109 protein-coding genes (2 of these 109 cut by a window edge) are annotated in these 115,343 nt (G+C 50.1%); 25 read left to right on the top strand and 84 right to left on the bottom strand.

Annotated features, from left to right (window positions below):
* From F3H20_RS02740 to F3H20_RS02720, 5 genes are all read right to left on the bottom strand, one after another.
* Positions 1–98: the start of a sugar ABC transporter ATP-binding protein gene (locus F3H20_RS02740; protein WP_149733439.1), read on the bottom strand. The gene continues 1,417 nt to the left of window position 1, outside the view; 98 of the gene's 1,515 nt are visible here — the first part of the coding sequence; its start codon is at positions 96–98; its stop codon lies off the left edge, out of view.
* 101 nt (positions 99–199) lie between these two features.
* Positions 200–1,177, bottom strand: a complete 978-nt coding sequence (locus F3H20_RS02735) for an ABC transporter substrate-binding protein (RefSeq protein ID WP_149733438.1) — start codon at positions 1,175–1,177, stop codon at positions 200–202.
* A gap of 240 nt (positions 1,178–1,417) precedes the next feature.
* On the bottom strand, positions 1,418–3,304 hold the full coding sequence (locus tag F3H20_RS02730; protein WP_223191576.1) for a substrate-binding domain-containing protein: 1,887 nt from the start codon (positions 3,302–3,304) through the stop codon (positions 1,418–1,420).
* A complete protein-coding gene (locus F3H20_RS02725; protein WP_149733437.1) occupies positions 3,301–4,512 on the bottom strand; it encodes a response regulator transcription factor in 1,212 nt (403 codons plus the stop codon). The genes F3H20_RS02730 and F3H20_RS02725 overlap by 4 nt, the downstream gene beginning before the upstream one ends.
* Positions 4,497–6,332 (bottom strand): cache domain-containing sensor histidine kinase, encoded by a 1,836-nt coding sequence (locus tag F3H20_RS02720; RefSeq protein WP_149733436.1) that lies wholly within the window; start codon positions 6,330–6,332, stop codon positions 4,497–4,499. The genes F3H20_RS02725 and F3H20_RS02720 overlap by 16 nt, the downstream gene beginning before the upstream one ends.
* Positions 6,333–6,574: 242 nt before the next feature.
* Here F3H20_RS02720 and zwf point away from each other — a divergent pair, with 242 nt between their 5' ends.
* The 3 genes from zwf to gnd are packed head-to-tail and all read left to right on the top strand — an operon-like array spanning position 6,575 to position 10,277.
* Positions 6,575–8,086, top strand: coding sequence for a glucose-6-phosphate dehydrogenase (gene zwf, locus F3H20_RS02715; RefSeq protein WP_149733435.1), 1,512 nt, complete (start codon positions 6,575–6,577; stop codon positions 8,084–8,086).
* A gap of 6 nt (positions 8,087–8,092) precedes the next feature.
* The gene (gene pgl, locus F3H20_RS02710) at positions 8,093–8,824 is read left to right on the top strand and encodes a 6-phosphogluconolactonase (RefSeq protein WP_149733434.1); all 732 of its coding nucleotides are present in this window, start codon (positions 8,093–8,095) and stop codon (positions 8,822–8,824) included.
* Positions 8,825–8,852: 28 nt separating this feature from the next.
* Entirely contained in the window at positions 8,853–10,277 is a 1,425-nt protein-coding gene (gene gnd, locus F3H20_RS02705; RefSeq protein ID WP_149733433.1) for a decarboxylating NADP(+)-dependent phosphogluconate dehydrogenase, read from the top strand.
* Positions 10,278–10,340: 63 nt separating this feature from the next.
* Here the strand turns inward: gnd and F3H20_RS02700 are convergent, their stop codons facing one another.
* A complete protein-coding gene (locus F3H20_RS02700; RefSeq protein WP_149733432.1) occupies positions 10,341–13,265 on the bottom strand; it encodes an insulinase family protein in 2,925 nt (974 codons plus the stop codon).
* A 135-nt stretch (positions 13,266–13,400) separates the two neighbouring features.
* Positions 13,401–14,759, bottom strand: a complete 1,359-nt coding sequence (locus F3H20_RS02695) for a sodium-dependent transporter (RefSeq protein WP_149733431.1) — start codon at positions 14,757–14,759, stop codon at positions 13,401–13,403.
* Positions 14,760–15,004: 245 nt separating this feature from the next.
* On the opposite strand from F3H20_RS02695, the gene F3H20_RS02690 reads away from it, so the two are divergent.
* The gene (locus F3H20_RS02690) at positions 15,005–15,721 is read left to right on the top strand and encodes a hypothetical protein (protein WP_149733430.1); all 717 of its coding nucleotides are present in this window, start codon (positions 15,005–15,007) and stop codon (positions 15,719–15,721) included.
* A 103-nt stretch (positions 15,722–15,824) separates the two neighbouring features.
* Positions 15,825–16,343: a cob(I)yrinic acid a,c-diamide adenosyltransferase gene (locus tag F3H20_RS02685; protein ID WP_149733429.1), complete on the top strand. Its 519-nt coding sequence runs from the start codon at positions 15,825–15,827 to the stop codon at positions 16,341–16,343.
* A gap of 61 nt (positions 16,344–16,404) precedes the next feature.
* Here the strand turns inward: F3H20_RS02685 and fumC are convergent, their stop codons facing one another.
* Complete coding sequence (gene fumC / locus F3H20_RS02680) at positions 16,405–17,793, bottom strand: class II fumarate hydratase (protein ID WP_149733428.1); 1,389 nt, start codon at positions 17,791–17,793, stop codon at positions 16,405–16,407.
* Positions 17,794–18,006: 213 nt separating this feature from the next.
* Here fumC and F3H20_RS02675 point away from each other — a divergent pair, with 213 nt between their 5' ends.
* The 3 genes from F3H20_RS02675 to F3H20_RS02665 all read left to right on the top strand — a co-directional run bounded on the left by F3H20_RS02675 (position 18,007) and on the right by F3H20_RS02665 (position 20,177).
* Positions 18,007–18,762 carry an exodeoxyribonuclease III gene (locus F3H20_RS02675; protein WP_149733427.1) on the top strand — a complete coding sequence of 252 codons (756 nt, stop codon included), beginning with the start codon at positions 18,007–18,009 and terminating at the stop codon, positions 18,760–18,762.
* A gap of 154 nt (positions 18,763–18,916) precedes the next feature.
* Positions 18,917–19,297 (top strand): response regulator transcription factor, encoded by a 381-nt coding sequence (locus tag F3H20_RS02670; protein WP_188128172.1) that lies wholly within the window; start codon positions 18,917–18,919, stop codon positions 19,295–19,297.
* 4 nt (positions 19,298–19,301) lie between these two features.
* A complete protein-coding gene (locus F3H20_RS02665) occupies positions 19,302–20,177 on the top strand; it encodes an HD-GYP domain-containing protein (RefSeq protein WP_149733425.1) in 876 nt (291 codons plus the stop codon).
* Positions 20,178–20,206: 29 nt separating this feature from the next.
* Here F3H20_RS02665 and F3H20_RS02660 read toward each other — a convergent pair whose 3' ends face one another.
* Positions 20,207–21,331 carry a GNAT family N-acyltransferase gene (locus tag F3H20_RS02660; RefSeq protein WP_223191575.1) on the bottom strand — a complete coding sequence of 375 codons (1,125 nt, stop codon included), beginning with the start codon at positions 21,329–21,331 and terminating at the stop codon, positions 20,207–20,209.
* A gap of 182 nt (positions 21,332–21,513) precedes the next feature.
* Positions 21,514–23,148 carry a two-component system sensor histidine kinase NtrB gene (locus F3H20_RS02655; RefSeq protein ID WP_149733424.1) on the bottom strand — a complete coding sequence of 545 codons (1,635 nt, stop codon included), beginning with the start codon at positions 23,146–23,148 and terminating at the stop codon, positions 21,514–21,516.
* 572 nt (positions 23,149–23,720) lie between these two features.
* Here F3H20_RS02655 and F3H20_RS02650 point away from each other — a divergent pair.
* The 8 genes from F3H20_RS02650 (at position 23,721) to F3H20_RS02615 (ending at position 32,458) form a co-directional block, all read left to right on the top strand.
* Positions 23,721–24,653 carry an ABC transporter permease gene (locus F3H20_RS02650; RefSeq protein ID WP_149733423.1) on the top strand — a complete coding sequence of 311 codons (933 nt, stop codon included), beginning with the start codon at positions 23,721–23,723 and terminating at the stop codon, positions 24,651–24,653.
* Positions 24,654–24,655: 2 nt separating this feature from the next.
* Positions 24,656–25,558, top strand: a complete 903-nt coding sequence (locus tag F3H20_RS02645; protein WP_149733422.1) for an ABC transporter permease — start codon at positions 24,656–24,658, stop codon at positions 25,556–25,558.
* A 195-nt stretch (positions 25,559–25,753) separates the two neighbouring features.
* Complete coding sequence (locus F3H20_RS02640) at positions 25,754–26,749, top strand: ABC transporter ATP-binding protein (RefSeq protein WP_149733421.1); 996 nt, start codon at positions 25,754–25,756, stop codon at positions 26,747–26,749.
* 8 nt (positions 26,750–26,757) lie between these two features.
* Positions 26,758–27,732 carry an ABC transporter ATP-binding protein gene (locus tag F3H20_RS02635; RefSeq protein WP_149733420.1) on the top strand — a complete coding sequence of 325 codons (975 nt, stop codon included), beginning with the start codon at positions 26,758–26,760 and terminating at the stop codon, positions 27,730–27,732.
* Between the two features lie 41 nt (positions 27,733–27,773).
* The gene (locus tag F3H20_RS02630; RefSeq protein ID WP_149733419.1) at positions 27,774–28,574 is read left to right on the top strand and encodes a serine hydrolase; all 801 of its coding nucleotides are present in this window, start codon (positions 27,774–27,776) and stop codon (positions 28,572–28,574) included.
* 32 nt (positions 28,575–28,606) lie between these two features.
* Positions 28,607–30,202: a peptide ABC transporter substrate-binding protein gene (locus tag F3H20_RS02625; RefSeq protein WP_149733418.1), complete on the top strand. Its 1,596-nt coding sequence runs from the start codon at positions 28,607–28,609 to the stop codon at positions 30,200–30,202.
* A 64-nt stretch (positions 30,203–30,266) separates the two neighbouring features.
* Complete coding sequence (locus F3H20_RS02620) at positions 30,267–31,217, top strand: S66 peptidase family protein (RefSeq protein WP_149733417.1); 951 nt, start codon at positions 30,267–30,269, stop codon at positions 31,215–31,217.
* 110 nt (positions 31,218–31,327) lie between these two features.
* Positions 31,328–32,458, top strand: a complete 1,131-nt coding sequence (locus F3H20_RS02615; RefSeq protein WP_149733416.1) for an amidohydrolase — start codon at positions 31,328–31,330, stop codon at positions 32,456–32,458.
* 143 nt (positions 32,459–32,601) lie between these two features.
* On the opposite strand, the gene F3H20_RS02610 is transcribed toward F3H20_RS02615, so the two are convergent.
* A complete protein-coding gene (locus F3H20_RS02610) occupies positions 32,602–33,501 on the bottom strand; it encodes a DMT family transporter (protein WP_149733415.1) in 900 nt (299 codons plus the stop codon).
* Between the two features lie 127 nt (positions 33,502–33,628).
* Here F3H20_RS02610 and F3H20_RS02605 point away from each other — a divergent pair, with 127 nt between their 5' ends.
* The gene (locus tag F3H20_RS02605) at positions 33,629–34,516 is read left to right on the top strand and encodes a LysR family transcriptional regulator (RefSeq protein ID WP_149733414.1); all 888 of its coding nucleotides are present in this window, start codon (positions 33,629–33,631) and stop codon (positions 34,514–34,516) included.
* Positions 34,517–34,636: 120 nt separating this feature from the next.
* Here the strand turns inward: F3H20_RS02605 and recQ are convergent, their stop codons facing one another.
* Both recQ and pdxR read right to left on the bottom strand, forming a co-directional pair.
* A complete protein-coding gene (gene recQ / locus F3H20_RS02600; protein ID WP_149733413.1) occupies positions 34,637–36,847 on the bottom strand; it encodes a DNA helicase RecQ in 2,211 nt (736 codons plus the stop codon).
* Positions 36,828–38,246, bottom strand: a complete 1,419-nt coding sequence (gene pdxR, locus F3H20_RS02595; RefSeq protein WP_149733412.1) for a MocR-like pyridoxine biosynthesis transcription factor PdxR — start codon at positions 38,244–38,246, stop codon at positions 36,828–36,830. Before pdxR ends, recQ begins: the two co-directional genes overlap by 20 nt.
* Positions 38,247–38,383: 137 nt before the next feature.
* Between pdxR and F3H20_RS02590 the strand changes: the two genes are divergently transcribed.
* From F3H20_RS02590 to F3H20_RS02575, 4 genes are all read left to right on the top strand, one after another.
* Positions 38,384–39,319: a DMT family transporter gene (locus tag F3H20_RS02590; protein WP_149733411.1), complete on the top strand. Its 936-nt coding sequence runs from the start codon at positions 38,384–38,386 to the stop codon at positions 39,317–39,319.
* 114 nt (positions 39,320–39,433) lie between these two features.
* The gene (locus tag F3H20_RS02585; RefSeq protein WP_149733410.1) at positions 39,434–40,729 is read left to right on the top strand and encodes an aminotransferase class I/II-fold pyridoxal phosphate-dependent enzyme; all 1,296 of its coding nucleotides are present in this window, start codon (positions 39,434–39,436) and stop codon (positions 40,727–40,729) included.
* Positions 40,730–41,122: 393 nt separating this feature from the next.
* Entirely contained in the window at positions 41,123–41,290 is a 168-nt protein-coding gene (locus F3H20_RS02580) for a DUF362 domain-containing protein (protein WP_149733409.1), read from the top strand.
* A gap of 160 nt (positions 41,291–41,450) precedes the next feature.
* The gene (locus tag F3H20_RS02575) at positions 41,451–42,065 is read left to right on the top strand and encodes an NUDIX hydrolase (protein ID WP_149733408.1); all 615 of its coding nucleotides are present in this window, start codon (positions 41,451–41,453) and stop codon (positions 42,063–42,065) included.
* Positions 42,066–42,293: 228 nt separating this feature from the next.
* On the opposite strand, the gene F3H20_RS02570 is transcribed toward F3H20_RS02575, so the two are convergent.
* The 5 genes from F3H20_RS02570 to F3H20_RS02550 form a co-directional block, all read right to left on the bottom strand.
* On the bottom strand, positions 42,294–43,601 hold the full coding sequence (locus F3H20_RS02570) for an S-layer homology domain-containing protein (protein ID WP_149733407.1): 1,308 nt from the start codon (positions 43,599–43,601) through the stop codon (positions 42,294–42,296).
* A gap of 206 nt (positions 43,602–43,807) precedes the next feature.
* The gene (locus F3H20_RS02565; protein WP_149733406.1) at positions 43,808–45,148 is read right to left on the bottom strand and encodes a PTS sugar transporter subunit IIC; all 1,341 of its coding nucleotides are present in this window, start codon (positions 45,146–45,148) and stop codon (positions 43,808–43,810) included.
* A gap of 50 nt (positions 45,149–45,198) precedes the next feature.
* Positions 45,199–46,608: a glycoside hydrolase family 1 protein gene (locus F3H20_RS02560; RefSeq protein WP_149733405.1), complete on the bottom strand. Its 1,410-nt coding sequence runs from the start codon at positions 46,606–46,608 to the stop codon at positions 45,199–45,201.
* Positions 46,609–46,639: 31 nt separating this feature from the next.
* Positions 46,640–46,948: a PTS sugar transporter subunit IIB gene (locus F3H20_RS02555; protein ID WP_149733404.1), complete on the bottom strand. Its 309-nt coding sequence runs from the start codon at positions 46,946–46,948 to the stop codon at positions 46,640–46,642.
* Positions 46,941–47,273: a PTS lactose/cellobiose transporter subunit IIA gene (locus tag F3H20_RS02550; RefSeq protein ID WP_223191574.1), complete on the bottom strand. Its 333-nt coding sequence runs from the start codon at positions 47,271–47,273 to the stop codon at positions 46,941–46,943. The genes F3H20_RS02555 and F3H20_RS02550 overlap by 8 nt, the downstream gene beginning before the upstream one ends.
* Before the next feature lie 458 nt (positions 47,274–47,731).
* Between F3H20_RS02550 and F3H20_RS02545 the strand changes: the two genes are divergently transcribed.
* Positions 47,732–50,407: a sigma 54-interacting transcriptional regulator gene (locus F3H20_RS02545; protein ID WP_149733402.1), complete on the top strand. Its 2,676-nt coding sequence runs from the start codon at positions 47,732–47,734 to the stop codon at positions 50,405–50,407.
* Positions 50,408–50,510: 103 nt separating this feature from the next.
* Here the strand turns inward: F3H20_RS02545 and F3H20_RS02540 are convergent, their stop codons facing one another.
* The 13 genes from F3H20_RS02540 to flgG all read right to left on the bottom strand — a co-directional run bounded on the left by F3H20_RS02540 (position 50,511) and on the right by flgG (position 62,640).
* Positions 50,511–51,260, bottom strand: a complete 750-nt coding sequence (locus tag F3H20_RS02540; protein WP_149733401.1) for an HD domain-containing protein — start codon at positions 51,258–51,260, stop codon at positions 50,511–50,513.
* Positions 51,261–51,310: 50 nt separating this feature from the next.
* Positions 51,311–51,811, bottom strand: a complete 501-nt coding sequence (locus F3H20_RS02535) for a nitroreductase family protein (protein ID WP_149733400.1) — start codon at positions 51,809–51,811, stop codon at positions 51,311–51,313.
* A 59-nt stretch (positions 51,812–51,870) separates the two neighbouring features.
* Entirely contained in the window at positions 51,871–53,148 is a 1,278-nt protein-coding gene (locus F3H20_RS02530; RefSeq protein ID WP_149733399.1) for an MlaD family protein, read from the bottom strand.
* The gene (locus F3H20_RS02525) at positions 53,145–53,906 is read right to left on the bottom strand and encodes an ABC transporter ATP-binding protein (RefSeq protein ID WP_149733398.1); all 762 of its coding nucleotides are present in this window, start codon (positions 53,904–53,906) and stop codon (positions 53,145–53,147) included. Before F3H20_RS02525 ends, F3H20_RS02530 begins: the two co-directional genes overlap by 4 nt.
* A 30-nt stretch (positions 53,907–53,936) precedes the next feature.
* Positions 53,937–54,704, bottom strand: coding sequence for an MlaE family ABC transporter permease (locus tag F3H20_RS02520; RefSeq protein WP_149733397.1), 768 nt, complete (start codon positions 54,702–54,704; stop codon positions 53,937–53,939).
* Between the two features lie 207 nt (positions 54,705–54,911).
* Positions 54,912–56,732 (bottom strand): SpoIVB peptidase S55 domain-containing protein, encoded by a 1,821-nt coding sequence (locus F3H20_RS02515; protein WP_223191573.1) that lies wholly within the window; start codon positions 56,730–56,732, stop codon positions 54,912–54,914.
* A gap of 9 nt (positions 56,733–56,741) precedes the next feature.
* Positions 56,742–57,053 carry a biotin/lipoyl-containing protein gene (locus F3H20_RS02510; RefSeq protein WP_149733395.1) on the bottom strand — a complete coding sequence of 104 codons (312 nt, stop codon included), beginning with the start codon at positions 57,051–57,053 and terminating at the stop codon, positions 56,742–56,744.
* A 185-nt stretch (positions 57,054–57,238) separates the two neighbouring features.
* Entirely contained in the window at positions 57,239–58,729 is a 1,491-nt protein-coding gene (locus tag F3H20_RS02505) for a phosphodiester glycosidase family protein (protein ID WP_149733394.1), read from the bottom strand.
* Positions 58,730–58,782: 53 nt separating this feature from the next.
* Positions 58,783–59,166, bottom strand: coding sequence for a rod-binding protein (locus F3H20_RS02500; protein ID WP_149733393.1), 384 nt, complete (start codon positions 59,164–59,166; stop codon positions 58,783–58,785).
* A gap of 40 nt (positions 59,167–59,206) precedes the next feature.
* Positions 59,207–60,328, bottom strand: coding sequence for a flagellar basal body P-ring protein FlgI (locus F3H20_RS02495; RefSeq protein ID WP_149733392.1), 1,122 nt, complete (start codon positions 60,326–60,328; stop codon positions 59,207–59,209).
* A 48-nt stretch (positions 60,329–60,376) separates the two neighbouring features.
* Positions 60,377–60,979 carry a flagellar basal body L-ring protein FlgH gene (locus F3H20_RS02490; protein ID WP_223191572.1) on the bottom strand — a complete coding sequence of 201 codons (603 nt, stop codon included), beginning with the start codon at positions 60,977–60,979 and terminating at the stop codon, positions 60,377–60,379.
* A 35-nt stretch (positions 60,980–61,014) separates the two neighbouring features.
* A complete protein-coding gene (gene flgA / locus F3H20_RS02485; protein WP_149733391.1) occupies positions 61,015–61,842 on the bottom strand; it encodes a flagellar basal body P-ring formation chaperone FlgA in 828 nt (275 codons plus the stop codon).
* A gap of 9 nt (positions 61,843–61,851) precedes the next feature.
* Entirely contained in the window at positions 61,852–62,640 is a 789-nt protein-coding gene (gene flgG, locus F3H20_RS02480; RefSeq protein ID WP_149733390.1) for a flagellar basal-body rod protein FlgG, read from the bottom strand.
* Between flgG and F3H20_RS02475 the strand changes: the two genes are divergently transcribed.
* Positions 62,639–62,818: a hypothetical protein gene (locus tag F3H20_RS02475; protein ID WP_149733389.1), complete on the top strand. Its 180-nt coding sequence runs from the start codon at positions 62,639–62,641 to the stop codon at positions 62,816–62,818. The two genes, flgG and F3H20_RS02475, sit on opposite strands and share 2 nt — an antisense overlap.
* On the opposite strand, the gene flgF is transcribed toward F3H20_RS02475, so the two are convergent.
* From flgF to F3H20_RS02255, 44 genes are all read right to left on the bottom strand, one after another.
* Complete coding sequence (flgF, locus tag F3H20_RS02470; RefSeq protein ID WP_149733388.1) at positions 62,808–63,551, bottom strand: flagellar basal-body rod protein FlgF; 744 nt, start codon at positions 63,549–63,551, stop codon at positions 62,808–62,810. The two genes, F3H20_RS02475 and flgF, sit on opposite strands and share 11 nt — an antisense overlap.
* A gap of 70 nt (positions 63,552–63,621) precedes the next feature.
* The gene (mreB, locus tag F3H20_RS02465; protein WP_091743784.1) at positions 63,622–64,647 is read right to left on the bottom strand and encodes a rod shape-determining protein; all 1,026 of its coding nucleotides are present in this window, start codon (positions 64,645–64,647) and stop codon (positions 63,622–63,624) included.
* 164 nt (positions 64,648–64,811) lie between these two features.
* Positions 64,812–65,078 carry a sporulation transcriptional regulator SpoIIID gene (gene spoIIID / locus F3H20_RS02460; protein WP_091743785.1) on the bottom strand — a complete coding sequence of 89 codons (267 nt, stop codon included), beginning with the start codon at positions 65,076–65,078 and terminating at the stop codon, positions 64,812–64,814.
* A 506-nt stretch (positions 65,079–65,584) separates the two neighbouring features.
* Positions 65,585–66,328 carry a M23 family metallopeptidase gene (locus tag F3H20_RS02455; protein WP_149733387.1) on the bottom strand — a complete coding sequence of 248 codons (744 nt, stop codon included), beginning with the start codon at positions 66,326–66,328 and terminating at the stop codon, positions 65,585–65,587.
* 46 nt (positions 66,329–66,374) lie between these two features.
* A complete protein-coding gene (gene spoIID / locus F3H20_RS02450) occupies positions 66,375–67,370 on the bottom strand; it encodes a stage II sporulation protein D (RefSeq protein ID WP_149733386.1) in 996 nt (331 codons plus the stop codon).
* 341 nt (positions 67,371–67,711) lie between these two features.
* On the bottom strand, positions 67,712–68,968 hold the full coding sequence (murA, locus tag F3H20_RS02445; RefSeq protein WP_149733385.1) for a UDP-N-acetylglucosamine 1-carboxyvinyltransferase: 1,257 nt from the start codon (positions 68,966–68,968) through the stop codon (positions 67,712–67,714).
* A gap of 244 nt (positions 68,969–69,212) precedes the next feature.
* The gene (locus tag F3H20_RS02440) at positions 69,213–69,965 is read right to left on the bottom strand and encodes a YwmB family TATA-box binding protein (RefSeq protein ID WP_149733384.1); all 753 of its coding nucleotides are present in this window, start codon (positions 69,963–69,965) and stop codon (positions 69,213–69,215) included.
* Between the two features lie 190 nt (positions 69,966–70,155).
* On the bottom strand, positions 70,156–70,566 hold the full coding sequence (locus F3H20_RS02435) for a F0F1 ATP synthase subunit epsilon (RefSeq protein ID WP_149733383.1): 411 nt from the start codon (positions 70,564–70,566) through the stop codon (positions 70,156–70,158).
* A gap of 3 nt (positions 70,567–70,569) precedes the next feature.
* Complete coding sequence (gene atpD, locus F3H20_RS02430; protein WP_149733382.1) at positions 70,570–71,982, bottom strand: F0F1 ATP synthase subunit beta; 1,413 nt, start codon at positions 71,980–71,982, stop codon at positions 70,570–70,572.
* A gap of 82 nt (positions 71,983–72,064) precedes the next feature.
* Positions 72,065–72,925: an ATP synthase F1 subunit gamma gene (gene atpG, locus F3H20_RS02425; protein ID WP_149733381.1), complete on the bottom strand. Its 861-nt coding sequence runs from the start codon at positions 72,923–72,925 to the stop codon at positions 72,065–72,067.
* A gap of 6 nt (positions 72,926–72,931) precedes the next feature.
* Entirely contained in the window at positions 72,932–74,467 is a 1,536-nt protein-coding gene (atpA, locus tag F3H20_RS02420) for a F0F1 ATP synthase subunit alpha (RefSeq protein WP_149733380.1), read from the bottom strand.
* Entirely contained in the window at positions 74,464–75,033 is a 570-nt protein-coding gene (locus F3H20_RS02415) for a F0F1 ATP synthase subunit delta (protein WP_149733379.1), read from the bottom strand. The genes atpA and F3H20_RS02415 overlap by 4 nt, the downstream gene beginning before the upstream one ends.
* Positions 75,027–75,536 carry a F0F1 ATP synthase subunit B gene (gene atpF / locus F3H20_RS02410; protein WP_149733378.1) on the bottom strand — a complete coding sequence of 170 codons (510 nt, stop codon included), beginning with the start codon at positions 75,534–75,536 and terminating at the stop codon, positions 75,027–75,029. The genes F3H20_RS02415 and atpF overlap by 7 nt, the downstream gene beginning before the upstream one ends.
* 210 nt (positions 75,537–75,746) lie before the next feature.
* Positions 75,747–75,998 (bottom strand): F0F1 ATP synthase subunit C, encoded by a 252-nt coding sequence (gene atpE, locus F3H20_RS02405; RefSeq protein ID WP_091743796.1) that lies wholly within the window; start codon positions 75,996–75,998, stop codon positions 75,747–75,749.
* A gap of 61 nt (positions 75,999–76,059) precedes the next feature.
* Positions 76,060–76,728 (bottom strand): F0F1 ATP synthase subunit A, encoded by a 669-nt coding sequence (gene atpB, locus F3H20_RS02400; protein ID WP_149733535.1) that lies wholly within the window; start codon positions 76,726–76,728, stop codon positions 76,060–76,062.
* Between the two features lie 4 nt (positions 76,729–76,732).
* Complete coding sequence (locus tag F3H20_RS02395; protein ID WP_091743797.1) at positions 76,733–77,137, bottom strand: ATP synthase subunit I; 405 nt, start codon at positions 77,135–77,137, stop codon at positions 76,733–76,735.
* Positions 77,138–77,162: 25 nt separating this feature from the next.
* Positions 77,163–77,375, bottom strand: coding sequence for an AtpZ/AtpI family protein (locus F3H20_RS02390; protein ID WP_149733377.1), 213 nt, complete (start codon positions 77,373–77,375; stop codon positions 77,163–77,165).
* Between the two features lie 173 nt (positions 77,376–77,548).
* Positions 77,549–78,721 carry a non-hydrolyzing UDP-N-acetylglucosamine 2-epimerase gene (gene wecB / locus F3H20_RS02385; RefSeq protein WP_149733376.1) on the bottom strand — a complete coding sequence of 391 codons (1,173 nt, stop codon included), beginning with the start codon at positions 78,719–78,721 and terminating at the stop codon, positions 77,549–77,551.
* 177 nt (positions 78,722–78,898) lie between these two features.
* Positions 78,899–79,927, bottom strand: coding sequence for an MraY family glycosyltransferase (locus F3H20_RS02380; RefSeq protein WP_149733375.1), 1,029 nt, complete (start codon positions 79,925–79,927; stop codon positions 78,899–78,901).
* A 243-nt stretch (positions 79,928–80,170) separates the two neighbouring features.
* Positions 80,171–80,839 carry a nucleoside triphosphate pyrophosphohydrolase family protein gene (locus F3H20_RS02375; protein WP_149733374.1) on the bottom strand — a complete coding sequence of 223 codons (669 nt, stop codon included), beginning with the start codon at positions 80,837–80,839 and terminating at the stop codon, positions 80,171–80,173.
* 95 nt (positions 80,840–80,934) lie between these two features.
* Positions 80,935–81,387, bottom strand: coding sequence for a deoxycytidylate deaminase (locus F3H20_RS02370; protein ID WP_223191571.1), 453 nt, complete (start codon positions 81,385–81,387; stop codon positions 80,935–80,937).
* 137 nt (positions 81,388–81,524) lie between these two features.
* The gene (upp, locus tag F3H20_RS02365; RefSeq protein WP_149733372.1) at positions 81,525–82,151 is read right to left on the bottom strand and encodes a uracil phosphoribosyltransferase; all 627 of its coding nucleotides are present in this window, start codon (positions 82,149–82,151) and stop codon (positions 81,525–81,527) included.
* 11 nt (positions 82,152–82,162) lie between these two features.
* The gene (locus F3H20_RS02360; RefSeq protein WP_149733371.1) at positions 82,163–83,398 is read right to left on the bottom strand and encodes a serine hydroxymethyltransferase; all 1,236 of its coding nucleotides are present in this window, start codon (positions 83,396–83,398) and stop codon (positions 82,163–82,165) included.
* 31 nt (positions 83,399–83,429) lie between these two features.
* Positions 83,430–83,975 (bottom strand): TIGR01440 family protein, encoded by a 546-nt coding sequence (locus tag F3H20_RS02355; RefSeq protein WP_149733370.1) that lies wholly within the window; start codon positions 83,973–83,975, stop codon positions 83,430–83,432.
* Positions 83,976–84,033: 58 nt separating this feature from the next.
* On the bottom strand, positions 84,034–84,504 hold the full coding sequence (locus tag F3H20_RS02350) for a low molecular weight protein arginine phosphatase (RefSeq protein WP_149733369.1): 471 nt from the start codon (positions 84,502–84,504) through the stop codon (positions 84,034–84,036).
* 161 nt (positions 84,505–84,665) lie between these two features.
* Entirely contained in the window at positions 84,666–85,265 is a 600-nt protein-coding gene (locus tag F3H20_RS02345) for a manganese efflux pump MntP (RefSeq protein WP_149733368.1), read from the bottom strand.
* A 122-nt stretch (positions 85,266–85,387) separates the two neighbouring features.
* The gene (locus F3H20_RS02340) at positions 85,388–86,434 is read right to left on the bottom strand and encodes an L-threonylcarbamoyladenylate synthase (RefSeq protein WP_149733367.1); all 1,047 of its coding nucleotides are present in this window, start codon (positions 86,432–86,434) and stop codon (positions 85,388–85,390) included.
* A gap of 17 nt (positions 86,435–86,451) precedes the next feature.
* Positions 86,452–87,336, bottom strand: coding sequence for a peptide chain release factor N(5)-glutamine methyltransferase (prmC, locus tag F3H20_RS02335; RefSeq protein ID WP_149733366.1), 885 nt, complete (start codon positions 87,334–87,336; stop codon positions 86,452–86,454).
* Between the two features lies 1 nt (position 87,337).
* Positions 87,338–88,405 carry a peptide chain release factor 1 gene (prfA, locus tag F3H20_RS02330; protein WP_149733365.1) on the bottom strand — a complete coding sequence of 356 codons (1,068 nt, stop codon included), beginning with the start codon at positions 88,403–88,405 and terminating at the stop codon, positions 87,338–87,340.
* A 50-nt stretch (positions 88,406–88,455) separates the two neighbouring features.
* Positions 88,456–89,367, bottom strand: a complete 912-nt coding sequence (locus F3H20_RS02325; RefSeq protein WP_149733364.1) for a DUF1385 domain-containing protein — start codon at positions 89,365–89,367, stop codon at positions 88,456–88,458.
* 110 nt (positions 89,368–89,477) lie between these two features.
* Complete coding sequence (gene rpmE, locus F3H20_RS02320) at positions 89,478–89,681, bottom strand: 50S ribosomal protein L31 (RefSeq protein WP_091743812.1); 204 nt, start codon at positions 89,679–89,681, stop codon at positions 89,478–89,480.
* A gap of 118 nt (positions 89,682–89,799) precedes the next feature.
* Positions 89,800–91,044 carry a radical SAM protein gene (locus F3H20_RS02315; RefSeq protein ID WP_223191570.1) on the bottom strand — a complete coding sequence of 415 codons (1,245 nt, stop codon included), beginning with the start codon at positions 91,042–91,044 and terminating at the stop codon, positions 89,800–89,802.
* Positions 91,045–91,160: 116 nt separating this feature from the next.
* On the bottom strand, positions 91,161–91,721 hold the full coding sequence (gene pth, locus F3H20_RS02310; RefSeq protein WP_149733363.1) for an aminoacyl-tRNA hydrolase: 561 nt from the start codon (positions 91,719–91,721) through the stop codon (positions 91,161–91,163).
* Positions 91,718–92,530, bottom strand: coding sequence for a polysaccharide deacetylase family protein (locus F3H20_RS02305; RefSeq protein ID WP_149733362.1), 813 nt, complete (start codon positions 92,528–92,530; stop codon positions 91,718–91,720). The genes pth and F3H20_RS02305 overlap by 4 nt, the downstream gene beginning before the upstream one ends.
* A gap of 5 nt (positions 92,531–92,535) precedes the next feature.
* Positions 92,536–93,171 carry a GNAT family N-acetyltransferase gene (locus tag F3H20_RS02300; protein ID WP_223191569.1) on the bottom strand — a complete coding sequence of 212 codons (636 nt, stop codon included), beginning with the start codon at positions 93,169–93,171 and terminating at the stop codon, positions 92,536–92,538.
* Positions 93,172–93,282: 111 nt separating this feature from the next.
* The gene (locus F3H20_RS02295; RefSeq protein WP_149733361.1) at positions 93,283–94,233 is read right to left on the bottom strand and encodes a ribose-phosphate diphosphokinase; all 951 of its coding nucleotides are present in this window, start codon (positions 94,231–94,233) and stop codon (positions 93,283–93,285) included.
* 122 nt (positions 94,234–94,355) lie between these two features.
* Positions 94,356–95,720 (bottom strand): bifunctional UDP-N-acetylglucosamine diphosphorylase/glucosamine-1-phosphate N-acetyltransferase GlmU, encoded by a 1,365-nt coding sequence (glmU, locus tag F3H20_RS02290; protein ID WP_149733360.1) that lies wholly within the window; start codon positions 95,718–95,720, stop codon positions 94,356–94,358.
* A 285-nt stretch (positions 95,721–96,005) separates the two neighbouring features.
* Positions 96,006–96,815, bottom strand: coding sequence for a pur operon repressor (purR, locus tag F3H20_RS02285; RefSeq protein WP_149733359.1), 810 nt, complete (start codon positions 96,813–96,815; stop codon positions 96,006–96,008).
* Between the two features lie 297 nt (positions 96,816–97,112).
* The gene (locus F3H20_RS02280) at positions 97,113–97,868 is read right to left on the bottom strand and encodes a nucleotidyltransferase family protein (protein ID WP_149733358.1); all 756 of its coding nucleotides are present in this window, start codon (positions 97,866–97,868) and stop codon (positions 97,113–97,115) included.
* A gap of 38 nt (positions 97,869–97,906) precedes the next feature.
* Positions 97,907–98,599 carry a GntR family transcriptional regulator gene (locus F3H20_RS02275; protein WP_091743819.1) on the bottom strand — a complete coding sequence of 231 codons (693 nt, stop codon included), beginning with the start codon at positions 98,597–98,599 and terminating at the stop codon, positions 97,907–97,909.
* Positions 98,600–98,603: 4 nt separating this feature from the next.
* Positions 98,604–99,485, bottom strand: a complete 882-nt coding sequence (ispE, locus tag F3H20_RS02270) for a 4-(cytidine 5'-diphospho)-2-C-methyl-D-erythritol kinase (RefSeq protein ID WP_149733357.1) — start codon at positions 99,483–99,485, stop codon at positions 98,604–98,606.
* Entirely contained in the window at positions 99,479–99,967 is a 489-nt protein-coding gene (locus F3H20_RS02265) for a chemotaxis protein CheW (protein ID WP_149733356.1), read from the bottom strand. Before F3H20_RS02265 ends, ispE begins: the two co-directional genes overlap by 7 nt.
* Positions 99,968–100,112: 145 nt before the next feature.
* Positions 100,113–102,779, bottom strand: coding sequence for a cyanophycin synthetase (gene cphA, locus F3H20_RS02260; protein WP_149733355.1), 2,667 nt, complete (start codon positions 102,777–102,779; stop codon positions 100,113–100,115).
* Between the two features lie 181 nt (positions 102,780–102,960).
* Positions 102,961–103,773: a cyanophycinase gene (locus F3H20_RS02255; RefSeq protein ID WP_149733354.1), complete on the bottom strand. Its 813-nt coding sequence runs from the start codon at positions 103,771–103,773 to the stop codon at positions 102,961–102,963.
* 648 nt (positions 103,774–104,421) lie between these two features.
* Here F3H20_RS02255 and F3H20_RS02250 point away from each other — a divergent pair.
* The gene (locus F3H20_RS02250) at positions 104,422–105,063 is read left to right on the top strand and encodes a L,D-transpeptidase family protein (protein WP_149733353.1); all 642 of its coding nucleotides are present in this window, start codon (positions 104,422–104,424) and stop codon (positions 105,061–105,063) included.
* Here F3H20_RS02250 and F3H20_RS02245 read toward each other — a convergent pair.
* From F3H20_RS02245 to yabG, 6 genes are all read right to left on the bottom strand, one after another.
* A complete protein-coding gene (locus tag F3H20_RS02245; RefSeq protein WP_149733352.1) occupies positions 105,025–105,816 on the bottom strand; it encodes a HipA family kinase in 792 nt (263 codons plus the stop codon). The two genes, F3H20_RS02250 and F3H20_RS02245, sit on opposite strands and share 39 nt — an antisense overlap.
* Positions 105,817–106,156: 340 nt before the next feature.
* On the bottom strand, positions 106,157–107,089 hold the full coding sequence (locus F3H20_RS02240; RefSeq protein WP_149733351.1) for an SPOCS domain-containing protein: 933 nt from the start codon (positions 107,087–107,089) through the stop codon (positions 106,157–106,159).
* A gap of 40 nt (positions 107,090–107,129) precedes the next feature.
* Positions 107,130–107,900 (bottom strand): DUF3794 domain-containing protein, encoded by a 771-nt coding sequence (locus tag F3H20_RS02235; protein ID WP_223191568.1) that lies wholly within the window; start codon positions 107,898–107,900, stop codon positions 107,130–107,132.
* Positions 107,901–108,442: 542 nt separating this feature from the next.
* Complete coding sequence (locus F3H20_RS02225) at positions 108,443–109,144, bottom strand: CAP domain-containing protein (protein WP_149733349.1); 702 nt, start codon at positions 109,142–109,144, stop codon at positions 108,443–108,445.
* Between the two features lie 125 nt (positions 109,145–109,269).
* Positions 109,270–110,601 carry a DNA recombination protein RmuC gene (locus F3H20_RS02220; RefSeq protein WP_149733348.1) on the bottom strand — a complete coding sequence of 444 codons (1,332 nt, stop codon included), beginning with the start codon at positions 110,599–110,601 and terminating at the stop codon, positions 109,270–109,272.
* A 207-nt stretch (positions 110,602–110,808) separates the two neighbouring features.
* Positions 110,809–111,687, bottom strand: a complete 879-nt coding sequence (yabG, locus tag F3H20_RS02215) for a sporulation peptidase YabG (RefSeq protein WP_149733347.1) — start codon at positions 111,685–111,687, stop codon at positions 110,809–110,811.
* Between the two features lie 477 nt (positions 111,688–112,164).
* Here yabG and F3H20_RS02210 point away from each other — a divergent pair, with 477 nt between their 5' ends.
* Positions 112,165–112,947: a glycosyltransferase family 2 protein gene (locus F3H20_RS02210; protein ID WP_091743831.1), complete on the top strand. Its 783-nt coding sequence runs from the start codon at positions 112,165–112,167 to the stop codon at positions 112,945–112,947.
* A gap of 38 nt (positions 112,948–112,985) precedes the next feature.
* Here F3H20_RS02210 and rsmA read toward each other — a convergent pair whose 3' ends face one another.
* The 3 genes from rsmA to F3H20_RS02195 all read right to left on the bottom strand — a co-directional run.
* Positions 112,986–113,831 (bottom strand): 16S rRNA (adenine(1518)-N(6)/adenine(1519)-N(6))-dimethyltransferase RsmA, encoded by an 846-nt coding sequence (rsmA, locus tag F3H20_RS02205; protein WP_149733346.1) that lies wholly within the window; start codon positions 113,829–113,831, stop codon positions 112,986–112,988.
* The gene (rnmV, locus tag F3H20_RS02200) at positions 113,828–114,364 is read right to left on the bottom strand and encodes a ribonuclease M5 (RefSeq protein ID WP_149733345.1); all 537 of its coding nucleotides are present in this window, start codon (positions 114,362–114,364) and stop codon (positions 113,828–113,830) included. Before rnmV ends, rsmA begins: the two co-directional genes overlap by 4 nt.
* 109 nt (positions 114,365–114,473) lie before the next feature.
* On the bottom strand, positions 114,474–115,343 hold the 3' portion of the coding sequence (locus tag F3H20_RS02195; RefSeq protein ID WP_149733344.1) for a 3D domain-containing protein. 117 nt of this gene lie beyond the right edge of the window; only the last 870 of its 987 coding nucleotides appear in the window; its start codon lies off the right edge, out of view; its stop codon occupies positions 114,474–114,476.

Raw genomic sequence — 115,343 nt, 5'->3', positions numbered from 1 at the left:
CCGGCATTCAGCGTAAAGTCAACGCCGGCCAGCGCTTTTACGCCGGGGAAGGTCTTGCCTATGCCACGCATGGTTAATAAGGGCTTTGCCTCATGCATACATAATGTCTCCTTAATAAAAAATCACTCCTCCGGGAAACTGCCGTTCCGGCAGTCTCCCGATATTTCCGTATGCGCGGAACCGGAGTGATCTTTACCTATTAATATTTGCGGGTCGGCAGTACTTCTTTTGCCGTATCAGCCCGGAAGATACCCTCTTCGGTTTTTATCCAGCGTTCTACTTTTTCGCCGGCAGCCAGTTTTTTCGCTGCGTCAAACAGTTGCGGTCCCAGCAGCGGGTTGCATTCCACCGTTACATTGGCTTTTCCTGCCGCCATGGCTTCAAAGATGCCTTTGACGCCGTCGATCGAAACTACTTTAATGTCCACGCCCGGTTTCAGGCCGTATTCTTCAATAGCCTGAATGGCGCCAATGGCCATGTCGTCATTATGAGCATATACGGCCTGAATGTTCTTGCCGTCAGATTTGAGGAAGGCTTCCATGACTTCTTTGCCTTTGGCCCGGGTAAAATCGCCGGACTGGGATTTAATAATCTTCATGTCCGGGAAGGCTTGCAATCCTTCTTCAAAGCCTTTTTTCCGGTCATTGGCAGCCGAAGCGCCGACCGTTCCCTGCAGTTCCACAATATTACCCTTATTATTCAGAAGTTTGGCCATTTCCGCTGCAGCATTTTTACCTTCCTGAATAAAGTCGGAACCAATAAAGGTTGTATAGAGAGATTCATCTACTTTGGCGCCGCGGTCCACTAAAATAATTGGAATTTTGGCATCCTTTGCTTCCTTGAACACTGTTTCCCAGCCTGACTCTACCACCGGTGCCAGGGCGATGACATCAACCTTCTGAGCAATAAACGAACGGATCGCCTTTATCTGATTTTCCTGCTTTTGCTGTGCATCGGAAAATTTCAGATCGACCCCCAGCTTTTCTGCCGTTTCTTTGATCGAATTGGTTTCTGCCGTCCGCCATTCGCTTTCCGCCCCGATTTGGGCAAAGCCGACCACCAGTTTTTTGTCCTTAGCCGGCTGATTGGTCGCACTTGGTTGTGAACCACAGGCAGCCAGACTTAGCCCCAGCAGCACCATGCTGACCAAGGCCGCTCCTTTTTTCCAGGTAAACATACGATATAACCCCTCCCTTGTGACTTGTCTTGCTTTTATTATAGAAAAGAGAGGGATTACTGTATTTAGAATAATCAGTCATTTTGTATGCTTTTTTGCACAAACTAACCGCCCTACGGCTCTATAGATCCCTGCCAACCTGCGTGGCTTCACCGGATAAAAAGAAAAACTCTGGAACAGGTCGCTGTTCCAGAGTCTGCAATAAAACAAAGAAATACGTTGTAACGCAGAGCCTTCACTTTAATAACGGCGGCTGCTGTACTCCTGAGCCGCCAGTTCGGCTGGGAACACCTCCTCGGAAGTAATAATCCGGATGGGCAGTTGCCGCCCGGCCATATGCCATTTTACCGCCTGCATAAGCTGCGGCCCTAACAGCGGCGTACATTCAACCGCACAGTTCAGTTTTCCCTCCAGCATGGCCTTAAAGGCGGCTCTGGTAGCGTCGATCGACACAACCAGAATATCCCGGCCCGGCTTTAAACCAAATTCTTCAATCGCCTGAATAGCGCCTAAGGCCATATCGTCATTATGAGCATACACCACCTGGATATCACCGCCATAGATTGCCAAAGCCGCCTGCATAGCCTCTTTTCCCTGCACCTCGGTAAAATCACCGCTTGCCGAATAAAGCACCTTAAAGGCCGGATGATCCTTACTAATCTCGTCAAAGCCTTTCTTCCGGTCAATGGCCGGTGCCGACCCGATCGTACCCTCCAACTCCACAATATTTACCGTCGGCCAGCCCTTAGTCTTTGCCGCCAGCCAACGGGCCGCCCGCCTGCCCTCTTCCACAAAATCACCGCCGATAAACGTGGTGTATAGCGAAGGTTCCACCCCTTCCACCGCCCGGTCCGATAAGATGACAGGAATGCCAGCCGCCTTAGCCTCTTTTAAGATGCCTTCCCAACCGGTGGCAACCACCGGAGCAAAGGCAATCACGTCCACTTTCTGTTCAATGAACGAACGGATGGTTTCTATTTGTTTTTCCTGGCGCTGATCAGCCTCGACAAACAGCAGTTCAATCCCTTCATCCTTGGCCGCCTGTTTTATCGATTCCGAATTGGCAATACGCCAGCCGCTCTCGGCGCCTACCTGGGAAAATCCGACCACAATCCTGCCGCCGGTCCGGCTTGCGTTTCCTTGCCGGCCTTCCCGGGCCTGCAGATATTCCGGTATCGTCTCCCGGGTCATCTTGTTGCTGCGCAGAATAATCTTCTTGGGAATGCCCCGTTCATGATTTAAAATAGCAATGGCGTATTGCACGGCTTCCCGGCCACCGGTAGGACAGGTAAACGTTCCTTCCAAAATCCCCTCCTCCACCAGCTTTAACCCACCGGTCGGCCCGGCAAAGCCGTCAATGCCAACCACCTTGACATCCTTTCGTCCCAGCTTCCGGGTTGCCCGGTAGGCTCCTAACGCCATATAGTCGTTTTGAGCGAAAATCACGTCAATCCGGGGATAACGGGGAATCAACTCAGCCAGCTTATCTTCGGCCTTATCTCGCTGCCAGTCGGCAATAATGGTGCCCAGAATATTGATGTGTCCTGTACTGCCAACCACTTCCCGGAAGCCCTCACTCCGGTCCCGTACCGGCGGTGAACCGGACAGTCCCTGAATCTCAATGACGTTGCCGCCTTGCTTTTGCAGCAACTCAGCGACCAACTTGCCTGCATCCCGTCCGATCAGAACATTATCGGGCCCGATGTACAGGGTATAGTCATATCCCTCCACCGCCCGGTCCAATACAATAACCGGGATTTTTTTATAGGCTTCGGCTACAATCGGTGTCAGCGCCGCCGAATCATTGGGCGATATGATCAGTAAGTCGATCCCCTGGGCTAACAGCTCCTCCACATCCTTAATTTGTTTGTTGCTGCTTTGCACCGCATCGGTAAAGATCAGGCGCAAATCTTTATGGTTTGCAGCTTCATCCTTGATTTCCTCATTCATCAGAATCCGCCAGGGCTCAATCAGGTTTGCCTGCGACACGCCAATCAGATATTTTACTTTATCCCCGCCCGCCGCCTGGTCCGACCCATCCCGGCAGCCGGCCGGCAATAAGGAAAGCAGCAGAATCACAAGCACAGCAATCGCTGTTATCCTGTTATTTTTCCCATGCCTGTTCACGCATGAATCCCTCTTTTCCGGTATTCCGCCGGTGACGCCCCCAGCACCTTTTTAAAGGCCGTGCTAAAATAATGCTGATTGGAATATCCCACCAGTTCTGCTACTTCATACAGCTTGACCGCCGGATCGTTCATCAGTTGAATGGCCTTTTGCACCCTTACACCGGTCAGATAATCAATAAAGGATATGCCGGTCTCCTGCTTTAGCAACCGGCTTAAATAGGCCGGACTGATCTGGACGGCTTTGGCCACATCCTGAAGCGACAAATCTTCTTTATAATAATAGGTGTCGATAAACTTTTGAGAAAGCAGCACCACCGGCGTGCAATTGAGCCGTTTGTTCAGTTCGGCCGTAAGCCGTTGGTATACGGCAGCAACACTGTCCCCCCAATCGGCCAGCGGTTGCTGACAAACAACGACCAGTTGATTTAAACTCCTTTCCAGCGTTTGCTGCACCTGTTCGCTCCACTGATACCACTCGGCCAGTCCCGTCAGCGGACAGATCGCCACTATCGCATCGCGGCCATCGCGGAAAATCATTTTGTCCCTGTCAGCCGGCCACAAATCCATTAAGACATTCTGAACGGCAAACAGCAGCATCTCCTTATCCCAGGCGCGCGGCAATGCTTCTCGCTGGCAGGCTCCCACCACCTTCAGCAGCAACATGCCCGCCTGCTCCGGCAGCGTGATTTCCAGAAAATCCAGTTGCTCAGCCAATTGACCGGACGGCAGTTTACCTTGCACCCAGTCATTATAAAACCGTTCCCGGAGCACTGGCAGGTTCTTCTGGGTTTCCCGGCTGGCCCAATTCAGATACTTATGCTGCGACCTTGACCGGCTGGCTTCCTGCCCGGCCTGCTCCAAAACAGCAATCAGCTGGTCCTTGGCAACCGGTTTCAGCAAATAGTCGAATACCCGAAGCTTCAAGGCCTGCTGAGCGTAAGAAAATTCATCATGGCCGGTAATGACAATCACTACACAATCGGCCGTCACGGCTTTCAACCGTTCGATAAATTGCAGACCGTTCACAAAAGGCATGCAGATATCGACCAGAACAATATCCGGTCGAAGGAGCCGGGCCTGCTCCAGGGCCATTTCGCCGTCCTCGGCCTCACCAGCCACCTCCAGCCCCAGTCCCGGCCAGTCTACCAGGTTTCTAAGCCCCCGGCGAATTTTAGGCTCATCATCGGCGATTAAGACTTTCCACATACACTCACCTCATCTAACAGCGGATGCCATACTTCCACCTGCGTTCCCTCACCGTACACGCTATAGTAACGCAGTCCGTACTCCGGTCCGAATGACAGGCGGATGCGTTCGTTTACATTGTAAATGCCAAAACCCAGCCCGCTGGACTCCCGTTCTCCCCCGGACAACATTTCATTGATTTCCTGCATCTTCGCCGGGGAAAGTCCCATTCCGTTATCGGCAATAGTAAACAAGAGCCGGCCGTTGGCCATTTGGGCCTCCAGCCTAATCAGGCCGCCGCCCCGGCGGGAATTGATACCATGATAGATAGCGTTTTCCACCAGAGGTTGCAAAATCAGCTTCAGCACCTTATGCTGTAAAACGGCTTCGTCGTACACGAGCTCATACTCCAGTTTGTCCTCATAACGGGCCTTTTGGATAATCAAATAACTTCTGATATGTTCCAGTTCTTCCTGTACCGGAATCATTTCCTTTCCTTTGCTGAGACCGATACGGAACAAATTGGCCAGAGCGCCCACAATGCTGACAATATCCTGGGCATTATGCCCCTGGGCCATCCACTGAATCGTATCTAACGTATTATATAAAAAGTGCGGTTTAATTTGCGCCTGCAGCGTTTTCAGTTCGGCTTCCCGCTTACGCTTTTGCTCCACATAGACCATGTCAATCAAATTACTGATCTCACTGATCATATTATTAAAGCTTCTGCCCAATTGACCGATTTCATCATTGTACTTACTGTTAAACCGCACGCTTAGGTCGCCCTCCTCGGCGCTTTTCATCAGACTACGCAGTTTGCCAAGCGGTTTCACGATGGACGACGTAAAGAAAAGTGCCGTAATGACAGCAAAAATAAGCGTGATTCCGGCAATTAGAAGGGAATAATACCGGATATCGGTGACCTCCTGCAGCGTCTCATTCAGGGAAAACACGCCCACCGTCCGCCATTTGGTATACTCCGAATCCTTATACATAATTTGATATTCACTGTCCCGGATGGATTTTACGATGCTGCCTGCCGGATTGATTAGCCACTCGGGCTTGACCCGGTAAACGATAGGATTTACCGGCGCGTATACGATGCCGCCGTTGGCGTCCATGATATAAAGAAAACCGTTCTTTCCCAGGGTGACGGCTTCAATGACCTGCTTAAGAATAGACAGCTTCATATCAATCAGAATAACTCCCAGGCATTTACCGGTGGCCGGGTCCAAGACGGCCTTGGCGATAGATACCACATCATCGGCACTGTAGTTCAGCGTTGTCGTAATATTCCGGCCAATCGGCTTGCTGAATAGCTCAATCGTACGCGGCGAAGCAGCCGCCCGCTTGTACCAGATCTCTTCAGTCAGCGGATCGCGGGCAATGCGGTACATTTCATTGCTGATATAGGCATCCTGTTCATTGACAATCAAAATTCCCGCAATTTCGGGATGAACGCCGGTAAATGTTTCAATCACCCGGCTGACGGCCAGTTCCAGGGCAACATTATCCCCGCTTGACTTGCTCAGCAAAAACTGTTTCACCTTCGGTTCCTGGGACAAATAATGGATGATATTTTCCATATCGTGAATATAAAATTCCACGTTACGCGTTACCTGCCCGATCATCTGCTCGGTTTGGACATTGGTCTGCTCTTCGATTGACCGGCTGTATAAAAAATTGCCAAGAACACCCAGTGTAATGATTGGCAGTAAAATCAACGTCATAAAATAAAGCAGCAATTTGAACCGGATACTCTTGCCGCTGATAAAGCTATGGAGCCGCTCCACCGCCAGCACCCCGCCCTGCAATAATTTTTTAATATTCCCATAATTCATTATACACTACGCCTCAGTCTCTGGCATAGCCTTCCAGCTAAATTCCCTGGCAGCGTCGCCCGACGATAGGGAATAAAACACCAGCCAAACTATAAAATATAGGGGAGGAAAATTGTATTTTACCAGCTTTCATGTTACGATATTTTCATCCAGGAAAATATTTGCTGTGCCGTCCCACCTGTTTTTATCTTCCCGACAGACGACATTGGCCGTGAATCCATGAGGCAAAGGAGTTGAGCATTATGACCTACGGAATAAAACCGGACCCCGCCGTGATTGTCATCTTCGGGGCCTCCGGCGATCTTACCGCCCGTAAAGTGGTGCCGGCACTTTACAATTTGTATTTAGACGATTACCTGCCCGCTCAGTATTCTATCGTGGGCGTATCCCGCACCCCTTTCAGCGACGATGAGTTCCGGACCCATCTGCGTTCGGGCATCGAAAAGTTTTCCCGCCGCGGCACCCCTAAAGAAAAAGAGTGGTCTGCTTTCGCCGGCAATGTGCATTATCTGCAGGCCGAATACAACGATTCGTCCCTGTATCAAAAATTGCTGGAGCTTGATGAGACTAGCTGGAGCACGCCGCCTAATTTGATCTTTTATCTGGCCACACCGCCTAATTTATTCCCGGAAATTATCAGTCAGTTAGGCAACTTTGACCTGCTGCGCGGGGATTCCCGTTACCGCATCGTCATCGAAAAACCCTTCGGCCATGATCTAAAATCCGCCCAGAAACTGAATCAAGAGCTGACTCAGGTCTTTAGAGAACACCAGATCTATCGTATTGACCACTATCTGGGGAAAGAAACGGTACAAAATATCCTGGCGTTCCGGTTTGGCAACGCGGTCTGGGAACCGATCTGGAACCGTAATTTTATTGACCATATCCAAATTACCGTGGCGGAGCAAATCGGTATCGGCCGTCGCGGCGGTTATTACGAATCGGCCGGAGCCCTCAGGGACATGATGCAAAATCACCTTTTGCAGCTTTTATGCTTTATGGCCATGGAGCCGCCAACCTCCTTTGACGCCGATGAAATCCGCAACAAGAAGGTCGACGTGATGCACGCTATCCGTCTGATTTCCCGGGAAGAAGTGCCCCGCTTTGCCGTGCGGGGGCAGTATGGCGGTGGGCTGGTGGAAGGCGAGCCGGTCCCCTCCTACCGGGCGGAAACAGGTGTCCGCGCTTCGTCCAATACGGAAACCTTCGCTGCATTAAAGCTGTTCATCGATAACTGGCGCTGGCAGGGAGTCCCCTTTTACCTGCGGACAGGCAAACGGATGCCGGCCCGTGTCTCGGAAATTTCACTGCAGTTTAGACCGGTGCCGCACCATCCCTTTTCCCATCTTAACACTCAATTGTTCCAGCCGAACCGGCTGGTCATTCAAATAGAACCCAATGAAGGCATTGTGCTCCGGACACTGGCTAAAGAACCGGGACTGGGCATGAAGTTAAAACAGGTCGATATGCAGTACTGCTATCACGATGTGTTTAAAACGCCTTCACCCGATGCCTACGAAACCTTGCTGGTTGATATTCTGCGGGATGATCCCGGCCTGTTTATGCGGGCCGATCAGGTGGAGGCAGCCTGGCGGGTACTTGACCCTATTCTGGAAGTCTGGCGTTCTAACCAGGAATTGAATTTTCCCAACTACCAGCCCGGCCAATGGGGCCCGCCGGAGGCTGAGCACCTGATTGCCCAGGATCGCCGGACCTGGCTGCCGCCGGTCTGCGCCGAACTAAAGAGAGGATGATGCTGCTTGATCCGGATTTTTGACGACCCAACAAGTGTAGCGGTCGCCGCCGCCGGCCTGTTTGCTGAGGCAGCGGCCGCCGCTATGCAAAGCAAAGGCTCTTTCTACGCCGCTTTATCCGGCGGCTCTACGCCGCGGCGGTTATATGAAGAACTGGCCAAACAGCCCTGGCGCGACAAAATCGCCTGGGAGAAGGTATTTCTCTTTTGGGGTGATGAGCGCTATGTGGCGCCCACCGACCCGCTCAGCAATCAGAAAATGACCCGTGAAGCCCTGCTCAATCATGTGCCTATTCCGCCAGCCAATCTCTTTCCCATTCCCTTCGCCGCTTCTGCCGGCGAGTCGGCAAGTCTTTATGAGACCACGCTTCGCACCTTCTTTGGCGCTGAACCACGGTTTGACCTTATGCTGCTTGGCCTGGGAGCGGACGGACACACCGCTTCGCTCTTTCCCGGCACGGCTGCCCTGGCGGAAACCAATCGCTGGGTTTGTCCCTGCCGGCCGCAGGGAACAGGACCGGACAGAATCACGCTTACCTTTCCGGTCATCAATCGGTCTGCCGCCATTTTGTTTCTCGTTACAGGCCGGGACAAAGCGCCGGTCATTGAAGCAGTGCTCGATAAGAAAAATAACCAGGCCGCCTTACCCGTACAGCAAGTGCAGCCTGTGCAAGGCCAAATAACCTGGTTTCTCGACAAAATGGCTGCCGGCCATCTATCACCCGCAACTGGCAGCTAAACCTGATATAACCGAGGAGGACATGCTTATGCCAAAAACCCATCAAATCGGTCTGATCGGCCTGGCAGTTATGGGCCAGAACCTGGTATTAAACATGCTGGCTAAAGGCTTCTCCGTAGCCGTCTACAACCGGACATTCAGCAAGACAGAAGAGTTTATCGCCGGTCTGCCTCCAGTGACGGCACTGGCCGGAGCCCGTTCGATCGAAGAATTCGTCGAGCTGCTGGCCAAACCGCACAAAATCATGCTCATGGTCAAAGCCGGTCAGCCGGTGGATGCCATACTCAATGAATTGCTGCCCCATCTGGCGCCCGGTGACATCGTAATCGACGGCGGCAACTCCTTTTTCACCGATACGCAGCGCCGCAGCCGGCAGCTGGCCGACCGGGGCATTCACTTTATCGGCATGGGCGTATCGGGCGGCGAGGAAGGAGCTCTCCACGGTCCCAGCCTGATGCCGGGCGGTGAACGGTTCGCCTATGAAGCTATTGCGCCAATTTACACCCGCATCGCTGCCCAGGTGGCCGATGGTCCCTGTTGCGCCTATGTAGGTCCCGATGGCGCCGGTCATTATGTAAAAATGGTCCATAACGGCATTGAATACGGCGACATGCAGCTCATCAGCGAAGCCTACTACATCTTAAAAAAGGCGCTTCATCTGTCCGCCTCTGAACTGCATGAGGTATTCGCCCGCTGGAACCAGGGAGTCCTTAACTCCTATCTGATCGAAATCACCGGCGATATTTTTCTCCAGCAGGACGAAAGCACTGGCAAACCGCTGGTTGAAATCATCCAAGACAAGGCCGGTCAAAAAGGGACCGGCAAGTGGACCTCACAAAGTGCCCTGGATCTGGGTGTGCCGGTGCCGACCATCACGGAAGCCGTTTTTGCCCGCTGCATGTCGGCCTACAAGGAGGAGCGGGTTGCCGCCGCACCTCTGCTGGCAGGTCCGGAAAAACCCTATCAGGGCGACAATCAGGCGTTGATCGACGCCATACATGATGCGCTTTATGCCTCAAAAATCTGTTCCTACGCCCAGGGTTTTGCCCTGTTAAAAGCTGCCGGTGAAACTTACGGCTGGCAGTTGAATAGCGGCGACATCGCTCTGCTGTGGCGAGGCGGCTGCATTATCCGGGCCCAGTTTCTTGACCGCATCAAAGAAGCCTTTACCGATAATCCGGAGCTTGCCAACCTGCTGGTTGCTCCCTATTTCCGGGATGAACTGAGCCGCCTGCAGAAAAACTGGCGGCTGGTCGCAACTACCTGCAAAGAGCTGGGCATTCCCGTGCCGGCTATCAGTGCCTCGCTGGACTATTACGACAGTTACCGCCAGGCTGTACTGCCGGCCAACCTGCTCCAGGCCCAGCGGGATTATTTCGGCGCCCATACCTATGAACGGCTTGACCGTCCGGGAACTTTCCACACCCAATGGCAGAAAAGCGATCTGAAATAAATTTAGGACAAAGAAGAAGCCGGGAAACGTTGTTCGTTTTCCCGGCTTTACTCTTTATACCACCTACGGACGCACCTGCAAGGTCCGGTTGAAAATAGCCTCGTTGGCTTTTATCTTCTCTTCGCCGCCCAGCACACAAAGGTAGTTTTCTGCCATGGCCGCTTCGACCATTCCGGCTAATTGGCGGATATCCTGCTGCCGGGTGCCTAAAATTTCATCCCGCTCCTGCTGGCGGTCAGCCTGGCTGACCTTTCGGATATACAGCAGATCGGCCTGTTCCCCTTTTTGGGACACAGTCAGGGGAGTATCCAGACGGCTGATGGTGCCGATAATGTATTTAGTCATTTCCCGGTCGTCTACGGCAAACCCGTTAAGATAGTCGGCCGTCTCATCATAGACTGCCAGCGTTTCTTTCAGATTGGGGTCGCGATAGGAGCCAAACACCAGATTGCCGTTCCGTTCCAGTGTGGCAAAACCGCCATAGGCGCCACCCTGGACCCTTACCTTAGTCCACAGATAGTCATAACGTAAAATAGTCTCCAAAACCTTATAGCTTCCCTGGTAGGAATAGCCCAGGCGGCGGAAATTGGCGCCCTTGGCCACATATTGAACCTTACCGGCCGTCATAATTCCTTCGTTCCGTTTCTCCAAAGCAGCCTGATATGGCTGAGTTGGCAGCGCCGTCGCCGGCAGTTGGCCGCAGAAATCCTTAAAGACCGGTTGGAAAGCCGCATACTGCTCCTCGGTGGCCGTTACGCCGACCAGCAGGTTGTTTTTGTTATATACCTTTGCTGCTACAAATTCCAGTCCGGCCATAATTTCAGCCGCTTTGGCCGCAAAATTGGTATCCAGCTCGGTGATAAATTCGTAGAAGCTCAAGAGTCCGGCTTCATTATAGTGAGCGCCGGGCGAAACATAGGAAAGCACACGGGCGGCAACAATCTCCTGCCCCCGGCGGAACACATTATTGTCCCATTTGGCTTTGCTTTCCCGGATAACCTCCTGCAGACGTTTTCTATCGGAAAATACGCTCTTGCCGATAATCTGGTGAAATAAATCCATCATCTGCGGCAGCTTTTCCTGCAGGGCTTTACTCTTCACCATCAGTTTAGGCGAAAATTTATCGGCCTCCGTATTTTCCCCATAGGCTGCTGTACGGTAGGCAAAACCGCCGGTCCAGAGGTTTATTTCATTGGACAGCTCGCTGTAACCGTACTTTTCGGTATCCATTTTCCCCAAAACCTCAGTCAGCAAATAGACATACGGCAGATGGCTTTGCGGGACAGCCGTCAGGTCAAAATATAAATTGACATAGATAATCCCGTTTGTCGCCAAAGGATGGAACAGAACAGTCACACCATTTTCCGTTCGTTCCGCTACTGGTAGTTCTTCAACCTTCTTCTCAATATCGTCAATGGCCAAAAGCGGAATGCTAGCCAAGTCCTCCGGCGAATCGGGAGCCTGCTGCAACTCTCTCAACCGGGCCGTCTGCTGAATCAGCCGGTCAAGGTCCGCCTCCGACAGAGACGCCTTATAGGCGGCCAAATGTTCACGGACGGCCTGGTCCTTTTCCGCCGCCAGCCCTTGTCTGGGTTTTAGAACAACCAGCGCTTGATGCTTATTCCGCAGCAGATAGGTATCGATCAGATTCTCAAAATAGCCGGTGGTTAATGCCGCTTTGATCTTTGCCAATGGGTTGGTATATTCCAGATAAATCAATGGACTTTGGTCATACAGCCAGCTTTCCAGGCACTTGATATTATAAATAAGCCCTTTGGGGCGACTGCCAAAATTAGCTTCCCGGTAAGTAAATTCAAAGATATTAATTGCCGCTTCGATAAGCTTTTTGTCAATGCCTTCAGCCACCAGCCGCCGCAGTTCCGCCTCAACCGTCCTGACAAACAGCTCCTTCTGGTCTTCATTGGTTCCGCTGATGACAATACCCCAGGTCGGCTGCAGCAGGCCCCGGTCGAAGCTGCCGGACACATCGCTGCCGATACCGGCTTCTAATAGCGCCTGCTTCAAAGGCGCCGCCGGTGTTTCCAGCAACAGATAATTCAGCAGATCAAAAGCCAAAACCAGTTCGGGCTCCTGTGCATCGCCAACAACAAAATTCAGGCTGAAAAAAGTTTTATCCTGCGTGCTCTCGCTGGGCCCCACCGGATAATCGTAATCCTGCTCCACCCGGCGTCCAAAAGCGGGCTGCGCCGCAATGTCCGAGTCAACTGTAATCTTGTCAAAATGGCTTAAATAATCCTCATCCATAAACCGGAGCTGTTCCAAAATATCCATATCTCCGTACAAAAAGATATACGAATTGGACGGATGATAGTATTGGCGGTGAAAATTTAAAAACTGCTCCTGAGTAAGCTCGGGGATAAACTCCGGATCACCGCCCGATTCAAGACCGTAAGTGGTATCCGGGAACAGCGTCGCCATCACCTTATGCTCCAGCACGGCATCAGGCGAAGAAAAGACACCTTTCATTTCATTATAGACAACACCTTTGTATATGAGCTCGCTGTCTTTGCTTTCCAGTTCATAATGCCAGCCCTCTTGCATCAGCGTTTCCGGGCATTGATAAATATTGGGATAGAAAACAGCGTCCAGATAGACATCCATCAAATTGCGGAAATCCTTATCATTCCGGCTGGCTACCGGATACATGGTTTTATCTGGAAAGGTCATGGCATTCAAAAAAGTGTTTAACGAACCTTTCACCAATTCAACAAAGGGCTCCTTTAAAGGAAATTTCCGCGAACCGCATAACACTGAATGTTCAATGATATGGGCTACTCCTGTGCTGTCAGCCGGCGGAGTTCTAAAGGTTACTGAAAAAACTTTATTATCATCGCCGTTTGCCAATACCAGCAGCCGGGCCCCACTCTTTTCATGACAAAACAATTTGGCCTTCGATTGGATGTCCGCTACCGTTTGTTCTTCCTGAAGGCGAAATCCGTGATAGATTTGGCCAATTTTCCATTCCATAGCATTACCTCGCTTCCCCAATATACATTATACACGACAAAATTATATTTATATCAGTTTATAACCATATTAACAAAAACAGAATCACAACTGCAACTGCCTTTGTGATTCTGTGATTCTGTTACTTTGCTACAATTATAGTTTTATTATACCCACTGAATTTAAAAAGATGATAATCAGCAAGGCCGGGGTCACATAGCGGACGGCAAAAAAGTAAAAGGACAACAGACCGCTTACCGCCAGGCTTCCGCCATTGGATAATTCCCGCTCCACATCGGCCCGGTCCACCCGGTAGCCGATAAACAGGGCAATTAAGAGGCCGCCTAAGGGCAGCATGACATTGGAGGACAAATAGTCAAACCAGTCAAAGAAACCACGCCCCATGAAGGTCATATACCCCAAGAGGCTATCCTTGTCCACCGACCAGGTAGCCAGCACGCCGATAACAAAAATTAAAACGGCATTAAGCAGGGCTGCCTTCGGCCGGGAAACTCCCCTTTCCTCTGCCATATAGGCGATGGGTACTTCCACAAGTGACAGCATCGCCGTAGTGGCAGCGATGGCGGCCAGGAAGAAAAAGGCGATCAACAAAATTCCGCCAAACGGCATTTGTGAAAATACCAGAGGAATGGTCATAAACAGCAGCCCCGGACCGGCCCCCGGCTCCAGCCCAAAGGAAAATACCGTAGGAAAAACGGCCAGCCCGGCTAAAATCGATATCAAGGTATCGGACAAAGCCACTTTCAGGCTGGTGGCGAACAAGTTGTTGTCGTTGGTAAAATAGCTGCCGTAGGTGATCATCGTCCCCATGCCCAGGGACAGCTTGAAAAAGGCCAAACCCATGGCTGTTAGAATAGCAACAGCCGAAAGTTTGCTAAAATCAACATCAAACAGGAAATGAACCCCTTCAAAAGCGCCCGGCAACGTCAGCGCCCGTATGTCGCACAGTATAACCAATATAAATAATAGCGGCATCAAAGTCTTGGTAATCCGTTCAATCCCCTTGCTTACACCCATGGCCAGGATGGTTGCCACAACGGCCAGTACAATTCCCTGCCAGATGACCGGGGTGACCGGATTGACAATAGTTGCGCCAAACTGCGCTTTGGCACTTTCCATGGTAATTGCCGAAAAATCGCCGCACAGGGCTTTGAATAAATAGAAATACACCCAGCCGGCCACGCAACTGTAAAAAAACATAATAAAGTAGGAAGCGCCCACGCCCATCGTCCCGATATGCTTCCAGGCGGTATTAGGCGCCAGGGCGGCAATGGCGCCCACCGCATTACGCCGCATCTTTCGTCCGATATAAAATTCACCCAGCATAATCGGCAATCCGACAAACACAATACACAGCAAATAAACAAGTAAAAATGCCCCGCCACCAAACTGGCCAATCAGGTAAGGGAATTTCCATATATTCCCTAACCCCACGGCTGAGCCCAAGGTCGCAAAAAAGACGGCCAAGCCGGATGAGAACTTTTCTCTTAACATAAATCTACTTTCACCCTCATTTCTCTACTCTCATTAACAGAAACCTCCGTTGGCAAAAGTCTCCGTTTCTAATGGTACCATGGAAGTAAAAAAAAAACAATTTGATTTTATGTCTATATAGAAGGGACAAAGACAAAATTTTATACTTAATTCTAACAATCTTCCAATAAATGGAGTTTGCCCCTTTAAGTTAACATAATTTATAATAAGAACAGGGCAATACTTACTATAAAGGGGATTTTTTCATGCTTTATGCGACTCTGCTCACGGCTTTTTTTACCTTGGCTGCACTGACCCTGGCTACCGTTCCCGCCGCTGCCGCCCAGTCCGAAATATATGGTGGTTTTCAAACTTTCCGCTGGCAGGAAACAGACTCTACCGGTGCCGAACTCATGCACGAAACAGGTCAACTGTTCACCCTTGGTACAGCTTTCCATTCAGGCGGCCGACAGGTACTGAATACCACAGCTCTGGAAGTGTTTGGCGGCTCCCCAGCCCATTATGAAACCAACGGGTCCAGTGCCGACCATTATCACGGGTTCAGTCTTGAAAGACGCTGGGAGCAAACCGTTTCACCCGGTAAACCGGCCCCCTTTGCGAGTCTTGGCTGGAAACAATGGTCCAGAAGTATCGACTCCAGCTCCGGCTATTACGGTTATACGGAAAGCTGGAAATCCCTCTACGGCAGAGCCGGAATCCGTCAGAAACAGGGGCCGCTTTATTGGGTTGCCGGGATAAAAGCTCCCTTACATATCAGCAACGAAGTTGATTTTATCGATGCCGCCTTTACTCCCCGAAAAACGCCAGGCTATTTTGCCGAAATAGGCACAACCGGCAAAGACAAAAATATCAGTCTGACTTATGAATACCAAAAATACAAAGCTTCCCCCACCGTCGCCGGCTATTACCAGCCGGATTCCAGCGAACGGCTGCTAACGCTGCGCGCCGTCTTTACTCTTTAAGTAACTTTTGCTTTTTTCCCCCGCATCCAAAAGTCTTGCCACTGTTGTCAACGGCAAAATTATGCTATGCTTAGAGTACGACATACCCTAAGGAGGGATTGCTATGATTTACACTCGCACAGGCGATAAAGGCACCACCAGCTTGCTGGACGGCACCCGGATACGTAAAAACAGCATCCGGGTAGAAAGCTACGGAACCATCGATGAATTAAACTCCTTGCTTGGCTTTGGCAAGCATTTTGTGCCCGAACAGGAAATTGTGGCAAGAATCCATATCATCCAAAAAGAGCTGTTTGCCGTAGCTTCCGAGCTGGCTGATCCCCAGGGTAAAACCTATGCCTCCCACTTAAGTAATACGGAAATTGAACGCTTCGAAGCCTGGATTGACGACTATGTTAAAAAAATGGACCCGGCACCAAAATTCATTGTTCCAGGCAGCAGTCAGGCTTCCGGCATCCTGCATGTGGCTCGCACCGTATGCCGGAGGGCGGAACGGGTGATGATGACGCTGGATGAAACGGAACCGGTCAATCCGGTCCTGGTGAAATATATCAACCGTCTTTCCGACGTACTCTATACCTTCGCCCGCTATCTGGAGGAAACCCAGGAGTTAGTTAATTAAAATTAGATAGCAAAGAGACCAAGGCCGAAAATGGTCTTGGTCTCTTTGCTATCTATTGAATTCATTTATTGGATTGAATCAGACGGGCCGGGTCCATATGATAATCATAGTCCGCCTCGTTCACATAGCCGGTAGCCAAAGCCGCTGCCTTTAGCGTAATCCCTTCGTGGGCGGCTTTCTTGGCAATTTCCGCCGCTTTGTCATAGCCGATTAAAGGCACCAGTCCGGTAATCAAAATAAGCGATTGCTGCAGATTATGAGCGATCTTATTCCGGTTTGGTTCTATCCCCACCGCGCAGTTGCGGTTGAAGGAATTCATTCCGTCGCTTAACAGGCGTACAGTTTGAATGAAATTATAGGCAATGACAGGCATAAATACGTTCAGCTGAAAATTACCCTGGCTAGCGGCAAAGGCAACGGTCGTATCATTGCCAAAAACCTGCGTCACAATCATGGTCAGCGCTTCTGCCTGGGTTGGGTTTACCTTGGACGGCATAATGGAGCTGCCCGGCTCGTTTTCCGGAATGGTAATTTCCCCGATCCCGCAGCGCGGACCGCTGGCCAGCCAGCGCACATCGTTGGCAATTTTCATCAGATCCGCCGCCAGCGCTTTCAGCATGCCGTGCACCACCGTCATTTCGTCCTTGCTGGTAAGGGCATGAAACTTATTGGGCGAAGTCTGAAACGCCTCGCCGGTAAGCCGGCTAATCGCAGCCGCTACCTTAACGGCAAAGTCCGGGTGCGTATTGATCCCGGTTCCTACCGCCGTGCCGCCCATCGCCAGATTGCGTAAAAAATCAAGTCCCGTGGTCAGCATGATTTTATTCCGTTCCAGCATCCCCACCCAGCCACTGATTTCCTGGCCTAAGGTTAGCGGCGTGGCATCCATCAAGTGGGTCCGGCCGATCTTAACGACATCCTTGAATTCCGCCGCTTTAGCCGCCAGCGTCCCAATCAGTCCGTCCAGTGCCGGCAACAATTGCTTGCGGACCAGGGTAAGCCCTGCCACATGGAGCGCCGTGGGGAAAATATCGTTGGAACTTTGCGAGCGATTGACATGGTCGTTGGGATGGACCTTTACGTTGGCCCCCGCTTCCGCCAGAATTTGTTCGGCCCGGTGGGCCACTACTTCATTGATATTCATATTAAACTGTGTGCCGCTGCCGGTCTGCCACACGGCCAGCGGAAAATTTCCCGCCAGCTTATCCGCCAACAGATCGTCGCAAGCCCGGATAATGGCATCGGCCCGGACATCATCCAACAGCCCCAGTTCCTGATTGACTAAAGCTGCCGCCTTTTTAAGCACGCCAAATACCGTCACCAGTTCTGCCGGTATTTTTTCCGTACCGATTTGAAAATTCTCAAAGCTGCGCTGCGTCTGCGCTCCCCACAGCTTATCCGCCGGTACTTTGATCTCCCCCATTGAGTCCTTTTCAATACGATATTCCATAGTAGCACATCCTCTCTCCATTTATGTATATGTACTATTTGCCATACAGCACTTATCTATATGCCCAATTAAAAGTTATTTTATATAAACGATAATTATTATCATTTATATCTTTATTAAACGCCAAATTTAAGAAAAATGCAACATTTTCTTACTTGGCAACCCTTATTTTGTTTGTTATAATAACACAAAATCTTTGATTGAGGTAAAATTATGAAGTTATTATCATGGAACGTAAATGGACTAAGAGCTTGCCTGACCAAAGGATTTATGGATTTTTTCAATACTGCCGACGCGGATATTTTCTGCATTCAAGAGTCAAAGCTGCAGCCGGAACAGATCGATTTGCAGCTTTCCGGCTATGAGCAGTACTGGAACAGCGCAATAAAGAAAGGTTACTCCGGCACAGCCGTGTTCACGCGCCTTGCACCGCTGGCCTGTACCCGTGGCATACAGATAGAAGAGCATGACCAGGAAGGCCGGGTACTTACCCTGGAATTTGACAGGTTCTATCTGGTAAACGTATATACGCCCAACTCACAACGCGGTTTAGCCAGACTCGACTACCGGATGAAATGGGAAGAGGATTTCCAAGCCTATCTCATGCGACTTGACAGCAGCAAGCCGGTGATTGTCTGCGGCGACATGAATGTGGCTCACAAGGAAATTGATATAAAAAATCCGAAAGCCAACCGGAAAAACGCCGGTTTTACCGATGAGGAGCGGGCCAAAATGACGCTTTTGCTTGAAGCCGGCTTTACCGACTCCTTCCGCCATCTATATCCGGACAAGCAGGATGCCTACACCTGGTGGTCCTATATGATGAATGCCCGGGCCCGCAATATCGGATGGCGCATTGATTACTTTCTTGTTTCCGGCAAGCTCAAGCAAGCGGTTAAGGAAGCCACCATCTATCCGGAAGTCATGGGCAGCGACCATTGCCCTGTCGGGTTGGACATAGACTTGTAATTAAAGAAAGGCTTTCACCAAATTATTCAACTTTACCTAAGAAGTTTTCTTAAAAGGCACCTCCACTGTAGGAAAAATTCCCCGGAAGCACGAATAAGCCTTTTAACATGCTGTTTTTAGTACGCTACTTATGTTTTGTACGGGGGGCAATAGTATGCCGCGGATATTGATTGTAGACGATTCCAGATTGTTTCGCAACTCCCTAAAAAAAATGATCGAAGCCCATCTTTCATGTGAATATGCGGAAGCAGCCAACGGTATCGAAGCCCTGGAGAAGCACCGTTCGTTTCAACCGGATATCATTTTCACAGGTATCGTTATGCCGCCGCCAGACGGAATTGCCTTACTGAAAATTATATCCGAAATAGACAATAAAGCAGTCCTTGTTATAATAAGCGCTTTAGGCAGCCAACCTGCCGTCTATAAGGAGTGCATGACTGCCGGCGCCTTTGCCGTACTGACCAAACCATTGAAAAATGAAATGATTCTTTCTGTGATCAACTCCATTCAGTCTGAATTAAAGATAGGGGTATAATGTCATGGAAGCAATTGATATTGATAAATTAGAGGCGGGCATGATTTGCAGTCAAACTATTTGTGATGTCCGGGGAGTGATTCTGGTCGGTGCCGGTGTTACATTGACGCAATCCTGCATCAACAGGCTTAAGCGTTTTAACATTCAAAAGGTAGAAATCCAAGCCGAAGAGCCTCCTGCTCCGCCACCTCCGCCACGACCTGAGTTTCCAGTGCAGCAAACGCTGCTAACCATCCAACGCCTGACAAACGGTATCCGCCAGCAAAATATGCTAAGACTACAATCAAGCGCCGAAACATTTGAGTCTATCATTTACACGGTATTGGAAAAGCCTTACGTACAACAATTTTTGGACCAGGATGCGCAAGATGAAAAATTATATAATCATAGTCTGCGGGTAACTATCATCGCCCTTTATATTGGAATGATTTGCCACTACGACATGCTTAATCTTGAATATCTCGCTATGGCCGGTATTCTGCATGATTGCGGCATGGGAGGAGTATTGAAGGAAGACGACCGTCAACATCCGCTGAACGGATTCATTAAAATGCGCAGCAATGCACAAATTCCCATGGTTGTGGCGCTGACCTGCTTACAGCATCATGAACGTTATGATGGAAAGGGATTCCCCTTAGGCTTGAAAAGGGATCAAATTATTGAGTTTGCCAAAATTATTGCCATCGCTGATCACTATGACCATCTGATCATTGGCGGTTGTACTCCTCAGGAAGCATTATTTAAGCTGCTGGAGGGCAAGCGAAAATTATTTGACCCTACCATTATTAATCTTTTAAACAATATCATCGACTGGCCCCATGCTTTGCTTAGAAACCGCCATCCTCAACCGTTGCAAATAACAAATGACCAGGAACCATAGTTCCTGGTCATTTGTTATTTCTAGGTTACCTAGCTGCCTTGACTCAAATTAATGATAACCCGGTGTGCCGTCGCCGGATCGTTGTGGGCAAATTTGGCAAAGGACAAACTGGATAGGACTAATATTTCGGCATTGGTTTTAGCGGTGATTTCTCTTTCCTGCCGCGGATGAACCAACAGCCCGTTCGTACCGAAAGCTTCACCGGGGTAAACAACGGAGCCATCCCGGGCCTGTACCTGACCGGTAATCACCACATTGACATCATAACTGCTGCTGCCTTGCCGTACGATGGTTTCCCCGGCCGAACAACGCACCACCACACCGCAGGCGCCGACCAGTTTTTGCCCTTCCCTGGCCGACAGTCCCCGCAGCAGGGTCATTATCTGTTCCGGACGGTCATCCAGACGACCCGTCAGGTATTCCCATAGCCCTTCGTCCGTAATTAATTGGCTGTTAATTATATCTGAATTTTCCGTAAATTCATGATAAAACCAATCCTTGCTGCCGGTATCGGCGGCCCGCTTGCGCGCCAGCCGGTAATAGGGAGACCGAACAGCCTTCAAATGGGCTATGTCATTGACCAACAGTACGAAAGGCGACAACAGGCCGAACTCAGCATCCTCAATATGCCCGCCAAAACGCCGAAAGCCAAATTGCTCATACAGGCGCAGCAAATACAAATTACATAAGCCAAAACTAAACTCGACTCCCTGACTGCATTCCAGTTCATAGCCGCGGGACGGCAGCAAATAGGACATTGCCGAATTACGGTAACGCGGAGCAATCATAAATTTTGAACTATAGGAAAAAAGCGGCTGTTTTTCCTTGCCGTAAAACCGTTGGAATCTTTCCAAGGCTAACATGGTTTGCCAGCTTGGTGAAAACTGTTCTCTTGTGCCGATATTGACCCGCATAGTGCCGACAATTTCGTGGCCGGCCCGGGCATATAAGAGCAGGCCCCATTCATCCAGTTCATCATACAGCAAGGCCTCCCGGCCTTGTATTGCGGGCAATTTACCCATTTCCTCCACATAAATACGATAGCGGAAACGATAAATATCACTTTTTTCCTCCTCCGTCCGGGCAACACCAATTTGCACCTGTCCTTGCTGTATTGCCTGAGGTTCGCCGAGAATTTGACAACTCTTTTCCACACTACATTTCTCCTTTCCTTATCATGCTGGCTGACAGACTGCAAAAGCCTTCACGGCTTCATCGTCTCACCTTCCTTCTCCAGGCAAGCGCCTGAGAAAGCCCCACAGCCGACAACGGAAAAAGAGAAAAAAATAAACCGGCTTGAAGCATCTGTTTAGATACCTTCAAACCGGTTAGTTTTTTAAATGGTCAATTTAAAATATATTAAGAATTCGGTTCCTGCCGGGTCTGTTTTCACCTTCATCACAGCCCCGTGGCGGTGCACAATACGATAGCAAATGGATAACCCTAAGCCTGTTCCCGTGTCTTTGGTGGTCAGAAACGGCGTTCCCAGTTGTTCCAGCAAATGAGCCGGTATACCCGGACCATCGTCGCTGACAGCCAAAACCACCTGCTCCGCTTCCCTATAAGTACGGATTTGTACCAGGCCTCCCCTGTGTGCCATGGCCTCAATAGCGTTACGGACCAGATTAAGCAACAATTGTCTGATTTCGTTCTCATCAAGCAATACCTCGGGAACCGGCGCTAATTGAAGGCGGAGGGCTGCTTTATCGACGGTAGCCAGCGTTTCCAGCAACGGGTAAATAGCATGAATGACTTTATTCAAAGAACAATGCTGCAGTTTAGCCCGTTTTTCTTTCGCCAATAGCAAATACTCACTGATAATATCATTGGCTCTGTCCAGTTCTTCAATTAAAATTTCGTAACAGCTTTCCAGCGCCTTATCGCCTTTTTTATAGGCCATAAACTGCAAATAGCCCCGGACGGTGGTCAAAGGATTGCGAATTTCATGAGCTACACTGACGGCCATCTGCCCAACCACATTCATTTTATCCGCCCGTTCGGCAATAGTCTCCAGCTTCCTGCGGGACGTAATATCACGGACAATCCCTTCCACCGCCATGACCTTTCCCTCACTATCGCGAATATATGTGACTGTCTGCTCGGCCCAGATAGCTACCCCGTCCTTGCGCTGTATGGAAAAAATTCGCGGTCCAGTGTCCTCTTGCTGCTGCGGCAGTTCAAACGGATGCAGCAAGGTTCCGAACAAACTCCCCTCCCGGTAAAACTCCTCTACAGCATAGCCTGTAACCGTCAAAGCGGCAGGACTGATATATTCAAAAACAGGAACCGGGCCTACTTTAAACCGGTAAATAATATCGGCGGCATTTTCCGCGAACAGGCGATAGGGCAATTCTTTATTAATTAAGTCCTGCCTGGTCTTTTCAAAATACACAATAATCGTGCCTGCGGCAATAGTGACACGAAGCAGCCCCGCCAACGGCACAATCCAAGTCATCCAACCCGGAAATAAGGGGAAGATCAGGGTAAGCGAACCCCAGAGGAAAAACGCATAGCCGGTAACCTGTTGTCCAAAGCCGGAGCCTTCCATATGGAACAAAAAGAATATGCCGATCCACAGCAGCACCACGCCGCCATACCAGGCGGTGGGCAAAAGCTTATATAACTGCGGTACAGGCAGCAGCGCCAGCAAAGCCGTTGCCACAACCGATAAAACCACCCCATATAGCCAGCCCTTATGAATTTTCCTGTTGTTAAACAGGTAAATTCCCCAGACAAATACAATACCGCTGGCGTTAAACAGCAATTGATACAAGTTAAATTCCCACAGCGAGTGCTTCCACTGCAGCACACCAAAATCAAATAGAATATTCCGGAGCAAAAAAATAATCCAGGATAACGCCCACAGTCCGATATGTCTTTCTCTATATAAAACATACAGGTATACATATACCAAACTTAAAGAAAATGTTCCGGCCGCCGAACTGATAGCCGTTAGTAATATATAATTCATTACAAAGTCCTTTCGGGAAAGAATAAAAAGAATAACTGCATATTTCCTTTCTCCCTTTTCTATCCCTTACGGAAAATTCCCTTTTTGCTACGGCCGTCAACAACAAATATTGCACAATATTTCACTTAAGAACCACGAATTTACGCACACTGTCATCGTGACAGTTCTTTCCTTCAGACTAGGTCAGCAAAAAACCGGGAATAGTCCAAGTATTCCTGCGACTTTACTTCCCTGCCAGGCAAAAAATCCGCTCACCCTGCCGGCCGGCACCGGCAGGTTCATAAAGCAGCGTCCTAGACACCCTATTGTGAAGAATACGTGGATACGTAAACATACTCTCAGGCCGAAGATTCTACAGGATATACCCATTATTCCACCCAAGGAGCAGGACTTTGTCCTTTTTTCAACGAATATCCTTTTATTCTTATAATACCGCTTTTTTCTGCTGCCTGCCGGACGCATACCCGGTGGCTTTTATTGAAAGCATATATGGCAACAGATCCGATACCGTTGGACGAAAGAGGTATACAGCGAGTATACCTCTTTCGTTTTAGAAAAGGAGTGACTTGTTTTTGCTGCGTTACATTCTACATCGTCTACTCAGCTCCCTGGTAGTCCTGCTGGCCATTGTAACCATTACCTTTCTTTTAATGCATTCCATCCCCGGCGGCCCTTTTACCGGCGAAAAGAACCTTTCGCCGACGGTGAAAAAAAATATTGAAGAGCGGTATCGTCTCAACGACCCCTTATGGCAGCAATACCGGGATTACGTCGTCCATTTGGCCTCATTTGATTTAGGTCCTTCATTTAAATACGAAGGACGTACGGTCAATGCCATCATTCAGGAAAGCTTTCCGATCTCTCTGCAATTGGGCAGTCTTAGTATTGTCTTGGCCGTTCTCTTCGGCATTCCGGCCGGTGCCGTGGCTGCGTTGCGCCAAAATAGTTGGCAGGACTACCTGACTATGTTGCTGGCGACGCTGGGCGTATCTGTCCCCGGTTTCGTCTTTGCCACCCTGTTGATTTACCTGTTTGCCATTAAGCTGCAATGGCTGCCTGCAGCACTCTGGAACGGACCGGCCCATATGATTTTACCGGCTTTGGCACTGGCCAGTCAGCCGGCAGCCTTTATTGCCCGCCTCACCCGGTCGAGCCTGCTGGAAGTACTGGCCCAGGACTATATTAAGACAGCGAAAGCCAAAGGATTATCCCAAACAGCCATCTTATTCCGTCATGCGTTGAAAAACGCCTTGATTCCGGTGGTAACTTATCTCGGACCGATGGCCGCCTCCATTATCACAGGCAGTTTCGTTATTGAAAATATCTTTGCTATTCCCGGTCTGGGACGGCATTTTGTCACCAGTATTTACAACAGGGATTACACCGTCATTCTGGGTATCACCGTATTTTACAGCGCCCTGGTTATCCTGTTCAACCTGCTGGTCGATCTTATCTATCCGCTCTTAAATCCGCGGATACAGTTGACTACAAAAGGAGAGGAATAGCCATGCCAATGAGCAGTGACTTATTTAAACCGTTATCCCGTGACCGGCAGCCACCCCTGCTTCTGCCGGTGCCTGAGCAGACTGCCTGGCATCGATTGAAAGAAAACAAGCTGGCCATGGCCGGACTGTATGCCATCATCGTCATCCTGCTGCTGGCCGTCCTGGGTCCTTGCTTTTCCAGTCTCAGCTATTCCGACCAGAACCTCCAGGCGGTCAATCAGCCGCCCAGCGCCGCCCATTGGTTCGGCACCGACAGTCTAGGCCGGGACCTGTTTATCCGGGTACTCTATGGCGCCCGCATCTCTCTGGCCATCGGTTTTGTCGCCAGCCTAATCAATCTGACCCTGGGGGTTTTGTACGGCGGCATTGCCGGCTTTTTCGGCGGACGGATCGACCGGATCATGATGCACATTGTCGACGTGCTGTACGGGATTCCAGTCTTATTGTATGTTATTTTGCTGATGGTCATCTTAAAGCCGGGGCTGACCAATATTTTCATTGCGCTCGGCATTGCCTACTGGCTGAATATGGCCCGTATTGTCCGGGGGCAAATCCTGCAGCTAAAAGAACAAGATTACGTATTGGCGGCCCGCTCGCTGGGCGCCGGCCACTGGCGCATTTTGCTGCGCCACCTGCTGCCCAACAGCCTGGGGCCTATCGTTATCACCATGACGCTGACCATACCGGAGGCTATCTTCACAGAGGCCTTTTTAAGCTTCATCGGGCTTGGTGTAGCTGCCCCGCTGGCAAGCTGGGGCGTGTTGGCTTCCGACGGGGTTACCAGCCTGCGTTCCTATCCGTTCCAGCTTCTTTTCCCTTCCCTGGCCATTTGCCTAACCATGCTGGCCTTTAATTTTCTCGGCGATGGCCTGCGGGATGCTCTTGATCCCCGCGTAAGGCGATAGTGAATGGTTTCAAACTATCCGAAACGTTCCCTGCCGGCGCTTTTTGTGCCATACTTCGTTAATTTTTTTGAAATAGGGAGCCACTATTCTCGCAAAATTTCGCGTGCCCTTTAGGGTATGCCTTGTCTGGCGCAAAAATCACTCGCCATGGCTCATTCCGTTAGTTTGAAAACAGCCCCTAAGGAGGGACCTCTTATGCAACCCCTGCTCACTATTGACAATTTGGCTGTAGCTTTTGATACTTATGCCGGCCAAGTTCAGGCCGTCCGCGGTATTTCCTTAACCATGCTGCCCGGCGAGGCCGTCGGCCTGGTCGGCGAATCAGGCTGCGGCAAAAGCGTTACGGCCCATGCCATCATGCAGTTAATTACCAGGCCGCCCGGACGCTATGCCTCCGGCAAGATCGATTTTGCCGGCACCGATTTGCTGCAATTGCCGGAAACAGCCTTGGAAAAAATTCGCGGCAATACAATCAGCATGATTTTTCAAGACCCCATGACCTCCCTGAATCCGGTACTCACAGTGGGAAGACAAATTGCCGAATCCCTGGAACTGCATCAAAAACTGAGTAAACGGCAAGCCGCCGAACGAGTTGTTGAACTCCTGGAAGTGGTGGGTATTCCTGCGGCGCGGGAACGCAGCAGGAACTATCCCCATCAGTTTAGCGGCGGCATGCGGCAGCGGGCTATGATCGCAATGGCGCTCGCCTGCAACCCCCGCTTGCTCCTGGCTGACGAACCGACAACAGCTCTGGATGTGACCTTGCAGGCCCAAATACTGGATTTGCTCAGAGAGCTTCAAGTCAAATTTAACACAGCGATTCTCTTTATTTCCCATGACCTTGGCGCAGTGGCCGAACTATGCAGCCAGGTCCATGTTATGTATGCCGGAAAGATCGTTGAATCGGCAGCTACGGCCGAGCTGTTCGCCAACCCTCAACATCCTTATACCAAAGGACTGTTAGCGGCGGTTCCCCGTCTGGACAACGATGAGAAAAAGCCGCTGGCCATCATCGACGGGCAGCCGCCCAATCTGTTACAGCCCTCGGCCGGCTGTCCATTCCATCCCCGCTGTCCCCAGGCCATGCAAATCTGCACTGAAGACTATCCGGAAACCATAAAGCTTCATGCGAAACACAGCCTCGCTTGCTGGCTGCAGCATCCCGCTGCGCCCAAGCCGGACAGGGAGTGATTGAATTTATGCAGGAACAGGAAATACTACTGGAAGTAAGGCATCTAAAGAAATACTTCACTGCCCGGAGAGATTGGCTGGGGCGACCAGCCGCTTACGTCAAAGCAGTGGACGGTATAAGTTTTACCTTGTCTAAGGGTGAAACCCTCGGTTTGGTTGGAGAAAGCGGCTGCGGCAAATCGACGGCCGGACGGACACTGCTTCAGCTATACCGCCCAACGGCAGGTCAAGTCTTATTTAAAGGCAGGGATATCGCGGCCTATACTTCGGAAAAAGAGCTGCGCCGCGACATGCAGATGGTTTTTCAGGACCCCTATGCTTCGCTCAATCCGCGGATGACTATTGGCGATATCATTGGTGAACCGTTGGACATCCATGGTTTGGCTGCCGGGAAAGCGCGATCCGAACGAATTGATGAGCTGTTGTCCCTGGTTGGCCTGGCGGCCGGTTACCGGAACCGGTATCCCCACGAGTTCAGCGGCGGCCAGCGTCAACGGGTTGGAATTGCCCGCGCTTTGGCGGTCAACCCCGGCTTTATCGTATGTGACGAACCCATCTCGGCCCTGGATGTTTCCATCCAGGCGCAAATCGTCAATTTATTGGAGCGGCTGCAAGCCGACCTGGGTCTCACTTATCTCTTTATTGCCCACGATCTGGCTATGGTCAAGCATATGAGTAGCCGCATAGCCGTCATGTATCTGGGCAAGCTGGTTGAACTGGCGCCCAGCAGCGAGCTGTACAAACGGCCCCAGCACCCCTATACCCAGGCCTTGTTATCAGCCATACCCAAGCTGGCTTCCTCAATAGCCGGGCAGCGGCTTCGGCTGTCCGGCGAAATTCCCAGTCCGGTCAATCCACCGCCAGGCTGCCGGTTTCACACCCGCTGCCGGCATGCCATGCCGGTATGCCGCCAACAGGAACCGGTTCTCACCGAGCTGATTGCAGGCCACTTTACCGCCTGTCATCTATATAAGCTGAACTAACCATTCTTAATTCAACTTATATAACCAAAGGAGATCAATAGATGAAACAATTGGAGCAAACCATTCAACAAATACTAACCACCTGTCCCTGCCAGCAGGCCCTGCTGGTCAGGCACCTTCCCAGCGGCCGCCAATTCGCGCTAAACCCGGATCAGGTATTTCCTGCTGCCAGCATGATCAAGCTGCCGATTATGTATGAAGTGATGCGCCAAGCTTCCCAGGGCCTGCTCGCCCTGGAGGAGCTCCTGGAGGTAACGGAAGCCGTCCGGGTGGGCGGTGCCGGCATCTTGCAGGAGCTGCGTCCGGGAATTGCCCTGACAGTCCAGGAGCTAGTCACACTGATGATTGTCATCAGTGATAACACGGCCACCAATCTGCTGCTAAATCGGCTTGGTCTGGCTGCTGTCAATAACACGGCTGAACAGCTCGGTCTTACCAATACCGTCTTGCGCCGCCGGATGATGGATTTTGCCGCCGCCCGGGCCGGGCAGGAAAACCACACCTCTGCCGCCGATATAGCCAAACTGCTGGAAATCATGTACCAACAGACGACGCTGCCGCCGGAATACGGCAAGCTGATGCTGAATATCCTGAAACGACAGCAAATCCGCGATAAGCTCCCTTTTTATCTTCCCGAAGATATTGCCATCGCCCACAAGACAGGAACGCTGGACGGCGTAGAGCACGACGCCGGTATTTTGTTTTCTGCCGGCGGTCCTTATCTCATCAGTGTGATGACTGCCGGCTTACCGGCTAATTATCAGGGCCTGCAATTGGTGGCGCAAATTGGCCGGGCGATTTTTGAGTACAGCCATACACCTTCCGCCAGGACCAATTGCTGACAATTGTTATATAAAACAGAGGAGGAACTGTCATGTCTTTCAGAAAACTACTTACCTTTTTGCTGGCGGCCATCTTGTTGACGGCCTTAAGCACAGGCTGCGGCAAAACTACCAGTAACGAACAGGTGCTCCGCTACGCGCTGGAAGCCGAACCGGCCACTCTGGACCCCGGCAAGTCTACGGCCATTCCCGAATCACTGGCCGAACTCCAGATTTTTGAGGGCCTTACCCGTCTGGACGCCAAGGACCAGCCAGTGCCAGGAGTAGCCGAAAGCTGGGATGTTTCGGCCGACGGCCTGACCTATGTATTTCATTTACGCACCGATGCCAAATGGTCAAACGGTGATCCGGTCACCGCCCAGAACTTTGTCTTTGCCTGGAAGCGGGTACTAAATCCCGACTTTGCTTCGGAAAATGCTTATATGCTGTTCCCCATCAAACAGGCTGAGGCATATAATGGAAAACAGGCGTCTGCCGACCAACTGGGCGTTAAAGCGGTTGATGCCCATACGTTGGAAGTGACTCTGGAAAAACCGACTGCTTATTTTCTCAGCTTGGTAGCCTTTCATGCCTTCTATCCGGTCCATGAAGAAACGGTAACCGCCCATCCCGATTCCTGGGCCACCGATGTGGCCACCTTGGTCGGCAACGGTCCGTTTAAAGTAACCAACTGGGTACATAACGGTCAAATTGATTTTGCCAAAAACGATGCCTACTGGGATGCCGCCAGCGTCAAGCTGGCTAAAATGGAATGGCCCATCAGCGATTCCCAGGCAACCCGCCTGTCCATGGTCGAAAACAACCAGGTCGATATGATGGTGGAACCGCCGGTCAGCGAGCATGACCGGCTGAAGCAGGAAGGCTTACTTAGCATCTCGCCCTATCTGGGTGATTATTACTATGTATTTAATACCAAGCAACCGCCCTTCGATAACCCCAAGGTCCGGCAGGCCTTTTCCCTGGCTATCAACCGGGAAGCCTTGGTCACGAACGTTATCAAAGGCGGTAAAAGGCCGGCTTATGCCTGGGTAGCACCGGGATTGATCAATCCGGCCACCGGGAAGGACTTCCGCGAGGAAGGCGGCAACTATGTGACGGAAAATACCGACCAGGCAAAAAAACTGCTGGCCGAAGCCGGTTATCCTGACGGGAAGGGGCTGCCGCCGATTACCATATTATATAATACCAGCGAACTCCATAAAGCCATTGCCGAAGCCATCCAGGAAATGTGGAAACAGAATTTAGGCGTTGAGGTAAGCCTGACCAACCAGGAGTCCAAAGTATTCCTGGAGTCGCGGACACAGGGTCAGTTTCAGGTTGCCCGTGCTTCCTGGGTAGGCGATTATGCCGACCCCATGACGTTTATTGATGTGTTCAGAGATTCCGGCAATGACGCCAAATACCACAATCCGGTCTATAACCGGCTGGTTGAACAGGCACAGTCAACCAATGATCAATCCGTCCGGATGAAGGCCATGCACGATGCCGAACAACTGCTGTTTGCCGATGCCGTAATCATGCCCATCTATTATACGACACAACCCTATGTGGCTAAACCCTATGTAAAGGGTTATTTCTGGTCCATCCTTGGTCCGGCGGACTTTAAAACGGCTTATATTGAAAAATAACTTCCGGAGCCTGTTGCTTAGATCAGGCTCTTCCTTAAATCAGCCATAACGAGGTGAGCGACGTATGCAAGTCAGTTCTCGCATAAAACCCCGGCGTCTCCGTCCCGGCGCCACCCTTGGTATCATCGCTCCGGCCAGCCCCGGCGATGCCCAGGTGGCTGCAGCAGGCCTTGAATTGCTGCGCGCAAAAGGTTTTTCCCTGCAGGTGGGTCATTCCTGTGACCAGAAGGCAGGCTTCTTATCCGGTCCGGACAGAGAGCGCGCCGCCGATATTCATGCCATGTTTGCTGATCCCAACATCGACGGCATACTCTGCCTGCGTGGCGGCTACGGCACCATGCGCCTCTTAGACTTGCTCGACTATGAACTAATTCGAACCCATCCCAAGGTTTTTGTCGGCTACAGCGATATAACGGCTTTGCATACCGCCATCGGCCAGCGCAGCGGGCTGGTTACCTTTCACGGTCCCATGGTCGCCTCCGATATGGGCCATGAGATGCCCGACTATACCTGGAACGGGTTCAGCCGGGCCGTTATGAATGACCAACCGCTGGGCCGGCTTTCAAATCCGGCCTGCACCGCTTCCCCCTCCTGGCTTGCGGCGGGAAAAGCGCAGGGAATACTGGCCGGCGGCAACCTAAGCCTGATCGTTTCCACCCTGGGAACCCCTTACGAACTGGATACAGCCGGCAAAATTCTTTGCCTGGAAGAGGTGGGCGAAGCTCCCTACCGGCTTGACCGGATGCTGACCCAGCTCTTGCTGGCCGGCAAGCTGCAAGCGGCAGCAGGCATTGTGTTCGACATGTGCGCCGACTGCGATGACGCCGACGATACTCCCGGCTTTACGACCGAAGAGGTACTACAAGAACGGCTGGGACAACTGCCGGTTCCGGTACTGTCCCGCTTCTACTTCGGCCATACCAGCGAAAAAGCAACGCTGCCTTTCGGTATTGCGGCAGAGCTGGACTCTGCCGCAAACAGCTTTGCTGTTACCGAGACAGCAACAATAGATTAGCGAACCGCGATTAATTCACACTGCACATCCTGACGGGTCTTTTTCCGGCAGGCTCACTAAACCCGCGGTCTCCCAGAACTTTCATCAAACCCCTGAAATGGAGGTGCCCAATGGATACACACGCCAAAAAAAGACAGGTTATCGCCATCATTGATGCCATGCGGCCGGAATTGGAGGCCATCAGCCTCTTTCTGCATCAGAATCCGGAGCTTGGCGGCCAGGAGCATCAGGCAGCTCAACGCCTGATGGAGGCTGCCCGGCAGAGAAATTTTACCGTTCAACAAGCAATTAGCGGCTATGAGACGGCTTTCATCGCCAAAAAAGGACATTCCGGCCCTAAAATAGCTTTTTTAGCTGAGTATGACGCCCTGCCGGGTTTGGGGCATGCCTGTGGTCACAATTTAATCGCCGCCATGAGTTGGGGCGCGGCGGCAGCTTTTGCCGAAGTAGCCGGTAACCAAGCCGTTTCCTGTTTAATCGGCTGCCCAGCCGAAGAAACCAGCGGTGCCAAAGTCAGTATGGCAAATGACGGTGTTTTTGACGAACTGACAGCCGCGCTGATTGTTCACCCGGGAGATGCCAACAATCTGGGCGGTACTTCCTATGCCTCTCATCCACTGCAGGTGACCTTCCGCGGCCGGTCGGCCCACGTAGCCAGCAAGACCGATAAAGGCAGTAATGCTCTTGATGCGCTGGTCATGTTTTATCAGGGCTTGCAGCAGCTCCGGCATACCTTTACCCAGGAGAATATCATCGCCGGCATGATTACCAAAGGCGGTGTCGCTCCCAATATCGTCCCGGCTGAAGCGGAAGCCAAATTTACCGTCCGCGCCTTGTCTTCGTACTATCTGGAAACCACTATCCTGCCGGCCGTACAGCGCCTTGCCCAGGGAGTGGCCCTGGCAACCGGTACGGCAGTAGAAACCTGTCACTATGAACCGCTGTTTAAAGAACTGCTCAATCATCCCAAACTACTGCAGCTATACCAGAACAACATGATGCTGCTCGGTGAACCAGTCACGCGCCTTAAGTCACAGGATGCCGATGGCTCCACCGATGTAGGCAATGTGAGCCACGCCGTGCCCACCATTCATCCCGATATTGTCATCGGCAGCCCATTAACCGCCCATACTCCGGAATTTGCCCTGGCAGCAGGCTCTCCCTACGCGCAGGAACGCCTGCTGGTAGGCGCTAAGGCCATGGCCATGACGGCGGTTGATTTGCTAACTACCAGTCTTTAACAGCAAAAGCCCTAACAGCTCTTTCCGGTAAACGAAAAAATTTTGTCGATTTGTTATAAATAAAAATATAAAAATAAACAATGCGTTGCTTCGCCATAGCTTGCGAAGCAACGCATTGTTTATTTATGACATAGTCTAACCGGTCAATATTTTCTTGCAGCATGCAGGGAGGTCGACAGTAGATTTTTGAGCATACTGCTGTCCAGTTCCACGCTTACCACGCCAGCCAGAACCACGGTGGCACCAAAATAGCCCTGCAGCGTCAATGTCTCACCGGTAAACAGAAAAGCAAAGAGGGCGGCAAAAATCGGCTCCAGCGAGAAAATCAATCCTGTGTGAGCGGCTGTTGTATACCGTTGGGCCGCCGTCTGACCAATAAAGCCAAAAGCGCTGCATAACAGGCTCAGACCAAGCACAAACAGCCAGTTCTCCAGTGTTGCCGGCAGCTTGGGTGTCTCGGTTAAAGCCGATACGGCAAATCCCCAGCCGCCGGCAACGCCAAGCTGCAATACGCCCAGCGTAATCGAATCCACCTTTTGAGTCAATATGCCTGTCACAATAATATAAGCCCCATACAAGGCCGCGCCGGCAATACACCAGCCGTCACCGGCATTGATGCTCAACCGGCTCTGCAGCGTAAGCAGACCGATGCCGGTTAATGCCGCCAGCGCTCCGCACCATACCTTGCGCTGTGGCGCTTTTTTCAACAGTACCGCCGAAAAAACCGGTACGAAAATAACTGATAGGCTGATTAAGAAACCGGCATTAGCGGTAGTTGTATGTTTTACGCCAAATACAATTGCCACAAAGCAGGCAAACAACAACGACCCCAAAAATAGCGAGGCCTTAAGAACTTTACGGTCCAGATTGCGCAGCCGGCGGTTAAAGATTACCGCCGCCACCACGAAAGCGATGCCAAAACGCAGCCCGATCAGATTAAATTCCTGTAAAGAAGCTAATCCCAGCTTCATAAACAAATAGGATGATCCCCAACATAAAGTTACCAGCACCAGTAACAGATCCGCTTTTCGCTGTGCAGTCATATCGACATTTCCCCACATTCTTTTAGCTAGCAAAGATTGCCTATTTCCTAGTATACGTATATACTTATCATTAGAAAAGAGAATCTTTATAATATGATAAATGAAAAAAAATAATGAGGTGACCGTTATGTCGATTACCAAATACCAAGTGTTTCTGAATACAGTAGAACTTGGCAGTCTTACCAAAACAGCGGAAGCGCTCAATCTGACCCAGTCCGGCGTCAGCCACGCCATCGCCAGCCTGGAGGCGGAGTTTGGTTTTTTACTGCTCATCCGGGATCGTGCGGGTATCCGGCTAACCAGCAACGGCGAACGGCTGCTGCGGTATGTCCGGGATATTTTGCAGGCGAATGAACGGCTGAAACAGGAAGTAGCCGCAATTAACGGCCTGGAAACCGGCACGGTGCGGATTGGATCATTCGCCAGTGTTTCCACTCAGTGGCTCCCTCCCATCCTGCAGGAATTTCAACGTCAGCATCCTTCTATCGAATTAAAACTGCTGGAAGGCGATTACGACGACATTGATCGCTGGATTGCCAACGGTTCGGTGGATTTTGGCTTTATTTCCGCACCTTCCTCCAAAGCCTTCGAAATCATGCCGCTGAACCGTGACCGGATGCTCTGCATTCTCCCGCTCGGTCACCCGCTGGGTAAAAAGCCCTTCATTACCTTTGCCGAAATAAAAAACGAACCGTTTATTATGCCGGCCTGGGGCAAAGACGATGATGTCCGGCGGCTGCTGCAAAAAAACAAAATTGTTCCTAAAGTCAAATTTGAGGTAGCCGAAGACCGGACGATTATCGCCATGGTGCAAAGCGGCCTAGGCATCAGCATATTGCCGGAAATGGTACTGTTCCGCCTGGCCGATGGCCTGCATACGCTGGAACTGGAAAAACCTCATTTTCGTACCATCGGCATTGCCGCCCCCTCACTTACCGCCATATCGCCGGCCGCCAAAAAAGTAATCGCCGGCGTCCGTACCTGGCTGGAAACGCAAGCACTGCTGGAATATTAACCTGTCTGCCGCATATTTCCGGCAGAATCAACACGGCTAAGTCCCCGTAAAAGCCCTAGCCGGAAGGCTATAACGAACGCCCCCAGGCTGTTGCTATTCAACAGCCTGGGGGCGTCTTACTTACGCCTGTTTATATTTATAGATTACCGCCTTGATGGTCCCGTATTCAATATTCTCCGGCAGGGCTTCCTTCAACGGTTTTAGCTTTCCCGCCCCTAATTCCCCGATTTTTTCCAAAATCAAGGCTTCCTGTTCCTGAGGTATCAGACGCGACCAATCCAGTACATGCCCTTCCTGACTGCAGCGGAACAGATGCTCCTGAACAGTGATAAGCTTCAGGTCACGCTGCCGGGCAATCTCCTCCGGCGCAAGCCCTTCCCGATATAACTGCAGCGTCACTTCATGGCTGGGACGTTCCTCATTCGCTTTATCTTTATCCTGCTCCTCATCCGCATCAAAGGCAACAGGTACAGCCTCAGGCACGACCGGCCGATGCTCGGCGACGTATTCCCGGATGACCTGCAGAAATTCCTCGCCATACCGCGCCAGCTTTGTCTCGCCCACTCCCTTAACTGCCCGCAGCGCCGCAGCATCCAGGGGATAGGTTTCACTCATTTCTCTTAAAGTAGTATCGGCGAAAATAACATAGGGGGGAACCTGAGCCCGATCGGCAATGTCCTTACGCAGCTTGCGCAACAGGGCAAACAGAGAGTTGTCCGTTTCCTGACGCTGACGCTGCCGTGGCACCTTCTGCCAGACCTCTTCCTTCTTCTGCAGCACCGCCACCCCTTTGCCGGTCATGCGCACCACCGGATACTGGCTCTCTGTCAAGGCCAGATATTCAGTGGCAACCAGCCGATTAATCAAATCCTTAATACTCTGCAGCGAACGATCCTTCATAATACCATACACCGAAAGGGTATGGCAGTTTTGTTGTAATACCTTTTGATTTTTCGCACCCTTCAGTACATCGGCGATAAAAGCAATGCCGTACCGTTCCTTGACCCGCAGGACGCAGGAAAATATTTTCTGCGCTTCGACCGTAATATTGGTTAATTCTTCATCATTGTTGCAATTGCCGCAGTTACCGCATTCCAACTGCGCGGCGGTATCGCCGAAGTATGACAGAATATAGCTGCGAAGGCAGGCAGGTGTGTGGCAATAATCAACCATGGCCTGCAGTTTGCCAAACTCACTGCTCTTTCGCTCTTCCTCCGCGACCGACTGATCAATGAGGAATTTTTGCAGCAACGGGTCTTGAGGGCCGAAAAGCAGCAAACACTCGGCCGGCTCACCATCCCGGCCGGCCCGGCCGGCCTCCTGATAGTAGGACTCCATATTCTTTGGCATATTAAAATGAATAACATAGCGTACATCCGGTTTGTCGATGCCCATGCCAAAGGCATTGGTTGCCACCATAATGCGAATATCGTCACGGATAAACCGCTCCTGACTCTGCTTCCGCTCCTCATCCGTCAAACCGGCATGATACCGGCCGGCCTGATAGCCTTGGGCAATAAGCAGTTCATATAGGTTGTCCACTTCATTGCGGGTCGCCGCATAAATAATTCCCGACCGGCCTTCATTGTTGGCCAAATACTTCAAAATGAAGTTTTGCTTGTTTTCACCCCTGAGCACCGAAAATGATAAATTGGGGCGGTCAAAACCGCTAAAATATAATATAGGCCGGCTAAGTCCCATCAGTCCAATAATATCCTGCCGCACCTGATCGGTGGCGGTCGCCGTAAAAGCGCCGATGACCGGCCGCTTTTTCAGGCGGGTAATGAAGGTGCGGATAAAGCGATAGCTTGGCCGGAAATCATGCCCCCACTGGGAAACACAATGAGCCTCGTCAACGGCTACCAGTGAAACATCCAACCGCTGAACCGCCTGTTGAAATAAATCGGATTCCAACCGTTCCGGCGCGACGTATAGCAGCTTGTATTTACCAGCTTGTGCGGCCGCTATTCTTGCTTCCACTTCGGCAGCCGTTAACGAGCTATTGATAAAGGCGGCGGAAATACCGAGTGACGAGAGCGTATCCACCTGATCCTTCATTAACGAAATTAACGGCGATATGACCAGGGTAATTCCCGGCAACAGCAAGGCCGGAATTTGGAAGCAAAGGGACTTGCCTGCTCCTGTCGGCATAATGGCCACCGTATCCTGCCGTTGCAGCAGACTGCCGATAATTTCCGCCTGACCCGGCCGGAAATCGGTATAACCGTAATAGGTCCGCAGAAGCTGCCGCGCTTCAGCTAACCCTACTCTATTCAAATTCTCTGGAACAGTTCTTCTGTTTCCCTGTGAATTAGCTTCCTCTTGTGACATAACCATAGTCTCCTCTTTCCATTAATCGGCGCAAAACACTCATGCCCTCCTGAATTTTCCCGGCATTCAAATGACCGTACCCCAGAAGCAGCTTATCCCGGTGCTGTTTATGCAGTGAAGGACACAGCCGGTTCACCGGTCGGATACCCAGTCCGGCGGCACGACTTTCCTCCACAAATCGCTCACCAAACTCTGCTCCCGGAAACTGAAGCGCCACATGCAATCCCGACGCATCACCCCAGGGGCAGACCGAATCTGCGAAATGTTTTTGAACGGCCTGCAAAAAACAGCTCCGTTTTTCCCCGTAGCATCGCCGCATCCGGCGGATATGTTTATCCATGGCCCTGGTGCGAAGGAACGCCGTCAGGGCGGCCTGCTCCAGCACAGGATTTTGCACATCCATATATTTTCGATAGTGCCGCCATTTTTCCTGTAATGGTTTCGGCAGTATGACAAACCCCAGCCTTAACGCCGGAAACAGTGTTTTGCTGAAGGTCCCGACATAAATCACGTGAGAAGCATCCAAAGAATATAGCGGACTGATTGCCGGACCGGCATAACGAAACTCTCCGTCGTAATCATCTTCAATAATATAAAAATCATTATCCCGGGCCAGTCGAATCAGGGCGGCACGGCGGCCGGCCGGTAAAATGCCGCCCAAGGGAAACTGATGTGACGGCGTTACATATACGGCCGAAACAGCGCTTTCCGTCAGCGTATCAATCATTGCGCCCTGCTCATCCACCTCCAGCCATTGAACCGGATACCCCCGATCGGTAATAACCGTATACATAGCCGGATGAGATGGACTCTCCAGCACAAAAGGCGCCCCAGTCTTGTGCAGCAAACCAGCCAGCAGATAGAAAGCCTGCGTCGCGCCGGCCGTAATAAAAACGTCGGCCGGTTCTACCAGCATCCCTCTGCTGCGCAACAGCCAGCGGGCAATCTCCCCGCACAGCAGCTCGTATCCCTTTGGGCTGCTATACCCCCATTGTCCGGGCGATAATTGACAGGCGGCTTCCCCCAGCATTTTGCTCCAGAGCTTCCAGGGAAATAAAGTTACATCCGGCCGCCCTGTTGCAAAGTCCCACAACAGACGGTCTGCTTCCGGCTTCACCGGTGCAGTCGCCACACCGGCCGATCTATAGTCCAGGCAAACATCCCGGGCAATCCGGGTCGGAGCTCCTTGCCGGCTGACGGTAAAGCCCTCAGCCAACAACATATCATAGGCTTCACAGACAGTATTGCGCGAAACACCCAAACTGCCGGCCAGTTCCCGTGTTGAAGGCATCCTTTCCCCTGCCGCCAATTGGCCTGCGAGGATACGTTCCCGCAAGGAAAGAAATATCTGCCGCGCCAAACTTAATTCTTTTTTATCCTGCCACTGTATTTTCCACATATAACCCCTCACCAACTGGCCCGTTCGCTTTGCCCGTCAACTGGCTCTTACTCCACTGCCGTCATTTCATTATCATTATAACATAACAAAAATTATTTCCCTGCAAACAATGATTTAATAAAAAGTGAGGAATGCCAATGAAACTCCATAAAGGACATATCTATCTAATGCTGGCTTTTTCCCTGGCCGGCACTTCGGTTGTCACCGGCCGCAGTCTTACCAAAGCATTGGATAGCTTTGCCATAACAATAGCCGGTCTAAGCCTCATGCTGCTTTGTTTATTTCCCTTTTTCGCGGCCAAAACCCTCCATACAATCCGCCGTTTGCAAAAACCAGACTGGACAGCCCTCTTTTGCCAGGCTCTGTTTGGCATCTTTTTGTTCCGCATCCTTTTACTTACCGGTCTTCCTTTGACCAGCACGGCAGAAGCAGGAATCCTGACAGGAGCCGCACCGGCCATCACCGCATTACTGGCCTGGTTTTTCCTCCGCGAGCCACTATCGGCTAAAACGGTGCTGGGCATTTTTTGTACGGTAACGGGAATTATTTTATTGCAGAACCATCACCTGACAAATGCAGCCCGGGTCTGGCAGCACCTGACCGGTAATCTTTTCGTGCTGGGGGCAGCCGCCTGTGAATCGGTCTTTAACGTTATTTCCCGCAAACAAAGAAGAATAGATGAATCAGCTCAATTGCCATTCCATCCGCTCGTTCAAACTATGCTGGTCGCTGTTGCCGCCGGCATGCTCTGCCTAATCCCGGCGTTATGGGAAAACTCGCTTGAAGCGCTATGGTCCATCGGCTGGCAAGAATGGGGCGCCTTGCTCTGGTATGGACTGGTTATAACCGCTTTGTCCTTTGTCTGCTTCTATGAGGGAGTAAAATACTGTGATGCTTATACCACCGCGGCACTTTCCGGCCTGCTTCCCCTCACTGCGCTGCTGCTGGCCGTATTGTTTTTGGGCGAAGCAATGACTTACCAGCAGTGGCTGGGAAGTTTACTGGTTGTATGCAGCATTCTTTTGCTGGCCGGCCAGAAAAAAACATCGACCACAGGTGGGGATTTTACATAATGCCCCCTTTGTGTGCAGAATACAAGATACATGAGATTTTTTAGCTGTACCTGTTGCCTGAGTTTAAGTTAGTCGCGTATAATGAAGAAGAATAAAAAGGAGCGCGATGTAAAAATGACTGAATTGGAAACAATGGCTGATTCAGGCCTGCAGCAGCAGTATGCCGCATTGTCCCGCCAATATGATGAATTTAAAGCAAAAAAACTTAAACTGGACATGTCCCGTGGCAAACCCTGCAGCGAACAGCTCGACCTGTCGCTGGGGCTGCTGGATTGCCTTGACCGGACCGACTATAGATCGGCCGATGGCGTTGACTGCCGCAACTACGGTGGGGTCGACGGTATCCCGGAAGCAAAAGAACTGTGTGCCCAGATCTTAGAGGTAAGCTCAGATGAAATTATTGTTCACGGTAACTCCAGTCTGGCGCTCATGCATGATTTGATTGTCCGTGCCTTGCTGCACGGTATTCCCAGCAGCCCAGAACCCTGGAAAGCACTTCCTTCGGTAAAGTTTCTCTGTCCCAGTCCCGGCTATGACCGTCACTTCGGCATTTGTGAATACCTGGGGATTGAGATGATACCTGTCCGGTACACACCGGAGGGTCCGGATATGGACCAGATAGAAAAGCTGGTGGCGCAAGACGCCGCTATTAAGGGTATTTGGTGCGTGCCCAAGTACAGCAATCCAACCGGCATTACCTATTCCGACACGGTCGTAAACCGTCTGGCGGCTATGCCGGCCAAAGCCCCGGATTTTTGCATTTTTTGGGATAACGCTTACACTGTTCATCATCTGACGGAAACGCCGGATCGTTTATTAAATTTGCTCACTGCCTGTAAGCAGGCCGGTCATCCGGACCGTGCCTTTATGTTCAGTTCCACTTCCAAGGTTAGCTTCCCCGGTGCCGGTATTGCCATGGTAGGCGCCAGCAAGACAAATATTACCTGGCTGAAAAAACAGATGCTACAGCAAACTATTGGACCCGATAAGCTAAATCAACTGCGGCATATTCGCTTTTTTAAGGATCTGACAGGTATTGAAACGCAAATGCGCAAACATGCTGCCATCATCAAGCCTAAATTTGACGCCGTGCTGTCCCTGCTCGACCGGACACTGAAAGATTCCGGACTGGCCAGTTGGAGCCAACCGTTCGGCGGCTACTTCATCAGTTTAAATACCTTGCCCGGCTGCGCTAAAAAGGTAGTGGCCAAAGCGGCAGAGGCCGGGGTCGTATTGACGGCCGCCGGTTCAACTTATCCCTACGGCCGGGACCCGGAGGATAAAAACATCCGTCTGGCCCCCACCCTGCCCCCTTTGCCGGAATTAAAGCAGGCCATGGAACTTCTCACACTCTGCATCCGGCTAATCAGTACGGAACAGGAGATGCTTAAGCGGAGCCTTTTGTCCTAAATAGCTGCCATTATGGCTAAAAAGAAGCACTGACGCCTGAGTCATCAGTGCTTCTTTTTTTTGTTCTAAAAACCGTATTCATTACATGCATGTATTCAGTTGGTACCGCTAAGAATATAGAAGTGCCGGCAGCCTTACCGCTTATTTACTGCGCTTGTTTTTCCGGCACAACTGCCGGGACTGAGGGTCATATAGCAATCATTTTCCCAGACAAACATACGAAAAAAAGGATTTTAATAAAAGATTTCGAACTATATACTTATGACGGTTGCCTTTTTCCGGTAAAACCGGGCCGGCAGCCTGGACCGGCTGGTGTGATTTACATCACAGCCTTGGTCTGTCTCTTTTCTTATAATAAATGAAATACAAGAAGCTGCCAAAGGAGGTGATACCATGTTTTCTATCAACAGCGAATGTATTAAATGTGGAGCTTGTGCTTCCGTCTGCCCGGTTGGCGCCATTTCCGAAGGAGATGCCCAATACATAATCGACGAGAACTGTATTGACTGCGGTTCCTGCGCTTCCGTCTGCCCGGTCGGTGCAATCAGCCCCGGTGAATAAGTTTCCGGCAATTTTAGTATAAAAAACAGTTATTGCTCTAGCAATAGCTGTTTTTTTATGGACGGAATCGGGAAATTTTTGTACAATAAAGACGTATCGGTGCTTTGTTCACCTCAGGCATTTTATATATCGTGCTATTTAGTAAAGGAGACTAGCAGCTATGGAGCATTGGCTTTCTTATATACAGCGTTTGCAATCGATTGCCCAGAATGGGCTGACCTATTCGGAAAATAAATATGATCTGGAACGTTTCCAGGAACTAAAGGAAATAAGTGAGAAAATGCTGGCCGACTTAACGGCAAAACCGGTTACCCAAATACAGGACATTTTCGTCAATGAAAAAGGCTATGCCACGCCGAAGGTCGATGTTCGCGGCGTCATTTTTAAGGACGGACAGATACTAATGGTCCGCGAAACGATTGACGGCCGCTGGTCGTTGCCGGGCGGCTGGGCCGATGTCGGGCTAAGCCCGAGCGAAGTAGTGGTCAAGGAAGTCCGGGAAGAATCGGGATTGCAAGTCAGAGCGGTAAAACTGCTGGCTGTCTTTGATAAAAAGCGTCACGCCCATCCACCGGATATCCATTATATATACAAACTGTTTATCCTGTGCGAGATTCTTGGCGGCGAGCTGACACCAGGTATGGAAACGAGCGATGTTAACTTCTTTCCACCAGATCAATTGCCGGAGTTGTCGGTTGACCGCAATACGGAAGCGCAAATTAAGACGCTGTTTCAGTTTCTGGCCGTCCCGGATAAGCAGCCACTGTTTGATTAAGAGTAAGCTACAAGTCGCCGTTTCCGCTATTTACTTGTAAACGGTCGTTTTTCTGTACGTTTGCCTATTTCCCGTGCTATAATCAGATCAATAGCAATGTATTTTAGAACCAACATATGACCCCTCTGCATGACTACATGAAAAGAGGTTTCCTTGTTATAGATGAAAGAAGCTCCCGTGTACTGCGAATACACGGGAGCTGCGAATATTTCCTGGGTAAGTTGATAACTAGAAATGGATGTCAACTTGCGTACGGATTAATTTTCTGGAGCTATCTTTGGCCAGTTTTGAATCTGTACCGGAAATATTTAACTTCTGGTTACCGTAAAGGGTTGCCCATTGGATGTCCTTTCCAAGCGCATAGTCAACCCCGAGTACCCAGCCTTTCATGTCCGACGGCAAGGAACTCCATTCATCATCATGCGAGGGGTCGCCAAATTTCTGGAATTTTAACAACCGGAGATATACGTCGAACGAGCCGGGCTGTTTAAGGTCCATGCCCTTGTAATCCATCCGGAACTCCTGGCTGGAATTGTAATTATCCGCGTTGGTCCGGGCATAAGTACCGGTTACCTTTACATTCTTCATCAGCTTGGCGCTCAGATCCACTTCACCCCAGTGGGTAATCCCCGTATCCGGATTGAGTGAACCGTCACTTTTTGTGCCGTCACCGGTTGCTTTATTGCCGCCGACCAGCAAATTGGCATTGACTACTTTGGACAAATCGGCGTTTATGTTCATGCCATACAGCGAAGTGTTACCGGCATTAGTTAGATTGATAGCATTGCCGTCCCCGTCAAGCTGGGTGGGTTTAAAGTTAAACACGCTGACTTTATACTGCGGTGCGGCATAATCAAACTGGATACCGCTGCCGGAGTGCCCCCAGGCTACATTGGAGCCATAACCCCACCACTTTTTACCGAAGGTTACGTCCACCGCTCCGACCGAGCCGGTAGCCCAAATCCGCTGGAAGGTTCCGTCATTCTCCCCCCAGGACCGGTTGGTGCTGTACGTTTCGTTTGTTTCACTCTGGAAGTGGACATCCCAATTTTCATTGGCTTTCATGGTTCCCTCAAAGTCCATGTAGAAATGCTTATTGCCATTTCCATTGACAGGGCTTGTTTTTCCACCCACCGTATCACTGTCATATTTGGCCCGCATAAAGCCGCTAAGGGTAACTTTATCGACTTTTTCTTTTACCTCTGCCAGTTGGACTCCCATGTTATCCAGCTCGCGGTAATATTCCTGGGACAGCTTTTGAATCAGCGCTTTGTTTTCGGCATCAGCTTTATCCGACTTTGAAATAGCCTTGCCTACAATAACAGCCATCTCATAGCGGCTTAAGGGCCGGTCCCCTTTAAAAGTATTGTCATCATAGCCGGCTACCACCCCGTCATGCACCAGTTTTTCCACCGCCGTGTAAGACCAATGGGTTTTCGGTACATCATCAAACGGATTGGCCGGTGCGGCCCAAACAGTTTCGCCAAACCCCATGGCCACAATCAGAGATAAAATTGCCAGTGTTTTTTTCTTCATTCTCTCTCTCCCCTTAAATTTTATTTTTTTGGGGCAAACCGCCTATGTTTCATTCCTGAGTTTCCTATGTTTTCTCAGAAATTCAGCCTCCGGCCTGTTTCGCCCTTATCATGACACGGACCGGGAAGCTCGCTAACGTATGTTCCTGTTGACGCTTAGTAAGTCCCTGCCGTGGCTGATCCGTTACTTTGCCAAGGTCTGCCACATTATAAACTAATTCCCGACCCGGACTTTATTGCCTGTTCTTCCTGCTGCTCTTCCTGTACGTGCTGCTTGTCCTGCACCCTTAAAAACGGCAGATAAACAACGGCTGCCATACAAATCAGCAGGGCCTGCAGCAGCGCGGCCTGCCAGCCGCCGATAATAAAGCCCGAGATGATCGGCGGTGTAGTCCAGGGAACCTGTACTGCAGTAAAGGGCGCGATAAAGCCTGAAGCAATGGCAAAATAGGTAATAATACCGGACAACGTGGGCACCAGAATGAATGGTATCAGCATTAACGGATTGAATACAATGGGGAAACCGAAGATCACCGGTTCATTTATATTAAAAATACCCGGAAGAATGGACAGCTTTCCCAACTGCTTCATTTGTTTCGACTTCGCCAGAAAGATCATAGCCAGGACTAATCCCAGCGTCATACCGGAACCGCCAAAAGTAATAAACTGGTCAACAAACTGCTGCGTGACAATATGGGCATTTTGTCCGGCAATCAGCTTGCCGCCGGCATTGACGATATCCTGATTGGCCAGAGAATTGGCCAGCACAATGGGTGCCATAACCCCATTCATAACCACTGCCGGTCCATGAATACCAAACCACCAGAAGAAGGAAATAAAAAACGGTATGACAATTGCCCCAAACAAAGAACCGGTTAACCCTTGCAGCGGTGTCTGCAGAATCTGATAAATTACTTCAATGAACGTCTTTCCCGCCACACTCTTAAAGAGAATATAGACTAAAAAGGACAACGTGATAACAACCGCTCCCGGGATCAATGCCGAAAACGCATTGGCTACCCCCTGGGGAACTCCTTCCGGCAATTTGATCGTAATCCGCCGTTTGATAAACCAGGTGTATATATACGCAACGGCCAGGCCAATCAAAATCGCCGCAATCATACCTTTCCCACCGGTCCAGGCTTTGGGAATGACACCGCCAACCACTTCACCGCTCTTAGCGGTAACCGATGAGGCCGTAACAATCAGGAAAGACACCAGGGCCAGTATTCCCGCCGAAACAGGTTCACACTCCTCGTTTTTAGCATAGTTATAGGCAATACCGAAAATACCCACCAAAGCAAGGATGTCAAAGGTTGCGCCAACTACCTGAAATAATGGCTCCTGCCAGTTTGCGCCGAACAGACCGGCCATCCAGTCATTCCAGCCAGGCAGCGGGATGAAAGCCAGCAGCAAAAATATCGAACCAATCAGGGTTAGCGGTATAATGTTCATCAACCCGTCCTTCATGGCAACCACTGCTTTGGCATTGGCAAATTTTAAAATTACCGGGGTCATTTTTTCAAACTTTTCCACAAAACTCTCCATTGTCAAACCTCCTCATTTTATTGGTAGCGTACTATCCTAGCAATCTGGGCTCATAGCTCACCTCCCCTGTTGGCAATCACCTGTTTATACCAATCAAAAGACAGTTTCTTTTTTCTGGCCAAATTGTTCTGTTGATCCACGTAAATAAACCCGTATTGCTTCTTAAAACCATTGAGCCAACTTAAGAGATCAATGGCTGACCAGGCATAATAGCCTTTAATATGAAGCCCTTCCCGCAAGCCCTGTTTCACCGCTTTTAGGTGCTCCCGAATGTATTCCACCCGGTCTGCATCAAGAATTTGTCCATTCTCAACCGGATCCTGGTCACCCAGCCCGTTTTCCGTGATGTATAGCTTTATATCGCCATAAGCACCGCGCAGCATTCTAAGGCCTTCCAACAGTCCCTCCGGCGATATTTCCCAACCCCATTTGGTGTACTTTTTATCCTCCAGGCTGACTGTTTTATATACTCTGTCAAAAGATACTTTTCCCGGTGCTCCGGCAATGACTTTGTGCGATGCCGGCCCGGCTTCTTCTTCAGGGTTATTCTTAATAACTCTTTGCGGCTGATAATAGTTAAGTCCGATAAAATCATTTTTTGGAGCTGCCCATTTTAAAACTGTCAGTTCTTCGGCTGTCCAGTCCGGTGTCCAGCCCCGCTCTTTTAACTGACCGACAACATAGTCCGGATAGGCACCTTTAAGAATCGGATCATAAAACCAGGCTAGTGAATACTGATTGGCGTGATCGGCCGCCTGTGCATTCTCCAGTTGGCCGTCCGCCGGAAAAGCGGGCGAAAACACATGGGTAATGCCGATTTCGCCGTACTGTCTGAGCTTCTTATACTCTTGCACCGCCCGGGCGTGGGCCACAAAAACGTTATGGGTCGCTTGAAAGTACAGCCGGGGATTATGGCTGATTCCCGGCGGATGGGCACCGTCCAAATAGCCCAGCGAGCAAAAAACAATAGTCTCGTTAAAGGTTATCCAGTGCTTTACCCGGTCACCAAAAGCCTTAAAGCAAGTTGTCGCATACTTGCAAAAGGCATCGACCGTTCTTTTATTGGTCCAGCCTCCTGCTTCCTCCAGGACTTGCGGCAAATCCCAGTGATACAGTGTCACAAAAGGAACAATGCCGTAATGCAGACATTCATCAATTAAGGCGTTATAAAAGGCCAGCCCCTGAGAATTGATTTCGCCGTCACCGTCAGGAATGATCCGCGTCCAGGCGACGGAGAAACGATAGGATTCCAGTCCCATTTCGGCCATGAGCCGGATATCTTCCTTATACCGGTGATAATGATCAACGGCAATGTCGCCATTGGTGCCTTCAAAAGTCTTGCCGGGAATTTTAGAAAAAACATCCCAGTTGGATACGCCCTTTCCGTCTTCATTCCAGGCCCCTTCCACCTGATAAGCGGCCGATGCCGCACCAAAAAAGAAATCATGGGGAAACCGCATTTTTCCAACTCCCTTACTCCAACAGATATCGTTACTTGCCCAGCAGTCTTAGGGCCTGGTTAAGAACTTTTTTCCCATTCATCATGCCATAATCAGCCGTATTGATCACATCCACCGGAATCCCTTTAGGTTCACACAACGCCTTGATTTTAGCCAGGGCAAATTTAATCTGCGGCCCAAGAAGTACCACATCCAAGCCATCCAAATGCCTGGATAACTGAGCCTCCGGGTAGGCGTCTATTGATATTTCCTGCCCGCTTTCCTCTGCCGCCTTTCTCATTTTGGCAACAAGCATGCTGGTAGACATTCCGGCATTGCAAAATAAGGCAATTTTAATCATGGTCATTTCCTCCTTTAGTCAGCTTATCCGCCAGCGTATGAATCATTTTGGTCATTTCAATCATTTCGATAATCAGATTTTTTTCCGATATGGAGGTCATCAGATGGTCTTGCGCATGAACGAATAGAATGGAAACCAGAATACTTTCACCGCTGGCCTCTTTGTGCAATATGGCAGTTTGCGTTTCATGGGCTTGGCCAATGGCATCATTCGCTTTATCCAACAGGGCGTTGATCTCAGCTTCCTGGTAATCACCGCTCCTCACTTTGCGCAGAGCTTCGTAGGCGAAGGCCCGTGCTTCGCCGGAATTAATAATAATACTCATAACTATCTCTTCTATATCCACTATAAACTACTACCTCCTTCTTTCTGCCTCATGGTCATGTCATTTTCCTTTCTTTATTTGTATAGACCTAGGGTCTGTTTTCAAACTATCCAGCATGTTCCCTAGCAGTGCCTTTTATACCATACCTCATTAATTAATAAGGGCCATTACCTGGCGCAAAAATAACTCGCCGTAGATCATGCCGTTAGTTTGAAAACACACCCTGGGCACTATATAAATAAAAAATTTTTTCTTGTCTCTATATCCTTGCAATAATGATGCCAAAACACTAATAGGCAGATTTATCAGGCTTTCACCGCGGCAATTCGGTAAATCTATCCATAGTGTTTCAACACAGACTATATAGTGTTTTATTTTTTGATTAAAACACTATATAGTCTGTTTTTCTCATCTCTTGTATAATACAGGTAGTTACATGTTGCCGGGAGGAAAGTCCTATGACAAGAAAAGACATAATTTATCAAGCACTGCTGGATTTGCCGGAAGGAGAAGGAATTGATGCTCAGAGCCTGGCCGAGATTTTGCCGATTACCCGAGCCAATATCAGCCATGAATTGAACGCACTCTGCAAGGAAGGGAAAGTTGGTAAATCAGGCGGACGTCCGGTCCGCTTCTTCGTAACGGACAAGCAGCCTGCTGCCAAGGCAACCAGGCTGGATGCCTTATTAAAAAACAATATCAGCCTCCGCCAGCCGCTGGAGCAGGCAAAGGCCGCTATTCTCTATCCACCCAAGGGGATGAACAGTTTATTGCTGGGTGAGACAGGTGTCGGCAAATCCATGTTTGCCAGTCTGATGCACAATTACGCCATTGAAATGGGCGTAAAGGATAAAGACTGTCCCTTTATTACCTTTAACTGCGCCGATTACACGAATAATCCCCAGCTCTTGACCGCTCAGCTCTTTGGCGTAAAGAAAGGAACCTACACCGGAGCGGAAACAGATAAAACCGGGCTGCTGGAAAAAGCAAACGGCGGTATCCTGTTCCTGGACGAAGTGCATCGTCTGCCGCCCGAAGGTCAGGAAATGCTGTTCACCTTTTTGGATACCGGCTATTTCCGGCGAATGGGCGATGACGAAACCAGAACGGCCGATGTGCTGATTATCTCGGCAACTACGGAAAATCCCAGCTCGGCCCTATTAAAAACCTTTACACGACGCCTGCCGATGATCATCACCATTCCCTCACTCAAAGAAAGAACGCTGGAGGAACGCCTGTCTTTAATTAAATACTTCTTCAAACATGAAAGCATCCGTTTAAACCGGGATATTTATGTTTCCCTCAACACCATGCGGGCTTTTTTGTCCTATAACTGCACAAATAATATCGGCCAGTTAAAAAATGACATCCAACTGGTCTGCGCCAAGTCTTATTCGGAGTTTTTAACCAATATCAAGGAAGATGTGCGGATTAACAGCCGCAGCCTGCCGATGCATATAAAAGAAGGACTGTACAGGGAAAAAGAACATCGTATTTTATGGAACAAACTGGTGAGTGAAGATATTGAATACTTCAAATTTGGCTGTACAACTGATGTACCACAGGAAACAGCAGAGGAAAATACGACTATTTACGACCTGATTGAACAAAAACTGGAAAAGCTAAAAACCAAGGGTATCTCCGATATTGCGATTGAAAGCATTCTGGAAAAAGACATTACCCGCTATTTTGAGAAATACATCAGCGGCATTTCGGAAGAAATCAACAAAAAAAATCTGCTCAATATTTTAGGTGAAGACGTACTCGATCTGATTGATAAAATGCTATACCAAATGGTTACCTCGCTAAAAAGGAATGTCACCCATAACATCTATACGGCACTGGCCCTGCACATTAACACCTTGATTAACCGCCTCGCCAACAACAAAAATATTGTCAATCCCCAGCTTGGAAAGATCAAGCAACTGTATCCGGAAGAATTTAAAGCCGCACTGGAAGCTACCGCCTTGCTTCAGGAATATCTAAACCGCCCGATACCGGAAGATGAGGCCGGTTATCTTACCATCTTTCTGTTGCCCGAAGAGCAGCAGGCTCATCAAAATATCGACAAAGTAAAAATCATCCTTATTGCCCATGGCAAATCGACAGCCACCTCTATGGCTGAAGTAGCCAACGAACTGCTGGGCGAAAACTATGTGATTGCCATCAACTCCCCTATTGAAGTAAAACCGGCGGTAGTCTTGGAAGAACTGCGCAAAGTGGTCAGACAGAATTTTAGCACCAGCGGCTATCTGCTCCTGGTCGATATGGGCTCACTGACCACTTTTGCCGAAGTGATCGAAAAAGAATGCAAGGTCCCGGTGAAAGTATTTCCGCTGACCTCGACACTGCATGTCATCGAAGCTACCCGAAAAGCCCTGCTTGGCTTTTCGTTAAGTGAAATCTACAAAGACGTGCTGCTCGTGAACTCCTACATGGATAACAACAAAGCCTCCCTGCCGGTGGAAAGCAAACATAAAATCGCCATTATTACCGCCTGCCTCACCGGGGAGGGCGGCTCGGTGGCCATTAAAAGCTTTTTGAACAACAACTTACGCTACGACAAAGACCTGTTTGAAATCCTCCCACTAAATTGCCTCGATAAGAAGTTTTTTAAGGAACAGTTGCTGAGACTGCAGGAAAAGCGGGAAATTTTATTCATTGTTTCCTCATTTTCCGTTGATCTGGCCATTAAACAATACAATATGTATGATGTGATCAGCATGAAAGTGCTGAATCAATTACAGGAAGCCATTGACAACAAATCCGCCTTGTTGAAAATGGGCCTGATCCTAAAAGAAAACATTGAAAACTTTGACGGTGAAGAACTATATCACGATATTGTCCATCTGATTCAGCGGATGGAAGGAAAGTTGTCCATCAAGTTCAGCGACGAAAACCTGATCGGTTTGATCCTCCACCTTGGGTTTATGATCAGTCGCTTAAAAAAGGGAAAAGGTTCTGTCAGCTATCTAAACAAAGAAGAGTTTATCCGCTTAAACCGGGATATTTATCAGGTAGTTAAGGAAAATCTCATCTTTTTATATAACAAATACTTTATCGAAATCACCGATAATGAAATTTGCTATATTATCAATTTTTTCCCTAACGTAACGGCTCTGCCGGAAAGCTAAACAGCAATGGCGCCTCTCATTTCCCGGCAAACTGAGTTCATACACTCGAACAGTTTTATTTCTATAAAAATTAGCCGGATCATAAGATCCGGCTAATTTTTGCTCAGATATTTTCGGTTTTAGCTTGCATATAAGCTTTTAATTTTCCCCTAACGGCAGCAATATCAGAATTCTGCGGCAAATAGGACAAAATATCTTCCACATAGCCGCGCTCTTTAATTCTTTGCAAGGTCCAGCTAAAGTTTACATCGTATATCCAGTTCAGCCTTACCAGTTTACGGTCGTCCGGTGTCTTGAGATTGGCAAAGTCGGACTGCTTGCCGGAGAGCAAATCCTCGATAAAACATGAACTGTACCCTGCCGGCGTAGGCGGCTCCAGATAAGGGGCCAACACATAATAAATATCCAGCTTATCGGCGTCACGAATGAGCTTGCAAAACAATTCCTGCCGTTTGCTCAACCCCCCAGGGAGGCGAATGGCATTGTGGTATAAAATAGCGATTTCAAACACTTCTCGGTCATCGCCCAAGACAGCCGCCAATTGTTCTAAACCGGCAATTTCCCGCAACCCAAGCTGCGCGTGATTTACAGACAGGCGGTCATCAAAGGTCCGGTACAAGGTATATTGCTGAAAACGGCCCACATCATGGAACAAACCAATCAATTCCGCCAGCATGGCATCTCGCGGGGAAAAACCCAAGTGCTCCGCCAATTGCCGGCAGTACGCCGTTACCCGCAGCGTATGGTCTTCTTTTTGTTTCATATGCAGTTGAATATCCGGATCCTCATTATAGTAAGACCGGACATAAGTCAGGAACCAGTCCCGCAGAGCGGCTAACCGAACTTTACACATATAATCCCTTCCCGTTCTAAAGGTTGGCTGGCTATGGTGCCAACTATCAATTACCACTGATTATAATGAACCCTTGAGGCAATGAAACGGCAGACCGGTTCTTTTTCCTCAAGAGGATATCCGATTGGAAGAATAGCCAGCGGCAAAACTTCCGGTGGCAGCCGGAAAAGCTGCTGAAAAGCATTGATCCGTTCAGCATGGGGATGAACATTCAGCCAGACACTGCCCAATCCCAGTCCGGTAGCCGCCAATAATATGTTCTCCACGGCAGCCGAGCAATCCTGTATCCAGGTACCGGGCAGTTTTTCCAGCCGCTGATCGCCGCAGACCAAAATTGCCACTGGCGCTTCGGTAAAGATTTGCGAGTAAGGCTCCTCAACCGGTATTTGCCGCAATCGCTCCCGGTCATTAATCACAATAAATTGCCAGAGTTGCTGATTATCCGCCGAAGGCGCATTCATCGCAGCCTGTACCAGCAAGTGAATCTGTTTCTCACTCACGTCTTGCTTGGTATAGCGTCTAATGCTGCGCCGTCTGAAAATAAAATCCATATCGTCACCCTCTATTCCCATTTTACCGGACAGAGCTATCTACTGCATCGGCCAGACTGTCAGAAGGTATGTTTGACACCAAAATAGGTGCTGCGGTCAGGCGTTTTATTGGCGTTTTCCGTCTGCCCAACCAGAAACGTGTCGGGATTTAACTGATATTCAGTTCTGAGCTTAACCCGCACGTCATTGGGATCATACACATCAACGGAAAACCGCATTTGATTGCCCAGTTTCGCATCGATGCCGGCGCCGGGTTTTCCTTCCACAATTCCCAGACGGCTATCAAAACGATCATCGCCTGTACCGACTTGCAGATTCCCCTTATTGCCATCCCCAATGCCATGGACACCTACCACGGCAAATTGATTGGGTGACGTATTGATTTTGATATCCGCATTGCTTTGATATTTCTCCGAATCCGGACTATAGAGCATTTCAAAATTGGTTTCGGCGCTCAGGGAATTCATTTTGCCCAGCATTTTATTAGCCTTTTCACTGGCTTCCCTGGTATTCTTCAAGGTTTGCCGCAGATTTTCACCTGTCTGCGGATCGGTGACCACTCCCTCCAGAGAAGCGGCCATTTTTTCTATTCGATTGCTGGTACTCTTAATATTGGCCAGCGTTTCTCTTAAATCGGCTGCCGTCTGTCCGTTATTGTCCACACCGGCAATCAGCTTATCCACTCTTGCCGTGACGGCACTTAAATTGCCTGATACATCGCGCAGATTTCCCGCAATCACGTCCACATTCCCCTCATTGTGTGCTGCCATTCGGGCCAAGGTGGCCGTCAGTGCATTTAAATTAGCCGTTATTTCTTTCGCATTTATGACGGTATCCTTAAACGAGGCTTTTACTTTTTCATCGCCAAACACATCATTCAAGGACTGTACCAGTTTCTGTACATCAAGCAGAACCTTATCGGCAGTGGCAATCAGATGTTCCAGCCCTTGAGGGTCTTGCCCCCGGACCACGGCGTTAGGCGCCAAAAAACCGGTGGCCTGGCTGGCGGGATAAATTTCAATAAACTTCTCTCCCAGCAAACCGTCTGTCCCGATGACGAAGCTGGAACCTTCCGGTATAGCTACGCCGGAATGAATCAGCATTTGGACCAGCACGCCATCCGGATTGACCTGAATACCCTTGACGGAGCCGACTTCCACACCGGCGTACCGAACAATATTGCCTTGCTTCAGCCCGCTGACCTGACCAAACACAGCCTGTAGCGGATAGCCGTCTTCCCGGAAAGTAAAGTTTCCCAAATGAATAATCATATAGGCCAGTAAGGCCAGCCCCACTAGCGTAACGGCACCGACGCGCCCCTCCGTACTTAATCTCATGCTTCGAACCTCCTTTTACTGCTGGCACCGCGCGCTTTTAAACCGTAAATAAACTGCTGCACAACCGGATTGGCCGACTGCTTGATTTCCGCCACCGTTCCTACCTCAATAATCCGGCCGCCATAAATCATGGCAATACGGTCGGCAATATTAAAGGCACTTGTCATGTGGTGGGTTACAACGACCGAAGTAACTCCCATAATCCGTTTGGTACTGGAGATCAGACGGTCAATTTTCTCCGACATGATCGGATCCAGTCCGGCGGTTGGTTCGTCATAAAGAATAATTTCCGGATTTACCGCAATGGCCCTGGCCAGACTGACTCTTTTTTTCATACCGCCGGAAAGCTCGTTGGGCATGACCTTTTCCTTGCCGAACAGTCCCACCATCCTTAATTTTCGCCGGACAACTTTACTGATTTCCTCCTCAGAAAGCTTGGTATGCTCCCGTAAACCGAAAGCAACGTTTTCACCGACCGTCATTGAGTCAAACAGCGCCGAGTATTGAAAAACCATTCCCATGTTCAGCCGCAACTGGTTTAGTTCATCCTCGGAAAGCCGTGAAATTTCCTTATCCTTTACCCAAATCTCACCCGAGGTGGGTTTCAATAAGCCGACAATAAGCCGTAGCAACGTACTTTTACCGGAACCGCTCGGGCCAATAATGACCATGGTTTCACCGGCTGCAACCGACAGGTTGATATCCTGCAAGATATGATTACCATGAATATTCATATTTACTGCCGACAACTGTATCATGTTCTCACCTTTCACCCGGAAGGGTTAAACCTACCGGAATAATATTAAAGATAAAAAATAATTGCTGATAAAGATTAAAATAATTGAAGTCACCACCGAAGATGTTGTTGCCCGGCCTACCCCTTCAGCCCCCGGATCAGTCGTGAGCCCCTTGTAACAGCCGATAAGGGCGATAATCACGCCAAAAACAACAGCTTTGACCAAACCGCCGGTCACATCGTTTACCACGGCGAAAACCTTGATCGAATGCAGATAGGTAAAAGAACCGATACCCGAATATAAAGTAGCCACCAGATAGCCGCCGATTGTGCCAATTACATCAGCAAAGACAACCAACACCGGGGTCATGACAATACAGGCAAGTATGCGGGGCACCACCAGATAGGCTACCGGATTAACGGCCATGACCCGCAAGGCATCAATTTGTTCGGTAACTTTCATTGAACCGATCTCAGCCGTAATGGCCGCACCAACCCGTCCAGCCAAAACCACACCGGTCAGCACAGGCGCCAATTCCCGTCCGATCGCTATAGCCACTACACCGCCGACCGAGGATTGGGCGCCATATTTGATGAATTCATTGGCGCTTTGCAGCGTCATGACCATCCCGGTAAATAGGATAGTCAATAAAACGATAGGCAGAGAGTCTACTCCTAAATGGGACATTTGCTGAAATACCTGCGTTGACTTGGGACGGCTGCGAACGTGATACATGGCCTCTATCAATAAAAGGACCAGCTTTCCCACACTTTCCATTCCATTGATAACACCGCGCCCAATACTTTCTAAAAACAGCATGCTCCTATCCCCCATAGCAAAATAAACTGTCCATTTACAATTTACAACAATACATGATACAGACAACAAATTTAAATGATTTTATTATTATTCGCTACCGGTCCGACACATCCCTGCCGGTTTTCCGCCTCCCGCTTTAGCATTATATGCCTGTTTTCAGCCAAATAAGCAAAAAAAGGCACCTTCCCTCAGGAAGGTGCCTTCAGTTTATTTGCTTTTATGATCAGTCACTACATTAATCAGTACCTGTGCATCGTTGTCTATAATATAGTCGGTGGTTGTACAGGTCTTAGGTTTGACGGTTTCCGCAGTACCGGACGTCAAAGCTCCTTTCAATGTCCCGCTGGCGCCAGCCGAGTTCTCCGTGCTTTCTTCCACCGGGAAAAGTCCCGCCTTGTCATCGGAGCCTGCTTTTCCCGAATCAGCCATTCCCTGGGGCATAACACCGGTATCGAGAACTTCAACGACAATGGCATTATTACGGTCACGGGAAGTAAATTCATTAATAGAATCGGCAAAGGTCATGTTTTTAGCCTTAGCTTTTAAGTTTTTCAGTTCCACATCCAGTCCCTGCTTTTTTAACAGCAACTGGGTTAGCGGAATCATACCGCCACCCCGGACTTCCAGCAACAACGGTCCGGCCGCCTGTTCCTTGGGTACCGTATAGTTCACTGTAATACTTACCGGCTCACTGCGGTACGGTTTCAGCTTGACCTGGATCGGCACGGTTTCTCCCGGCTTGGCCGCCGCAACTTTTGCCTGCGCATCTACAATGGATGCGGTCTGACGTTCCTGATTGACCGTCACCTGCATCTTGACGTCCATAATATCTACCGGATTATACGGATTGGTCATTAGCAAATTAAGCGCTTCAAAAAATTCGCTGACAGCCATCTCGCCGATATTCACCGGACTATAGAACATATTTTCGCGCCGCAGTGTTTCACCGGGCATATTTCGTGCCGAAATTTCAAAGCTCACTTTAGCTGAACCGGCTCCAATGCGGTCCATCGCCTTTTCCATAACGCTGTAGGCCGTGGTAGCCGAGAGAATGGGCGCCAGTTCTTCGTTTTGCACAACCTGCACCGCATCGTCCTGTATTTTGTTCACATCGGTATCGGTAACGGTAATCCGCATCGGTATAACCGAGGGATATTGCCCCACGATTCCGGCAATCCCGGCCTTGCGGTCTTGCGTCACCATACCGAGCAAATCGCCGGTAGAACCGACTTTAAAACCACTTTCCAGACCATTCACTACCGTATAAATGGTGGCATCGGTCAGCAAATAGGAAGCCTTGCCCCGCTGCAGGAAGGGATGACCAAAAGCCAGCACTTTATTACCTTCAGTATACGTTACTGTGCCAATGGCCCCCACGCTGACATCGCCACGGACCAGCTCGATGCCTACAGCACTGCCTGGTTCCAGCGCAGCAGCCTGACCTTCTGTTTCCGGTTGACTGCCTACGGCATAGGGAAACAACTTATAGGGACTTAATTTATCCTGCAGCATGGTCATGGCATGATCACTCAGTCCGGACACCATCAGCGGCGTAGCCGCCGGCAGCAGGTTCTGCTTTTCTCCGGCAATTCCGCTGCCAACAGAAGGTTTCCCACTTGTTCCCAGATCCCATAATTTTAACATGTCGGCAATCGGCGTAACCATACCGACGGTATGGTCACTCAGCGGCCAGCCATAGGCAATGGCGCCGACCAGCTTGCCGTCAATATAGACCGGACTGCCGCTCATTCCCTGGACAATGCCGCCGGTTTGATCAATGACCGCACCAGAAGTGCGCACCAGAATCAAATCGCCGGCGCCGGGATTCTTCATCACATTAAGTACTTCCACATTAAATTCTTCAATGGCAGTGCCGGACACTACCGTTTTGGCGATGCCTTTCATACCCGGTTTTACTTCATCTAACGGCAGGATGGAAGGATAAGCCTGTGCCGCGGTCAGCGGCAGCAGTACAAAAATCGCTACAATAGTTAAGCAACGCTTCCATATGGTTATCAAAAAGATCATCCTTCCCTTTTACTTGGTGACTGGCTCCAGCCGCACCAGAACTTCACCTGCCTGCACAGCATCTCCGGCCGAAACCAATACTTCCCGGACAATTCCATCAGCAGTAGACCGCACGGCCGGCACGGGACCTGTTATGGAATCTACAACGACCAATACCTCCCCTTCACGGACAGAGGTACCGGGCACGGCCAAATGACTGGCCACTACCTTGCCCGATAAGACACTTCTTTGATCCACCAAGTGATTGGCTGCCGATACCCAGGCAGCAAAAGCAATCAAAAGAACCGCCGTCACCAGCAAAATATTTCTTTTGCGAAGCATACAAATCCCTCCTTACTTTATCTATTCCCTATGCATTTTTCGCTGTCAAATTCCTTCTCTACAGCATGTGCGCCGTTATAGCGCTACGGCACTGCCTTAGCCTTGACCAGAGAAACTCGGCTCACCGATATCTGCTGTAAGGTTCGAGCAGGCTATACTGTTACTTTCATTATACAGCATTATGGTCAATTGGCAAGATTCGTCGAAACAACAGCCAATGCGGTTCCTATAGAACGCTCATGACCATCGGAGGGTTTATTGACAATTTCCTTCTGAACAATCATTTCACTGGAACCGCCGCCATCCAGATTCATGGCCTGGATGCTTCCCAGTTCCTGCATTAAGAGGGCTGTATCCAGTAAAGTAAGCCCTATGCTGTGTTTTTGCCGCCCATCCACGACCACTAGCAGGATATGTCCCTCCTTGGTAATACCCACAGCCGTGCGCGGCGCCCGGCCGGCAGCCACATCAGACCCAAACTCCTCCAGCTTGGTGGTTAAGTAAATACTGTTATTTTTTACAAGTCTCGGTCCCGCGCCAATGACCGCAACGGCTTTACTCCATTGATCCCCCAGGCTTTGGGTTACCTTCACGGTATCGCCTACCTGCAATTTCCCCAACGCCTGCTGCGACTTGCCATGGGCGGATAAGACAAAGCCGTCTTGCGGTATAACCGAATTATTGGTATTGATTGCCGTTATTTTATTTCCTACCACAACATATTCGTTGCCAAACGGATTGGTATCAGTCGCCGTGTCATAATAAGAATTATACAGAATCAGCGCATCGGCCCCCCGTTCTTCGTTCACACCGGTAATCGTAACTTTTTGACCGTCCGGCAATTCGACACTCCCCTGATACAGCGCATCGTCGATTATGGCACTGCCGTCAGGCAATATGCCCAAAGCGGTACGCGTAATATCCATACTGGCAACAATGGTGTCCTGCAGTTGCATGACACCCAGCGTTGTCCCGTCCAGGCTAAAATAAGTGGCATTTACCGCGGCAGCCGCACCTTTTGCCTGTTGCATTAACGATGATAATTTTTCGAGACCTACTGTTTTCTGATTGGACAGCAAGGGCTGCAGTTTCCAGCCTGCCTTGGGATCAAGGTCTAAAATATGGGCCGCCAGCGGGCCTTCGGCAGTACCACGGAGTAATGCGGTATAGGTTAGCCCCGGAGCGATTTCCCGTTTTATTTTATGTTCGTATTTTTTTACAATATCGATAACAATCCGGTTGGGATTTTTTAAGGTAAATACATTGTAAACAGCCGTCGTTTTTAAATCAATAACTGCTGTAATCCCTTCCTTGGCTTCGCTGATCCGCAAACTTTTAAATACCGGGTCCTGCGCAGGCAGTGCCGGTATAACTCCCTTATTTATCGTCTTGGGCAGCGTAACAGTAATATGAGCAGCAGAAGTGTCTTTATTTTGCGGCGCCTTGTCTTCCAGCAGATTTACCGAGTACTCTGGCAAAGCACTTACGTCAAGCACAATCCGTACCTTTTCCGGCGATTGACTCACCCTGATCTTTTGCAGTTCGATCGCTGGAACAGCATTGGCTGTCTGGGCCTGAGCCGGAGCTGTCGCAGCAGCGGCAAAGCCTATGGTGATCGGTGTGAAAAGCTGGACTAAAATGAGCAAAACAAGCGGTAGCTTATATAGTCTATTCATAAATTCCTCCCTATTAAACCGCGCAAGCCGTATAAGAAGAAAACCAGCCGCCATCAAGGCGTCTGGCTTTTGTTCTTCCCAGTATTTATGGTTTGGCTTAACTGATGGTATAACATGTCAGCCAAACCAATCCCACCGGCTTGAGCCATATTTTTGGTCAGTTCGCCGTCCAGCATGGATGTCATGATGGATTCGGCATTGCTTTGTTTGATTAGCCCGTCTTTCGGCACAGTATCCCGCATCTTGCTCATCATAAAGTTCAGAAACACGGCCTCCATGTCCCGGCAAGCTTGCTTGAGCTTGGTCTGGTCTTCCGTGTCACTGATATTCTGAGTAGCCTGGCTCAGCTTTTCAGCAAAATCGGTATTCCCGTTAGCCTGAAGATACTTACTTTGATTGACGGTTCTGTCTACACCGCCGATAGCGCCTATGTTCATAGCCTCACCTTTATTATCCAAAGTCTAAGAGTACGAAAATTCATATGAGTTGCAGATCGGCATGCAACGCTCCGGCAGCTTTAATTGCCTGCAGGATGGAGATGACATCCCGCGGCGTTGCCCCTACCGCATTCAGCGCATTTACCACGTCACCTACATTAGCGGTAGAAGGCAAAAGGATGGTATTGCCTTTGTCCTCTTCCACACTCACATTCGTGTTGGTCGTTGTCGCGGTAGTTCCCCCGGAAAGCGGCGGCGGCTGCGACACATCGGTGCTCTTGCTAATTTTGATGCTTAACCCGCCCTGGGTCACGGCAACCGAATCAATCGCCACATTAGCTCCCATGACAATGGTTCCCGTCCGTTCATTAATCACAATTTTAGCCACATTATCAGGAACAATGGATAGTTCTTCCAGAGATGCAACAAAACCAACCAACCCATTACCCTGGTACTCCGCCGGTACGGCAATCACAACTGTACCGGGATCGCGGGCCGTCGCAATGGCCCCAAAACGATAATTAATCGCATCGCCGATTCTGGTTGCCGTGGTAAAGTCCGGTTGAGCCAAAGACAAGGTAACTGTTCCATTATTGCTAAACTGCATGGGAACATCCTTTTCTACAATGGCGCCATTCGGCATATTGCCCACGGTGGGAAAGTTTTTTTGCTGACTGCTGCCACCGCTGCTGGCTGCAAACCCGCCAGTCGAAACAGGTCCCTGCCCCACCGCATAGACCTGGCCATTAGCCGCCCGGAGCGGCGTCTGCAGCAAAGTTCCCCCCTGCAGATTTTTGGCATCTCCCATAGAAGAAACCGTCACATCAATCGTATCCCCCGGCTTAGCAAAGGCCGGCAGTTGGGCGGTTACCATTACTGCCGCCACATTTTTCGACTGCATCTGGGATGAAGAAACTGCCACGCCAAAGGTCTTCAGCATACTGGCAATAGATTGCATGGTTTCGATACTCTTGGTGGAGGAATCGCCAGTACCGGCCAAGCCTACCACCAAACCGTAACCTAACAGTTGATTCGCCCGCACGCCCTGCACTTTAGCGACATCTTTGATCCGAGTGACAGCCCCCATCGTCTCCGCCATAACCGGTAAAGCACCGGCCGATACAAGCAGGGCAATCATAAAAGCACATAACAATTTGCGCATACGTTAATCCTTTCCGGCGCGGCAAACAGTTCATGAATTGCCGCAGGGTTAGAATAAGATATTGAAAAGCTGAGTAATAATCCCTTGGCGTTGCTTTCCGGCAATAGGGCCTTTGCCATCGACATATAGCTGGGCATTAGCAACCAGATTGGAGGAAATGGTATTATCGGCGGCAATGTCATCAGGTCGGACAATGCCGGAAATGGTAATACTCTGTTCTTCACCGTTCTGCTTGATTTTTTGCGTGCCGGAAATAACCAGATTTCCATTAGGCTGGACTTCAATCACCTGTACCGTAATTTTCCCCGTCACTTTATTCGTATTGCTAATGGAGCCTTTAGACTGGAACGAATCGGAATTGCCCGCACTGGCATCATTTAAAAAGGTAAACAGTCCTACACCGGCACTCATATTGGTACTGCTGGTCTTGGAGTTGCTGGCGTTACCGCTGCGGCTGGCACTGGAGTTTTCGTTGATTACAATGGTTAGAATATCGCCGACAACCGCCGCCTTACGGTCACTATAAAGGGATGAGGACTGTCTGCCCTCTGCCCATAAGGATTCGGCACGCACTGCGGTTTGAACCGATATAGCGGAAAAAAAGAACCCGACCATAAGTATCACTGTGATTTGCATCCGGTTTATTTTCATCAGCAGGTCACCTCACTTTATTCAATGCATTGACATCACCGGTATAAGGAAATCAACACCGAGGTTCCGTCCAGCACCTGCGCTGTAACAACTTTCTTGGAATTGACATTGCGAACCCTGATAATATCTCCTACACTGCCGTTCTGCATAGCTTCCCCGGTAGCCATTACTTCCATGTCGCCCATTCTTACCAGAATAGATACCATAGCTCCCCGTTTTATTACTTCAGGTTGGGCAAGCATGTACTTGTTAAGCGGCGTTCCCGGTGAAATTGTCCGGCGTGCCTGCATCCCGGCCACGTCAACCAGATTGGTCATGTAACCTTGCGACAGGCGCCCGATATCCATGCGCTCGTATTTAATGCTGTCCGGTGCGATAAGTTCATTAGCCGCCAGACTTCTCGCCGCTACCACCACATCCTGGAACAGGCGGACATCCAGGCTCAGACTGACCTTGGTATAAGCCTGGCCGTTCAACGTAACCACCGCATACACTACGGTCGGAAAATTAAACCGAACACCGTAAGGCAATTCTATGTAATAATCAGCCGTCCCCGGCGGCAGTTCGATATCGGCAGGCAGATTAAGCGGCGTAATCATTAATCGGTTATCTTCCGCCGGAACGCCTGCCCGCTGCCGGACAAGCTGCAAAGCCGACTGCAGCACGTCATTGGCACGAATAACCTGTCGCTCGCCTGTATCATACCCCGTTACATCGCGGTAGGCTGCCGGCCTGATGTAAGAGGCAGTCTGGCCCAGTCCCGGCAGTGCTGCGACCGGCACAATTTGATCGGTACCGGCGGCAAAACCGTACTGTACGCCAACAGCCAACAACAACAATAAGCACCCAAGCTTTTGCAACATAGCTTTCACCTAGCGTTTCAGATTGGCTGCCGTCTGTAGCATTTCATCCGAAGTGGTCACAGCCTTGGAATTCATTTCATAGGCCCGCTGCGCCACAATCATATTAACCATCTCTTCCACGACCTGAACATTGGACATTTCAAGATATTTTTGAATTAGCGTGCCTGAACCTTCTTCGCCGGGAACAGTAACCACCGGATCACCGGAAGCCTCAGTCTGCTTTAATAAGTTACCGCCAAGGCTCTCCAGCCCTGCAGGATTAATGAACCGGGCAATCTGAAGCTGTCCCAGCTCCTGCGGCGCCGTTTGACCGGAAACCTTTACCGATACTGTTCCATCGGTGGCAATCGTAATGTCGGTAGCATTTTCCGGAATAGTAATCTGTGGTTCTACCAGATATCCTTCCGAGGTGGTCAACCGACCCTGACTGTCTTTTTTAAATGAACCGTCACGGGTGTAGGACAGCGTGCCGTCCGGCATGTTGACCTGAAAAAAGCCGTCCCCCTGAATGGCCACGTCCAGGGAATTTCCGGTAGATTCCAGATTCCCCATGGTATACATCTTCTGAATGGCAGCCTCCCGGACGCCTAGTCCGACCTGCAGGCCGGTCGGCAACTGCGTATCAGCCCCTGAACTGGCGCCTGCCTGGCGGACCGTCTGATACATCAGATCCTGAAAATCAATTCGGCTCTTTTTAAACCCGGAAGTATTTACGTTAGCCAAATTATTTGACAGATTATCAATATTTGCCTGTTGGGCAATCATACCCGAACTGGCAGTCCAAAGTGCACGCATCATGGCGGTACAAAGCCTCCTAATTTTTATTTCTATAGCATCGGCCATCCATGGCAACCCCGAAGCCAATCCTTCAGCTATCGCTGCAAAAGAACGCTGGATCAATGAGCCTGCCGGCCAGGCGGCAAAAGATCCGTCAGGCTCGCAGGAGCAGGTTAATCTATGGTTCTCTAGACTTTAGCGACTTCATTGACTGCTTTATCCAACAGTTCATCCTGTGCCTGTACTGCCTTCGCATTCGTTTCATAGGCCCGGTACCCGGCAATCATATTAACCATTTCGGAAACTGCATTAACATTGGACTGTTCCACCACACCCTGGCGGACAATCCCCTCCATGGGGCTTGTTCGAGCGCCCGCCGCCGCAACATACAGAGAAGAGCCTTCCTTGGTCAATTGTTTTTCATCGGTAAAACTAACCAGTTGCAGCGAGCCTGTCACCATACCGTCCACCCGTACCTGTCCGTCACTGGAAACAGCTACTTTATCACCGGTTACGCGCAGCGGACCATTTTTCCCCAGGACCCGGTATCCATCTTGCGTCACCAATTCGCCAAGCGCATTCCGGGTAAACGAGCCATTACGGGTATACCGGACGCCGTTTGGCGTATCAACAGTAAAATAACCCTGTCCCTCAATAGCCAGATCAAAGGTATTTCCTGTCTGCACCATCGGGCCGGCTGAGTGAATCGGGGCAATTTCATCAATGACCGAGCCTACGCCCATATTGCCGATTACCGGTGCATCGGTTCCGTCGTTGATGCGCTGAATATACATGCTTCTGAAGTCCTTGCTTATCGCCACATCCTTCTTATAGCCTGCTGTATTCACATTGGCCAGATTATTGGCTATGGTATCGGTACGTAACGATTCGGCTACCATTCCGGAAGCAGCCGTATAAATTCCCCGAATCATACTACCATCTCTCCTATGTTAAAAATCAGTGGTTTTGAGACATATTTCCACATATGTATATATTCGACGTTTAAGCAATACTTCCTTTTTTTAGTGTTGTCAGGCTATCTTCAATCGACTCCAGCGACTCCAGCGCCTTACCAGTCCCTAAAGCGACGCAGGAAAGCGGGTCTTCGGCCAAATAGGTCGGAATGCCGGTCTCCTGAATAATAAGCCTGTCCAATCCGTTAAGCAACGAGCCGCCGCCAGTCATGACAATGCCCCGGTCCATAATATCCGACGAAAGTTCGGGCGGCGTGCTTTCCAGTACCGACTTAACCGTCTGAACAATCAGCGATACCGGCTCGGAAAGAGCCTCTCTTGTTTCGGTCGAACTGATGCGTACCGTTTTCGGCAGACCGGAAACCAAATCCCGGCCGCGTACTTCGATTACTTCATCCCGACCATGAGGGAAGGCGGTCCCGATTTTCACCTTTATTTCTTCCGCCGTGCGCTCGCCGATCATAATGTTGTATTCCTTCTTCACATAACGAACCAGCGCTTCGTCAAATTTATCCCCGCCGATGCGCAGTGACTCGCTCAGCACGATACCGCCAAGACTAAGTACAGCCACATCGGTAGTTCCGCCGCCGATATCAACAACCATGGCGCCACAGGGCTCGGAAATATCCACGCCGGCACCCAAGGCGGCGGCCATCGGTTCCTCAATTAAATATGGTTTTCTGGCACCAGCCTGCATGGTTGCTTCCAAAACCGCTCTTTTTTCCACCGTGGTCACGCCGGAAGGAATACAAACCATAATCCGCGGTTTAAACAGAAAACTTTTGCCGGCCACTTTCTGGATAAAATGACGCAGCATGCTCTCGGTTGTGTCATAGTCGGCTATAACGCCTTCCCGGAGTGGACGAATGGCAATAATATTGCCGGGAGTTCTGCCCAGCATTCGTCTTGCCTCTTCCCCAATGGCTAAAATTTTATTTGTATCTCTGTCGATTGCAACTACAGAAGGTTCCCGCAGTACAATTCCCTTTCCCTTTATGTACACCAATACATTCGCTGTGCCTAAATCCACGCCAATATCCATCGAGCCAAACATCAAAAATCCCCTTTCAACACTGCCAGTTAAGCTTGTCTCCCATCGTCCCGAAAAAAATAATCCACCGGCAAAGCAAAAAAAACAAACCGCCGTCTGATTATTTATTCGCAAACGAATAGAATCACATATAGGATTTTAGCTTCTACAATTTCTAAAAAAATCCTCTATTTTTCTTCACATTCTTTTGTTTCCTGATATTTTTTTCTAGTCGCCTCACCACCGCGAATATGACGTTCGGCTTTGTTTATTTCCAGCACATGCCTGACCTTATGAGACAGCCGTTTATTAATGATTGGCAGACGTTCAATCATATCTTTATGCACCGTGCTTTTGCTGACACCAAATACGGCGGCTGCCTGACGCACCGTGTGCTTACTCTCGAGTATATGGTTACAGATGTCCAGTACTCTTTTGCGAATATAATCTTTCATCTTGTTTGGTTCCCCCTCACCAGTTGTTTGCTACCATGTATATGCGGACAAAAATAAATCATGCGCGAAAATCTTTTCGCCCATGATTTTAAACTGGTATCTAGTACTCCGCCAACTTTGTAATTGAAAGATGATGGCGCGGCAACATTTTGTCAACCAAGGCGGAGGAAGGAGGATACCGCCAGTATGTCGACTGACGATATGGATGACTAAATGTTGACCGTCAGCAATATCTATTTTCAAGGTTGGTGGAGTATTCGTGCTGCTAAAACTAGAGCAGGACTTCTTCGCAATGCACGACGGAGGAACGCCCAAATTGGCAATCTATAAGGGACTGACACCGAAAAGGGGCATAAAAAAACTGCTAAACCAGCAGTCTTTTTTAGCAGATTAAATGCCGATAAGTATGGACTATCATAGCTGCTCTACTTTACAAAAGCCCCTTCTTTTTCGACAGTCTGAGACTGCGGAAAACACCAAAATCAGCGGTATTGTTACATCGTTTTTTAACGCAGAATATCCAAAGGATTAATGGTTTTCCCTTCCCGTTTGATAACTAAATGGACATGCAAAAAAGGCTCGGCCGCCGAAGAGCCGGGAGTACCGATTTCCTGCCCTGCTTTCACGGTCATTCCCTTTTCCAGTTGAACAGCAGCCAGTGCCCCATAGTAGATAATGTCTTTACCCTGAGCAATAGCTACAGTCAGCCCTGTTGCCGGATCAGTGTATATATCCGTTACAGTACCGGCATATATGGCTTTGACCTTTTCCGTCTTATCTTTGCCTTCGATATCAATGCCCGGATGAAATCGCCATTCCTGATATACCGGCTGGAACTGCCAGCCGAATTCTGCTTTAATAGAACCTGTCAGCGGCCAATGGGCCTGGGCGGGTTCCTCGACTACAGCTCTATTTTTTCCGGCCGGCTTGCCGGCAGCCTGTATATCAGCTGCCTTTTGTTCCACCGCGTGGGCCGTAGTATCCACATCATTGGCCGCCTCCGCTTCCCGCTTGGGCAAAACCGCTTCCGATGAAACAACAGCAGGAGTAACTGCAGACTGTTCCTGAACAACCGCGTCCGTCCGGTTCCTGCCGTCCGGGGCAGTCACCAGCAACAGTCCGGCACTTGATAGCAAGAGAAAACCTGCGGCTATATAGCCGGCATAAAACAACTTCCATTCTTTCTTATAGCACAATCTGATTCCTTTTTTAACATACGACCAGATTTTGATTACTATGGCTGGCATCATGGTATCACCTCATTACCAGTATGCCCCTTTTTTTTCTTTAAGAAACTTATGAGCCGGAAATATGGGTGAGATCAATTCCCGTATAATAATATTTCAGGATATACCGGTAATCCTTCCCTTCTTTAGCCAAGCCGTTGGCCCCATACTGGCACAGGCCCACGCCATGACCGTAGCCGGTCGTCTGAAAAACCAGCTTGTCTGCTCCGGTTTCCACTTTAAAATTAGTCGACTTCAACCCCAATTTATCTCTGACGGTTCCGCCGCTTAACAGCTTACTGCCAATACGTATTTTCCCTACCCGCCCCGAATCGGTTAATTCGGCGATTTGTACGGCAGCAGGGCTGCCATTTTGCGCAGCGGCCACAATATCGGTATCACTACCCAGCCGTTCAGCAATCTCACTCAGGGAAAACTCCTTCGTTTCACTATAGCGGGGTGATTGCTGGTCCCAGTTACAGGCTACACTTTTCAGATAAGGATAGTCGGTCCCCCAGACTTCCTGGGCACTTGCGGTACGTTCTCCGCTGGTAGAATGGAAAACCGCCAGAATAGGTTCCCCATGATAAGAAGCGATAATCCCACGGGTCGCATCAACAGCCTGGCTGATTTTATTCCAATACACCTTGTAACCAAGCGACCCCCACCGTGCGGTCAGGTCCTGCTCATCGGCCCAGGCCTGGCCCTCGCGGTAATCGCTGCTCACATCGGCGCCCGGATGCGCGGCAATCCCTTCACCACCAAAAATGGCCATATGTTTCACCGCGTAGGTCCTGGCTGCCACCGCCTGGGCTTTTAGTGCTTCCAGCTCAAACTGAGCAGGCATTTCCGCCGCTACCACGCCTTTTACATACTCCTCCAGATTCATTTCCACAATCTGATTTTGCTTGGCCATATAGACACGAATTACGACATCCTCGCCTTTAGCCACGCCCTTGGGACTGCCGACAGGGTCCAGGCCGAACAGACTGCGTATCACTACCGCAGGAACAATCAGTACCAAAAAAACAATCAATCCAACAGCACCGGCCAGCACCTTTTTCATCAAACACGCTCCCCTTTAGATTGTTCGCCCTTTCTCCTCCTTACTGCAAACTATTGACACCGATTTGTGACATAACTACTACATACTATGCCTCCCAGCCGTCCCCTATGCCTACGGAACCACTGATTTATTCGCGCTGCGTGTCCCGGCAGAGCTGTTCCTGACTGACTGTGTCAGCAAACCTCTGAAATGACCTCAACTACTCCAGCAACTTTACTTCCTGCCCGGCAAAAAGGTCTCTCGCCAGGCCGTCGGACTGATTACATGGTGTTTTCCTAAAACAACGGCAGCCAGACCCTGTTAGGCCTGACTGCCGTTGTTATGAAATCATATAAAATTGCTTACCGGTTTACCCGTTTAATGTCCGCACCAATGGCGCATAATTTATCTACAATACCGTCGTACCCTCTGTCAATATGGTGAATATATCCTACCTCGGTTTCACCCTCCGCTACCAGGCCGGCTAACACCATGGCGGCGCCGGCTCTCAAATCGGTTGCCTTTACCGGACAGCCGGTCAGCTTGCGAACGCCTTCCACAATAGCGCTGCGTCCCTCAATTTTGATGTTGGCTCCCATCCGCTTTAATTCGTCCACATGCATAAAGCGGTTTTCAAACACCGTTTCCGTATATACGCTGGTCCCCTGCGCCACCGTGGACAGGGCCATGAACTGGGCCTGCATGTCGGTGGGAAAGCCGGGATAAGGCAACGTCTTTATATCAATGGAGCGCAAGTTTCCCGAGCTGTACACCCGTAACCCGTTGATATCCTCTTCAATGACAGCGCCCGCTTCCTTAAGCTTGGCAATCACCGGTTTTAAATGTTCAGTCAGCGCGTTTTCGATCCAAACGTCACCGCCGGTCATCGCTGCCGCAACCATATACGTGCCGGCTTCAATCCGGTCAGGAATAACCGTATAGGCTGTCCCCCGCAGTTCACTGACGCCTTCAATTTTAATTACATTGGTACCGGCGCCGCGAACACGGGCTCCCATTACATTCAGATAATTGGCCAGATCAACAATTTCCGGCTCATGGGCCGGGTTTTCCAGAATAGTTACGCCTTGGGCCAGACTGGCTGCCATCATAATATTTTCGGTGGCACCGACACTGGGAAAATCCAGATAAATTCGGGCCCCGGTCAGTCCCTTCGGCGCCTTGGCTTCAATATAACCATGTCCGATTTCAATCTCCGCGCCCAACGCTTCAAAACCTTTTAAATGCAAATCAATCGGTCTTGTTCCAATGGCACAACCGCCGGGCAAAGAAATTTTGGCCTGCCCCCGCCGGGCCAATAAAGGCCCCATGACGAGAAAGGATGCCCGCATTTTACGGACAAGGTCATACGGAGCTTCACAACTGGTGATATTGGTACTATCTATCATCAGTGTATCAGCTTCACGCCGCGTCGGTACTCCCAGATGCTCCAGCACATGCATAAAAGTTCGCACATCTTCAAGATCAGGTATTTCTTCCAGCGTGCTGGGCGATCCTCCTAACAATGAAGCAGCGATAATCGGCAACACGGCATTTTTAGCACCGCTGATTTTAACTGTACCGGACAGGCGTTTACCACCGCTGATAATTAATTTCTCCATAAAATATGGTCCCCCCACTTAACTCAACTTGCCTTCCCTGATGTAAACGGTTAGTATTGCATACGGCTGCTGCCGGTAAACTGCTAGGGCTTGTTTGAAAAGTAACGGACCCATGGCGAGTGATTTTTGTGTCAGACGAGACAAAACTTCACAGGAATAGCGCGGTCCCTATTTCAAAAAATTTTAACGCCCTATGCACAAAAGGCGCCGTCAGGGAGCGATGCGGATAATTTGAAAACACACCCTAATACTCCCTGGTTATAATCGGAGAGCCAATCAGCATATACGTTCGATTTTCCGTTGCACTGTACCGCATAGCTATATTGAGATTAATCTGCCTGCCGTTAGTCATGACATAATCATCTATGGCTTTGGTATATCCTGTGCAGCTAACCACATTCTCATCAAACATAACCGGATCTATCGTAGCATGGACGGCTGCGAAGGCCCGCTCAATCCGCCCCTGCCATTCGTCCCTAACTAGTTTACCATCTAGGTATCCTACCAAGCAAGTATTTATACGCGGTCCACTGCCAAAATCCTGCAATATGGCGACCGCCTTTTTATTATATTCCCTTATATGGCTACCATTTTCCTTCTCTGTCAAGTTTATTACCAAATATCCCCGCCAGGCTCCCCTGGATGGTACCGAAGCCGGCAGCCGGATCAACTCGGCCATAATGACAAACTGCTTTTCGCCGTCGTCGGTTTCCGCTTTTGCCATATGCCGTTGCGAAGTATTTTCCTGTATGATCCGGTATTGCCCCGCCGTAAGTCCCAACCTGTTCGCAACCTGTTTCACCGTCGGCAGCAACTCTTCTTCTGTCAAAAATTCAGTGTTCAGCTCGGTCCAGGCGTGAAGATTTGTTTCCGCAAGCCGGAACCCGGCTTCCTGCAGAGCGTCGCGCAAGGGTTGCGCCGGCTCCGGTGAGGCCAGACTAATCCGCATAGCCAGCAAATATAGGCAAATGAATAGAGGAATCATTCTAACCAGCAATACCCTCTTCGCCTCCCCTCGCTCATTTTATTTCATATCTTCATTCTTGCCAGTTTTTAGGGGAGTTATGCAAGGGAATCAAAGGGAGCTTTGCCTAAAAAAGCCTGTTGCTAAACCTATCGTATTGTATTGTAAAACAGAGTATGGTAAAGGTCCACAAAAAAACAGGCCATTACAGCCTGCTTTCTTATCACATCTTATGCTCTTTCCTGGCAAGTCTTAAGCGCAGCACCGCTCTTTTTAAGGCGGCTTCCGCCCGGGCAATGTCGATGCCTGACTGGCGGTCCTTAAGACGTGTCTCCGCCCTGTCTTTAGCAGCTTGTGCCCGTATAGAGTCAATCTCCTCGGGACTCTCCGCGCAGGTTGCCAGAATCGTTGCTTTATCTGGCTGCACCTCAAGCAGACCGCCGCATAAAGCCAGTTGCCGCTCTCCGTCATCCGTCAGCAGGCGAAGAATCCATATATCCAAGCCGGCAATAAGCGGCGCGTGGCCCGGTAAAATACCGACGTCGCCATTGGTTGTCCGGGCAATAATCATATTGACCTCGTCAGAAAAAGCAACTTTTTCAGGGGTAACAATATCCAGCTTAATTTTAGCCACGGCTTATTCCCCCTTCATCGTTTTCGCCTTTTCCACCACTTCGTCAATAGAGCCTACCATATAAAATGCGCCTTCCGGCAGACTGTCATGTTTACCGCTCAAGATTTCTTTAAAACCCCGGATGGTTTCCTTCAAAGGCACAAACTTGCCCGGCGTACCGGTAAAGGTTTCGGCCACAAAGAAAGGCTGACTTAAAAAACGTTGAATTTTTCTTGCTCTGGCAACCATCAGTTTATCCTCGTCGGACAACTCTTCCATACCTAAGATGGCGATAATATCCTGGAGTTCCTTATAGCGCTGCAGCACTTCCTGCACACCGCGCGCCACCTGATAATGTTCCTCTCCGATGATATTAGGGTCAACAATCCGGGAGGTGGAGTCAAGCGGGTCTACAGCAGGATAAATACCAAGCTCGGCAATCGATCTTGACAATACCGTCGTGGCGTCCAAATGGGCAAAGGTTGCCGCCGGTGCCGGGTCAGTCAAATCGTCAGCCGGTACGTATACAGCCTGTACTGAGGTGATTGAGCCTTGTTTGGTCGAGGTTATCCGTTCCTGCAGGGCGCCTACGTCGGTAGTCAGAGTGGGCTGGTAACCTACTGCGGAAGGCATACGCCCCAGCAGGGCCGATACTTCCGAGCCGGCCTGAATAAACCGGAAAATATTATCAATAAACAGTAAAACGTCCTGTCCACCGACATCACGGAAATATTCAGCCATGGTCAGGCCGGTCAAACCGACCCGCATGCGCGCTCCCGGCGGTTCGTTCATTTGTCCGTATACCAGCGCTGTCTTTTCAATAACGCCGGACTCGCTCATTTCCATCCATAAGTCATTGCCTTCACGCGTTCTTTCGCCTACGCCGGAGAAGACGGAATAACCGCCGTGTTCAGTAGCAATGTTGCGGATCAGTTCCATAATCAAAACCGTCTTGCCTACCCCGGCACCACCGAATAAACCAATCTTGCCGCCGCGGGCGTAGGGCGCAATCAAATCGACGACTTTAATTCCTGTTTCCAAAATTTCCGTCGACGTTTCCTGCGATTCAAAGCTGGGGGCCGGGCGGTGAATCGGCCAGTAATCATCGGCTTCTATCGCCGCAGGATTATGGTCCACCGGCTGGCCTAATACATTAAATACCCGTCCCAGCGTACCTTTGCCCACCGGGATTTTAATCGGTGCGCCCGTATTTTCCGCTTCCATGCCGCGGGTTAACCCGTCTGTGGAAGACATGGCTACACAGCGGACGATGCTGTCGCCTAAATGCTGCATAACCTCTACGGTCAAATTTATTTCCACATCCCCGGACTGTCCTTTGATCTTGACCGCATTATAAATAGCGGGCAATTGTTCCAGGGGAAATTTAATGTCAACCACCGGACCGATAACTTGTACAACATGACCTAACGTATTCAGGGGGTCCCCCTCCTCTTTGCAAGTAAGCCGACAAGGTTTTGCTTTAAGCCGCTATCGGACTTACCGAATTTTTCTTACATACCTATTTCAAAGCTTCCACACCGCCGACAATTTCAGAAATTTCCCGGGTAATGCTTGCCTGACGGACTTTGTTGTAATTGAGCGTGAGTTTTGCAATCAGCTCTTCCGCATTATCGGTCGCCGAACTCATCGCCGTCATGCGGGCGCCCAGTTCGCTGGCCGCCGCCTGTAAGAGTGCATTATAGACGGTTGTTTCCAGATATTGCGGCAATAACACGGAAAGCACCTCTTCTGCCGAAGGTTCAAAAATATACTCCTGCTGCCCCTCCGGTTTACCATCGACCTGCTGTCCGGTATGATCCACCGGCAACAGCTTAACCGTCGTCGGTTTTTGATTGATGGGCGAAAGAAATTCGGTGTACACCAGGTAAATTTCATCGTACTGTCCGTCTAAAAAGCCCTTGCTAGCCAATTTCGCAATATCAACGGCATGCAGATAGGTCGGTTTTTCCGAAAAACCAGTCAGCTCGTCGTCAATAGTAAACTTACGGCGCTTGAAATAATCCCGCGCCTTGCGTCCGATCGTAATCAAACCGCTTTCCCGTTTCTCGCGAATGATCGGCAAGGCCTCCTTGATCACATTGCTGGCATAAGCGCCAGCCAAGCCTTTGTCCGGACCAATGATGATAAAGCCGGAACGTTTAACCTCCCGGACTTCCAAGAGCGGCAAAGCAGTGTCCGCAGCGTTAGCCGACACATTGGCCAGGACTTCCTTGATTTTATCGGTGTAAGGACGACTGGCGATAGCGCGTTCCTGGGCCCGGCGCAACCGGGCGGCAGCGACCATTTTCATCGCCTTGGTAATCTGTCCGATATTTTTTACGCTTTTAATGCGGCGACGTATATCCTGTGCACTAGGCATATTTTATCACCCCGCAGCACCTTGCGTTTTATCATAAGAAACAAAGGTATCTTTAAATTCCACAATCGCTTTTTTCATAGCCGTTTCAATTTCTGCGTCCAATACTTTTTTCTCACGAATTCCCTTGCCGACTTCTGCATAATTAGCCCGCATGAACTTTAAATATTCGGCTTCGAATTTACTGATTTCATCGGTCGGAATATCATCGAGGAAGCCGTTTACAGCCGTATAAATGACCATAACCTGCTCTTCTACCGGCAACGGCGAATATTGCGGCTGCTTCAACACTTCCATAGTCCGCTGACCGCGGTCCAGCAAAGCTTTGGTGGCTTTATCCAGGTCCGAGCCAAATTGGGCAAAAGCCGCCAATTCCCGGTACTGTGCCAAATCCAAACGCAGACGGCCGGCAACCTGGCGCATAGCCTTAATCTGGGCGGAGCCGCCAACGCGGGATACGGACAAACCGGCGTTAATAGCCGGACGGACGCCAGCATAGAACAATTCGCTTTCCAGAAAGATCTGGCCGTCGGTAATCGAAATAACATTAGTCGGAATATAGGCCGAAACGTCACCCGCCAGCGTTTCAATCACCGGCAGTGCCGTAATCGAGCCGCCGCCAAGCTCATTGGAAAGTTTCGCAGCCCGTTCCAGCAGGCGGGAGTGTAAGTAAAATACGTCGCCAGGGTAAGCTTCCCGACCGGGTGGACGGCGCAGCAAGAGCGACATGGCCCGATAAGCCATTGCATGCTTGGACAAATCGTCATACACGCAAAGCACATGGCCACCTTTATACATGAAGTATTCACCCATGGCTACACCGGAGTAAGGCGCCAGATACTGCAGCGGCGCATTATCGGAAGCGGTTGCCGTTACCACAATGGTATACTCCATGGCCCCGTTTTCCTCGAGGATTTTAACAACACGGGCCACGGTGGAGGCTTTTTGTCCAATAGCCACATAAATGCAAGTTACACCGTGTCCCTTCTGATTGATAATGGTATCTACGGCAATCGCCGTTTTTCCGGTACCGCGGTCACCGATAATCAGCTCACGCTGTCCCCTGCCGATGGGCACCATAGAATCCAGTGCCTTGATGCCTGTTTGCAGCGGTTCTTTAACCGACTGCCTGTCGGCAATGCCCGGCGCGGTATATTCAACCGGCCGAAACTCGGTGGTAGCGATCGGCCCTTTGCCGTCAATCGGCTGTCCCAGCGCGTTGACTACCCGGCCGATCATCGCTTCGCCTACCGGCACCTGCATAATCCGGCCGGTGCGACGAACGGTATCGCCTTCCTTAATCTCGGTTTCGCCGCCTAAAAGCACACCGCCCACATTGTCTTCTTCCAGGTTAAGCACCATGCCGTATATGTCATTGGGAAACTCCAAAAGCTCTCCGGCCATCGCCTTGGTCAGCCCGTGAATACGCGCTATGCCGTCGCCTACCTCAATAACAGTCCCCACGTCATCGACATTAAGGTCTACCTGATAATCTTCTATTTGCTGTTTGATGATCGCCGTTATTTCTTCTGGCCTCATTTTCATACCTGGTTTGTCACCCCAATCTTAGCTCCACTGTTCAGCAGTGAAGTCTTGAGTACTTGAAGCTGCCGTAGAACACTGCCATCAATTAATTTATCCCCGATTTTAACAATGACGCCTCCTAAAATGGCGGAATTAAGTTGCATTTTCACCAAAACATTTTTTCCTGTCGCCATTTTTAATTTAGCCGCCAAAGCCTGTTGCTCAGCATCGGAAAGCGGCAGCGCTGTGGTTACTTCGGCTTCGATTACCTGATTTGCCTGATTGACAAAGTTCTGAAACTCCCGTACGATAGCGGGCAATAAAGACTCACGCCGTTTATTCACCAGAAGCAGCAGAAACTTATATACAAAGTCAGTCAATTCCTGAAAAAAAACTTTACTGAGTGTCTCGCTTTTCGCAGCCGCCGGAATGCGCGGATGATAAATCAGCTTAGCAAACTCCTCATGCCCGGCAATGGTCGTTTCCACCATAACAAGCTGCTCATGGGCCTCTGCTACTTTATCTTTTTCACTGGCTAACTCAAAAATGGCCTGCGCGTATTTTAAAGCTAACTGATTAGCTAACATGGCAGGCCACCTATTTTCTTCTCGTCCAGTTTATCCATAAAGTCAGAAACCAATTTGGAATTTGTTTCGGCATCCAGGTTCTTTTCAATAATCTTGGCAGCCGCAGCCATGGACAAGCCCACCACTTCGGCGCGCAGCTCGGCCAAGGCCAATTCGCGCTCGCGGGAGATTTCCTCCTGAGCGGCTTTCAAAAGACGAGCATGTTCCACTCTGGCTTCTTCAATAATTTCCTCTTTGTTCTTTTCAGCCTGTTTCATAGCCTTGTCCACAATTGCCTGCGCTTCGGCCCTGGCTGCCGTGAGCTGAGTCTGATATTCCCGCTTCAGATCCGCCGCGTCCTGCCTGTCTTTTTCGGCCGTGGCAAGATCGTCGGCAATACTGGCCTGACGAGCTTCCATCATCTCCATTAAAGGCTTGTATGCCAATTTTTTCAAAATGAACACTAAAATAAGAAAGTTTATAATTTGCGCAATAAGTGTCGCATTTATCTCCAACGAGGTCATCCTCCTCTTAAAGGCATATAACAGAACGCCGGCAGAGCGACATAGGCACTCTGTTCCAGACGTCTCTGCTATCTCCAGCTTTAGCATAGCCGCTAAGAATAAGGTAAAAACAGACGGCTGAAGCACCAGCCGCAGCTCGTCATTTATTTACCTGTTCTCTAAAAGCAAGCTCTGCCGTTTGACGGGTCATAGTCTTCCATTTGTTGTTACTTAATGAACGAAAGGATTAGCGAAAACCAGCGCAAGTGCGATAACCGCAGCAATGATTGGAATTGATTCGATTAAGCCTACCGAAATAAACATATTTACCAAAATCGTGTTTTTGGCCTCAGGCTGTCTAGCGATACCTTCAATTGCTTTCGCGGTCACGCTGCCATCGCCTACGGCAGCACCAAAGGCGGCCAAACCGATAGCCAAAGCAGCAGCAACTACCGAAGCGGCTACAATAATAGCATGTTCCATGTAAATATCCTCCTTTCCCCAGAATGGCCCTTATCAATATAAAGTATTAGAGCAGTCACAATTAATGCTGCTCGTCCTTAAACGAGTTGGACAAATACGCCATGGTCAGCATGGTAAAAATAAATGCCTGAATGATGCCGACCACTGTACTGAAAGCCAGCCATAAGGTCGGTATAAAGTAAGGAACCAAAAGCCCCAAGATAATCAACAGGCCTTCACCAGCCAGGATATTGCCAAAAAGACGGAAGGATAAAGTGACCGGCTTAGCAATTTCCTCAATAATATTAATCGGTAAAAAAAAGACATACGGCTCAATAAAATGTTTCAAATAAGCGCCAATTCCTTTATTTATCATACCAATGCCATGAACCAACACCACAACCATCAAAGCCAGTCCCAAGGTCGTATTCAGATCATTGGTCGGCGAAGTAAGGCCGGGAACCAGTCCTAGCCAGTTAGACAAAAGCAAGAACAAGAATAAGGTAATTAATAACGGCGCCATTTTCTTACCCTTAGGACCGATGGTACTCTCAATCTGTTCCAGCAAGCCGCTTACCGCTATTTCTAAAGCATTCTGCCAGCCTCGCGGCACCATCTCCAGCTTGCGAACGGCCAAACCAGCAATGATAATGACGATCGCCATCGTAAGCCAAGTCATATACAGCGTATCCATATTAAAGGCCAAACCAGCAATATGGACCAGTTTATGTTCGCCAATTCCATGTTCCATCATTTCACCCCTTTCTGTTATCCTTAGTACAAACCGACTTGCCGTCACGCACTGCCAGCCTGACAGCATGCAAAAATACAACTACATGCAGTAAAAACAAGCCGGCAATTACTCCTAGTATATCCAACGCCGGTATTTGCATAGCCAAAAATGCGGAACAAGCAATAAAAATCAAGCGCAGCAGCCAGCCCTGGCGCATGTGAAGCAGGGCACTGCGCAAAGGCAGCTCCGCCGTCTTTCTTATCCGGAAACACATCATCAGAAAATATACAGCACTGATAAGTAAACCGGCAAGCAGGCCGTTAGCCAGCGCCGGTTTTCCCCAGATGAGAAGCATTGCATAGGCAAGACCTCCCGCTGCAGCTAAAGCGAGAAATACACATTTTACTTCTGAAAAATAATTCAGCATCTTTCCCTTTCCCTGTTTCCTAAACCTAATATTTCACGGCCTTTTTATAGATAGCCCACAGGCCGGAAACCATACCAAGAACGATGCCTGCCACACTGGCCCAGGGAGCACAGTCCAACCAGTTGTCCAGCAACCGTCCCAGAAAAATTCCGACAGCAATATTAGCGACAAGAGTAAAACTCAGTGTTGTAGCAATGCCCAGGGCAGAAAAACCTGGCTGCTTGTCTTTTTTGTTCATAAACATCCCCCGCCGTCTACAGATCCAGCAAAAATCCGGGGTAAGCCTTGCGTTTACTTTTACATTTATTCCTAACAAGCAATTCATTTCGCCAAACCCGAACGAAATCCTTCTGGCTTTTGAGCAAAACCAGCCAAAAAGCTAAGAAATTTCCATTTTCGACAAATGCAAAGCTATACCTTAAAGATATCCGGTTTTTGCCCTATATATCCATATGTAAATAAAATAGCCTGCGCGATTCGCCGGGAAGCCTGTCCGTCGCCATAAGGATTACAAGCATTGGCCATGCTCGCATAAGCCTTCTCATCGGCCAGCAGACGGTGAGTCTCCTCATATACACAGGCCCGTTCAGTACCGACTAAACGCACTGTCCCGGCTTCAACCGCCTCCGGCCGTTCCGTAGTGTCCCGCAGCACCAATACGGGTTTGCCTAAGGCCGGTGCCTCTTCCTGAATGCCGCCGGAATCGGTCAGCACCAGATAAGAACGGGCTATTAGATTGGCAAAAGGTTCATAATCCAGCGGATCAATCAAATGCACCCGGCCGATCCCGCCTAGTTCGGTTTGAACGACTTCCCGGACCTTTGGATTTTTGTGCACCGGAAATACAATCTCCACATCGGCAAACTCCTCGACGATTCGCCGGAGTGCCTGGTAAACATGGCGCATCGGCTCGCCCAAATTCTCCCGCCGGTGCGTCGTAACCAGTATGACGCGGCGATTCTGATAATCAATGCCGGATAACAGCTCATTTTGAAATACATAGCCGGGATTAACGGTTGCCTTCAAGGCGTCAATAACGGTATTGCCTGTCACCGTGATCGCCTCTTCCGTCACCATTTCAGCCAAAAGATTCGCACGGGACACTTCGGTCGGCGCAAAATGCAGATCGGCCAGCGATCCGGTCAGCTTTCGATTCATTTCTTCGGGAAAAGGAGAATATTTGTTGCCTGTCCTAAGTCCGGCTTCCACATGCCCTACCGCCGTTTGATGATAGTAGGCGGCCAAAGCGCCGGCAAAGGTGGTGGTTGTGTCGCCATGAACCAGTACGATATCCGGTTTTTCCTTGCCGATGGCTTCATTTAGTCCGTGCATCGCCCGGCAAGTAATATCAAAAAGCGTTTGCCCCTGGGACATGATATCCAAATCATAATCCGGTGTGATGTTAAACAGTTTAAGCACCTGGTCCAGCATTTCCCGGTGCTGGGCGGTTACCACCACCACCGGGGTAATCCACTCGGGGTATTTAGCCAGTTCAAGCACAACCGGTGCCATCTTGATAGCTTCCGGCCGTGTGCCGAAAATCGTCATAACCTTAATCCGCGGCTTTTTCTCGCATTGCAACATATTTGTTAACTCCTTCCGTGTGTCACCGAAAATGGGCGGGCATTATGCCCGCCCGTAGTCTCTGTATACTCGTGCAATTATTCTTCTTAACGGACCAGTGATCCATCAACCCTGAAGCTGCAATTCTTCACGGACTTCCGTAAGGCTGCATTGTCGTTGACTCACCTATGTCCGGCACTAGTGGCTCTCTGCCGATTTACCGGATTTTAATACGCCAATTTTCCTCGCTCCGAAAAAGGCAACTACCAGCACAACGGCGATAATAATAGCCCCCAGGCCCTTGTTTACTTCGGTCAGTGCAATGGCGCTAAGGCCCAGACAGCCACTGATTACATACATCAATAATACAGCCTGCTTCTGAGTAAGTCCCATATCCAGAAGGCGATGATGCAGATGCCCCCGGTCAGGCTTAAAAATCGGACGGCCGTTGCTGTAACGGCGGATAATGGCAAAAGCCGTATCCATGATCGGCAGGCCAAGCGCTAAAATAGGCACAATCAACGCAATGGTTGCCGCACTCTTTACCATGCCAAGGATGGATACGGCAGCCAGCATATAGCCTAAAAACATACTGCCCGTATCACCCATAAAAATCTTGGCCGGATTGAAATTATGCTGTAAAAAACCCATCGCACTGCCGGCTAAAGCGGCCATCATAATAGCTACCGACCAGAAGTTCTGCTGTAGGGCGACCAAGAGGATAGTGATGGAGGCAATTGTGGATACCCCCGCAGCCAAACCATCCAGCCCGTCAATCAGATTGACCGTGTTCGTAAGTCCGACAACCCAGAGAATGGTAAGCGGAACCGACAGATAATTAATGTATATCATCTCGCCAAAAGGATTGGTCAGCCACTCGATTCGAACGTCAAACAAAACCAGTACGGCAGCCGCCAGTATCTGTCCAAACAGCTTAACCTTGGCCGGAAGAGGTTTTAAATCATCAATAATGCCAACAATCAAAATCACTGTGCCCCCAATGAGCAGCCCTGCTATCTCATGGGTAATCTGCATACTGGAGACAACAGCAAGAATAAACCCGGCATAAATGGCCAATCCGCCCATACGGGGGATCGGACTGGTATGCACTTTCCGGGCGTCAGGTGCATCCATAGCTCCGGCCTTAATCGCCAAATCTTTTATATGTGGCGTGGCAAAATAAGCCACAACCAAAGCAACAACAAAGGCAACAACATATGCCTGCATAAGCTTAACACCTCATTTCTAAACCAACGTTTTCATTCTAACCTACGGGTCATATCTTGTCAAACCGGTATCTTCCAGTCAAAACCATCTAAATCTAGTATTTTCATCATCAACAACTATATTCATGATAAACAGATAATATACTATAAAATTTGCCCATATTTCAATCTTTTTAAAACAATTTCTTTCAGCCCCGGCAGAATTTTCCTCACTAAGGACAAAACACAGCAGAATAAACAGCCGTCACGCGCAATAGCCCTTCCTTCTCAGCTTCGCTACATGCCGCTGCGTCAGTGCGCTGATATCAACTTGATATGATTCGGCCAAAATATACATCATGGTAAAGCAGCACTGTGCCACATCCAGCAATTCCGCCGCACAACCCTGCAGCGCCGCTCTGGCCGCCAATTCCGGACATTCCCCGGAAGCCCCCTGGCGCTTGCCCAGAAACTGGGTCAATTCGCCCACCTCTTCCTGGATCTTGCACACAGTAGTTAACAGAGTGACCTGTTTTAGCCGCAAACGCGGTAAGACCAGATATTTAAAGTTGCCGGCTGTCGTAATGTTGTAGGCGCCGGAACGGTCAAAGTCATAGCCCTTCGCCGACAACTTGTCCAAATGCGCCTGTATTAATTCACCGGTCGAAAAGTCGGAAAGCTCGGGCATCTGTTCCATTACAAATATCATCGTGACACAGGTCTGAGCCACATCTAAGAGTTCACCGGTCACTTCTTCCAGCAAGACAGTTGCCTCCCGGTTATCGGCAATTTCCGCTGCCTTCAGTCCCTCATAGGGTAGAAAATGAAGGACTGCCCTGGCCAGTTCACCGGCTTCCTCCATAATTTTAAGCAACGTAGAATCCAGCGTAGGGCTGAGATGATTCAATTTTGGTAAATAAATCGGCTCCAGCATAGCACCTTACTCCGTACTCATATTTACGTAAAATTTTAACATATTGACTGACTTTTGTACACATGAAAAATTTATGGGAAACCGCAGGCTGGCTGTTATCGTAACTGTTCATAGACAATTCCCGCTTCTTCCAGCATGTCCACTGCCAACTGATCGGGATAGCCATTTTCAAAAACAATACGGCGAATTCCCGCGTTAATGATCATTTTGGTACAAACCGAACAAGGCTGATGGGTACAATACAACGTGGCTCCTTCAATTTCAACGCCATGAAAGGCCGCCTGAACAATGGCGTTTTGCTCGGCATGGGTACCGCGGCATAGTTCATGACGCTCACCGGAAGGAATATTTGCAGCCTGGCGTAAACAGCCTGTCTCACTACAGTGTCTGATTCCCTGCGGTGCACCATTGTAGCCGGTGGTCAACAGCCGTTTGTCTTTCACAATGGCTGCCCCCACCTGACGCCGCAGACAAGTGGAACGGGTTGCGGCCACCCGTGCCATTTCCATAAAGTATCTATCCCAAGACGGACGGTCCCTCTCACTCACATTTACAGCCTCCATATCGTTTATCGTTGTCAGTTACGATTATATGCGCTGGCCTTTCTCCTGTCCAGCCGTTATTTGCTCTGTCTGCAGGACAGACGGTAGTAAAAAAGAGAATCCCGCCGGATTCTCTTTTTTATCTATTTCGTGCCAAATATTCTGTCACCGGCATCGCCCAGACCGGGAACGATATAGCCATGATCATTAAGATATTCATCAACAGCAGCCGTATACACTTCTACATCGGGATGCTGCTTATTGACGAGCAGTACGCCCTCCGGCGCCGCCACCAAACACATCAGCTTAATGTGACGGGCACCCTCCCGTTTTAAAATATCAATGGTTGCCGCCGATGAGCCGCCGGTTGCCAGCATCGGGTCAATGACGACAAAATCCCGTTCCGCCACGTCCGGCGGCAGTTTGCAATAGTATTCCACAGGCAATAAGGTTTTCGGATCGCGATATAGTCCCACATGACCGACCTTGGCAGCGGGAATTAACCGCAAAATACCGTTAACCATCCCCAAGCCGGCTCTCAAAATAGGCACAACGCCCATTTTCTTGCCTGCCAGCATTTTGCACTGGCATTTAGCAACAGGTGTCTCTATTTCGGTTGTTTCCAATGGCAGATCACGGGTGATCTCATAGGCCATCAGCATGGAAATTTCATCTAGCAGCTCCCGGAACTCTTTCGGTCCTGTTTTTATATCACGAATTAAGGATAGTTTATGTTGAATTAAGGGGTGATCAATGATTTTAACCTGCATGTATTCATCTCCTACTCATATAGCGGATATTTTCCGCACAATTCTGCGACCATAGCAATCGCCTTGGTCCTAGCCGCTTCGTCTTCCGGCCGGTTTAAGACCATGGCAATGATTTCGCCGATAACCGCCATATCTTCTTCCTGCATGCCTCTGGAGGTCACTGCCGGCGTTCCGATACGGATACCGCTGGTCACAAAAGGACTGGCCGGATCAAAGGGAATGGTATTTTTATTGACGGTTACACCGACCTCATCAAGCAATTTTTCCGCTTGCTTGCCTGTTAGGTTCTGTCCGCGCACATCGACCAGCATTAAGTGGTTGTCCGTGCCGCCCGACACAATGGTAAAGCCCGAAGCAGCCAGTTTAGCCGACAGAGCGCTGGCATTCTTGATAATTTGTTCCTGATACAGACGGAACTCCTCGCTGGCCGCCTCTTTAAAGGCAACGGCCTTGGCCGCAATGACATGCATCAAGGGGCCGCCCTGAATACCGGGAAAAATCGCCTTATCCACGGCTGCCGCATATTCAGCGCGGCATAGAATGACGCCGCCCCGGGGACCACGCAGCGTTTTATGGGTCGTAGTAGTCACGATATCGGCATAGGGCACCGGATTTGGATGCAAACCGGCAGCTACCAGTCCGGCGATGTGAGCCATATCGACAAACAGCATGGCCCCGGCTTTATGAGCAATCTCCGCCAACCGGGCAAAATCAATCACCCGCGGATAGGCACTGGCTCCGGCGACCAGCATCTTAGGCCGGTGAGTCATGGCCAGATCTTCCAGTTCCTCATAATTGATACGGTGTGTCTCGGCATCGACACCGTAGGCAACAACATTGTAATATTTGCCGGAAATATTAACCGGGCTGCCATGAGTCAAATGGCCGCCATGGGAAAGGTTCATACCTAGAATCGTATCGCCGGGTTTTAAAAAGGCAAAATATACCGCCGTATTGGCCTGGGCTCCCGAATGAGGCTGCACATTGGCGTGTTCAGCGCCAAACAGCGCTTTCACCCGGTCAATCGCTAACTGTTCAATTACATCCACATGTTCGCAACCGCCATAGTAACGGCGTCCGGGATAGCCTTCCGCATATTTGTTGGTCAGAACCGATCCCTGCGCTTCCATAACGGCTTTGCTGACAAAATTTTCAGAAGCAATGAGTTCCAGTTTATTTTGCTGACGCTGACGTTCCAATTCAATCATCCGGGCAATTTCCGGGTCAAATCCCTTGAGCACACTCATCCTTATTCTCCTCCAAATCTCATCCTGTAAATTATTCGTATATAGCCCGGGCCCCGCCAATCAATTTAGGACGGGTGCGGGCGGCAACAACCGGCGCCGCCCCGATGTATTTCTGCTGCAACCGGACCGGCACCGCAACCCGCTTCAAATGCATGCCAATCAGGGTATTGCCAATATCCAGCCCGGCATGAGCCTGAATGGCTTCCACCACCACCGGCTCAGCGAAGCTTTGCATGGCACAGGCAGCTAAAGAACCACCGGCCTTAGGCGCCGGCCGAACGCAGACCTCCTCCAGCCCATAACGTTCCAGCACCGCACGCTCCACTACCAGTGCACGGTTTAAATGCTCACAGCATTGAATTGCAAGCTGTACGTCGTATGTTTCGGCCACCTGCATGAGGCCAGCCAGCACCGCACGGGCAACTTCCGTTGAGCTGTCCGAACCAATCTGTGAACCCCGCACTTCACTGGTGCTGCAGCCAACTACAACAAGCTGTCCGGAGCGCAAAACAGCCGTTTTTAAAAGTTCCTCAGCAGCCTTTACTGTTTCCTCTGTAAGATGAGCAACCTCAGACATGGCATCCTCCTGTGTCCTTTGCTTGAGCATGACTTACATCTCAACAAAAATTCTCCATTTAATATTCTTTTCCTGCTAAAGCGACAATTTTTTTCCAAGCTTGTCCCAATAGAAAATCAATCTCCGCCGCTGCGCTGTCATAGGTTTCATAACTGCCGCCGTAAGGGTCGTCCACATCCCCGGCGGCGCCAACAAATTCACACAAAGTAAACACCTTGTCGGCCGCCTCCGGCGCCAAGGCCAGCACAGCCCGTTTGTGGGACAGGGCCATGGTCAGGATCAGGTCGGCTGCGGCAATCGCGTCCGCCGTCAGTTGACGTGAGCGATGTTCTTCCAGCGAAATATGCCGGGCTTGCATCACTGCACAGGCAAATTTTGATGCCGGATACTCGTAGCCGGCCATAATCCCTGCCGACAAAACGTTAACTTTATTGTTCAGACCGGCCTGTCTGACTTTTTCGCACAATAAAGCCTCAGCCATCGGACTGCGGCAGGTATTTCCCGTACAAACAAACAAAATATGCAGCATAAAAACGCCTCACTTTTTTAGTATAGCCAAATCCGTTAGGATTAGTATTTATCAGCCCTAATCCTTTACATACTGTTGATCTATTTTTCGCAACCCTCGTTATGGTCATTCAGACCGTATGCCTACTGTCTCAAACTAGCAAATTCCAGCCGTTTATCCTCTTATAAAGCATGATATAAAACATGCAGGCCCAAACCAATCAGTACCGCCCCGCCGGCCAGTTCCGCCCGGGAGCCAACATACCGGCCAATCCGGCGTCCTAGGCTTAACCCCAGCACGGCAATGCAAAAAATGACTGTCCCCAGCATCCCGCTGAGCTTAATCAGATCCACATCCATCATGCCCATACTAAAGCCGGCCGCCAAAGCGTCCATACTGACGCCAACGCCCAAGAGCAGCAGCGCCCAGCCTTTAAGAATCCTGCCGGGGGCCGTCTTGGCCGCTCCCTGCCCGGCTATATTCTCTTTAATCATATAGGCGCCCAACCCCATTAACACAACGGCCCCAAATGCACTGGCCCAGTTTTGTATCACCAGCGAGGGAGTTGCCACATGGTATGTTTCAATGTGTTCGACAAGTGTTCCCAGCCAATGGCCAAAATGGTAGCCAGTCAGAATCATCACAATATGAAACACCGCGAATACAAACGAAGCCCAGACAATCACGCGCCATCTGATTCTATTCATGCCAATGGGAATGGCCACCGAAAACAAATCCGTCCCTAACGCAACGCTTAAGATGAATATTTCCAGGCTATTCACAGTCCCACCTCCGCGTTTATATATATGTGGATAGCGGAGTGGATAGTCTAAAAAAAACCGCTGATTTATTCACAAGACGCGTCCCGACAAATCCTTTTGCACCCGGCGCGTCGAAATTGCATTTATTTTTTTATAATACGGTAGCCGCTGGCCTTGCGCAGCCGGTTCATCACCGCCAGCCCCAGGCCCTGTTCACTGACGGCCTCGGCAAAAATAACATCAACCGGTTTATCGTCAAAATAACGGAGCACCGTATACAGCCTGGCGGCGGCTTCTCCGGCATCCCGGTTGCAGCCCAAACTGGCTTTGACCGGTTTATCCGGCAGCAGAGCCAGTGTTTCATCAAAGGCCACCACGCCAGCCCGTAATCCCTGTTTCTCTGCCCCGGCCAGTTCCCGCAGCAACACAGGCACTGTCTCTGCCGGCGCTACCTCTAAGAGCGTCATCGGGACTTTTGGCGCATAGTGTGTATATTTCATGCCGGGAGCGCGAGGCGCCGCATCGGCGGCAGCCAAAGCGGCATCTACTTCCACTTCACCTAACGTCGCCAGCAGTTGCTCCAGCGTTATCCCTCCGGGCCTTAGCAGAGTAGGTACGGGTGTGGTACAATCGACAATAGTCGACTCCACACCGATAGCACAGTCACCGGCATCTACCACGGCAGCAATTTTCCCCGCCAAATCGGCCAGTACGTCAGCGGCATTGGTTGGGCTGGGACGGCCGGAAATATTCGCACTCGGCGCGGCCAGCGGTGTGCCGGCCTGCCGGATAAGTTCCCTGGCCACCGGGGAATCGGGCAGGCGCACAGCTACCGTGTTCAACCCGCCGGTAGTCCGGTCCGGCACGATGGCGGTCCGCTCCAAAATAACAGTCAGCGGCCCCGGCCAAAAGGACTCCATCAACACTTCGGCGTTAGCCGGAATTGAGGCAACCAGCCGCACTACTTCCTGACGGTCGGCAATATGCAAGATCAACGGATTGTCCGAAGGACGTCCCTTAGCCTCATAAATGCGCTCCACCGCCGCGGCATTCAGCCCGTCGGCCCCCAGACCGTACACGGTTTCCGTAGGGAAAGCCACCAGAGCGCCGGCCTTAATGTAGGCTGCGGCTTCCGACAGTTGGGCACGGTCCGGGCTATTCTTATCAACTACAAAATGCTTAGTCTCCATCTCTGTTCTCCTTTGCCTCATTGCGGTACCGGCTGACGGGGGTCGCGTAGTAAAACCACCCGGTCAATGCCGCCATAATCCTTAACTATGGCTTCCACCAGGAACTGCTGTTTTCTGCCTAGTTCCGCCACCGCATCGGCTTGGCCCTGACCGACTTCAAAAGCCAGCAGGCCGCCGGCCACAAGATAAGCGGGCGCCGCCTGGCTGATCCGGCGGTAAAAATCAAGCCCGTCAACTCCGCCATCTAAAGCCAGGTGAGGTTCTTTTCTCACCTCGGACGTGAGTCCCGTGATATCTTTTTGCGGAATATAAGGCGGATTGGAAACAATTACGTCAAACTGCCGGCCAGCCACCGCTGAAAAGACGTCGCCTTTACACAACGTCAGCCGGTCGTCTACACCAAGGCGGTAAGCGTTCTCCCGGGCAACCAGCAAAGCCTCTGGCGAAATATCCACAGCCACGCCGGTGGCCGCGGTCAGCGTATGTAACATGCTAATGATAATAGCGCCGCTGCCTGTGCCGATATCCAGCAGAGCCGGCGCAGCCGTATTCTGTCCGGCCAGTTTGGCCAACACGGTTTCCACCAGAATTTCCGTATCAGGCCGGGGGATGAGTACTGCCGGACTAACCTGGAAGGCCAGACCCATAAATTCCCGGCAGCCGGTAATATAGGCAACCGGTTCCCGCAGCACCCGACGTTTGACTACCGCCCTGAAAGCTTCCAGCTCCCGCTGTTCCAAGGGTTGGTCAAAATGGACATAAAGATACAGCCTGTCCTTCCCCAGGATATGGGAAAGCAGTACTTCAGCATCCAGGCGTGGATTATCCACGCCCTTGTCTTGGAAGTACTGCCTGGTCCAAGTTAAAATTGTCCCAATCGTCCATGCATGCTTTTTTTCCATCTTATTCAGCCTGCTTTAAACGTTCGCTCTGGTCCACCGTAATCAGCGCTTCAATCATTTCATCCAGATCGCCGTTTAGTATAAAATCCAATTTATGCAGGGTCAGGCCAATCCGGTGGTCCGTCACCCGGCCCTGGGGAAAATTATAAGTGCGAATCCGCTCGCTGCGGTCGCCTGTTCCCACCTGGCTTTTACGAGCTTCCGCCACCCCTGCCCGCTGTTCCTCCTCGGCGGCTTCCAGCAGCTTGGCCCTGAGCACCCGCATCGCCTTGTCACGATTTTTGAGCTGCGACTTCTCATCCTGACAGGTTACCACGATACCGCTGGGCAAGTGGGTAATTCGGACGGCCGATTCCGTTTTATTTACATGCTGACCGCCGGCGCCGCTGGCACAATAGGTGTCAATTTTCAGATCGTTCGGATTGACAGTGATGTCCACTTCCTCAGCTTCCGGCAGCACAGCCACCGTTACGGTAGATGTATGAATACGTCCGCTTGACTCGGTCGTCGGGACGCGCTGCACACGATGCACACCGCTTTCATATTTCAGACGGCTGTAAGCCCCATCACCGTCCACGACAAAAACAACTTCCTTAAAACCGCCCAAATCAGGTGCATTGGCATCCAGCATTTCCGTCCGCCAGCCCCGGTTTTCCGCATAGCGCGTATACATACGGAACAAATCGCCGGCAAACAGCGCCGCTTCGTCACCGCCGGCGCCGCCCCGGATTTCAACAATAACGCTTTTATCATCATTGGGATCGCGCGGCAGCAGTAAAATCCGCAGTTCGTCGGTCAACGCCGCTTCCCGGCCTTTTAACTCACTGAGCTCGGCTTGGGCCATATCCCGCAGATCGGCCTCCGGATTGTCGTCTAACAGTTCCCGGGTATCGGCCAGTCCCTGCAGCACCGCTTTATACTCCCGGAATTTAACAATCAGCGGCGTCAGCTTGGAGTGAGCCCTGGTGTGCTTTTGCCATTCTGTCATGTTGGCAATCACTGTCGGATCACTGATCAGATTTTCCAATTCACTGTATTTATCTTCAATGGCTTGGAGTTTATCAAGCACAAATCTTCACCTCATCAATATAGTACTTCGTCAGGATTACAAACCTCCGGCTAGCAAGCCGACGGGCTGCAAAGGCCTTCCGGCGGCGTAGCAGTCTCCGGGTCTTCTGCCGGCCGGACCGCTTCAAAGGCCTGAATGGCCACCTCAATTTGGTCGTCGCTCGGTTCGCGGGTCGTCAGCTTTTGCAGCCATAATCCCGGTAAAATGGAAATTCTGACCCAGGCTGCCTGACTGCGGCCGGCGAACCGGATAATCTCATAGGCAATACCCGCCACCAGTGGCATCAGAATAATCCGGGAAACAATCCTCTCCCAAAGGGAAGGCCAGCCCAGGAAGGCAAACATAATAATACTGACCACCATAACAATAAGCAAAAAATTGGTGCCGCAGCGCGGATGGAGCGTGCTAAAGCCCCGGACATTGTCCACTGTAAGCGGCATACCGGCCTCATAGGCATGAATGGTCTTATGCTCTGCCCCATGGTATTGAAAGACCCGCTGAATATCCTTCATTAAAGAGATACCAACGATGTAAACTAAAAATACGGTCAACCGTAAAATGCCTTCAAACAGATTGAGCAGACGGGCGTCGGTAATGGCACTGTGGATATATTTCGCCGCGTAGGTCGGCAATACGACAAACAGCAAAATAGCCAGGCCCAGCGAAAATATCATCGTCATGGCAATTTCCTTATTGCTCAGTTCCTCGCCTTCCTCACCGGCCGCCTGGGCCGAGAAGGACAACGCCTTCAAGCCGATAACCAGTGATTCGATTAGCGCAACTACACCTCTGATCATTGGCTTTTTTAAAACAGGATATTTATCGGCAACAGAAACCAAATCTTCCTTTTTTACCATAATCTCACCGGAAGGTTCCCGCACCGCCGTGGCGATGGAAGCAGGGCCGCGCATCATGACGCCCTCGATAACTGCCTGACCGCCTATATAAATCTTAGGTTTCACAACACTCACCCTTTCTATAAGGCCGGAAACGTTTTTCAAGTCTGCCGGCCGCATCGGTTATCTATCGCTGAATACAAATGAAGCAGAGCGTTTCTGCTCTGCTCCTCGTTTTAGGCTTGTTGACCATAACGCTTATTGAATTTCTCGATCCGGCCGCCGGCAGTAATATTACGTTGTTGGCCGGTGAAAAACGGATGGCACTTAGAGCACACATCAACGCGAAGTTCTTTTTTTACAGAACCGGTCACAAAAGTATTGCCGCAACCGCAAATGACTTTTGCTTCGCCATAATTAGGATGGATTTTTTCTTTCATTCTATCTTTGCACCTCGTTTCGTGTAAACAATTGGATTATCGCTAAATAATTATAGCATACCAATATGTGTTATGCAATATTGTTTCCGTTTCTATTGTGTTCCATCAGTATTTTTCTTCACCGTTTAGTAGTAAAGAAGTGACTAAAGCTACCGACAACAATCTGCGGCTGGTGTTTAATCAGTTCCGCCACAAAACGCTTTACTCCGATGGCCGTTCCCCTAGCGGGCGGCATGCTCTGCAAGAACAGGTCGGGGTCCAAGTTCAGATTGCGCAGTTGGATCATATCCACCTTGGTCTCGGCCAAAAAATCCAACCAGGCCCCTACTTCCTCCTCCCGGTCATTTAATCCGGGGAAGGAAAGCATATTCAGCGACACTCTGACGCCTTTTCCCTTGGCATAGCGGATGGACTCTTTTACCTCATCCAGCCGGTACTGGCAGCGATAGTAAGCCTGATAGGTCTCCGGGATGGCGCTGATTATGCTGACTCGCATACTGTCCAGCCCTGCGTCGACAATGGTTTTCACACCCCTGCCAAAACCACCGTTTGTATTCATATTGATAACCCCTCTGGCCGTCCGGCTACGGATAAGCCGGATGCCTTCGGCAATATTTTCAAAAGCTAGCGAAGGTTCTCCCTCACAGCCCTGCCCGAAGCTGACAATAGCCTCCGGCGCCCCGTCCAGGTGATATACGCCAACTTCGGCAATTTCCTCCGGAGTCGGCCTAAAAGTAATACGACTTTGCGGTGACGGGCAGCACTCGGCCGGCTGCAAGGAAATGCAGCCAAGGCAGTCGGCATTGCAGGCGGGAGACACCGGAATCCCGGCTTCCCAGCGGCGGTAGAATAGATTTTGCGCCGTACAGCACTGCCATTCCAGCGAACAACGGGCCAGTTGTCCGACAATCCGGTTGCCATCAAACTGTTTTTGCAGCCGGCGCACCCGTTCTTTTATGTCCGATGTATTATAGTTGGTGGGACACCAATTTTCATCATCATCGCTCTTGACCGCCGCCACGTAAATGCGGTCCTGATAGAGAGCCGCCGCCGTATAGCCATAAAGCGGCAGGACCGGCGCCCCCTCTTCCTTGCAAAAAGCGGGCAAATGGGTCCGGGTATAGCCGGCTGGCAACAAAGCAGCTACCGCCAGCCCACCGGCCGGTACCTTCCGGATTTTGCCGTTTTTCCCCACACCAAGCGCCGTACGCTCCGGCAAGTAGGCCAGCGAGGCTCCTTCCGGCAGAGGAATCATGTCTTCCGGCGTCAAGACAGCCTCCTCCCAGCCAGTTCGTCCCATCGCCTGATAACCCGGCGCATCAAATATTTCTCCTCTTTTATCTGCAAACAATGCGGTTAGCAAATCAAACCAGCTCCTACCACTTTTCTAAAAACTATTCCTGACAGGGTAGTAGTCCACCACAGCTACATTGATTTCCTGTCTTTAAGCGTATCGGACTGCTACGGTCCCTGCAGGAACTATTTATTATAACGATTCATCGCCAGGTCCACATCCCGGTCAATGGCACAAACAACCGCTTGGGCCGCCCGTTCCACCGCTTGAACAACAAGCTCGGTTTCTTCAGCGTTGAACCGGCTTAGCACATAATCAACTACCTGCCAGCCGGCCGGCGGTCGCCCGATACCCACCCGAATACGGAAAAAATCCTCTGTCCCCAAATGTTCCAACAGTGAGACCAGCCCCCGGTGCCCGCCGGCGCTGCCTTTCTTTCTGAGCCGCAGTTTTCCGCAGGGAATATCCATATCATCATAAATAACCATAATATCTTCCGGCGCGACCTTGTACCAGCGAGCCAAGGCGCCGACCGCCACACCGCTTAAATTCATGTATGTCATCGGTTTTACCAGCAAAACCGGCTCTTTGGCCTCACGGTATTCCGCTACCAGAGCCTCGTGCCGGTTTCGCCAGTTATCAATTTTCCAAAGTCTTGCCAATTCGTCAACCACCATAAACCCGACATTATGCCGGGTTGCTTGGTATTCTTGTCCCGGGTTTCCCAACCCCGCAATAATTTTCAATGTTTGTTCTCCCCCATAGCAAGCAATTCGCCAACCGTGACAAACCGGTAGCCCCGACCCTTCAGTTCCTGAATAATCCGCCGCGTCGCCTCGATGGTTTGGGCCCTTGAAACATCACCGGCTCCGTCGTGCAGCAAAATGATCGAGCCGCTTTTCACCTGCTGCACCGTACGCCGCACGATGATAGCCACTCCCGGATTGGTCCAGTCCCGGCTGGCTACCGACCATTCCACCGGCACCATTCCCCTGTTCCGGATGATACCGAGTACAGCAGCATCGCGAAAGCCATGAGGCGGCCGGATGAGGACAGGTTTACTCCCGGTTATGGCTGCGATAACTTCATTGGTTTTATCAATCTCTGCCTCCACCGCTTTCCGGTCAAGCTTTAGCAAATCCAAATGATTGTAGGTATGGTTGCCGATCTGATGTCCTTCCGCCGCGATACGGCTGACCAGTTCCGGCGCTTCGGCCACGTGGCGGCCTATCAGAAAAAAAGTGGCATGCACGCCGTTATCGCGTAAAATATCCAAAAGCTGCCCCGTATAAGACGGATTGGGCCCATCGTCAAACGTCAGAGCCACCACCTTATCCAGGGTATTCTGCTCCGAAAAAACAGCCCCATAAAACTGACTGTCCGGCAGCACGGCATTCAGTACCAGGATAACTCCCGCGACAATGCAGATGACGGCAAGGCCCAGACCCAGACGCGCCGGGCGACGCAAAACCTGAAAATAATCGACAACCAGACAGGTCAACACTATCACAGTCAGAAATCCTAGCATACTGATCAGCCGCACTTGTATCTCCATCCCTGTCAGCCTTCCATTTCTTTTAGCATGATAAGCCATTCACCCTGCGAATCACGTGTCACACCGGCGGGTACAAACCCCCATCTTTGATACACCTGCAAGGCAGGATGGTTATCCGGCCTTACCTCCAGGCGAACCCTGTCGACCCGGCAGGCGGCAAAATAGTTCATGGCTGCCGCCATGAGACCGCCGGCGATGCCTTGTCCCCGCCAGCTTTCACTGACGGCAATGGACAGAATGCGGGCATTGACTTGCCGCTGCGGCTGCAGGGAAGACTGAAGGAACGAAGCTTTATTGAAAAAGACTGTCTTTAATGGCCGCAAACCAAGCCCGTAACGACCGGTAACCCAGCGATAGAACCATAAAAAAATGTAGCCGCCGGTCACTGCCTCAATCCACAGCCGGGGCAAACAGGCGGGAGCAAAGCAATATCCTACGACCTGCCGGCCGGCAGCTTCCGCCACAAAGGCGGCTTCCGGCTCCACCTTGTAGACAAGCCGGAAGATATCTTCCATAGCCTGCGGCCGTGGCAGTGAGCTGCCGCAATAATGCCGGACGCTTTCGCCAAAGCACTCGGTAAACAAAGCTGCCATTGCCGCTACATCCGATAAAGCGGCCTGCCTGATGGTAACGGCTGGCACAATTCATCATCCTCCAAATATCATTCATTATATCATATTACACTATAAGGGCGCGATATCGCGCCCTTATAGTGTATGCAGGTGATGAAAATTAAACCATCCGCCGTTTAATTAGTTAAACAGAATGCTTACCGGAACTTCGTTGTGGATGTTGGTGATAACGCCGCTTAACAGTTTGGCAACCGACAATACTTTAATTTTAGGCGAGCATTTTTCCGGGGAAAGGGGAATGGTATTGGTTACGATCAGCTCTTTGATGTTTGATTTTTCAATGCGTTCCACCGCCGGAGCGCTAAGCACCGGATGAGTGCAGCAGGCATAAACCTCCCTGGCGCCCAATCTTCCCAAGGCCTTGGCGCCTTCTACCAACGAACCGGCTGTGTCAACCATGTCATCGGCAATAATCGCCGTTTTGCCTTCCACACTGCCAATGGTATTCATAACTTCCGCTACGCCTGGTGCGGGGCGTCGCTTTTCAATGATGGCAATGGGGGCGCCCAATCGGTCGGCCAGTTGTCTGGCCCGCGTCACACCGCCGAGATCCGGCGATACCACAACAATATCCTCCAGATTCTTGGAAGTAATATATTCCGCCAAAATAGGCACACCAGGCATATGGTCCACCGGAATATCAAAAAAGCCCTGAATTTGTCCGGCATGAAGATCCATCGTAATGACCCGGCTTACCCCGGCAATTGTCAGCAGATTGGCGATCAACTTAGCCGAGATCGGTTCACGTCCCCGAGTCTTGCGGTCCTGCCTTGCATAAGCATAATAGGGAATGATTGCCGTTACATGCCGGGCTGATGCGCGTCTGAACGCATCTACCATGATCAATAATTCCATAATATGCTCATTCGCCGGATAACTGGTTGGCTGCACTACGAAAATTTCCTTGCCCCGTACGCTTTCATCAATAATTACCTGGGTTTCACCATTATTAAACTGCCCAACGAAAGCTTTTCCCAAAGGGATTCCCAAATAATCGGCAATTTCCTGCGCCAATTCCGGATTGGCATTACCGGTAAAGAGACATAATCGATCCTTGTTTTTCAGCACCATGTTAATACATTACCTCCATACCTGTTGACACACGCCTGTATTCCCGTCAGATCAGACTTATGCCAACAGTTTTATAAAATTTATTTATAAGTACCCGCAAGAGCGTTCCTGCTGCCAAAAGTTTATTTTCTCTTGTTCGCCCATTCCTCAATATTGGATTGACGAGCTCTGGCTACACCCAGCGCTGCCGGCGGCACATCCTTCGTGATAGTCGAACCGGCGGCCACAAACGCTCCCTCGCCTACCGTTACAGGGGCTACCAAATTAGTATTGCACCCGATAAAAGCATTGTCTTCGATCGTAGTCCGGTATTTCTTTTTTCCGTCGTAATTTACGGTGATGGTACCGGAACCAATGTTTACTTTAGAGCCCATATCCGTATCCCCGATATAGCTCAAATGAGGAATCTTGCTGTTCTCCCCTACTTTGGAATTCTTCACTTCCACAAAATTGCCCACCTTGACGCCACGGCTCAAATGGGTATTCGGTCTTAGATGAACATAAGGGCCTGCCGTAACATCAGAGTCCACTACGCAATCATGGGCATATACAAAATGCAGGGTTACCCGGTCACCGATTTGGCTGTTCTGGATGCGCGTATTAGGTCCGATCGTACAGCCACTCCCAATTACCGTGTTTCCCTCCAGCCAGCTAAACGGATAAATGACTGTGTCAGGAGCGATAGAAACACTTTCGTCAATAAAAGTGCTGGCCTGGTCCATGATGGTCACACCATTTTCCATTAAAGCCTGCAATTTGCGCTGGCGCATAAATTTCTCTGCTTCCGCCAGTTGAACGCGGGAGTTAATTCCCATCGTCTCCTCAAAGCAGGGTGCCGTTACAGCGCCGACCCTCTTATTTTCCCGGGCTAAAATACCCAGCACATCGGTCAGATAATATTCACCCTGTGCGTTGGTACAGGTAATCTGGCTAAGTGCCGCAAAAAGCTCCCGGCTGTCGAAACAATAAATTCCTGTATTAATTTCGTGCACAGCGAGTTCTTCCACCGAAGCATCCTTCTGCTCCACGATGCCGCGAACCTGACCGGCAGCATCACGAATAACCCGACCATAGCCGGAAGGATCAGGCATATTCGCCGTCAATACAGTGGCCGCAGCCCGGGCCGCACAATGCTCCGCATACAGTTTGGCCAACAGTTCTCCTCTTAATAAAGGAGTGTCGCCGCAAAGCACCATGACAGTACCCGCAAATTTCTCCAGCAAATCTTTTGCCTGCATGACCGCATGCCCTGTCCCCAGTTGTTCCGCCTGAAGGACAAATTGAGCCTGCCCCGCCAGTGCTGCGGTTACTGCTTCCGAACCGAATCCGACCACAATGATATTCTGGCACGCTCCGGCAAAATTGGCGGCATCCAACACATGCTGCACCATGGGTTTGCCTCCCACAGGGTGCAGTACTTTAGGTATAGACGATTTCATTCTCGTGCCCTTACCTGCTGCTAGGATCACCGTTACCAATTCTGACATTACTTCAACTCCCCCTGTTACTCTTTATCAATCCCAAAACTCAAACCTTATTTAGGTTCTACATGATCAGTCAGATTCCTGCAAATTACTACAATTTCTAGAAAGAAGAATCAAACCGGCCTTAGAACCTGTATTCAACCATTAGAAAATCCTGTATCGACGGCGACTTTCCCTCCATACTTCGTTACATTTTCTTGCCATAACCCCATTATGCCTGCGAAAATGTGCCTAGTCTGGCGAAAAAATCACTCGTCGCTCCAGCATTTCCATGATTGAATACAGGTCCTACAAAGCCGGTCGGATATCCACGATTTTTCGCTGTTGATCAACCTCATGCAGGATAAGCAGTGCCAAATAATCCTCAACCAGTTTTACCTGTGGCTGGGCCGTACCGACCAGCACGCCGGTGCCGACGATTTCCACATCCACCTCATGAGCCAGGTCATACATGCCCCGCACGGTACCACCGGCTTTCATAAAGTCATCAATAACCAGAACCCGCGCCCCGGGCGGAATTGCCCGGCGTGGCAGGGACATGGATTGAATTCGCTTGCCCGAGCCGGTTACGTAGTTGATACTGACGGACGGCCCTTCGGTCACCTTGCTGCCCTGACGGACGATGACCAAAGGGAGATTAAAGGCCCGCGCCGTCATAAATGCCAGCGGAATGCCCTTTGTCTCCACTGTCATAATATAATCGGGCGATAAATGTGAAAACCGGGAGAAAAAGATTTCCCCCACCTGCACCATAAGGTCTGGTGTGAAGAGAATATCGGCCATATATAAAAAACCGCCCGGAATAATCCGCTCCGGCGAGGCCAGTTTTTCTGCCAGTTCATGCAAGAAAGCGCAAGTTCCGTCCTGCGATTTTAGCGGCAGGAAACGCACTCCGCCGGCCGCACCGGAAACCGTTTCCAGCGATCCCATGGCAAATTGCTCCATCGCCTGCCGGATCGTAACGATGTCTTCACTTAACGTCGATTTAGCGGCGCCAAACAATTCACAGAAATGATTAAGTGAAAATAAATGGCCCGGCCGCTCCGTCAAAAATTTGGTCAACGCAATCATACGTTCCGTTCTCCGTACTTTAGTCATCCTTTTCCTCCACTGTCAGGAAATCCCGAACAATATTCCTTCCAATAACTTTTTTATTCAGATTCTCTGTTTACCTGACAATTCCTGCTAGAAAACCACTGATTTTATTTTATTCACCCTCCACATAGCAGCAAAGCTTTTCAGCCGGCCACGTCAAAAAAGCGGCGGGAAAACTTATCATTTATTCTTTTGCTTTTCGCACCGACCTATACATCGCCATTGTCCACGCAAGTTCTCCGGTATGGGTTACCATTTTTGCCGCTTATAGAATAAACGCGCCAATACAGCGCGTTTATTCTATAAGCGGGCTATTTCATTACGTACCATTTCCAGATCGCTTAATTTATCCACATCCATGCCGATTTCGGCATAGGACGAAGCAACCACCTGCCCGGTGATTCCCAGCAGTTCCGACAACCGGCCGGTTATATCGGCCAGACTTAACCGGCCCAACAAAAATTTGACAATAAAAGACCAGCCCAGTAAACGGCACAAGTTTAAAGGCTTTTTCCGCTGTGCCACTACTTGGGCGGCAAAATCCCGACAGGATTCCACAATGGCCGGCTTGACCAAAAACACATTGCCGCCGGTAAATATCCCTTCCTTCAAGCGGACATAAGTACGTTTGACTGTCGTAAAGCGTCGTCTGACAATATCCTGTGACACAATCGGATAATAGACGTCGGCCTCACTGCCGGCACATTGCCGAAGAAAATCCGTCAACGCTTCACCGGAAATTAGGGGAATATCCGCCGTCACCACCAACACCTTGTTTTGATGTCCTAAGGCCCGCATTCCCGCCACAACAGTATCCATCATGGATTTGCCTGACGGTAAAAGCACCGGCTCTCCCGGCAGTACACAGCCAGCCAGTTCAGCCAGCGGACCGGCAACAAAAACCCGGTTCACCAAAGGACTTGCCGCCAGTGTATTGACCACATACCAAACCATGGGTTTGCCCTCAATCTCGATCAACGCCTCATAAGTTGCCGCCGAGACCTGACGCAATGCTTTGTTGTTTTCACCGCCAGCCAAAACGATTGCATCAACCATGCCCCAAGCCTCCCGCCTGTCCATATCCGGCACGTTTGTCAATCATTGGACTGATTTCTGCGTTCGTTAAGATCATTTAACAGAGTCTGCTCCGCGTTTTCCATATGTTCAACCGCTCTCTGCTGGGCAAGCTCCGGATCACGCTGAGCGATGGCTTCCACCAGACGGCTGTGTTCTTCCAGCGTGTTTTTGAGCCGTCCCGGATAAGACATGGACATCGAACGAAAACGGGTCAGTTGTTCTCTTAAGTTATTGATAATGCCAACCAGACGGTCGTTGCGACTGGCCCGATATAAAATATCATGGAATAGGCTATCGGCTTCGACAATCTTATCCATGTCACCGTTATCAATATATTCGCCGATCTGCACCAGCAGACGCTCCATCTGTTCCAGTTCCTCCTCGGTAATCCGTTCGGCAGCCAGTCCGGCGGCCAGTACATCCAGAGAGGTTCTGACTTCGTATACTTCATTAATATCCTTGATGGAAAGATCCGCCACATAAGTGCCGCGCCGCGGGACCATGATGACAAACCCCTCCAGTTCCAGTTTGCGAATGGCTTCCCGCACAGGCGTCCGGCTTACGCCAAGCTCCTCTGCCAGTTGAATTTCCATCAGCCTCTCGCCTGGTTTTAAAATTCCACTTACAATGGCATTCCTCAGTGTTTCACATACAACTTCCCGCAAAGGCTGGTAACTATCCAGCCTGATTGGCAGTAATCGCCGTTCCATCTTCTCACTCCACCCTTGCCAGTGTTTTAGCCACCCTAATATCGACTTTATCTTTAAATTGGCTACTCAGCCTGTCAGCAACATAATTAGCCTGTTCTTGATCAGGCGTAAGGCCGAACACGGTTGGCCCGCTGCCCGACATCAAGCTGTTCATTACCCCGTAGCGCTTCATGCTTTGCTTTAGTTCATCAATCAAAGGATACTCGGTTACGGTAACACTTTCCAGCACATTACACAAGCGCTGTGTAACAGCCGGCAGATCCTGCCGTTCCAGACCGGCAATAACCCCTTGAGTATCCGGATGTACTATCTGTTCCGCACTTCGATACCGCCCGTAGACCTGGGCGGTTGATACACAAATTCCCGGTTTGGCCAACACAACGTAGCAGCAGGGCATTGCCGGCAATGGAGTCAGTATCTCGCCCCGGCCGGTGGCCAGCATAGTACCGCCCCGCAGGCAAAAAGGAATATCCGACCCCAAGGAGGCTCCCAATGCTTCCAGCTCCGCTTGGGTTAACCCCAATTGCCACAACTGGTTCATCCCTTTCAGTACAGCCGCCGCGTTGGAGCTGCCGCCGGCCAGACCGGCCGCCAAAGGAATCTGTTTATCCAGGACGATATGTACTCCTTCAGTGATGTGACAGCTTTCCCTGACCAGACGGGCTGCCCGATAGGCCAGATTGCTGTCGTCACAAGCAAGAGCGGGAATATTAGCCTCAACGGTAATATCCCCGTTCTGTTTTTTCAGTGATACCGTATCGTGCAGGTCTATCGCCTGCATGATCATCGACACTTCATGATAGCCGTCCGCACGCTTATGCAAAACATCCAAAGTAATATTGATTTTAGCATATGCCTCTACCTGCAACGATTCAACACTCAACATTCCCGATTGAATTCCTTTAACTCAATTTCTTCCTGACTGCTTAATACCGCATTAATATTTAAAAGAATCAAGAGACGGCCGTCCACTTTTCCCACACCGTGAATATACTGGGCATCAAGGACAAAGGATGGCGGCGGCGGCTCAATCTGTCCCTGCTCCAGTCTGACAACTTCATTAACGGCATCCACAATGACACCGATGGTCTGGCCGTTTACTTCGACAATAATAATCCGGGTATTATCGGTGTGCTCCGTCACTTCCAGCTGAAACCGCTTGCGCAGGTCAATAACGGGAATGATGCGGCCCCTCAAGTTGATAATCCCCTCCATAAAGGGCGGCGTCTGTGGCAGTTTAGTAATGGGAACCAAACGATTGATTTCCTGTACCCTGGTAATCGGCAGCCCATATTCTTCCCGCGCCAGACGGAATACAACCAGCTGCAGTTCATGCAAGTCTTTTATATTCTCTACGCTGTCATTCATTTAGCAGATACCTCCAGATGCGGATTTGGAAGTACTATATTCGACATAAAATAGGAGTATGCCTGCCATTAGGTTAATTTTTTTTGGAAAATATAAGCTTTGCCGGCCTTACAAAGCAGTCAAATTATCTGTGAGGATAGCTCTTCTACTTCATATCCACAGCCAGCAGGCCGCCATAGGAAATTGCCGGTTCCTTCCCCTCCCGCGAAACCAGTGAGGCTTCATAGGTTTGCCGGAATTCTTCCAGCGTTTGCATAACCAGCTCGTAACTTTCAAAAAATACGACAATCAAATCGCCGGGTTGTGCCTGCTGCAGGGCTGTTTTCACCGCTTCCGCCTCGGAGGGGATGATGCGGATATAGTCAGGCTTCAAGCCTGACTCCAGTATACCCTGACGAAGCAGTTCGGCCGTTTCTCCCTTTTTCCGTCCCCGCAGATCGGCATCTTCCTTAATATAAATATAATCAAAGCCCCTGCCGGCAATCCATCCGATTTTTCGAGTGGTTTCGTCCCTCCGGTCGCCCGGCGCGGCAATAACCCCGACCAGCCGCCTGGCATTTAACCGCCGCAGCGTCTGAATAACAGCCTGATACCCGGCCGGATTATGGCCGTAATCGACACAAATCCGCAGATCGCCAATAGTCTCTAATTTGAGCCTGCCGGGATTTTGCGCAAATTCGGCCAGCCCCTGCCGGATATAGGAGACCGGAATTCTCATACAATAGCAAGCAGCCGCAGCAATTACGGCATTTTGCAAATTGTGCACAGCCATGCCACCCAGGGCGGCGGGAATATCCGCCACGGCGATAACCGGTCTGGCCAAATCGCCGCAAGCCGTATAAATAATACCATCTTTTACAAAAAACGCCTTGCCGCCTGCTCCCAGGTGCCGCCGTACCACAACATTGTTGGGTTCTACGCTGAAATAGACTATTTCGCCGCCGGTCCGGTGAGCCAAGCCAGTCACGACCGGATCATCAGCATTTAGCAGGGAGAATCCATCGTCTTTGACCGTTTCAACAACCAAGGATTTGATAAACGCCAAATCCTCCAGAGATTCAATACCGTCCTGTCCCAGGTGATCTTCCGTTATGTTGGTTATAATTCCCACATCGCATTTATCGAAAGCCAGGCCGCCGCGAACAATACCGCCTCTGGCCGTTTCCAACACGGCAACCTCTACGGCAGGGTCGGCCAGCACCATGCCGGCGCTGCGCGGCCCGCTGGTATCGCCGGGCAGGATGCATTCTTCATCAATATATATGCCTTCCGTAGTTGTCATGCCCACATGGTAACCGGCCTTTCGCCAGATACTGCCGATCATCCGGGTCACTGTGGTCTTGCCGTTTGTACCGGTAACCGCCACAATCGGAATCCGTCCGTTATTACCGTCCGGGAAAAGGCTTTCAACTATTCGCTGAGCTACATTTCTCGCCTTACCGGCCGACGGATAATGGTGCATGCGAATACCGGGCGCCGCATTGACTTCAATGACCGCCCCATACCCCTCCCGGATCGGTTCGGCAATGCTTTCGGCAACCACATCAATGCCGGCTACATCCAAACCAATCAACCGGGCCACCCGTTCCACCATCTTGACATTATCGGGATGCACGATATCCGTCACATCCACTGCCGTGCCACCGGTACTCAGGTTGGCATTCTCCCGGATCCGGACAAGCTGTCTTTCAGCCGGCACAGAGGCCAAGGTAAGCTGTTGACGGGCCAACACATCAACAGCGGTTGCATCAATTTTTATTTTTGTCAACCGTTTTTCATGACCGTTGCCGCGATCGGCATCGGCATTGATCAGATCGACAAGCTCCTGCACCGTATGCTGCCCGTCTCCCAGTACATAGGCCGGTATCCGTTCGGCCGCGGCAACCAGCTTGCCGCCCACCACACATAGCCGGTATTCATGGCCGCACACATATTCCTCAATCAGCACACTGTGATTATAATCATAGGCAAGCTGAAAAGCACGCTCGATTTCAGCCGGTTGGCGGGCATTGATGGTTACGCCCTTTCCCTGATTACCGGCCAGCGGCTTCACTACTACCGGGCCATCAATCCGCTGCCGGGCCGCGAGGGCTTCCGCTACAGTTGTAACCACAATACCGTCAGGAACCGGAATTCCGCACTGGGCCAGCACCTGCTTAGTCACATATTTGTCACAGGCCAGATCGGAAGCCAGCGCGCTGGTCTGGTCGGTAAGCGTGGCCCATGCCCGGCGCCGGCGGCAGCCATAACCTAAAAACAGCAGACTGCCTTCGCCCATTCGGGTTACCGGGATATCTTTTTTGCGCGCTTCTTCGTACAAGGCCGCCGTACTTGGCCCGAAACCGCCTTCATCACCGGCTTCCCGGATACGTTGCAGCGCAGTGGCGATGTCAAAGGGCCGGCCGGCTATCACTGCCCGCAATAGTTCTACGGCTACCGCCAGCGCCTGCCGCGCCAGCGCTTCAATTTCATAACGAAAAACGACATCATATACACCCCGCACTCCACTGCCGCGAGTCTTGCCAAAATTGACCTCCGAACCGGCCATACATTGCAGTTCCAGTACGACATGCTCCAAGATATGGGCTAAATAAGTGCCCTCGTACAGACGTTCCACAAACCCGCCCTGTCTGCCGCGGGAACAATAATGGTTTTTCAAACCCGGCAGCACCTGTAACAAGCCTTCATTAAATCCGGCAATTTCTGCGCTGGAAATATCTTCATATTTTCCAATATCCAACTTTACCTTGATGACCGGTTGATAACTGTATAGGTTCGGGCCCTCAATGGTACGTACAGAAATAATGTGCATGAAAGAATCTCCTTCCAGGATATGTGGACGATCTGAGCTGCCCAGATTTTTAAGCGGACTTTTTACCAGACAAGGCACGAAGAGCGCAAATACTGAATGTATTTAACCGACGAGCAACGAAGTATGGCAGACAATCTCCCAAAAGCCGGACAGTGAACGGTCGTAGTTACATATCCTACATTCAAGTACGGCAAATAAACGGCAGCCGCCGCTTCAGGTTAAACCCGAAACCTGATGGCAGAATATGCAATGTTACATTGGTAATCGCCAGGGGATCATGGCGCTTGGATTCCGATATATTGGAATGAACAATATTTTTCCCGTCAACAATCGTTACCGTCTGTGAACCGGTTACCTCGCAGCGTCCATCGGGCGATACCACGATCGCCGTATCCTCGTCGATACCGATACCCAAAACATTGGGATTCTGCGATACGGCAGCCAGCAGACGATTAATTCTTCCCCGTTGGGCAAAATGCTGATCAATCACCACTCCATTGAGCAGGCTCATGCCATGGGCCATACTTAAGCTTGACTTTTTCGGTGTATCGCTGGAGTCACCGCCGACAATCATAGTATCACTCATAACCGAAGCGCCGGCGCTTGTTCCGGCAATCACAGCACCTTTAACAAACCCCGACCGGATAGCCGCTTCTATTTTCGAACCGCCAAGAATACTGGTTAACCGCAGTTGATCGCCACCAGTAAAAAAAATGCCGGTGGCATTTTCAATCTCCTGAATCTGCTGTAAGTCGTTGGCGGCCTCACGATCTTTAATATACAAAACCCCAACCGAAGAAGCGCCAATCGCGCTGAACAACGCTTTATACTCATCGCCAACCTCCTGCGGATATTCCGTAGCAGTCGTAATAACAGCTATTCTCGCGTCACAACCGCCGGACAGTTCAATGAACTTCTGCAAAACCTGGCAATCCCCCTGTTTGTCCTCACCGCCGCCAATGATCAATAATTGTCCGGATGCTTTATCGTGCATGAAAACCTCCTGAAGCATCAATATAGCTTTATTTTTGCCATAACCAATCCTTTTTTATACAAAAACCCGGAGAAAACATACTAGGGAACTCCTGATTTAAATAAGCCTGCCAGCCTGGCGAGAAGTTTTTCGGCTGACATGGAAGTAAAACTGCAGAAATAGCGGTTCTTTTTCATGATTTTTCTGACGCAACCAAACGGGAAAGGCTCCGCCAGGCTGCGTGATGTGGATAAATCAGGGTTCCCTAGTACCGAGGCAGCCTTAATGGCGGGGTAGAATTTTATCAGACAAGACAAAGCTAAAGACATACTGCCAGCACGCCGACTGACAACAGCGATGAGTTATAAAATTTTGACTATCAGCAATTTCTGCGTTCAAGATTACTGGAGCACTAGCCCCGGTAAATTCATATAATGGTCTAGTACTCCCTCAACTATGAAAGTGCAGCTTCTTCATGTGTTCTTTTCCGCAAGGGTTCGTTGTCTTCAACCGGCCTATATTTCATCGGCGCACCCCTCGCCTTGACTTACGGGAAACTCCCTGCAAATTCAATCTACACTTTCATAGCCGGTGGAGTACTGCAACAATATCCGGCAGGAGCAGGCCGCTTATGCAGCCTGTCCATCCGGTATCAAGGAGGTTTATCTGGTGAATATCCATTTCCTTTACCCTGCCTGCCGTCTGTCCTTATTACCAACCCTCAGCCAGTTGGATTACTGCCATCCTCTAATTGCCCAGCTTCAGGAAAAGCTGGCTGCCCGCGGTCTCTACACCGGTACTCCGGACGGCGTATACAATCTGCTGACCCAGGAAGCGGTAGCCCAGTTCCAACAGGAAGAAAACCTGCCGGCCACCGGCCTGCTAAACCCGCTCACCTTCAGCCGCTTATGGGCCGCCCGGCATCTGACACTAGCCCCTGCCAGTCAGCCACAGCAGCGTGCTCAGTTAGCCCTGCCCCGCGCCAATATTCTCATTGCCAAACAACGTCGTCAGCTTACCCTGTTTGACGGCAATACGCCGCTGAGGAACTATCCGGTAGCTATCGGCAAACCAGCTACCCCCACGCCGCTCGGCAATTACACGATCATCCTAAAACACATGAATCCCGGCGGCATACTGGGTACCCGTTGGCTAGGGCTGAGCCTTGATTCTTATGGCATTCACGGCACTACCAAACCCTGGCTTATTGGGCAAATGGTCTCCAACGGCTGTATCCGCATGCATAATGCCCACGTGGAAGAGGTTTTTACCTTAGTGAGGGTGGGCACCCCTGTGTACATCCGGGATTAAAGCGCAGATAGAGTCTGCAATCTTCTCGACCAATTCCTGCCGCCTGTATAAAAATTGCAGCAAGGAAGCCCGCTCTTCCGGCAGCGGCAGCCATTCTTGCGGAATACCGTCAACCATCTGTTGCCACTCTTCCGGCCGTATGGCCTGAATCAATGCCACGTACTTGCTAAAATGCTCCCGCCGAAGATAATACTTAAGCAACACGCCATAGGCACGATGCTTGTTTACCGTTATTTTATCGCTTAACTCCGTCAGAGTAGCTGATCTCCATTTTCCTTTACTAAATAAATGGGAATTATCAATGGCATATAGTTGATAGCCTGCCTCGTCATGGCATACCAGCAAATTTTTTCGGTTCCAGGTACGGTCAAAGTTATGGAACATGTGGTCGAATAAAATAACCCCCGCCATATCCGCCGTATTTAAGGCTCTCTTTATATTGCTTCTGTTAACATATCTGTTTTTTCTTATATATCGGCTGGCAAAATGCAATCCGGCAGGCACGGCTGCAGCTCTTAGCAGCTTATTGCCCCGGATTATTTTTTCTTCCAGACGAATAATGTCACTGGGCGGAAAACATAGCTTCAACACCTGACCAAGCTGAGCGCCCAACCATTCATTCACCAAAACCTTTACTCCCAGGCGATTGTTCTGCAGCTTTACCACATATACCTGATTATCATCGGCCCGGAATAATTGCGGCGCCGTTACACCCAAACCGACCGGTCCAAGATATTTAGCCCCAAGCAGCATCTGAGTTTCCTCCCTTCCGTTCAGGCATCTGTTTTAACTATATGATGAGAAGGCCAATTCATGCCAAAATCCCAAAAGGTTCGCTGTACTTGCAAACCGTTAAACCTTAGTGGTCCGTCTGCTTTGAAAGCGTAAAAGAATCGGCAGGAATTTTTCGCAAAGCGAGGTGGTAGCGCACCACCGGACAAAGGCAGGCCGCTGGCAGCGATGCTTTGCGGAAAACTAGCCTTGAAGCCATTACGAGACAGATTAGACAGACCACCAGGGACAATAAAAAAACAAACACCACCGATCCGCCCGGAATCGCCATGGTGTTTGCTCTTATTATCTTTGCCGGCTGTTATACGCTAAGCAGCCAACTGGCAATCCAGCCAATGGTGGTATTATCGGCCAAAAGCACCCGGTACCAGCCAAAAGCCTGTTCTTTAATGGTAACCGTATCGCCCTTTTTAACTTTTGTGACAATCGGGAAATTGGTTCCCGGACCGCTTCGCACGTGTACAACGCTTCCAGTTACAGTAGCCGTACCGCTGACAGTCGGTTGTGTGCCAACCGACGGCGTCACGCCGGTAACATATACATTCTGATCATTGTAGCCGGAATAATGGGAAGCTGAAACGAAATCATCGGAAAAGGTACTGGCCGCTGTCGAATCATTTGAGGAGCCAGAGGCTGTAGAAACCTCGACCTGCCCCATTTCGTCAATCGGTGTAACCGCGAGAACTTCCATATCGGTGGTACTGACCACCCTGGCCCAGAATTTAAGTACAATCGTAATATGCACTTTCCGCGGCGTGTGGCAGCAAAAGTCATAATCCACATATTCAACCTGTACGTCTGCCTTGGCCGTCATATCCGGCATAGCGCCGGGAATGGAAATATCCCGCGTAAACCGCACATGCCGACGTTCAAACGCGTGGACCGGCTGATCAGGAAGATCGGCCACATACATGACTTTCACTTCCAGGTCACCGCGGATAATTACTTTGTCAGGAATGATTGTTACATTATTAATTTCCAGGTCTTTCACATATACATCCACGACTTGCTCAATATCCGGTTTTTCCGCCGGGACAAACATATCAAATTCAACAACGCGCTGATCCATTTCGGCGCCCAGCACTTGTTCTACTTGTATCGTCTCAGGTCCGATTTCGGGGCAGCCGCATATTGCCTGAGCGCTTTCCGCCGTTCCTGTTCCGGTTACCGATACTACAGTGTTCGAAGTAGCTCCTGTCGAACCACCCGAAGCACGTTCTAAGTCGTCAGCCATTTTTCCCCCCCCTTTTTTATTGATATACCTCTGTTGATCATTATCCTTTAGGCGAGGTAGGCATGGTAGTCACACCAAGCTGAACTTCGCGGTCGGTCATGACCTTGGCGGTAATTTTTAGTACGACGGAAACATCGAATTCGCGGCAATTATGATGATGATGATGGTGTCCGCAGTGGCCGTGATGGTCATGGGAATCACAGGTATCGGTGCAGGTATCATCCGTATCGCAAGTATCAGTAGTGTCATCCGTATCGCAAGTGTCTTCCGTATCCTCGGTATCGCAGGTGTCCGGTGTATCATCTGTATCGCAGGTATCTTCCGTATCATCGCAATCATGTTCCCAATGTTTATGCTTGTAGGCACGGGTCCATTCATCCATATCGTAATCAACAAATTCCACTACCACACTGGCATCGGCGTCCATTCCCTTGCGAACCCCCGACATTGCCAGGTCCTGAGTCCATCTGTAATGCCTGATTTCCACCGCATGGACCGGATGATTAGGTAAATCAGCCACGTAAATGGCCTTTACCTCAAACTCACCGCGAACAATGACCTTATCCGTAATGACATCAACATAATTGATTTCCACATTTTTAACAAATACATCAACAATCTGCTCGATGGACGGTTTTTGTTCCGGAACGACTACGTGAATATCCAGAACCTTTTGTTCCTCTGATTCGGCAATGACCTGACGCACGATAATCGTCTGCGGTCCGGTCTGTGTACCGAGCGTGCATTGATTGTAATTATACATCCCTTTCGAGGATGCGCTTACCGTTTGGCGGAGATCTTTATCGTCCACATATATTCCCCCCTTTGAATGTTCTATTTATATATATGCCTACGAAAATTTTTATGTGACAAAAATTTGGCAAGATGCCTTACAACCGGGAATTAAATATCAATCCAAGAGAATAGACATAACACTTTAACTCTTTTTGTCATAGTATGTAAAAGAAGCCCTTAAAAAAAGGGCTGATCAAATATGAACGGAGGTTATAAAAAAATGTATGTAAAAGGCAACTATTATCCTAAATATGATTGCGACTACATGAAAGAATGTCACCACCATATGAAGGATGACTGTTACAAAGACGATTGCCAGGAACACCAACAGGTTTGCTGTGATATTCCCCCCCTACCCAAACCGGAAAAAGAATGTGTAAAAACCTTTAAATGCGTCTACCGGCTATATAAAGTATGTCACTATCGAGTATTCAAGATTTGCCCTGTCTGCAGTCATGAATTTGACGTCGTCCTGCATCATGGCAGATGCCCGAAGTGTATGGGATAACAAAATGTCCTGCGATCACTCGCAGGACATTTTATCTTCTACCGGCTCTATTAAGGTTTAATGAACTCTTGCACCACATACACGGAGCCTTTGGCATCATGACGAACGCCCAAGCCTACTTGTGTGTAATTCTGATTTAAAATGTTAGCCCGGTGACCGGAACTGTTCATGAAGGCCGTCTCAGCGGCTGCCACATCAGTATTGATCGCCAGATTTTCGCCGGCATAGGTATAACCGATGCCGGCCGCTTTCATGCGGTCAAACGGCGACTGGCCTTCCGGGTTGTAATGAGAGAAGAAATTGCGGTTAATCATATCCTGCGCATAAGCATCTCCCAGGTTAGCAAGAGCACTGTTAAAAGCCAGCGCAGGCAAACCGTTCTTAGCCCGGTCAGCATTTAACAGACTTAATGCCTGCTGGACTTCGCTGCTGCTCCCCTTGGTCGAGGTGTTCGTCGTCGTTGTCTTTGAGCTTTGTCCGGAAGTTCCGGTTACTCCGGTCGAACTGCTGGCAGCCGAAGATTTATCACTATGTCCGCCATGGTTGGCTAAAATAGCGATTAGTCCAACAGCAAGAATTCCGCCAAGGACATCCTTATTTTTCGTATCCTGTTTCTGCACTACTGCGGTGGTACCTTCCGCTGCTTCGGCAGCCAGGGCGCTGGATGCAAAAGCACCGCCTATCGATGTCGAAAGTAAAGATACCGTAACGAAACCAAATAACAGCATGCTAGTTAGCTTTTTTGATCGCATTAGACAATCTACCTTTCTGTGTTGTTTTATCTTACATAAGATATTAACTTTTTTGGTTACAGAATAGATATATTCGCCCAAATACGACAAAATCCTGCAAAATAAGACTGTAAATGTTTACATAACTAATAAAGCTCCGTCTCTGACCCATTTACCTCCAGTAACTGCCTGGCCTGCTCCGGCGGCAATTCTTCCACCGCTTTCAGCTTCCGTTCAATCGTCCGGGATTTACGGGCAGCCGTATCAATAGAATTGCTGGCTTCCTGCAGCTTTTTATGGGTTTTTTCCAGCAAATCACCAAATTTGCCGAACTCGCTCTTAACCGCTCCCAGCAAGGCCCATACTTCTGAGCTGCGTTTTTCAATCGCCAAGGTCCGAAAGCCCATCTGCAGACTGTTTAGCAAGGCAGCCAGCGTGGTCGGGCCGGTAATAATCACCTTATGGCGTTGCATAAGCTGGTCGCAAAGCCCCGGTCGCCGCAGTACCTCGGCATACAACCCTTCAATGGGAAGAAACAGGATAGCAAAATCGGTGGTATGGGGCACGCACAAATACTTCTCGTTGATTCCCCTTGCTTCCAGTTTAATCCGGCTTTCCAACGCTTTGCCCGCTTCCTCGGCAGCCGGCAAATCAGCCGCTTCCTGAGCCTCTAGGAGGCGCTGATAGTCTTCCTGGGGAAACTTCGCGTCAATCGGCAGCCAAACCGTGCTTCCCGCCTGATCCCGCCCCGGCAGGCGGATAGCAAATTCAACCCGCTCATTGCTGCCTGGTTTGGTCGCCACATTCCGTTCATACTGCTCGATAGTCAAAATTTGCTCCAACAAATTGGCCAGTTGGATTTCACCCCAAATCCCCCTTGTCTTAACATTCGTAAGCACTCGCTTTAGATCGCCGACCCCGCTGGCCAGCACCTGCATTTCACCCAGCCCCTTATGTACCAGTTCGAGCCGTTCACTTACCAGGCGGAAGCTTTCCCCCAGCCGGCGCTCTAAGGTTTCATGCAGTTTTTCATCCACCGTCCGGCGCATCTCTTCCAGTTTTCGGCTATTATCCTGCTGCAGCGCCTGCAGCTTCTGTTCTACTGTATCCCGCAGATGTTCCAGCTTGCTCTCATTGGTCCGGGTAAGGATCTGTAACTGCGCCGTATACGCTTCACCCTGCTGCAACTGCGTCTGCCGCTGCTCGTTCAGTCTCCGCAGGATTGATTCGTTCATCTGGCTCAGCGCCTGAGCGACTTCCTGACGCAGCAAGGCCGCCTGGCCGGTCATTTCCTCCCGGTTGCGCCTGATTTCATCTTTAAAGATCAGTTCCGTCCGGGTATTTCCCTTCTCTAAACTGGCAAAAGCATTCATAATATCCTGCTTTTTTATACCGCCCTGTTGTTTACTTATCAGCAATAAAACAATAAGGCCCATAAGATTAATTCCGATGGAAATAAATAATGCGATTTCTGTCACGTCAGATTCCCTCCTGCAACACTTTCCTTCCTATAATAAGATTAGACATAATTACAGCAAAATCCTATCCTTCCCTCAATGAAGTATGGTACAAAAAGCACGTCACTGGATATTCCGCTAGTTTGAAAAAACACGCCCGAAAGCTGTCCTCCCGAAAGATAGTAAAAAAACCGCTGATTTTCATAGCGGTTTTTCCCTTTAGCAAATTCATTTATAGGGAGTCTTAGGCAATCCCAGCCTGAACTTTCCCCGGGTTTCCAAACCGCCGACCCCCTCAATGCCTGTTACCGAAGCGCTAATGGCTGCGCCAACGTCAACTGTCTTATTAATGGGGGTAAAGGCTACTTTCTCCGCGATAAACACCGGATCATAGGCGTGGATGAAAATACGGGTTGGCGAACTGGCAAAATTCGCTCCGGCGTTTAAGATGGCCTCAAAATAGGATTGGCAAGCCCCGGCAAAAATAACTAAGTCATCACGGGCCGGCTCAAAAATCCGGGCTTTCTTTACTGCTTCCACATAATAACGGGAATTACGGTAATTATTCATATCTTTAAAATTTTTTTTACCATTGCCAATTAACGCGTCATGACCGGTCAACACCAGAATATCGGGACGGAATTCATCAATAAGCGCAATCACCACATCAGCCTGTTTTGATTCTTCGATACATCTTCCCACAGCTTCAATGTTCAACTGATTATAGGTTTTCAGGCACATTCTTAAATATTCCTCATCACCGTCAATGTGCAGAACCCGTCCCGGCAGATCAAAAAAATCGTATTTCTTGGATGACTCCGAACGGTTCAACTCCAATAGTTCCCTCTCCTGGCTGCGGCGCATCATCACTCTTTTGAGGCTTTCGTTATGCATTCCTTCCATTCGGACGATTTCATTACGAAGGTTCTCCGCGTCCACTCTTTCCAGGTCATCAATCGGCGCATCGGCCAGCAGCCGCAGATGCATGCCTTTAAGTACCGTGTAACTATGGCCGCAGGCATCGTGATATATATCAGTAACTTTAAATACTATATCGCCACCATGTGATTTGCGTATGACCAAATCACCTATCTCTATATTAGCCATGCCAGACCCCTCCGTCTTATGTTGCTCTTTACTACATACTATGTAGAATTGAAAGCGTTGGTCACCACGCCGCCCCCCTCGTTTTGTCACAGTCAACCGCCTTGAGGCAAATCCTCTGGCCCTCTGGCCGCATTCCGGTTACCTAGCGGCCTGTAAACCCTAATTTTATAATGTTCTTACAAGATCTTTTCCGCCCTGCCTTGTTGTCGTCGGCTTACATATTCCCGATATGTAAGCCTCCTCCGCCTCGCAAGGACAAAAGATCTCTCACAATTCATCCTATCGCCTTAAAGTTTACAGACCACTCGCCCGGTATTTTTTCTTACTCCGAAAAATCAGCCTGTGTCATTTAGCCTATCGCTTCAATATACTATACCGATGAAACCGGTTGTGACCACTTTCATGATTTGTCTTTTACTATTCCTGGCCTCTGTCGGTCACAATGCACCGCACTCCACTTTCACGAGGTGATGGCGCATGATTACTATGGTAGTTCCGGCGCGTAATGAAGCTGGCCGCATAACTACCGTACTGCAAAACGTAGCTACCCTGCCGGTCGACCACATCATCCTGGTTGCCAACGGTTCCCACGACGCTACCTTGCAAGAAGTACTGCAGCTTAGAATTCCCAAGCTGCAAATTATCTACTTTCACGAATGTCTTGGCATTGACATTCCCCGCTCGATTGGCGCAAAGGTTGCCCTGGCTCTGGGCAGTGACGTTGTCGTATTCGTTGACGGCGATATGGTGGGAACGTTTAACGACAATCTCATAGAACTTATTGACGGAGTGTTGTTAAAGCACCTGGATATCGCGTTAACCAACTGTTATCCGTCGCCGCCCCGCCACATCGAACGCTATAATCCGACCTTTCAGTGGCGGCTTACCCTGAATAAAGAATTAGGACTGGAAAAAAAAATCAACCTGGCTACCCCGGCCCATGGCCCGCACGCCGTCTCCAAACGGCTGCTGGAACTTATTCCACTTAGGGAACTGGCCATTCCACCGGTCCCCATGGCCCTGGCCCGATTGCACAAATTAAAAATTGATGTGGCAACCACCATCCCCCATTACCAGCTTGGTTCGTCTATCAAAAACCAGATTCACACCCATAAAATTATCGATACCATTGTCGGCGACTGTCTTGAGGCTATTGCAGCTTTCCATAGCGAACCCCGGACCCGGCAAAACCAGACTAAGATTTTTCAGGGCTATAACAGTGAACGCCGTTTTGATCTCTTGGATTCTTTTCTGAAATAATAAAAGATCTGACCGTTTCTCTTCGGTCAGATCTTTTGTTACTTACTCCAGTAATTTGTAATGGCCGCAAATTCTTCCAGGCTCAGGGTTTCGCCCCGCCTTGCTCCGTCAATGCCTGCCGCCAGCAAAGCCTCTTTGATTTCTTCCGGTGGGCGCCCCGTTGTTTTTAAAGCGTTAAACAAGGTTTTCCGGCGTTGCGAAAAGGCAGCCTTAACAATTTGGAAAAACAACTTTTCGCTCTGTACCGTCACCGGCGGCTGAGTACGGACGGTACAACGAATGACAGCCGATTCCACAGCCGGAGCCGGCACAAACGAGCGTGGCGGGACGATAAACATGATTTCCGGCTCGGTGTAATATTGTACCGCCACCGACAGCGCTCCATAATCTTTGGTTCCCGGCAAGGCAACCATCCGCCGGGCCACTTCTTTTTGCACCATCGTCACCAACAGTTCCACAGGCAGGCGCTGCTCCAAAAGGCCCATGATAATCGGCGTCGTAATATAGTAAGGAAGATTAGCCACAACCTTATACGAATCGGTCCCCATTTCCTGGGAAATGTTGACCCGCAAAATATCGCCATGTACGACGCGCACATTCTCATAACCTTCCAGCGTCTTGGCTAACACGGTTACTAGCTGCCGGTCAATTTCCACCGCAGTCACCTGCGCACCGCTACGGACCAGGCCCTGCGTCAGCGTGCCAATACCCGGTCCAATTTCCAGCACAGCATCGCCGGTCTGAATATTTGCCGCCTGAACGATAGCCTGTACCACCTGTTCATCAATCAGAAAGTTCTGTCCCAGTTTCTTGCTCATATGAATGCCAAAGGTCTTCAAGATATGTAAGGTCACGTCCCGGTTGGCAATGGTTGGCTCAATCATTTTGTTATCTCCTCTATCACATTCCTAAAATCAGCACGGGTAACACCGTAATGGTTTAAGCGGTATAAAAAACTTTTGCCATTGGCATAGCCGATACCCAGCCGGTTCCCGATAACAGCGCGTCGCTCGGCGGCATTGGCCGTTCCGGTCAAACCGTTTTCCAGCATATCCTGCCAGGAAAACTCTTCCTGCGGCTGCCACTCATGGCATTTTACTTTGCTAAGTGCCGACCGGATGGCCTCGGCCGAAGCCTGCTCAATTCCGATATCACCGTTGGCCGTGGCGTCGATGCGGGCTACAAAAGCATGTTTGGCCTCCGGGAAGCGCTTGCTTAAAAACTTGCGGATCCGTTCCCCGGCGCTGTCAGGATCGGTAAGAATGATAATGCCCCGTTTTGTATAAGCTTGTTCAATTTTTTGCAAAACATGCGGCGGCATACTAAAACCGCCTGTGGAAATGCATTCAGCATCTACAGCCCGGCGGACGGCCTGTATATCCTGTTTACCTTCCACGACAATGATTTCTTTGATCAAGGTTACGCTCTCTCCTACTCTGCGGTGTAACCACCCTGTTAAATTTACGTATATGTTATTGTACCATGTCTCTGAAGTTTAGTAAAAAGAATAACAGGGCAAAGCCCTGTTATTCCAGTACATACACTTTTACCATTCGCCGGCCGAAGCTTATCGCTTCACCATAACCGTCCATACATAAGTCAACACGGTTTCCGACAATCGCACCGCCCGTATCGGCGGCCAAGGCCATGCCATAACCAGGGATAAATAAGCGGGACCCCAGAGGGATTACCCTCGGATCAACCGCAACAATTCCTCGCCGGGCCTGCATTCCCGTCGCCGTAATACCGGCGCCGGAGCCGTCCCAGGGATTATAGGCTGTGGCTTCCATCAGTTCGGAGCGTCTGAAGCGCATGGCGCCCCGAGAGGTTTCGACTGTGTCGCGTGTGCCAACACGAATGATTTTTGGTATTGACGGTTCGTTAACCCGTTCTGACAAAACCTCTTCCGAAACTTGATTTCCATCAGCAAAGTGCTGTTTGATGACGACCGTTTTGGCGCCATCCTGTCCTTCCTGTTCCACTGCTTCCGTTCCCCTTTCCAGGGAGGCGTCAGGTTTGCGCAGGACAGTAAATAGATCTGGCTGTTGACGTTCTACAATTTTCTCTGATAATACGGTGGCGTTAATTTGCAGGTTGGGAACCACTGCGGTGTCCGCTCCCGGTTCGAGACGGATATTATCCGCAAATAGCCCCATACTGGCCGCCACTTCACCCACGGTAGGCTTGGCAGTTATGACAGACTGCGCCTTCCCCTGGTACATCACGGTAACAGGCATGGCCCGATACACGGTAATGACAGTGCCATTATCCAGCTTATCGGTAGACATGCGATATTCATCTGGTGATTCTAATGCTATATGTTCTTGAGCTAACACTGACTTGGGATCGCTATATAATGTATTTACGACAATATGTTTACCGTCTGTGATAATCTG

The organism is Propionispora hippei DSM 15287, assembly GCF_900141835.1.
Classification (GTDB): Bacteria; Bacillota; Negativicutes; order Propionisporales; family Propionisporaceae; genus Propionispora; species Propionispora hippei.
Note: the sequence above shows the minus strand (reverse complement) of the source record. Positions and strands in the feature narration are given on the sequence as shown.

Bases quoted from the DNA above. Each gene is read 5' to 3' on its own strand.
- F3H20_RS02590 (WP_149733411.1), top strand. From the start codon at position 38,384: ATGAAACTCCATAAAGGACATATCTATCTAATGCTGGCTTTTTCCCTG.
- F3H20_RS02630 (WP_149733419.1), top strand. From the start codon at position 27,774: ATGAAACAATTGGAGCAAACCATTCAACAAATACTAACCACCTGTCCC.
- prmC (WP_149733366.1), bottom strand. From the start codon at position 87,336: ATGGAAAAAAAGCATGCATGGACGATTGGGACAATTTTAACTTGGACC.
- F3H20_RS02585 (WP_149733410.1), top strand. From the start codon at position 39,434: ATGACTGAATTGGAAACAATGGCTGATTCAGGCCTGCAGCAGCAGTAT.
- F3H20_RS02620 (WP_149733417.1), top strand. From the start codon at position 30,267: ATGCAAGTCAGTTCTCGCATAAAACCCCGGCGTCTCCGTCCCGGCGCC.
- flgA (WP_149733391.1), bottom strand. From the start codon at position 61,842: ATGTTGCAAAAGCTTGGGTGCTTATTGTTGTTGTTGGCTGTTGGCGTA.
- F3H20_RS02565 (WP_149733406.1), bottom strand. From the start codon at position 45,148: ATGGAGAGTTTTGTGGAAAAGTTTGAAAAAATGACCCCGGTAATTTTA.
- F3H20_RS02360 (WP_149733371.1), bottom strand. From the start codon at position 83,398: ATGAGTGTGCTCAAGGGATTTGACCCGGAAATTGCCCGGATGATTGAA.
- F3H20_RS02625 (WP_149733418.1), top strand. From the start codon at position 28,607: ATGTCTTTCAGAAAACTACTTACCTTTTTGCTGGCGGCCATCTTGTTG.
- purR (WP_149733359.1), bottom strand. From the start codon at position 96,815: ATGACTAAAGTACGGAGAACGGAACGTATGATTGCGTTGACCAAATTT.
- F3H20_RS02580 (WP_149733409.1), top strand. From the start codon at position 41,123: ATGTTTTCTATCAACAGCGAATGTATTAAATGTGGAGCTTGTGCTTCC.
- F3H20_RS02675 (WP_149733427.1), top strand. From the start codon at position 18,007: ATGAAGTTATTATCATGGAACGTAAATGGACTAAGAGCTTGCCTGACC.
- cphA (WP_149733355.1), bottom strand. From the start codon at position 102,779: ATGCACATTATTTCTGTACGTACCATTGAGGGCCCGAACCTATACAGT.
- F3H20_RS02340 (WP_149733367.1), bottom strand. From the start codon at position 86,434: ATGGAGACTAAGCATTTTGTAGTTGATAAGAATAGCCCGGACCGTGCC.
- F3H20_RS02375 (WP_149733374.1), bottom strand. From the start codon at position 80,839: ATGCTGGAGCCGATTTATTTACCAAAATTGAATCATCTCAGCCCTACG.
- mreB (WP_091743784.1), bottom strand. From the start codon at position 64,647: ATGTTTGGCTCGATGGATATTGGCGTGGATTTAGGCACAGCGAATGTA.
- recQ (WP_149733413.1), bottom strand. From the start codon at position 36,847: ATGTCACAAGAGGAAGCTAATTCACAGGGAAACAGAAGAACTGTTCCA.
- F3H20_RS02455 (WP_149733387.1), bottom strand. From the start codon at position 66,328: ATGATGCCAGCCATAGTAATCAAAATCTGGTCGTATGTTAAAAAAGGA.
- pdxR (WP_149733412.1), bottom strand. From the start codon at position 38,246: ATGTGGAAAATACAGTGGCAGGATAAAAAAGAATTAAGTTTGGCGCGG.
- atpF (WP_149733378.1), bottom strand. From the start codon at position 75,536: ATGACCTCGTTGGAGATAAATGCGACACTTATTGCGCAAATTATAAAC.
- upp (WP_149733372.1), bottom strand. From the start codon at position 82,151: ATGCAGGTTAAAATCATTGATCACCCCTTAATTCAACATAAACTATCC.
- F3H20_RS02535 (WP_149733400.1), bottom strand. From the start codon at position 51,811: ATGGATTTTATTTTCAGACGGCGCAGCATTAGACGCTATACCAAGCAA.
- F3H20_RS02210 (WP_091743831.1), top strand. From the start codon at position 112,165: ATGATTACTATGGTAGTTCCGGCGCGTAATGAAGCTGGCCGCATAACT.
- F3H20_RS02615 (WP_149733416.1), top strand. From the start codon at position 31,328: ATGGATACACACGCCAAAAAAAGACAGGTTATCGCCATCATTGATGCC.
- zwf (WP_149733435.1), top strand. From the start codon at position 6,575: ATGACCTACGGAATAAAACCGGACCCCGCCGTGATTGTCATCTTCGGG.
- F3H20_RS02540 (WP_149733401.1), bottom strand. From the start codon at position 51,260: ATGTGTAAAGTTCGGTTAGCCGCTCTGCGGGACTGGTTCCTGACTTAT.
- F3H20_RS02645 (WP_149733422.1), top strand. From the start codon at position 24,656: ATGCCAATGAGCAGTGACTTATTTAAACCGTTATCCCGTGACCGGCAG.
- F3H20_RS02520 (WP_149733397.1), bottom strand. From the start codon at position 54,704: ATGCTGTTTTTAGAAAGTATTGGGCGCGGTGTTATCAATGGAATGGAA.
- F3H20_RS02655 (WP_149733424.1), bottom strand. From the start codon at position 23,148: ATGAATTATATATTACTAACGGCTATCAGTTCGGCGGCCGGAACATTT.
- atpA (WP_149733380.1), bottom strand. From the start codon at position 74,467: ATGAAAATGAGGCCAGAAGAAATAACGGCGATCATCAAACAGCAAATA.
- F3H20_RS02390 (WP_149733377.1), bottom strand. From the start codon at position 77,375: ATGAACAAAAAAGACAAGCAGCCAGGTTTTTCTGCCCTGGGCATTGCT.
- F3H20_RS02695 (WP_149733431.1), bottom strand. From the start codon at position 14,759: ATGTTAAGAGAAAAGTTCTCATCCGGCTTGGCCGTCTTTTTTGCGACC.
- glmU (WP_149733360.1), bottom strand. From the start codon at position 95,720: ATGTCAGAATTGGTAACGGTGATCCTAGCAGCAGGTAAGGGCACGAGA.
- atpG (WP_149733381.1), bottom strand. From the start codon at position 72,925: ATGCCTAGTGCACAGGATATACGTCGCCGCATTAAAAGCGTAAAAAAT.
- F3H20_RS02505 (WP_149733394.1), bottom strand. From the start codon at position 58,729: ATGAATAGACTATATAAGCTACCGCTTGTTTTGCTCATTTTAGTCCAG.
- F3H20_RS02605 (WP_149733414.1), top strand. From the start codon at position 33,629: ATGTCGATTACCAAATACCAAGTGTTTCTGAATACAGTAGAACTTGGC.
- F3H20_RS02280 (WP_149733358.1), bottom strand. From the start codon at position 97,868: ATGGTTGATGCAATCGTTTTGGCTGGCGGTGAAAACAACAAAGCATTG.
- spoIID (WP_149733386.1), bottom strand. From the start codon at position 67,370: ATGAAAAAGGTGCTGGCCGGTGCTGTTGGATTGATTGTTTTTTTGGTA.
- flgF (WP_149733388.1), bottom strand. From the start codon at position 63,551: ATGATTCGGGGAATTTATACGGCTGCTTCCGGAATGGTAGCCGAATCG.
- F3H20_RS02350 (WP_149733369.1), bottom strand. From the start codon at position 84,504: ATGCTGCATATTTTGTTTGTTTGTACGGGAAATACCTGCCGCAGTCCG.
- F3H20_RS02570 (WP_149733407.1), bottom strand. From the start codon at position 43,601: ATGAAGAAAAAAACACTGGCAATTTTATCTCTGATTGTGGCCATGGGG.
- F3H20_RS02225 (WP_149733349.1), bottom strand. From the start codon at position 109,144: ATGCGATCAAAAAAGCTAACTAGCATGCTGTTATTTGGTTTCGTTACG.
- rpmE (WP_091743812.1), bottom strand. From the start codon at position 89,681: ATGAAAGAAAAAATCCATCCTAATTATGGCGAAGCAAAAGTCATTTGC.
- F3H20_RS02415 (WP_149733379.1), bottom strand. From the start codon at position 75,033: ATGTTAGCTAATCAGTTAGCTTTAAAATACGCGCAGGCCATTTTTGAG.
- F3H20_RS02560 (WP_149733405.1), bottom strand. From the start codon at position 46,608: ATGCGGTTTCCCCATGATTTCTTTTTTGGTGCGGCATCGGCCGCTTAT.
- F3H20_RS02510 (WP_149733395.1), bottom strand. From the start codon at position 57,053: ATGCTTCGCAAAAGAAATATTTTGCTGGTGACGGCGGTTCTTTTGATT.
- F3H20_RS02685 (WP_149733429.1), top strand. From the start codon at position 15,825: ATGATTTACACTCGCACAGGCGATAAAGGCACCACCAGCTTGCTGGAC.
- F3H20_RS02255 (WP_149733354.1), bottom strand. From the start codon at position 103,773: ATGCACGATAAAGCATCCGGACAATTATTGATCATTGGCGGCGGTGAG.
- F3H20_RS02735 (WP_149733438.1), bottom strand. From the start codon at position 1,177: ATGTTTACCTGGAAAAAAGGAGCGGCCTTGGTCAGCATGGTGCTGCTG.
- F3H20_RS02355 (WP_149733370.1), bottom strand. From the start codon at position 83,975: ATGTCTGAGGTTGCTCATCTTACAGAGGAAACAGTAAAGGCTGCTGAG.
- F3H20_RS02610 (WP_149733415.1), bottom strand. From the start codon at position 33,501: ATGACTGCACAGCGAAAAGCGGATCTGTTACTGGTGCTGGTAACTTTA.
- F3H20_RS02530 (WP_149733399.1), bottom strand. From the start codon at position 53,148: ATGAGATTAAGTACGGAGGGGCGCGTCGGTGCCGTTACGCTAGTGGGG.
- F3H20_RS02550 (WP_223191574.1), bottom strand. From the start codon at position 47,273: ATGAGTATTATTATTAATTCCGGCGAAGCACGGGCCTTCGCCTACGAA.
- F3H20_RS02690 (WP_149733430.1), top strand. From the start codon at position 15,005: ATGCTTTATGCGACTCTGCTCACGGCTTTTTTTACCTTGGCTGCACTG.
- yabG (WP_149733347.1), bottom strand. From the start codon at position 111,687: ATGGCTAATATAGAGATAGGTGATTTGGTCATACGCAAATCACATGGT.
- F3H20_RS02635 (WP_149733420.1), top strand. From the start codon at position 26,758: ATGCAGGAACAGGAAATACTACTGGAAGTAAGGCATCTAAAGAAATAC.
- F3H20_RS02265 (WP_149733356.1), bottom strand. From the start codon at position 99,967: ATGAATGACAGCGTAGAGAATATAAAAGACTTGCATGAACTGCAGCTG.
- fumC (WP_149733428.1), bottom strand. From the start codon at position 17,793: ATGGAATATCGTATTGAAAAGGACTCAATGGGGGAGATCAAAGTACCG.
- F3H20_RS02555 (WP_149733404.1), bottom strand. From the start codon at position 46,948: ATGATTAAAATTGCCTTATTTTGCAATGCCGGAATGTCTACCAGCATG.
- F3H20_RS02490 (WP_223191572.1), bottom strand. From the start codon at position 60,979: ATGAAAATAAACCGGATGCAAATCACAGTGATACTTATGGTCGGGTTC.
- spoIIID (WP_091743785.1), bottom strand. From the start codon at position 65,078: ATGAAAGATTATATTCGCAAAAGAGTACTGGACATCTGTAACCATATA.
- F3H20_RS02380 (WP_149733375.1), bottom strand. From the start codon at position 79,927: ATGCAGGCATATGTTGTTGCCTTTGTTGTTGCTTTGGTTGTGGCTTAT.
- F3H20_RS02245 (WP_149733352.1), bottom strand. From the start codon at position 105,816: ATGCTGCTTGGGGCTAAATATCTTGGACCGGTCGGTTTGGGTGTAACG.
- F3H20_RS02305 (WP_149733362.1), bottom strand. From the start codon at position 92,530: ATGGAGATACAAGTGCGGCTGATCAGTATGCTAGGATTTCTGACTGTG.
- atpE (WP_091743796.1), bottom strand. From the start codon at position 75,998: ATGGAACATGCTATTATTGTAGCCGCTTCGGTAGTTGCTGCTGCTTTG.
- F3H20_RS02670 (WP_188128172.1), top strand. From the start codon at position 18,917: ATGCCGCGGATATTGATTGTAGACGATTCCAGATTGTTTCGCAACTCC.
- murA (WP_149733385.1), bottom strand. From the start codon at position 68,968: ATGGAGAAATTAATTATCAGCGGTGGTAAACGCCTGTCCGGTACAGTT.
- F3H20_RS02475 (WP_149733389.1), top strand. From the start codon at position 62,639: ATGGCGGTACAAAGCCTCCTAATTTTTATTTCTATAGCATCGGCCATC.
- F3H20_RS02575 (WP_149733408.1), top strand. From the start codon at position 41,451: ATGGAGCATTGGCTTTCTTATATACAGCGTTTGCAATCGATTGCCCAG.
- F3H20_RS02640 (WP_149733421.1), top strand. From the start codon at position 25,754: ATGCAACCCCTGCTCACTATTGACAATTTGGCTGTAGCTTTTGATACT.
- F3H20_RS02665 (WP_149733425.1), top strand. From the start codon at position 19,302: ATGGAAGCAATTGATATTGATAAATTAGAGGCGGGCATGATTTGCAGT.
- wecB (WP_149733376.1), bottom strand. From the start codon at position 78,721: ATGTTGCAATGCGAGAAAAAGCCGCGGATTAAGGTTATGACGATTTTC.
- flgG (WP_149733390.1), bottom strand. From the start codon at position 62,640: ATGATGCGTGCACTTTGGACTGCCAGTTCGGGTATGATTGCCCAACAG.
- F3H20_RS02525 (WP_149733398.1), bottom strand. From the start codon at position 53,906: ATGATACAGTTGTCGGCAGTAAATATGAATATTCATGGTAATCATATC.
- F3H20_RS02295 (WP_149733361.1), bottom strand. From the start codon at position 94,233: ATGGTGCTGAAAAACAAGGATCGATTATGTCTCTTTACCGGTAATGCC.
- atpB (WP_149733535.1), bottom strand. From the start codon at position 76,728: ATGGAACATGGAATTGGCGAACATAAACTGGTCCATATTGCTGGTTTG.
- gnd (WP_149733433.1), top strand. From the start codon at position 8,853: ATGCCAAAAACCCATCAAATCGGTCTGATCGGCCTGGCAGTTATGGGC.
- F3H20_RS02240 (WP_149733351.1), bottom strand. From the start codon at position 107,089: ATGGCTGACGACTTAGAACGTGCTTCGGGTGGTTCGACAGGAGCTACT.
- F3H20_RS02500 (WP_149733393.1), bottom strand. From the start codon at position 59,166: ATGAACATAGGCGCTATCGGCGGTGTAGACAGAACCGTCAATCAAAGT.
- F3H20_RS02725 (WP_149733437.1), bottom strand. From the start codon at position 4,512: ATGTGGAAAGTCTTAATCGCCGATGATGAGCCTAAAATTCGCCGGGGG.
- F3H20_RS02545 (WP_149733402.1), top strand. From the start codon at position 47,732: ATGACAAGAAAAGACATAATTTATCAAGCACTGCTGGATTTGCCGGAA.
- F3H20_RS02275 (WP_091743819.1), bottom strand. From the start codon at position 98,599: ATGGAACGGCGATTACTGCCAATCAGGCTGGATAGTTACCAGCCTTTG.
- F3H20_RS02395 (WP_091743797.1), bottom strand. From the start codon at position 77,137: ATGCTGAATTATTTTTCAGAAGTAAAATGTGTATTTCTCGCTTTAGCT.
- F3H20_RS02515 (WP_223191573.1), bottom strand. From the start codon at position 56,732: ATGATCTTTTTGATAACCATATGGAAGCGTTGCTTAACTATTGTAGCG.
- rsmA (WP_149733346.1), bottom strand. From the start codon at position 113,831: ATGATTGAGCCAACCATTGCCAACCGGGACGTGACCTTACATATCTTG.
- ispE (WP_149733357.1), bottom strand. From the start codon at position 99,485: ATGTTGAGTGTTGAATCGTTGCAGGTAGAGGCATATGCTAAAATCAAT.
- F3H20_RS02700 (WP_149733432.1), bottom strand. From the start codon at position 13,265: ATGGAATGGAAAATTGGCCAAATCTATCACGGATTTCGCCTTCAGGAA.
- F3H20_RS02720 (WP_149733436.1), bottom strand. From the start codon at position 6,332: ATGAATTATGGGAATATTAAAAAATTATTGCAGGGCGGGGTGCTGGCG.
- F3H20_RS02495 (WP_149733392.1), bottom strand. From the start codon at position 60,328: ATGCGCAAATTGTTATGTGCTTTTATGATTGCCCTGCTTGTATCGGCC.